We start from the raw sequence: 115,343 nt of genomic DNA on the forward strand, positions 1-115,343 counted from the left end.
CGCAACTTCCAACTTCTCGAAGTTGCCACCCGTGGTCTCGGTGATTTGAACGGTCTGCGTGCTCTTGTCGATGAACACGTCATCGGTCGGCGCAGGGACGGTCACAGTGCCGACGGTGTCGCCCGCTTTGATGGTAATGCTTGAGCCGTTGTCGAGTTTCAACGTGACGTCGGTACCGGCCTTGTTGCTCAAGGTTGCGGTATAGGTGATTTGGCCACCTTCGTTAACGGCACTAGGCGCTGTCAGGGTGACAGTAGTCGTGTTGTCGGTACCCGGTGTGTCCGTCACGGTGGTGTTCACCGCCGTAGTACCCGGCACCAGATTTTCAAAGTGCTCGCCGCCAGTCACGCCTTTGATGGCTGTGGTGACGGTCTGATCGCCTTTGTACACGTCATCAGGAGCAAGAACCGAAACACTGCCGCTCGACTGATTCACGCCGATGGTGATGGTTTCGCCATTATCCAAAGTGACGGTCAGCGGGTTGGTGATGTTGGTCACCGGCGCGCCGTTCTTATCCACAAGGCTGGCGGTGTAAACGATGTTGCCGCCTTCGCCGACGGTGGTGGTAGCAGTCAGGACCACATCGACCTTGTCGATGGTGTCGTTGATCGTGGTGGTTGCGCCGTTGCCCGCAACTTCCAGTTTTTCGAAGTTGCCACCCGTGGTCTCGGTGATTTGAACGGTCTGCGTGCTCTTGTCGATGAACACGTCATCGGTAGGCGCAGGAACAGTCACGGTGCCGACGGTGTCGCCAGCCTTGATGGTGATCGACGAGCCGTTATCCAGCTTCAACGTGACGTCGGTACCGGCCTTGTTGCTCAAGGTTGCGGTGTAGGTGATTTGACCACCTTCATTCGCTTCAGACGGAGCTGTCAGCGTCACGGTAGTGGTGTTGTCGGTGCCCGGAGTATCAGTGACAGTCGTCGTGACTTTATCGGTACCTGGAATCAGATTTTCAAAGTGATCGCCGCCGGTCACGCCGCTGATAGCAGTAGTGACGGTTTGATCGCCTTTGTACACATCATCAGGAGCAATAACCGAAACGCTAGCGCTGGATTCGTTAACACCGATAGTGATGGTTTTGCCGTTATCCAAGGTGACAGTCAGCGGATTGGTGATGTTAGTCACCGGCGCACCGTTCTTATCCACAAGGCTGGCGGTGTAAACGATGTTGCCGCTTTCGCCGACGGTGGTGGTGGCGGTCAGAACTACGTCCACCTTGTCGATGGTGTCGTTGATCGTGGTGGTTGCGCCGTTGCCCGCGACTTCCAACTTCTCGAAGTTGCCGCCAGAAGCGTCAGTGATCTGGACCGTCTGGGTGCTCTTATCGATAAACACATCATCGGTCGGCGCAGGCACGGTCACGGTGCCGACGGTATCGCCGGCCTTGATAGTGATCGACGAGCCGTTATCCAACTTCAAGGTGACGTCAGTGCCCGCTTTATTCGAAAGCGTAGCGGTGTACGTAATTTGACCACCTTCATTCGCTTCAGACGGTGCAGTCAGCGTCACAGTGGTGGTGTTATCGGTGCCCGGAGTGTCAGTGACAGTCGTGGTGACTTTATCGGTACCTGGAATCAGATTTTCAAAGTGCTCGCCGCCGGTCACGCCGCTGATAGCAGTAGTGACGGTTTGATCGCCTTTGTACACATCATCCGGCGCTACGGTGGTAACGGTGCCGCTCGACTGATTCACACCAATGGTGATGGTCTGACCGTTATCCAGGGTGACAGTCAACGGATTGGTGATGTTAGTCACCGGCGCGCCGTTTTTATCCACAAGGCTGGCGGTGTAAACGATATTGCCGCCTTCACCGACGGTGGTGGTAGCGGTCAGGACCACATCAACTTTGTCGATGGTGTCGTTGATCGTGGTGGTCGCACCATTGCCTGCAACTTCCAACTTCTCGAAGTTGCCGCCCGTGGTTTCGGTGATCTGGACCGTCTGGGTACTCTTATCGATGAACACGTCATCGGTAGGCGCCGGCACAGTCACAGTGCCGACAGTGTCCCCAGCCTTGATGGTGATCGACGAACCGTTATCCAGCTTCAACGTGACGTCAGTACCGGCCTTGTTGCTCAAGGTAGCGGTGTAGGTGATCTGGCCACCTTCGTTAACGGCACTCGGCGCAGTCAACGTAACAGTCGTGGGGTTATCGGTACCTGGGGTATCGGTAACGGTGGTGTTCACCGCCGTAGTGCCCGGCACCAGGTTTTCAAAGTGCTCGCCGCCCGTAACGCCGCTGATGGCGGTGGTAACGGTCTGATCGCCTTTGTAGACATCATCCGGCGCTACGGTAGTAACAGTACCGCTGGATTGATTCACACCAATGGTGATGGTCTGACCGTTATCCAGAGTGACAGTTAACGGATTAGTGATGTTAGTCACCGGCGCGCCGTTTTTATCCACAAGGCTGGCGGTGTAGACGATGTTGCCGCCTTCGCCGACGGTGGTGGTGGCGGTCAGAACTACGTCCACCTTGTCGATGGTGTCGTTGATTGTGGTAGTGGCGCCGTTACCCGCAACTTCCAATTTCTCGAAGTTGCCACCCGTGGTCTCGGTGATTTGAACGGTCTGCGTGCTCTTGTCGATGAACACGTCATCAGTCGGCGCCGGGACGGTCACAGTGCCGACAGTGTCCCCAGCCTTGATGGTGATCGACGAGCCGTTATCCAACTTCAACGTAACGTCAGTGCCCGCCTTGTTGGAAAGCGTAGCGGTGTACGTAATCTGCCCGCCCTCATTCGCCTCGGTCGGCGCAGTCAGCGTAACGGTAGTTGTGTCGATCGAATCGGTGATCGTGGTGACTGCCGCAGTTGTGCTCGGCACCAGGCTTTCAAAGTTGCCGCCAGTCGCGCTGGTAATGGTGGTGCTGACCGTGCTGCCGTTGACGTAGACATCATTGGGCGCGGTGTCCACGACCACGCTGCCGACAGACTCGCCAGCCTTGATGGTGATTACCGAGCCATTGCTCAAGGTAACGTTTACCGGGGTTTGCGCCGGATTGGTCAAGGTGGCGGTGTAGGTGATCTGGCCACCTTCGGTCACGGTCGAGCCTGCGGTCAGGGTGACGGTGGTGGCATCGATCGAATCAGTAATGGTGGTGACCGCAGGCGTGGTGCTCGGTACCAGGTTTTCGAAGTTGCCGCCGGTTGCACCGGTAATGGTGGTGCTGACGGTCGAACCGTTGTTATAGACGTCGTTAGCCGGAGTATCGACCACAACGCTGCCGGTTGACTCGCCAGCCTTGATGGTGATCACCGAGCCATTGCTCAAGGTGACATTCACCGGGGTCTGCGCCGGGTTGGTCAGGGTCGCGGTGTAGGTGATCTGGCCGCCTTCGGTCACGTTGCCGTCGGCTGTCAGGGTAACGGTGGTGGTGTCGACCGAATCGGTAATGGTGGTGACCGCAGGCGTGGTGCTCGGTACCAGGTTTTCGAAGTTGCCGCCGGTTGCACCGGTAATGGTGGTGCTGACGGTAGAGCCGTTGTTGTAGACGTCGTTAGCCGGAGTATCGACCACAACGGTGCCGGTTGACTCGCCAGCCTTGATGGTGATCACCGAGCCATTGCTCAAGGTGACATTCACCGGGGTCTGAGCCGGGTTGGTCAAGGTGGCGGTGTAGGTGATCTGACCGCCTTCGGTCACGCTGCCGTCGGCTGTCAGGGTAACGGTGGTGGTGTCGACCGAATCAGTAATGGTGGTGACCGCAGGCGTAGTGCTCGGTACCAGGTTTTCGAAGTTGCCGCCGGTTGCACCGGTAATGGTGGTGCTGACGGTCGAACCGTTGTTATAGACGTCGTTAGCCGGAGTATCGACCACAACGGTGCCGGTTGACTCGCCGGCCTTGATGGTGATCACCGAGCCATTGCTCAAGGTGACATTCACCGGGGTTTGCGCCGGGTTGGTCAGGGTGGCGGTGTAGGTAATCTGGCCGCCTTCCGTCACGGTATTGCTCGCCGTCAGCGTGACGGTGGTGGTGTCGATGGTGTCGGTGATCTGCGTTACGGCCGGGTTAGGGTCGATGGTCAATACCAGGTTGCCGCCGCCAGTGGTACCGGTAACGCCGACGCTGATCTGGCCCGGGTCGATGTACGGGCTGTCGTTAGGGGCCAGAGGCACATTGACGGTGCCGGTCAACTGGCCCGACGGGATGGTAATCACCGCGCCATTGGTCAAGGTGACGGTCAGGTCGCTGGTGGAGGGCCGCGTCACGGTAGCGGTGTAGGTCAGCACGCCGCCCGCTTCGGTGATGGTCGGCGTCGCGCTCAGGGTCAGGGTCGAAGGCTGCAACACCTGGTTGCCCGAGTCCGCCGAGCCTGGCGCTCCGCTCAGGGCGTTGAGTGCCGAAGTACCTTGGCCGATAGGTGCCGTCGGGAAGCCGATGGTCGGGTCGACACGGCCGGCGGTCGCGTCCAGCACCACGAAGCTGTGGCCACCCCCGGCGGCACCATTACCGGTAGCGTTTGCGCCTGCGGCGGTGGCTTCCAGGTCGGTGGTCGGGTCGGCGCCGGCGGCGATGGCTTGTTGCAGCTCGGCAACCGATGGTGCGGCTTGCTCGGCAGCGGCGGCCAAGTCGGCGCTGGAGTCCGGCAGATCGGCGCTCCACTGGGTTTCCCGGCCCAGGTCCAGAATGCGGCCGTCGGCCAACTCCAGGCTCACCGCGCCCGATATGCCTGTGTCGATCTGGTCACCTGCAAACAGGCGATCACCTTCTACAAGGACGCGACGTGTTCCTTCCGGAGAAATAACGAAAACTTGACCAACAATGCTTTTGACGATGGCAACAACACTGCTCATTAAAATTTTCTCCGGTGATCCGTTTCGACAAATTCCATTTCGCAGCGCGGTATTAGCGCTGCCAATTGGGAGGGCGTAGTCTATATATGTATTGACGTCAAATATTTGGCTGGATTTTTTCGCGATCTAGTTTGTGCCAAAGTATTGACCTTATGGTCGCCATCCTAAACAATCGCCTCTGTAATGTCACATTGATATTTATGCGGCGAACCGTCCTACATGTGTGAAGCAGTTCCGCTTTTTGAACTTTCCGACGTACGGTCATTACGGTAGCCATTATCCGACGCAGCGGTACTCATCGCTGTGATTTGAGACAAGAAGTCCTGGGGAATTTTTTAATGCGTCTGCACCTGTTCAAGGCAATACCGTTCGTCCTCGCCGCCAGTTTCGTACAAGCCCAGACACTGCCCCAAGCCATGCAGCAGGCATTGGATGTACACCCGGAAATCCAGGCGGGTGTAAACAGCCGTATCGCCGCCGATTACCAATTGCGCGCCGCCCAAGGTGGTTACCTGCCGCGTGTCGACCTGAACGCCGGTTACGGTCGTCAAGGGACTGACAACGCCACCACCCGCGCCAACAACCCCAGCGGCAACCACTGGGACACGCTCAACCGCGGTGAATCCAGCCTGCGTCTGCAGCAAATGATTTTTGACGGTTTCGCTACCTCCAGCGAAGTCGGGCGTCAACAAGCCAACGTTAATTCCCGTGCCTACTCCTTGCTCGGTACCTCCGAGCGCACAGCGCTGACCGTTGCCCAGGTTTACCTGGAAGTGCTGACCCGTCGTGAGTTTGTGCGCCTGGCCGAAGACAACCTGCGCAACCACGAGCGCATCTACGATCAGATCAAGTTGCGCACCCAGCGTGGCGTCGGCAACGGTGCCGACCAGGACCAGGCCGAAGCGCGTCTGGCCCAGGCCCGCAACAACTTGATCACCGAGCAAACCAACCTGGCCGACGCGCAGGTCAACTACCTCAGCGCCGTAGGCCAGATGCCAGACCAACTCGAGCGCCCGGCCCCGTTCATGGCCATGCTGCCGGCCGACCTGAATGAGGCCCGTCGCCAGATGCTCGATAACAGCCCGATCCTGCGCTCGGCCGAGTCGGATATCTCCGCCGCCGAGAAGCAGTACGAAGCCGCCAAGTCCACCTTCTACCCGCGCTTTGACGCCGAGCTTGGCACCAACGCCGACAACAACGTCTCCGGTGATCCCAACCACAGCAACGGCTGGGAAGCCATGGTGCGCATGCGCTTCAACCTGTTTGCCGGTGGCAGCAACAAGGCTGACCTGCAATCGAAGTCCTACCAGGCCAACCAGGCCCTGGATATTCGCAACAACGCCTTGCGCCAACTCAACGAAGAGCTAGGCTTGGCCTGGAACGCCTTGAGTAACGCCAACGCGCAATTGCCGGTCGCCCAGCAGTATGTGGATCACAGCACCCGCGTACGCACGTCCTACCAGCAGCAGTTCAGCCTTGGCCAACGTACCCTGTTGGATTTGCTCGACAGCGAGAATGAATTGTTCACCGCTTCCCGCCGCCTGGAAGAAATCAAGAACATTCAGTTATTTACTCAGTACCGAATCAAGGCGACCATGGGCGAATTGCTCAAGAGCCAGGGAGTGGTCGCACCGATGGCCTCCGTCGTGCAGAACGACGTGAAACCTAAAGTCCAACTGCCTGGGATGAATTGAGCCACCCCCAATAGTCCCATCTGTTAGTCGAGAGTGCACCGCGTGGAATCTGAAATCGGTCGAGTTCATCTCAGTCATGATCCACGCGCTTTGCACGACGACCCGTTGCTCGACGGGTTGCTGGCGCTCTGCGCACTGCACCAGAAGCCTGCCAGCGCGGCCATGCTCACCACCGGCCTGCCGCTGCCCTCGCAACGCCTGAGTGCTGAACTGCTGCCGCGTGCTGCTGCGCGGGCCGGGCTGCAAGGCCGGCTGTTGCAACGCAAGCTGGAACAGATCCCGACGATTGCATTGCCGGCCCTGCTGTTGCTCAAGGACGGGCGCAGTACTGTGCTGGTGGGTTGGCAGGGCGACGATGAGGCGCGGGTCCTGCTCAGCGAAAGTGACGGCGGCGAAGTGCTGATCAAGCGCGAAGCATTGGCCGACGATTACATCGGCAAGGTCTTCTTCGCCCAGCCGCAACACAAATTCGACGTCAACCACGGCAGCCTGATTCCACGGGCGCGTTCGTGGTTCCGTGACACCCTCATGCGTTCGCGCTGGCTCTACACCGACGCCATCGCCGCCAGCTTCCTGATCAACATCATCGCCATGGCCGCGCCGCTGTTCGTGATGAACGTGTACGACCGTGTCGTGCCGAACCAGGCCACCGCCACCCTGTGGGTGCTGGCTGTGGGCATCTGTGGCGCATACCTGTTCGACCTGATCCTCAAAAGCCTGCGCAGCCTGTGCCTGGACCTGGCCGGTAAAAAAACCGACCTGATCATCTCGGCCACGCTGTTCGAACGCATCGTCGGCATGTCCATGAAGTACCGCCCGGCGCGGGTCGGCAGCTTCGCCCAGAACATCCATGAGTTTCAAAGCCTGCGCGATTTTCTCGCGTCGCTGACCCTCACCAGCCTGATCGACCTGCCGTTCACGCTGCTGATCTTTATGGTGATCGCCATCCTCGGCGGGCACCTTGTGTGGATCCCGGTGCTGGCGTTTCCGCTTGCCCTGGGCATCGGCTATGCCCTGCAAAAGCCCTTGGTAGCCACCATGGAACGCACCATGGCCCTGGCCGCTGAACGCCAGTCGAGCCTGATCGAAACCCTCGCCGGGCTCGATGCGGTCAAGGTCAACAATGCCGAGAGCGAGCGCCAGTATGGCTGGGAACAGACCATCGGCACTCTGAGCCGGCTTGAGCTGCGGGTGAAGTTGCTGTCGGGCCTGTCGATGAACATGACCCTGCTGATCCAGCAATTGGCCGGCGTGATCATGATCGTATTCGGCGTGTACCAGATCATCGACGGCAACCTGAGCATGGGCGGCCTGATTGCCTGCTACATGCTCAGTGGCCGCGCCTTGAGCCCGCTGGCTTCGCTGTCGGGCCTGCTCACGCGCTACCAGCAGGCCAAGGTCACCATGACCTCGGTGGACCAGATGATGGAGCTGCCTCAAGAGCGCAATTTCGAAGAGCGCCCCATGAGCCGCCGCACCCTGCAAGGCGCCATCGAATGCCGGGGCCTGAACTTCACCTACCCCAACCAGCAGAACCTGGCGCTGAAGAACATCAACCTGGTGATCAAGCCAGGGGAAAAAATCGGCATCATCGGCCGTAGCGGCTCGGGCAAAAGCTCCCTGGCCAAACTGATTGTCGGCCTGTATCAACCTGACTCCGGCGCATTGCTGGTGGACGGCGTGGACGTGCGCCAGATCGACGTCAGCGAGTTGCGCCATAACATCGGCTACGTCGCCCAGGACATCCAGTTGCTTGCTGGCACCCTGCGCGACAACCTGGTCAGCGGTGCGCGCTACGTCGAAGACGAAATGGTGCTGCAAGCCGCCGAGCTGGCCGGTGTACACGAATTCGCCCGTCTGCACCCTCAGGGCTACGAGCTGCAAGTGGGCGAGCGTGGTCAGAACCTCTCCGGCGGCCAGCGTCAGAACGTCGCCCTGGCCCGCGCGCTGTTGCTCAACCCGCCCATCCTGCTGCTGGACGAACCCACCAGCGCCATGGACAACACCGGTGAAGAACGCTTGAAACAACGCCTGCAAGCCGTGGTGCAAAACAAGACCGTGGTGCTGGTCACGCACCGAGCCTCACTGCTCTCGCTGGTGGACCGCCTGCTGGTGGTCGACCGTGGGCAGATTCTCGCGGACGGCCCGAAAGCCGTGGTCATGGAAGCGTTGAAGAAGGGGCAGATCAGTGTTGCTTAAGTCCATCAAGAGTGCGGTCGGCCGCTATTTCAAAGGCGCCGACTCGCTGCAGGGCCAGCCCCTGCCCGAGGTCAACAAAGCGCTGATCGAAGATGCCCCGCGCGTTATTCGCCTGACCATCTGGGCGATCATCGGGTTTTTCGTGTTCCTGGTGGTTTGGGCGGGTTTCTCTCAGATCGACGAAGTGACCCGTGGCGACGGCAAGGCGATTCCGTCGTCAAAATTGCAGAAAATCCAGAACCTGGAAGGCGGTATCGTCGCCGAGCTGTACGTCAAGGAAGGCCAGATCGTAGAGGCCGGTGCGCCGTTGATTCGCCTCGACGACACCCGGTTTGTTTCCAACGCCGGAGAAACCGAAGCCTTGCGCCTGGCCATGCAACTGCGCGTCGAGCGCCTGAGTGCGCAGGTGGATGATCGCCCACTGAACATCCCCGACGACGTACTCAAGGCCGCGCCGAGCCAGGCTGCCAACGAGCGCTCATTGTATGAGAGCCGACGCCAGCAGCTGAAAGACGAAGTCGGCGGCCTGCAAGAACAACTGGTACAGCGCCAGCAGGAACTGCGTGAATTCACCTCCAAGCAAGGCCAGTACCGCAGCCAGTTGTCCCTGCAACGCCAGGAAATCAACATGTCCGAGCCGCTGGTGGCTCAGGGCGCGGTATCGCCGGTGGAAGTGCTGCGCCTCAAGCGTGCCGAAATGGAAACCCGTGGCCAATTGGACGCCACCACCCTGGCAATCCCCCGTGCCGAATCGGCGATCAAGGAAGTGCAGCGCAAGATCGACGAAACCCGTGGCAAATTCCGCAGCGAAGCCCTGACCCAGCTCAACGAGGCTCGTACTGAGTTGAACAAGGCCGAGTCCACCGGCCGTGCGTTGGAAGACCGCGTCAGCCGTACCCTGGTCACCTCGCCGGTGCGCGGGGTCGTCAAGCAATTGTTGGTCAACACGGTCGGCGGCGTGATCCAGCCGGGCAGCGACATGGTCGAAATCGTGCCGCTGGACGACACCCTGCTGGTGGAAGCCAAGATCCGCCCGCAAGACATCGCTTTCCTGCACCCAGGGCAAGAAGCCGTGGTCAAATTCACCGCCTACGACTACACCGTCTACGGTGGGCTGAAGGCCAAGCTCGAACGCATCGGTGCCGACACCATCACTGATGAAGACAAGAAAACCACTTACTACATGATCACCCTGCGTACCGACCGCAGCCACTTGGGCACCGATGAGAAGCCGTTGCTGATCATCCCGGGCATGGTTGCCTCGGTGGACATCATCACCGGCAAGAAAAGCATCCTCAGCTACCTGCTCAAACCGATCATCAAGGCGCGGGCCGAGGCGTTGCACGAGCGTTGATCTTCAGCGCCTGTACCGACCTCATCGCAGGCAAGCCAGCTCCCACATTTGAATGTGTTCACAAATCAAAATGTGGGAGTGGGCTTGCCCCCGATGAGGCCCTCAGCATCCCCCAGCACCTCAAACCAAACGCCATATCGATATGCCCTAACAGTATTTAAACTTCCATTCTTATACCTATAAATTCACTTCCCTGTCCGCCGGGAGTGAATCCAATGTCCGCCACCGCTGCTGCCCCCACCACGGCCCAAACCTTCGATGTCCGGCCCTTCCCCGGCAGTGTAGGCGCCGAGATCATCGGCCTGGACTTATCCCGCCCGGTCAATGACCAGGACTTTGCCCGTATCCACCGCGCACATCTGGACCACCACGTCGTGGTGTTCCGCGACCAACGCATCACCCCCGAACAACAGATCGCTTTCAGCCGCCGTTTCGGTGTGCTGCAGATCCACGTGCTCAAACAATTCCTGCTGGCCAATCACCCGCAAATCCTGATCGTCTCCAACATCATCGAGAACGGCCAATCCATCGGCCTGGGGGACGCGGGCAAGTTCTGGCACTCGGATCTGTCGTACAAGGAACTGCCCAGCCTCGGCTCGATGCTGCACGCTCAGGAACTGCCTGCCGAAGGCGGTGACACCCTGTTCGCCGATATGCACAAAGCCTGGGAGCAACTGCCCGAGCACCTGCGCAAAGCCGTAGAAGGCCGCAGCGCCGCGCACTCCTACACGGCGCGCTACAGCGAAACCAAATTCGAAGGCAACTGGCGCCCGACCCTCACCCCCGAACAACTCGCCCAGGTCGCCGAAGTGGTGCACCCCGTCGTGCGCACCCACCCTGAAAACGGGCGCCAGGCGCTGTTCGTCAGCGAAGGCTTCACCACCCGTATCGTCGGCCTGCCCGATGACGAAAGCCGTGACTTGCTGGCCCAGCTCTATGCCCACAGCGTGCTGCCGGAAAACATCTACCGCCACCAGTGGCAGCCCCACGACCTGGTGTTCTGGGACAACCGCTCGCTGATCCACTTGGCCGCCGGTTGCCCAAGCCACCTGCGCCGCAAGTTGTATCGCACCACCATCCAGGGCGATGCGCCTTTCTGATTAGCCATCGGCCTCTAAAGCTTCCAATACTCTGGCCGATGGGGATAACCAGAAGACTTTCTGGTTGGAACAACGCTATGCACACTTCAAACAAGAATACATTGACGATTATCTCCGTCGTTTCGCTACTTATGCTTTTGGGTTTTTCCGGCTTGATCAAGGAAAACTACGTGTCAGCCGATACGGCGTTTTTACTATTGGCTTGTTCGGTCGCAACTGGTTTTTATGTGGTCCTGGCGTTTATTGAAAAAATCCTCGAACGGCTTTTCAAGGACTTCAAGGTCACTGTGATCTTCTGGGGCTTTTTGCTCGCGACCTTAGGTTACGTAGGACGACTGCGGGCGGTGGCCGACGTTAATGCAATTTTCCATGTCGATGCATCTGCTTTTCCTTTGACAATGATTGCTGGCACAACCCTTCACATGGCCAAGCTGATGTTTTGGCCTTGCATCGCCGTCGTGCTGATCACCGCATTTATTGTAGTGTTGATCTGTATGGGAAGTTATTTCGAAAGTGCCAGCTCTGCCGAGGAAAAATGGGGTGTGGTGGTTCCAGCAATAACGGCACTGATTACCTGCGGTATTGGTGCGCTGTTTATCAGTAGCAACTTGTCGCCGGAGCGCCGTGCCGAGATTTTGTACCGTACAGCTCACACGACAGACTTCAATGATACGTTTCGTTGCGCAGGTGTTGACGACCGGCAGTACAGCGCAATTTTCCTGGGGCCTGAACAGCGACGCGTGCTGCTGGCTCCCAAGCTTCAGGAGTTCTCCTTGGAGAAGAAAGCGTATGTGTTAAAACGCGTTGAGGTGCCGGAGCACTTTCCGATTTTAGAGTGTGTTCCCAACAACCCGAAGCCCACCACTTGGCCGTCCCCTTACTCTTTCGATTCGGGCCAGTAATCATTGGCCCAGCAGTATTGGATCTGATTGCTGCTAGAATTGCGCCCAGCTCACTCCCCACAGATCACGAGTGCTTGGCATGCAATTACCAGACATGAACCTGCTGGTCGCCCTCGACGCGTTGCTTGATGAGGGCAGTGTGGTCGGCGCCGCACGGCGAATGAACCTCAGCCCGGCGGCCATGAGCCGTACCCTCACGCGTATCCGTGAAGCTGTCGGTGACCCGATCCTGGTACGTGCCGGTCGCGGCCTGGTGCCGACGCCCAAGGCGCTTGAGCTGCAAGGCCAGGTACGCAACGTGGTGGAGCAGGCGGCGTTGCTGTTTCGCTCGGCGGATCAAGTCGATTTGAGTACCTTGCGTCGCCGTTTCAGCGTACGCGCCAATGACTTTTTTATTGGCGTATATGGCGGTCGGTTGTTCGACACCATGGAGCGTGTGGCCCCGCTGTGCGAGCTGCGCTTTGTGCCTGAAGGCGACACCGACGACGAAGCCCTGCGCGAAGGGCGCCTGGATCTGCGTGTGAGCAACACCATGCCGGTCAGCCCCGAAGTGAAGGTGCAGAACCTGTTCTCCACCACCTTCGTCGGCCTGGCGCGACAAGATCACCCACTGTTCGACGAAGAGATCACCGCCGCACGCTTTGCCAGCTATTCCCATATCAGCATCTCGCGCCGCGGCATCGCCCGCGGGCCGATCGACACCGCGCTGAACGAGCAGGGCCTGGAGCGCCGCGTGGCGATGATCGCGCCGGGCTTCCACGGTGCCATGTTCATGTTGCCGGAATCCGACCTGATCATGCCGGTGCCCAAGGAAGCGCTCCTGAGCGCCAAACGCCTGAACTTGCCATTGCGTGCATTCCCGCTGCCGATCTCCTTGCCGACCCTGGTATTGGCCCAATCCTGGCACCCGCGCTTCGACAAAGACCCCGCGCACAAATGGCTGCGTGAAACCATGCGCGAGAGTTGCCACGCCACCTGGCTGGAAGCCCAACCCAACTAAAAACCTCAAGCCATGCACAATCAAATGTGGGAGGGGGCTTGCTCCCGATAGAGGTGTATCAGCTTCACATCAGGTGGCTGTCATACCGCCATCGGGAGCAAGCCCCCTCCCACCCATGGATTGCGCCTGGCGCACTTATAAACTTCCGATAAGTAACTTTTTGTCATGCTATAGCTTGATTAAACTGCTCAGGTATTTCTCATTCCGAGTTACCTGTTCATGACATCCCTCGCTGCCCCCGCTTTTCAGGCCGCAGCCAAACCTGTTGCCCCGGCCCCGCCCGTGTTCGGCCCGCGCATCATCATCGGCCTGGTCGGCGTGTTGTTGGCGGTGCTGGTGTCCGGTCTCAACGAGATGGTCACCAAGGTGGCGCTTGCCGATATCCGCGGTGCGCTGTACATCGGCTTTGATGAAGGCACCTGGCTGGTCGCCGCCTACACGGCCACGTCCGTGGCGGCCATGGCCTTTGCGCCGTGGTGTTCGGTGACGTTTTCCCTGCGCCGTTTCACGCTGTGCGCCATCGGCTTGTTCACCGTGTTGGGCATTCTCTGCCCGTTCGCACCCAACTACGAAAGCCTGCTGCTGCTGCGTACCGTGCAAGGCCTGGCCGGTGGCGCGCTGCCGCCGATGCTGATGACCGTGGCACTGCGTTTTCTGCCGGCCAACGTCAAGCTGTATGGCCTGGCCGGCTACGCCCTGACCGCCACCTTCGGCCCGAGCCTGGGTACTCCGCTGGCGGCGTTGTGGACCGAATACGTCGGCTGGCAGTGGGCGTTCTGGCAAATCGTCGCGCCGTGCCTGCTGGCGATGGTCGCCGTGGCCTATGGCATACCGCAGGACCCGCTGCGCCTGGAGCGTTTCAAACAGTTCAACTGGCGCGGCCTGCTGCTGGGCTTTCCGGCGATCTGCATGTTGGTGATCGGGCTGTTGCAGGGCAATCGCCTGGATTGGTTCGAGTCGGGCCTGATCACCTTTCTGCTGAGTGGTGGCACCGTGCTGCTGGTGTTGTTCATGCTCAACGAATGGTCGCAGCCAATACCCTTCTTCAAATTGCAGATGCTCGGCCTGCGCAACCTGGCCTTCGCCCTGATCGTGCTGGCAGGCGTGCTGATGGTGCTGACCTCGGTGATCATCATCCCCTCCAGTTTCCTTGCCCAGGTCCAGGGGTACCGGCCGCTGCAAACTGCGCCGATGATGCTGCTGATGGCGTTGCCGCAATTGATCGCGTTGCCGTTGGTGGCGGCGCTGTGCAACCTGCGCTGGGTCGATTGCCGCTGGGTGCTGGGGATTGGCCTTGGCATGTTGGTGCTGTGCTGCATCGGCAGTTCGCACCTGACTTCGGCGTGGATCCGCGACGATTTTTATGGCTGGTACCTGTTGCAGATCTTCGGCCAGCCGATGGCCGTGTTGCCACTGCTGATGTTGTCTACCGGCAGCATTCAACCCATCGAAGGACCGTTCGCTTCGGCCTGGTTCAATACCGTCAAGGGCCTGGCCGCTGTGATCGCCACTGCGGTGCTGGATACATTGACCACCCAGCGCGGGCATTTCCATTCAACCATGTTGGTGGACCGCCTCGGCAATTCACCCCTGGCCGACACTGAGGCGCCGGGCCTCGCCCACCGCTTGCACGAGCAGACCGTGGTGCTGACCTCTTCGGATCTTTACGTCGTCATGGCCGGTGTCGCGGTGGCGTTGATCCTGCTGATTTTCTGGATGCCCACGCGGATCTATCCGCCTCGCGCTCCGGCCTGACCACAAGGACTTTCCATGAAACGCAAAGACAAAATTGCCGTCTCCGTTATTGCTGTATTTGCCGTCGGCGTGCTGGTTTACCTGGTTGCGCCGGGCGTACTGGGCAGCAAGCACCAGACCACCAACGACGCCTTCGTCGCCGCCGACTTCACCCTGGTGGCGCCGCGGGTGGCGGGCTTCATCAAGGAAGTGCTGGTAGAAGACAACCAGCGCGTCAAGGCCGGCCAACTGTTGGCGTTGATCGACGACCGCGACTTTCGCGCCGCCGCCCAGGCCGCCGATGCCGACACCTTGGTCGCCCAGGCCCAGTTGAAAAACGCCAGCGCGACCCTGGAGCGCCAGAGCTCGGTGATCGCCCAGGCCCAAGCCACCGTCGCGGCGGATCGCGCCGAAGTCGCCTTCGCCGAACACGAACTGAACCGCTATAACCACCTCGCTGGCGTCGGCGCAGGTACCGTGCAGAACGCCCAACAAGCCAAGACCCGTATCGACCAGGCCACGGCACGCCTGGCCAAATCCACCGCAGTGCTGGCCGCCGAACGCAAGCAGGTGGAAATCCTCACCGCCCAGCGTGACGCCGCCGAAGGTGGGCTCAAGCGCGCCCAGGCGGCGTTGGAAATGGCCAGCTATCAGCTGTCCTACACGCGCATTGTCGCGCCGGTCGATGGCATGGTCGGCGAGCGAGCGGTGCGGGTCGGCGCCTATGTGACCCCGGGCAGCAAGATCCTCGCGGTCGTGCCGCTGGCCGAGGCCTATGTGGTAGCCAATTTCCAGGAGACGCAACTGTCGCATATGCACGCGGGGCAAGCGGTGCAGGTCAGCGTCGACAGCCTTGACGGCGAACTGCTCAAAGGCCATCTGGAAAGCCTGGCGCCGGCCACGGGGGTGACCTTTGCCTCGGTCAAACCGGACAACGCCACCGGCAACTTCACCAAGGTGGTGCAGCGTATTCCGGTGAAGATCGTGCTTGAGCCGAACCAGCCATTGACCGAGCGCCTGCGCGTCGGCATGTCGGTGGAAGCCAGCGTCGATACGCGGCCGGTCGCGCAACAGCGTGAGGTGGCCCAGCAATGAAACACGTCGCCTGGCTCACCTTAAGCCTGATCAGCCTGAGTGCCTGCACGGTCGGTCCCGACTTCCAGCGGCCCGAGAGCCCACAGATCAATCAGTGGAGCGAACCCCAGGGCCGACAAGCTGCCAGCCGTGCCGTCAGCGATCCCTTGCAGGAGCGCTGGTGGGACGTGTTCCACGACGCGCAGCTTTCCGCTCTGACACGCCGCGCCCTCAGCGATAACCTCGACCTGAAGCTGGCCAGCAGCCGCCTGCAACAGAGCCGCGCCGTACGCCAGGTGACCACCGCCGAGCGTTACCCCAATGTCGATGCGGGTGGCGGCTACCAGCGCAAACGTAACAGTGGCAAAGGCTTGAACGACCCTTCCGGCGAGAACGGCCGTTCGGCCTTCAACCAATGGGACATGGGCTTCTCGGCCTCTTGGGAGCTGGACTTCTGGGGCCGGGTCAAGCGTGAAACCGAAGCAGCCGACGCCACCCTGGAGGTCGCCGAAAACGACCGCCGCGCCGTGTTGTTGTCGGTACTGGCCGAGACTGCCCAGGACTACATCCAACTGCGCGGCGTGCAGAACACCCGTGCCGTTACCGAGCAAAACCTCGACGTGGCCCGTCACAGCCTCAAGCTTTCGCAACTGCGCCTGGCTGATGGCGTAGCGACCGACCTCGACGTGGCCGAAGCCGCCGCCCAGGTCGCGGCGATTGAAGCGCGCCTGCCGGACTTGCAACAGCGACAGGACCAACTGATCAACGCCCTGAGCCTGCTGATGGGCGAACCGCCCCAGGCCTTGCACGCGCAGCTGTCCAAGGACGCCGCCGTGCCGCAAACCCAGCGTCAGGTCGCCATTGGCCTGCCCTCGGAATTGGCCGAACGCCGTCCCGACATCCGCCAGGCAGAAGCGCGCTTGCACGCCGCCACTGCCAGCATCGGCGTGGCCAAGGGCGACTTCTACCCGCGCATTACCCTGTCCGGCAGCCTCGGTTCCCAAGCCATGCAACTCTCGGATTTCGGCTCCTGGGGTTCCCGCGCCTTTGCCTTCGGCCCGCAATTGAGCCTGCCGCTGTTCAACGGCGGGCGCCTGCAAGGCATGGTGGATTTGCGCGAAGCCCAGCAACAGGAAGCGGCCCTTGCCTACCAGCAAACCGTGCTGCGCGCCTGGCATGAAATCGACGACCAACTGACCCGCTACAACGCCAGCCAATTGCGTCGCGACAGCCTGGCCGAAGCGGTGCGCCAGAACCAGATCGCGCTGACCACCGCGCAACACCAGTACGTCGAAGGTGTGGCGGATTTCGTCAATGTACTCACCGTGCAAAGCGCATTGCTGGCAACTCAAGAGCAGTGGGTGGAAAGCTCCACCGGCGTGTCATTGGCCATGGTCGGGTTGTACAAGGCGCTGGGAGGAGGGTGGGAGTCGGTGTATCCGTTGCCAGTCGCTCAGTAATGAGGGTGCGCTTTGTTGCAGCCCGAGATCCTTGATCCTAAGCGAGGTCTGCTGCAAACCGGGTACACACATTGGAAAGCACGCGCACATCGGCACCGCTACAGCCTGCCGCTTCGAAAAAGCCGGAGGCTTCTCGCACGACGGCATACATATCCGTGACGATGGACCTTGCTTCATCCGCCCCCAACCCAAAGCGTTCAGGCGTACTCAGCAAATTGCTGACAGACGATACCCTGCCCTCATTCCCGATGATCAACGCCTGCAAGCCTAGTTGCGTGGGGTGGGGCAACACGTCAAATACTGGCGCAAGGGAATAGCCCGAGGCGCTGGTCAGCAGAAGCCCGGTTTGTTTCAGGTGGTCGTCGCTATTGCCGATCAGCACATTGAAGGCCATACGCTTGTAAAGCTCACGCATATCAAACGTGGCATCGTCGCTGATCTTCTTCAAAACATCTGCGATTCTGGAATAGGAAACGGCACTCTCAACCGCGTCAACGCGCATTCGCGGCTTCTCAGTGCTGATCAACGAATTGCAGCTGACATAGTGCTCGCGCCCAGCCCCCTCATGCCGGTCAAAACGTTCGACCATCAAAACCGGTTTGCCGGCGACCTCTACCAACTTGTGCCCGGCTGCGGGTAGACCTGCCGCATCCGCCATTTGAAGGCTGGCGAATTCAGCACGTGGTTGATCGAAAACATCGTCGCTACGGCCGAATTTAGCAATCCATTCCTTACCTTCGTGAGTCACGGTGACCTTCGGCCTGGCGCCGCCCATGGAACTGCCGAATTCGAATAGTCGTGCGATTTCCGCAGGCAGGTCGACATTACCTTTTTCGACTTGATCGAGGCCCACCATGATTTTCTCAAGGTCTTCAAATCGCGGAGGTTGGTGCAGAGTCGGCAACAGGTTTCTTGACGCACTGAACAGCAGGCAGCCCACTCCCGCACCCCGCGAAGCAAGGAGCCATTCAACTTCGTTTTGTGGATGCTGTTTGTGGGTCGCCAGTAGAACACGCCGACCCCAATTGTCGGGCGTTGCGTCGTCGAGCACACCAAACATGCGTGTCGAGGAATACTGGTTAGGGGTCAGTGGCAGGCTAAGCGGGTCAATCGCAAATGCGTTGGGGCGCGCAAGCCAGCTGTTGGCGTAGCGAAAAACGAATCCGCTTGCGTGCATGGCCACCTCACCAACAGGGACCGGATCACCGACTGAGTGAGCTGAAAAAACGAATGCGTTACCAATCGGCTTCCAAGACATCAGGTTCCCCTTCTGTGCGAATTCGGTCGGGCTCACGGGCGAGGCTCATGGTAATCCCAACCTGGTCAAGTTCTGGTGACGCAATGCTCGCCATACCTTCTTCCAGGTCCATCGCGCTAAGCACATTCATCAGCACGCCGAGGGATACGCCTGCTTCTCCCTGTCTCAGCCGCTGATACGTCTGTCGTGTAATGCCCGCCCGGCTGCATATGGTCGAGATTTTCAAACGGCGACGAATACGGGCTATTTCGATACCGTTCCCGATACCTCTCATCAGTTCAGCGCTTCTCTCTGAGATATACCCTTTGTGGGGGTATGGCTTGCCTGTTTCATGCATGATATATCACCCCTTAAGGCAGTAAGGGCAACTTATATCATTCAAGTTGCTAAGGCCACACGCAAAAAAACCGGTTTGATAGACGGTTTTTTTCCATGTTTGGAAGATTCAAGGGTTCTGCAAAAACACCACATACCCCCGAAACCACTCATTCCCTTGCAAATACCCTGGCGCCTCCCACTCGCCGCCTTGAATCAAACCGATCTTGAACGGAACTCCCATTCGGTTCATCCGTGGCAGGTACGCCGCGTAATCCGGGATGCTGTGCCGCCCTTGATACGTCTGCACCACCACTTCATCCACCACGCCTTTGAGCTGGGCGATGGCGGCCGGGTCGGCGTTGCTGCTCCAGTCCATCAGGCCGGTGATGCTTAACCGCAGGTCGGCAGGCAGACGCCGGCGCAGGTCGCGCAGAAAATCAGCGTATTCGTGCAGGTACTGGGTGCGGGCGTCGAAGTCGATCTGGATGCCGATCACAGGGTTACCCGCGTCGCGCCAGCGTTGCACCTGGCCGAGCAGTTGGGTGTAGACCTGTTCCGGCCAGTGCAAGGTGTGGGCGCGATAGACCACCCAGATTTCGCCTTGGCTAATGCGTGGCACGCTGATGCCTTGGGCGATCAATTGCACGCTGCGCTGGGGGGCGCGGCGGGTGGAGTTGATCTGGCCTTGTAGGATGTACAGGGTTTTTGCCTGCTTGATCACCGGCTGCGGCGTGACACCACTCCACAGCCAGAAAGCGTCATAGTCGCGGGCGTCGACGGCGCCGAAAGCCGGGCTTGCCAGCAACAACAAGCCCAGCCACAGCGACTTCACCAGTAGTACTGCAGCGATTTGCCCCACTGGGTATCGGCAAAACCGGTCTTGAGCTGGCGGAACCAGGCTTTGCGCACCGCGGGCGCGACGTCTTCACCCCCGCAGCTGTTGTAACCGGCCGGCGCGTAGCAGTTGATGGCGCGGAACAACGCGTACGCCTTGTCGGTTTTCGGTGCTTTGGCGTTGGCGATCACCTGTTTGTAGCCGTCCAGCCGCGAGAAGGTTTCACCTTTGAACTGCGAGGCGGTGCTGCCCAGGCTGCCGGCGGCGCGGGGTTGTTCCAGTGGCATGCCGTCCAGGCCGTTGCGCAGGATGAACTCACCGAAGCAGTTCAAGGCGTGGGGGTTTTTGGCCTCATCCTGCAAGGTCGCGGCGGTTTGCGCGATGCTTGGGCAGGCGTAGCCGGATTCGGCCTTGTCACCATTCCACTGGAACAGCTTCAAGGTCTGGCCGCTGGTGTAGGTGTAGCCCAGGCTGGTGCCGAGCTTGTCATCAGAGAGCGAGGCCTGCTTGAGGTCATCGGCAAAGGTCGCGAACTGGCGGTGCAGCAGGTCTTTGTAGAGCAGCACGAATTGCGCGCTCTGGCGTTCGGTCGGGTCGCTGGCGTTGGCGATCTGCTGGCGCAGCAGGTCGGCCCCGGCGACGTTGCGCAGCAGGATGTAGCGCACTTGCTTGGCGCTGATCGGCGAATCGGTTGCGAACACCTTGGCCAGTTGGCCGCTGCGCTCATAGTTCATCGCCAGGGCCAACTCCAGTTGGTCGCGTTGCAGCGGTTGCTTGGCCAGCGGTAGTATTTGCAGCCACAGGCTCTCGGCGCCCTTCCAATCTTGCTTGGCCTCCAGTGCCAAGGCGCGCAAGGTCTGCTGGCTGAAGGCAAAGTAGTCGAGGTTCGACGGCATATCCGCAGGCAGATGCTTGAGGGCAGCATCAGGTTGATGCTCAACGTACAGGGCATACGCCGCTTGCAGGTAGTCGAACAACGCCGGTTCGTTGGCGAATGTGCTCTTTTGCTTGTCGAGGTCTTCGCGGCTCAACAGGGGCGGCGTATGGGCGCGCATCGCCATCAGGTCGCTGACCACTTGCAGCATCGGGCTGTTCGCCGAGTTGTTGCCGACCATGAGCAACTTGAGGTCGGCTTCTTCGACCAACTCGTCGACGCTCACGTTACGCTGGGCGTCAGTGGCCTCGGTGAATTGCCAGGTGAAGTCTTCGGCGAGCTTGGCGTCGTCGTTCGCCAGCCAATGCACGCGGCGCAACAGGCCACGGGCGGACGCAACGTAATCGCCTTGTGGATAATTTTTCAGGTAACCGAGAAAGCCTTCTTCAGCGTCGCTCAAGGCAGACTTATCCACATGCTCGCGTTGCGGCATACCGTACTCATCGAAGGCCTCGGCCTGGGCCCGGTTCAACGAGGTACGTGCGGTCATGTACAGCGCGGTCTCTTTCAGCCAAGGCAGATCGCTGGTCGCGGCGGCGGCGAAACCGCGCTCGGCGTAAACGAAGCGACCGCCGTAGAAATCGGCGGCGGCCTGCAGGTAGGTGCGAAACAGCTGGGCATTGGCCGAGGGCGTCAACTGCGCGTCCACCACCTGGCCTGTGAAGTCACAGGTGGTCAGCAACTGCAACCGCGCTTTCACCAGCACGTCGCGCTCGGCTGGCGGCATATCGGCTTTGATCACCTGACTGATAAACGCCGTGGCGCTGTCATCGCTGTTGCTGCGGCAGCGGCTGCCTTCGCCATTCAGGAACGCTTCACCGGCAGTCTTGTATTCCTCGCGCTTGATGCCCAGCGGTTGGAGCAGGGTGTCGAGTTCGGCCGTGCGTGAATCGTCCGCTTTGTTATCGGGCTCATCATTCGCGGCCGGCACCGGCACCAGGCGATACACCGGAAACGGCACCGGGCCGAAACCCTGGGCCAAATCGTCTTCGCCCAAGGCATTGGGCGTCAGCGGCGCGGCTTTTTTGTCGGCCAGCAACAGGCGCAGGTTGACCCGGCTGTCGTTGCCCGGGCTGAGAAAGGGCTGGTTGCTGCAAGGTTCGAGGCTGTCACGCGAGACACGCCAGTCGGGGTAGCATGAATCGTCGGAGCTGGCCTGAGCCTGTAGGGAAATACCGGCCAGCAGAGCCAGTGCCAGAGGTGACAAAAAACCGATGCGCATGACGTGTCCTTGATCCTGAGTCCTTGGAGGGCCCCAATAATAGCCTGTTCTGAGCTGTGCTTCGGTGAGGTCCTACGCAAAATACCGATTTGTCCGATTCCAGCGGCGAAGCCTGGGCTTTTGTCCTAGAGTGGCGGTGTTTGCGCTCAGGCAAGCGAGCTAATGCCAGGGGTATTGAAGTGCGTCGGTCTGTGGTTGAGCAAAACGAAAAAGCCGGAGCGCTGCCAGCCTTGCAGCGCCTGGCCTGGCAAGGTGCTGGTCGACTCAGCCGTCTCTGGTGGGTACCGATCCTGGCGCTGGCCATGGCCCTGCGGTTTTACCACCTCACCTCGGCGGCAATCTGGGGCGATGAAGGGTCGAGCCTGTTGCTCAGTGAATACGCCGTGGCCGACCTGTGGTTTCACGCGGCTCATGATGTGCATCCGCCGCTGTATTTCTTCCTGCTGCGCGGCTGGATCGAAGTGTTCGGCGACAGCATCGGGTCCATTCGCAGCATGAGCGCTCTGCCGGGCGTAGCCGTGGTTGGCTTGGGCATCTGGCTGACGCGGCAACTGTCTACTCGGCGCGCGGCGGTGCTGGCGGGCATCCTGCTGGCGCTGTTGCCGACGGCGGTGCGCTACAGCCAGGAAGTGCGCATGTATTCGCTGCTGGGCGTGTGGCTGCTGGGCGCTACGCTGGCGCTACGCTGGCGCTGGTGTACTGGATGCGTCATCCCGAACGCACGCGCTATTTGGCCGCGTATGTGCTGTTGATGAGTGCCGGTTTCTACACGCATTACTTCACCGCGCTGTGCGTGCTGGTGCATTGGGCTTATCTGGGGATGCAGGCGCCAGGCCAACGTTTGATAACGCGGCCTGCATGGTGGGCGGCCAACGTGGTGATCGTGTTGTTGTACCTGCCTTGGCTACCGAACCTGTTGGACCTGGTGCAGCATGTCGACCAGCTCAAGGTGGGCGGCGACATCGGCTGGGAAGAGCCGGTCAACCTGCTGTCTGTGCCCTCGATGATCTGGCAGTTCGTGTTGCAGGATGCCGGCGATGATTTGTGGACGCCGCTGTTCTGGATATTTGCGCTGCTGCTGATTGCGGTGGTGTGGATGACGGCCTGGCGCCACCCGGGAGCTCGTTTGCCGGCGTTGTTTTTCTTGTTGCCGTTGCTGTTGGTGTATGGCGTGTCGTTTATCTCGCCGGTCTTTATCGAGCGCTACCTCACGGTGTATGCCCTGGGTTTGCCGATCGTCCTGGCGCTTGCCATCGACCGCTTGCCGTCACGCTTGTCATGGCTGGGCGCAGCGCTGTGGGTGCTGTTTGTGGGCATGGAACTGCTGGGCCTGAAGAACAACTTCGAGGTGGATGAGCACGACCAATTCAACGTGCCGGTGGAGTTCGTCAATCGCAATTACCAGGAAGACGACCGCATCGTCCTCAGCGATATGATGTGGTATCTGAGCTACGTGTACTACGACGAAACTGACGCCCAGTTGCAGCTCTACACCCCGCCCAAACCCGACGGCACGTCGACCCGGCCAAATGCCTACGGCTTCGGCACCCTGGTAGATCAGGATGGCGGGCGCATCTATCTGGATTCTTTATCGGCATTACCGGCCAATACCCGGCGCGTATGGCTGATCAGCAGCAATGAAGCACCGGACGACTTCGCCCCGCTCCCCGAAGGTTGGCGCGAGCTCAGTCGCCAGGACGGCGGTGGCGCACGGGCGCGTCTGTTCGTGCTGTGCAAGGTGCCGGCGCCGCAACCTGAGGGTTGCCGCTAGACTCGATTAACCCTTCTCTATCAGGAGCTCATCATGGAATCGCCAGTGCATAGCTTGCCGTCGTTGTTCAAACAGCTTGGGCTGGACGATGACCCGGTCAGTATTGAAAAATTTGTAGCCACGCATTCGCCGCTCAAGCCCGAATTGGAACTGGCGGATGCGTTTTTCTGGACGGCCAGCCAAAAAGCGTTTTTGCGTGAGGAGATTCTCGAAGATGCGGATTGGGCGGAGGTGGTGGATGAACTGAACCTGATGTTGCGCGGTGGGCGAGGGGTGTAAAAAACTTAGCCGTTACGCTGAAACTTGAAAAAATCTGGTGAGGCTTGAAAAAATCTGGGCTTTAATCGCTTCAGTGAGCTTTTTCTGAGGTTACGCATGTCTTTGGTCGGTTATGCCCATCTCCATCAGACCCTCGGGCTGAAAGCCATTGCGCCTGCCCGTACCGCAATGATCAAGCCTGTCACGCGGATCTCGATGATTGGCGATTGCCTGGCCGTTCCCCATGGAGTGGCGCCTGCTGCCGATTCAGTGCTCGACCATATTCTCTTTGCCCTCAAACACGAAGGCATCAACCTCGGCATCCTTGCCCAGGCACTTGAAGCGGTCAGCGCGGACCAACTGCTGCAAGAGCTGGATAAAGCACCCAACGGCGTATTCATCCGCAAAGCCTGTTATTTATGGGAGGGCCTGACCCTCCAACGGTTGGACTACAGCAAGCCAATCAACAGCCGCGTTTCCCCTCTGTTTGATCCGCAACGCTACGTAACCTGGCCTTCTACGCGAAATTCCCGCTGGCGGATCGACTTCAACGGTTTGGGTTCTTTGGCCTACTGTGCGACTGTTGAGCGTACGCAGGAAATTGATGCCTTGATGAGCCTCGATGTCCTGGGCCGTGCGAAATCCTTCATGGCCAGCCTCCCACCCGAAATGATGGACCGCGCCATCCAGTGGGCGTACCTGCACGAAACCCGCGATTCATTTGCCATCGAAAAAGAACAACCCAGCGAAGAAAAATCCCGCCGTTTCGTCCAACTACTGCGCCAGTCCCATGAAGGCCGTTTGCTCACCGAAGACTACTTGGTCGAACTGCAAAACAGCACCGTCTCCAATCCCTTCGACAAAGCCGTTGCGTTTCGCCACGAACAAAATCATCTGCACAACGGCCTGCGCGGCGGCGCCGGTGTGAGCTACGTGCCGCCAGCACCAGAGCTTTGCCAGGAACTGATGGAAGAGCTGATGGCCTTCGCCAACCAACCCGTGCGAGACGTTGATCCCTTGGTCGCGGCTGCCGTCACTGCTTTCGGCTTCGTGTTCCTGCACCCGTTCATGGACGGTAATGGCCGCCTGTCTCGCTTCCTGATCCACCAGACGCTTTGTCATTACGGCGCACTGGGAAATGGCTTGTTGCTACCAGTCTCCGTCGCCATGAAGCACGAGGAACAAGCCTATCTGGAGGCGCTCAAGACCTTCTCCCAGCCGACGCGGGAATTCTGGAACGTTACTTGGCTGGACGGCGACCACATGGCGTTCGACTTCATCGGCCACCCCTCGATCTACCGCTACTGGGACGCCACCCGCTGCGTCGAATTCACCCTGCAAATGGCCCGCCGCGCACTGGAAGTCGAACTGCGCGAAGAAACCGAATTCCTCGACCGCTACGACCGCGTGATCAAGGCCGTGAATCAACGCTACGACGTGCGTGGCAGTGATTTGTCGAAGCTGGTGATGATGTGCCTGGATAACGAGGGCAAGCTTTCCAAGCATCGGCGCAAACAGTTTCAGTACAGCGTGGCGGAGGAGGTGTTTGGGTTTATTGAGGAGGAGGTGGGGCGGGTGATTGAGGAATGTGGCAATCAGCCCTCGCCCATCTGAGGCATCAATGTGGGATGTAACTTTCTGGTGGCCAGTGGCGAGCTGTATGCACCAGAGCCACAATCCTCACTACTTCGGGCTCAACTTGATAAACAAGGCGGTAGCTCGGGTGCGGAATGATTTCGCGTGTTCCCGCAATCCGGCCTATTGGGCCAATTTCGGGGTTATGCGCTAATCCAAGTGCTGCCATGCTGAAGCGCCGGTCCATGTCGGCTGCGGCTTGTGGGTTTTTCTCAAACAGAAAATCCCAGATATCTCTACGATCCTACCCTGCCTCGGGCGTCCACGCGACCCTCATCCCTGACTATCTACTTGAGCGCGCCTGGCTGCGAATTCAGCTTCCAAATCTTCATTGGAAACCTCTCGGCCTGCGCGAATGGATGCACGAGAAGCATCAACTTTGCGTTGCAAGAACTCATCGTACTCTCGCGAGTGCTGCTGGGCCTGAATGAATTCACGCATCATTTCGCGTACGATTTGCGATGCAGGACGATGGGAGGCTTCGCATTCAGCCATGAACTGGTCGCGAAGCTCTGGTTCAAGCTTCATTGTAAAAACGGCTAATTTGGACATCAGCGATTCCTCCGCAATGGTATGCACAAAGTATATACATCGTCATTACCGAATGGCGTTTGGAAAAAGCTGAGACGACTGACGGTAGAGATCAATATGTTGGTTGCACAGCCTCAACCATCCCCCCTATAGTTCGCCCCGTCGCCGCACATCGGCGATCGGATTTGGCGATCCGAAATTCTGTGACGCGTTACAGCGTTCCTACCCCGTGCGTTTTTCCTTGGATGAAGGCATTGGGTTCTATGGCGGCTGTGCGCGGGAGATCTTCGGATCTGCCGGGTTTCACAGATAACCGGTTCGCCAACCTGCGTACAGCTGCCACCCTTATTCGTTTGGCGACGGGAGAAGGTGGTTCAAATCCTTATCTGTGAGGTTTATCGATGGACCAATACAAGCCGCTTCAAACCAACCTCACCGGCGTTCCCGTCCTGGCTTTCAACACCTTTGCCCCCTCGCATTTGCTCCACGAAACAGCTCGCAGCCGCGTGCGTATCGGCACTGAGCTGTTGGAGACCCTCGCCTCACCAAGCGACAACCCAAACCTCCATCATTTGGTCACTGCCGCATTGGTCTCACTGCGCGATGGCTTGGACATGCTGGGCGAGATCCAGCGTCGCCTGGATGGTCAGGCTGAAAAATAGCCCGGGCATCCGACGCTGATCCAAGTGTGGGAGGGGGCTTGCTCCCGATGAGGGCGTGTCAGTAAATGCATCAGTGGCTGACCCCTCGCCATCGGGAGCAAGCCCCCTCCCACATTCGCCCGGCGGTGTGGCCGCTGAATCGCTCCATCCATCGAGAAATTGTTTCAAAACTTGACGGCTCTTCCTCCCTCCACCATATTAATAGTTAGCAAACTAACTGTATGCGAACTATCCAGTGTCCCAATCCCTCGAACAACTTCAGATGAACCTGAGCAGCAGCATGGTGGTGGGCGCCCGTAACTGGCGCAAAATCTGCCAGACCACGCTGGTCAGCTATGGCATCTCCGAAGCCTGCGCCGTGCCGTTGTTGATGATCGGTCGCTTGGGTGACGGTGTGCACCAGGTCAAAGTAGCCCAGGCCTCCGGTATGGAAAGCCCGTCATTGGTGCGCCTGCTCGATCGGCTGTGCGGCGACGGCTACGTATGCCGCACCGAAGACATCCACGACCGCCGCGCCAAGGCCCTGAGCCTCACCGAGCGCGGCCGTGAACTGGTGCAGGCGGTAGAAGCCCAACTGGTTCGCCTGCGCAAGGAAGTCCTTGTGGATATCGCGCCCACCGACCTGGAAGCCGCACTGCGCGTGCTGCGCGCCTTCGAAGCGGCCGAGGCTGTGGCGCCTTGAACGGATTTTTTACCGGCTTCCCGCCCGCCCGCGACTGGTTCTACGGGGTCCGCACGTTCGCCGCGTCGATGATTGCGCTGTACATCGCCATGCTGATGCAAATGCCGCGTCCGTACTGGGCGATGGCTACCGTGTATATCGTCTCCAGCCCGTTTGTCGGGCCCACCAGTTCCAAGGCTTTGTACCGCGCCATTGGCACCTTTATGGGGGCAGCGGCGGCGGTGCTGTTTGTGCCGATGTTCGTGCAGTCGCCTTACCTGTTGGTGGTAGTGATTGCGTTATGGACGGGCACCTTGCTGTTCCTCTCCATGCACCTGCGCACGGCCAATAATTACGCCCTGATGCTGGCCGGCTATACCTTGCCGCTGATCGCCCTGCCAGTGGTGGATAACCCCCTGGCGGTGTGGGACGTGGCCGAAGCGCGTACCGAAGAAATCTTCCTTGGCATCGCGGTCGCAGCGGTGGTGGGCGCAATGTTCTGGCCACGGCGCCTGATGCCGGTGTTCGATGGCTCGGTGGCCAAGTGGTTCAGCGATGCTCAGGTCTATAGCCAACGCTTCCTCACCCGCCAGATTGACCCTGAAGCGGTCAGCAACCTGCGCGGCGGCATGGTTGCCACCTTCAACACCCTTGAGTTGATGATCGGCCAGTTGCCCCACGAAGGCGCGCGGCCGCAAACGGTGCGCAACACCAAAGAACTGCGCGGGCGCATGATTCATCTGCTGCCGGTAATCGACGCGCTGGATGACGCGGTGTACGCCATCGAGCATCGCGCACCGGAGTTTCTCGACCGGCTCAAACCGTTGCTGGAGGAAGCCAACGCCTGGCTGCAAAGCACCACTGAACAAGCGCCCCTGGAACGCTGGCGTGTGCTGCGTGACCAGATCGATGCCGCCCAACCCCAAGGCGAAGCGCTGGATGACCGCCACACGTTGCTGTTCTCCAACGCCCTGTACCGCCTCGGCGAATGGGTCGACCTGTGGCAAGACTGTCGCAGCCTGCAAGCCGCCATTCAGTGCGAAAGCCAGGACACCTGGCGCGCCGTCTACCGCCACTGGCGCCTGGGCCGGCTCACGCCATTTCTCGACCGTGGGCTGATGTTCTACTCGGCGTTTTCCACCGTTACCGCGATCATCGTCGCCTCGGTGCTGTGGATCCTGCTGGGCTGGACCGATGGTGGCAGCGCCGTGATCCTGGCCGCCGTCGCCTGCAGCTTCTTCGCTTCGATGGACGACCCGGCGCCGCAGATCTACCGGTTCTTTTTCTGGACCGCCATGTCGGTGCTGTTCGCCAGCCTGTATCTGTTTCTGGTGCTGCCCAATCTGCACGATTTCCCCATGCTGGTGCTGGCTTTTGCCGTGCCGTTTATCTGCATCGGCACCCTCACGGTACAGCCACGATTCTACCTGGGCATGTTGCTGACGCTGGTCAACACCTCGTCGTTCATCAGCATCCAGGGCGCCTATGACGCGGACTTTCTCAACTTCGCCAACGTCAACCTGGCTGGGCCCGTGGGCCTGCTGTTCGCATTTGTGTGGACCTTGATCGCCCGGCCCTTCGGCGCCGAACTGGCGGCCAAGCGCCTGACCCGTTTCAGCTGGCGTGACATCGTTGGCCTGACCGAGCCCGCAACCCTGAACGAACACCGGCACATGGCCGCACAAATGCTCGACCGCCTGATGCAACACCTGCCGCGCCTGGCCCTTACCGGCCAAGACACCGGCAGCGCCCTGCGCGACCTGCGCGTAGCGCTGAACCTGCTCGACCTGCTGGCCTACTCGCCGCGCATCCTCGGTGTGCCACGGGTGTTGCTCAACCAGGTGGTGGAAGGGGTGGGCGGTTACTTCAAAGCGTGCCTCAAGGCCGGTGAACGCTTGCCCGCACCCAGCGGTCTGCTGATGACCCTGGACCGTACGCGCCGCGCCCTCAACGGCCAGGGCCTGCAAGACGAAGACGACACCCGCCTGCACCTGCTGCACGCCTTGGCCGGCCTGCGCCTGGCGTTGTTGCCCGGTGTGGAATTCATTGGCGGCACGGAAATGGAAGCGCCGCTACCCGATGGAGCGCCTTTATGATCGGTGATCTGGATATCAGCGGGGTGTTCCTGCCCACGCTGCTGGTGCTGATGGGCATTACCTATGTGTTGTTTCTGGTGGTGCACGGGCTGTTGACGCGCATGCACTTCTATCGCCTGGTCTGGCACCGGGCATTGTTCAATGTGGGGCTTTACGCGCTGTTGCTGGGCGCGGTGGACTCACTCAGTCGATATTTGATGACATGAAAAAACCTTTTTTGACTATCGGCCGTGTCGTCCTGACGTTGTTGATCGTGAGTTTCGCGGTCGTCGTTGTGTGGCGCATGGTCATGTACTACATGTTTGCCCCCTGGACCCGTGACGGCCACATCCGCGCCGACATCGTGCAGATCGCCCCGGACGTCTCCGGGCTGATCCAGCGGGTGGACGTGCGTGACAACCAGTTGGTGACCAAAGGCCAGGTGCTGTTTGCCGTCGACCAGGACCGCTTCAAGCTGGCCCTGCGCCAAGCCCAGGCCGCCGTGGCCGACCGCCAGGAAACCCTGGCCCAGGCCCAGCGCGAGTACAAGCGTAACCGTGGCCTCGGCAACCTGGTGCCCAGCGAGCAATTGGAAGAAAGCCAGTCCCGCGTGGCCCGCGCCCAATCGGCCCTGGCCGAAGCCCAGGTGACGGTGGACTCTGCCCAACTCAACCTCGACCGCTCGGTGATCCGCAGCCCCGTGGACGGCTACGTCAACGACCGCGCACCGCGCACCCAGGAGTTCGTCACTGCCGGGCGCCCGGTGCTGTCGGTGGTGGACAGCAATTCCTTCCACATCGACGGCTACTTCGAAGAGACCAAGCTCGACGGCATCCACGTCGGCATGGGCGTGGATATCCGCGTGATCGGCGACAACGCTCGACTGCACGGGCATGTGCAGAGCATCGTCGCCGGTATCGAAGACCGCGACCGCAGCAGCGGCTCCAACCTGCTGCCCAACGTCAACCCGGCGTTCAGCTGGGTGCGCCTGGCCCAGCGGATCCCCGTGCGCATTGCCTTTGACGATGTGCCGGCGGACTTTCGCATGATCGCCGGGCGCACGGCGACGGTGTCGATCATCGACGACAAGGTTAAAGACGGGGACAAACCATGAAGCGGCTTCTGGCAACCGCTTCCCTGGGGTTGTTGCTGTCGGCCTGCCAAGTAGTGGGCCCGGATTACAAACTGCCGGAGCAGGCCGCAGTCAACCGTGGCGACCTGCAAGGACCGATCATGGGCGAGGGCAGCAACGTGGTCTCGGCGCCGGTGCCGGCCGATTGGTGGAAGCTGTATAAAGACCCGCGCCTGGACCAGTTGGTGCAGCAGGCCATGGCCTCCAACACCGACCTGCGCGTGGCCGCCGCCAACTTGCAGCGTTCGCGTTACCAGGTGCAGCAGGCTGAATCCGCCGGCGGCTGGAGTGCCGGCGCCAAGGCCGAGGCCCAGCGCTTGCAGGAATCTGGCGAAGCATTTTTGCTGCCGGACAAAGTCCCGGTCGGCAATATCGGCAGCGTCGGTATCACCACGTCCTATCAGTTCGACCTGTTCGGCACCTTGCAGCGCGGCATCGAAAGCGCCAAGGCCAGCGCCGATGCAACCCAGGCGGCGGCGGATATCGCTCGCATCACCCTGGTGGCCGATGTGGTGCGTTCCTACACCCAGGTGTGCGCGGCCAACGAAGAGTTGGCGATTGCCAACGAATCCCTCGACCTGCAAGCGCAGAGCACCAAGCTGACCCAGCGCCTGCGGGATGCCGGGCGCGGCGACGAAACCCAGGTGACCCGCTCGCAAACCCAATACAAATCCCTGCGCGCCGACATTCCGCGCTATGAAGCCTCGCGCCAGGCCGCACTGTTCCGCCTGTCGATGCTGCTGGCCAAGCCCGTAGACCAACTGCCGGCCGGCACTGGCACCTGCGCCGAGCTGCCACACATCGCCCAGTTGCTGCCGGTGGGCGACGGTGCCACGCTGCTCAAACGTCGCCCTGATGTGCGCCAGGCTGAGCGCCAGTTGGCTGCCGCGACCGCACGAATCGGCGTGGCCACCGGCGCGCTGTATCCGGATATCAGCATCGGCGCCACGGTAGGCACCGTGGGCCTGCTGGAAAACCTCGGCACACCGGCCACCAACCGCTGGGGCTTTGGCCCGATGATCAGCTGGACCGTGCCGACCAACGGCGCCCGTGCGCGTATCCATGAAGCCGAAGCCGCGACCCAGGGCGCTTTGGCACACTTCGACGGCGTGGTGCTCAATGCCATCCGCGAAACCCAGACCGGCCTGGCGCAATACACTGCGGTGTTGCAGCGCCGCGACGCCCTGGCCGAAGCCGAACAGTCGGCGCGAGAAGCCGCAGGCCAGACCCATCGCTTCTTCCAGGCCGGCCGCGAATCGTTCCTGGCCGACCTGCAAGCCACGCGAACCTACACCGATATGCGCGCGCAATTGGCGACGGCCAACACCCAGGTTGCCATGAGCCAGATCGATCTGTTCCTGGCCCTGGGCGGCGGCTGGGAAAGCGGACGAACGCAAGGGGTAAAACCCGGCAAACCGTGAGGTGATTGCTATGCTTTGTCAGGTGAGGCGCCGTGACGTCTCACCCGACAAAGCTCGCGTTTGCTCATGGGGATTCCAATAATGAAAAACCCTTATGCTCCCGCTTTCTGGTGCGTGCTCTTCGCACTGGTATTGTTATCGGCCGCGTATTTCTACGGTGTCATGCTCGCCCATCAACTCGACAAGGCCATGGTGTTCCTGGACAGCGCCTGCCTGGTGATCGGCACCTTGTCCATCGGCGTGGTGGCCTGGGCGTCTTATCAAAACCAGCGAGTGAAGAAAAAGCTCCTCGAGCAAGGCAAGACCCGCGTCGCGATCTGGGACACCAAGGTTGCCCTGCGCCGCGTCGAAACCGTATTCGACCGCTATTTCTGGGGCAGCTACTGGCAGCCCGGGCGCACCTTCCAGGAGGTCATGGGCGACCTCACCGGCACGCCGCTGGAAAAAAGCCTCGAAGTCCTGAAAAAGCAGTGCGTGCTGCTGGATCGGCAGGTTGCTGACGGTAGGCACTGGCTGGATAACGCGCGGGAATTGTCCGACGTGGCCACGCAAATGGCCCGCGAGCGCTACCAGTTGGATTTTTGCGACCCCAAGGCCGACACCCCCGGCAATGCCGTGATCCACCGCAAGTTTGAGGTGTTGGTGTACACCTGGACCGCCCGCTTAAAGAGTTTTGATCACCAGTTGGACGAAATCGAGCTGGAGTACTCCTGAACTCCTACGGAACTGATCCCTCTGAAAGGCTGGGCCGTTTGCGCTCGCCAGTGCTAATCTTCCCCCGTTTTCGGCGGGCTTGAGCCAACCCCTTCGGGGTTCAAGGAAGACAGCCCACTTCTCACAGGATTTGATCAGGTCACTTCATGAATAAGCCAGCAGTTGTTTTCTTGGGTTTTGTTGTCGCCATCGGCGCCGTCAGTGCGGGCGGCGCCTGGTACACCGGTAAACAACTGGAGCCGGTCCTGCAAACCGCCATCCAGAACGCCAACAAAGAGTTGCAGACCTCCATGGCCGGCGTCGACGGCAGCGTGGCTCTGGAGCTGGTGTCTCTGGACCGTGGCGTGTTCAGCAGCACGGCGCACTATCGCCTCAAGGGCCAGGGCAGCGTGTTCGGCGAAGACAACCCGAACCCCGAATTGCTGTTCGTCGACCATATCGAGCACGGCCCGCTGCCGTTCTCGCGCCTGGTGACCCTCAAGTGGTTGCCGGTCATGGCCACCAGTCACTACGAACTGGAAAAGAACCCCACCACTGAAAAATGGTTCGCCGCCAGCAAAGACGTGTCGCCGCTCAAAGGCGTGGCGAACATCGGCTACAGCCGTTCGGTCAGCGGCAACATCGAATTGCTGCCGCTGGAGTTCAAGGATGACACCTCCTCGGTGAGCTTCTCCGGCGCCAACCTGGAATTCGACAGCAGCGCCGAAGGCCAGAAGGTCAAGGCTGATGGCTTCATGAACAGCCTCAAGGTCGCGGCAATCGATGCCAATGGCGCACCGTTCGAAGCGGAACTGGCTGGCCTGACTGTTGCCAGCAACCTGGAGAAATCCACCTTTGGCTTCTACACCGGCCAGAACACCGTCGAACTGACCGATACCAAGGTCACCTTCGGCCCGCAGAAAGCCGTGCTGACCCTCAAGGGCTTCGAGCAGAAAGACTCCACCCAAGCCAAGGACAACAACCTGGCCGGCCGCGTCGACTACAAGATCGACGAGATCGGTTACCAGGGCAAACCGGTCGGCTCGGCCGCCATGGCCGTGAGCATGAAGAACGTCGATATCCCGGCGATGCTGGTGCTGACCAAGCTCTACCAGGACAAGATGCAACCGGTGCAAGCCGCGGCTGCTGCCGGCCAACCGGTGCCGGAACTGCAATTGACCGAAGCCGAGCAGGCCCTGGCCGAAGCCAACGTCAACCAGGTACTGGCTGCCAAGCCGCAACTGGCGGTGGAAAACCTGTCGCTTAAAACCACCCACGGCGAAAGCAAGTTCAACCTGGTTGTGGACCTGGCCAAGCCGACGTCCATGGAGCTGCCGCCGGTTGAACTGGGCAAGCAGATGATTGCGCTGCTGGATGCCAACCTGACCCTGTCCAAGCCAATGATCAGCGACGTAGCCGCCCTGCAAGCCCAGGTCGGTGGAGTGACTGACCCCAAAGCCATCGAGCAGCAATCGCAGATGGCGGCCGAGATGGTCAGCGGCATGGCAGTCGGCACGCAACTGGCAACCCTGGTGGGCACCGATGTGGTTTCCAAGCTGCACTACGCCAACAACGAAGTGACCTTCAACGGCCAGAAGATGACCGTTGAGCAGTTCATTGGCTTTGTGATGTCGAAAGTCGGTGCGGTGAGCGGCGCCCAGTAAGCGCTGAAAATGCAGTAAAAAAATGTGGGAGCAGGCTTGTGTGGGAGCTGGCTTGCCTGCGATAGCATCGCCCCGGTCTGGCTGAACGACCGCGGTGCCTGCATCGCGGGCAAGCCCGGCTCCCACACAAACCCGGCTCCCACATTCGTTTTGTGTGAGGGCAAAAAATCGCGACCGCACAATTCTGAACAATTGTTCTGAATTGTACTTCCCCCTACTTCGCTAAGAGATAGTTCTTACAGGAAAGCTAGGTCGGGTCCCGAGACGCCGACACCCTGATGCGTTTTGCTCAGGACCATCTATCGTTAGGGCTTTCCGTGTGTAAGGAAGCTCACGATATGCTGCGAAACCTCCCCTACAGTGCTTCAGGCCGGTTGCGTCTGCTTATCGGGGCCGCCCTGTGCAGCCAATTGCTGGTTCCTGGCCTTGCGTTTGCCGATCCCGCCTACGATGCCCTGATCATCCAGGCCCGCAACGGTCACTTCACGCCGGCGTTGACGCAACTGCGCCAACTGTCTGCCGAACGCCAAACCCCAGGCCAGGTCAGTGACCACCTGGTGATTGCCGGTTGGGCCGGGCAAGACGACGAAGTGCTCAAGGTGTACGAAGCACAAGGCAAGCACCGCAACCTCACCACCCAGGCACTTGCCACGGTGGCGCGCACCTATCGCAATCAAAAACAATGGGCTCAGGCCGAAGCGGTCTATCGCCAGGCTCTGCTGCGTGAACCGAATAACGTCGACTTGCAACTGGGCCAGGCCCTGACCCAGGCCGATGGCGGCAAGGCCAACGAAGCGGTGCAACGCTTGCGCACGATGGTGGCGGCGCAACCCAATGACCCGAACCGCCGCATGGCCCTGGGTTATGCGCTGACACGCGCCGGCTTGAATTACGACGCCTTGTTCGAGTTCGACCAAGCCTTTATCCGTGCCGGCGACAAACCGGAAGTGGCCCGTGAATACATCGTCGCCCTGCAAAAGGCTCGCTTGCCCGAAGCCGCCCTGCGCCTGTCGGCCAAGCGCCCGGGCCTGGTGGACGCGGTCACCCAGCGCCGCCTGGAAGGTGACCTTGCCGCCGAGCGTGTGCGCATGGCCGAGTTCGCTACGCGTACCGAAAAAGAACGCTACGTCATCGCCGATCGCGCCCTGCAGGATTACGACAAGCTGATCAGCCGCTGGGCTCCGGACGCCACTGCCCACGACGACGTCGTGCGCTGGCGTATCGACCGGCTTGGGGCACTCAAGGCCCGTGCACGCACCGCTGAGGTGATTCGCGAATACGAAGTGCTCACCGCCCAAGGCGTGCAGTTGCCGACCTACGCCGTGCGCTGGGTCGCCGCATCCTACCTCGACCAGCGCCTGCCGGAAAAAGCCGCGCCGCTGTATCGCCAGGCGCTGACTGCGGCGGATGCCGACGTCGGTGATCATGTCAAAGACAGCACCGCCCTGTTCTACGCCTTGTTGGAAAACGATCAGGTGGATGAGGCGCGTGCGGTCGCCACGCAGCTGGCCAGCACCGAGAAACCTCGGGTTGAACTCAAGGGTTTGCCTATCGGCAACCCTAACGACGAATGGATGGACGCCCAGCAATTGGCGGCCCAGGCCGGTACCTATGGCGCCGACCTGAATGCCAGCGAACAAGCGCTGGAAGACCTGGGGAGCAAAGCTCCGGGCAGCATCGGTGTACGTTTGGCACAGGCAGAAATGTACCGTGCCCGTGAATGGCCCAGACGCGCTGAAGACTCCCTCAAGGAGACCGAAAACCAGAGCCCTCGTGACATCGGGGTGGAAATGTCCCAAGGCTTCACCGCGTTGGACCTGCAGGAATGGCGGCAACTGGACCTGCTTACCGATGACGTCGTTGCCCGCGCCCCGGACAACCGCCAGGTACAGCGCCTCAAACGCTTGCGCGACGTGCACGACATGGCCGAAGTGCGGGTGGAAGCCTACACCGGCAAAAGCTTCGGTGGCGGCAACAACCAAGAGGCCGGCGCGGTGTCGGGTAGCCGGGACTGGGGCATAGAAAGCGTGATCTACACCCCGCCCATCGACGAGGACTGGCGCCTGTTCGCCGGTGTCGGTTATGGCACTGCCGATTTCGCCGAAGGTACCGGCCATCACCGTTGGCAGCGTGTGGGCGTGGAGCGACGCACCCGCGACATGACCATCGAAGCCGAAGTGTCCAACCACTCCTATGGCGATGGCGCCAAACAAGGCGCGAGCGTGTCGATCGCCCGCGACATCAACGACCACTGGCAGTACGGCGGCAGCCTTGGCTACCTGCTCAACACCACACCGTTGCGGGCGTTGAATGAAGGTGTCACGGCCAACGGCGGCAGCGGTTTTATCCGCTGGCGCGCCAACGAAAGCCGCGAGTGGAAACTGGCCGTCAGCCCGTCCCATTTCAGCGATGGCAACGACCGCGTCGAAGCCTTGCTCACCGGTCGCGAAGGCATCTACAGCTCGCCCAAAGTGCAAGTAGAGCTGGGCCTGGAAGTCGGTGCCAGCCGCAACAGCAAGGAAGACACGATCTACTTCAACCCCAAGTCCGACTTCAGTGTGTTGCCCACCGTCAACGTCAACCATGTGCTTTATCACCGCTACGAAACCCAGTGGAGTCAGCAGTTCCAGCTCGGTGCGGGTACCTATAGCCAAAAGGATTACTCCACCGGCGGCGTCGGCTTGATCGGGTACGGCCAACGCTTTCGCTGGAATGACGTGCTGGAAGCCGGCGCCAACCTGAGCCTGGTCAGCCGACCTTACGACGGCGAGCGCGAACGCGATTTGCGCCTGCTCCTGGACCTCACTTACCGTTTCTAGAAGAGCCTGACCATGACCCTCCTCAGTCGTTTTTTTCTGGTCCTGGGTGTAATGCTGGCCGCCGCATGTGCCCAGCAACCCGCGCCATTCGTTCCACCTGCCGAGCGGCCGACACTGGCCAGCGAAGCGCCGTGGCCGAAGAACCATTTCCTGGGCATTGCCTACCACGACGTCTCGGACAATGACCCTGACCAGGCCGTGGTGGCGGTGCGTACCGAGCGCTTGATCGAGCAATTGGCCTGGCTGCGCGAGAACGGTTACCAGGCGGTCAGCGTCGACCAGGTGCTCGCTGCACGCCGTGGCGGGCCGACGCTGCCACCCAAAGCGGTGATGCTCAGCTTCGATGACGGCTATTCCAGCTTCTACACCCGCGTGATGCCGATCCTGCGGGCCTACAATTGGCCGGCCGTGCTGGCGCCGGTGGGCAGTTGGATCGACACCCCGCTGAACCAGCCGGTGGACTTCGCCGGTACGCCACGGGCACGGGGCGACTTCCTGACCTGGCAGCAGATTCGTGAAGTGTCCCGATCGGGCCTGGTGGAAATCGCCGCCCATACCGACGCCAATCACAAAGGCATACTCGCCAATCCCCAGGGCAACCTCGAACCCGCGGCCACCACGCGCCGCTATGATCCGGCGACCGGTCGCTATGAAACCGAAGCGCAGTTCCAGGCGCGGATGCGTACTGACGTAGCAGCCATTTCCAATAAAATTCGTACCGTCACTGGCAAGGCTCCACGGGTATGGGTATGGCCGTATGGCGCGGCCGATGGCACCACCTTGGCGGTGGTCGGTGAACACGGCTATGAGATGGCGCTTACGCTGGACGACGGGTTGGATGATTCCAACAAGCTGATGAACAGCCCGCGCTTTTTGGTGGCCTCCGACCCGGATGGGGAACACTTCGCCAGCAGCATGGTTTCGGTTCAGGCCAAGGCTCCGTTGCGCGTCGTGCATGTGGACCTGGATCACGTCTATGACCCCGACCCGGTCCAACAGGCGCACAACCTCGATGTGCTGGTGCAGCGCATAGTGGACATGGGCGCCGTCACGGTGTTCCTGCAAGCCTACGCCGACCCCAAGGGTGATGGCCTGGTGCATTCGGTGTACTTCCCCAACCGCCACCTGCCGATGCGCGCCGACCTGTTCAACCGCGTTTCCTGGCAGTTGCATACCCGTGCCCACGCCAGCGTGTTTGCGTGGATGCCGGTGCTCAGCTTTGCCCTCGACGCCAAGCTGCCACGCGTGACCCGCTGGGACCCGCAGACCGGCAAGGTTGCTACCGATCCGGATCAATACAAGCGCCTGTCGCCCTTTGATCCGAAAGTGCGGCAGCTCATCGGTGAGATCTACGAAGACCTGGCGCGTACCAGCAACAGTGCCATCGACGGTGTGCTGTATCACGACGATGCGCTGCTAAGCGACTTTGAAGACGCCAGCCCCGCCGCACTCAAGGCCTATGCTGCCCAGGGCTTGCCGGACAATATCGCTGCGCTGCGTGCCGACCCTGCAGTGATGCAGCGTTGGACTCGCTTCAAGAGCCGCTACCTGACCGATTTCACCAACGAGCTGACCGTGAAGGTGCGCGCCATTCGCGGCCCGCAGATCCTCACCGCTCGCAATATCTTCGCCGAGCCGATGCTCAACCCCGGCAGCGAAGCCTGGTTTGCGCAGAACCTCGATGATTTCCTCAAGACCTACGACTGGACGGCGCCCATGGCCATGCCGCTGATGGAAGGCCAGTCGCTGAAAGACTCCAATGCCTGGCTGGAAAAGCTGGTGGCCACGGTCAAGGCACGCCCCGGCGCACTGGAAAAGACCGTCTTCGAACTGCAAGCCAAAGACTGGCGCACCCAGGCCGCGCCGGATATCAGCGCTGAACAATTGGCAGAGTGGATGGGTGTACTCAAACGCCAGGGCGTCACCAGTTTCGGCTACTACCCGGACAACTTCCTGGAAAACTCCCCGGACTTGAAGACGATACGTCCGGCCCTCTCCAACCAATGGAATCCTTGATCATGTTCGACAGAATCCTGGCTCTATTCGTGTTGGCGCTGGTATTGGGCTTGCCTCTGGGCCTGATCTTCCTGATCACCGGGCAGTTCCTGATGGACTTCGTGTTCTTCTACCCGCTGTTCATGTCGGCGCTGTGGATCGCCGGCGGCCTGTACTTCTGGCTGCACTGGGAGCGCCATTGGCCGTGGGAGGAAGACACCCCGGCGCCGACCCTGGCCGGTAACCCGCTGATTTCGATCATCATCCCTTGCTACAACGAAGGCGATAACGTCGCTGACACCATGGCGGCCGCATTGGCCCAGGTGTACACAAACATCGAAGTGATCGCGGTCAACGACGGCTCCAGCGACAACACCGCAGCGGTACTCGATGCCCTGGCACTGCAACACCCACGCCTGCGCGTGCTGCACCTGGCACAGAACCAGGGCAAGGCCGTGGCCCTGCGCATGGGGGCGGTGGCCGCCCGCAGCGAATACCTGGTGTGCATAGACGGCGATGCGTTGCTCGACAAGAACGCGGCGGCCTACATGGTCGCGCCGATGCTCGACAACCCGCGCCTGGGCGCCGTCACCGGCAACCCGCGCATCCGTACCCGCTCCACCCTGATCGGGCGGGTTCAGGTCGGCGAGTTCTCCTCGATCATCGGCTTGATCAAGCGCACCCAGCGGGTGTTCGGACGGATCTTCACGGTCTCGGGTGTGGTGGTGGCGTTTCGCAAGAAGGCGCTGGACCGCATCGACTACTGGAGCACCGACATGATCACCGAAGACATCGATGTCAGTTGGAAGCTGCAACTGGATCATTGGTCGATCTTCTACGAGCCGCGTGCCCTGTGCTGGATCCTCATGCCCGAGACCGTCGGCGGCCTGTGGAAACAGCGCCTGCGCTGGGCCCAGGGCGGCGCCGAAGTGCTGTTCAAGAATATTCGCGGCATCTGGCAATGGCGCCATCGCTACCTGTGGCCGCTGCTGTTCGAATACTGCCTGTCCACCGGTTGGGCCTTCACCTTCCTGCTGTCGGTGATCTTCTGGGCCGTGGGTAAATTCGTCACGCTGCCGGCGGCGATTACCGTGGACTCGTTGGTGCCACCCGCGTTTACCGGCCTGGTGCTGGCGATGGTGTGCCTGCTGCAGTTTGCGGTCAGCATCCTGATTGACCGGCGCTACGAAAAAGACCTGTGGAAAACCCTGTTCTGGACCGTGTGGTACCCGATGGTGTTCTGGCTGGTGAGCCTGTTCACCACGCTGGTGAGCTTTCCCAAGGTGTTGTTCAACCAGCATCAGAAGCGCGCACGCTGGGTCAGCCCGGATCGCGGAATTAAACCTGCCGGAGAGGAGGCGTGAGCATGAAACTGGTCAGAACTCGCCAGAGCCCTGTGATGTGGATCATCGATGTGTTGCTGACCCTGCTGGCCTGGGGCGGGCTGGTCTGGCTGCTGGCACGTGGCATCGGTGCCATGCTCGAGACCCATGGCGGCCCACGCATCGAGGCGCCGATCTTTGCCGCGCTCAACACCTTGCAGATCTACCTGTGGATCGCCTTGTTCAACGCGTTGATCCTGATCGGCTGGGCGCGCTATCAACAGCGCCGCGGCCGCCAGTTTGCCCAGCGCCGCGCAGAGGCCAATGCCCTGAGCGACAAGCACCTGAGTGAAAGCTTCAACCTGGGCGATGGCCACCTGGAGCAGTTTCGCAAACCCGGCGTGCTGGTGATCCACAACGACGAGGAGGGCGGAGTGGAAGACGTGAAGTCCCATGTCTCCCGCGACGTCGAGCGCCCCGGTCTGACCCTGGTGCCTGGGGCCGACAAAGACAAGGGCATTGGCTGACATCCTCAATGCTGCGAGTACACAATGTGGGAGGGGGCTTGCTCCCGATAGCGGTGTGTCAGTCATCAGATATATGACTGACACACCGCTATCGGGAGCAAGCCCCCTCCCACATTGGTTATTTCCCATCCTTTAGATTGCAGTGGTTCAACCCTCTCCTTGGAATTCCGATAAATGGGATCCAATTCACAAAACCCCCGCGAACTTTTCCCCCTTCTCCGGTACTAACCTAACTCGACGAAGACCTGATGGCTAAATAATGGCAGCCAGAAGTCATTCGTCGAATCGCCATCAAAATAGTTGCCGCTTGTCGGAATAATCACTGCAAGTGCCCGGCTTGAACTCTTTTGATGAAAAATTATTATTAGTAATCAACAGGTTAGAAGGCTAATCAGTCGAACGGCCCAGCTCCGCCCGTTTCTAGGCTAGCTGGAAGTTCGATGTTAGTTTCGCGGCCCTTGATTTTCGATGGATCGAACATGTCTTCGTTATTGCCACGGACTCGGTTTCTTCTCTGCACGTTCCTGCTCACCTGCCTGAGCCTGAACAGTGCATCCGCCGCCCCCACGCCTGGCGATCAGGACTTGATCCGCGACCGGCAGAATCGCCTGCTCGAAGAGCAGCAGCGGCGCCTCCAGGAACTCCAGGACCTGCCCGGCAAAGCGGAAAAGCCCCAAGCCCCGGCAAGCCCTGCCGACACTCGGTGCTTCCCGATCAAAACCATCGAACTCAAAGGTGCTGACAGCCTGCCGGCGCCCGAGCGCGAGCGCCTGCTCAAGCCCTACATCGGCCAATGCCTGGGCGTGTCGCAGCTTAACGATTTGCTCAAAACCATCACCGACTACTACCTCGGCAAAGGCCGCGTTACCAGCCGTGCCTACCTGCCGCAACAGGACCTTTCCACCGGCCACCTGCAAGTGCTGGTGGTGGAAGGCAAACTCGAAGCCTTGCGCAGCGCCGAAGGCAGCACAGTGACCGACCGCGAACTGGCCATGGCCTTTCCCGGCAAGGTCGGTGAAGCGCTGAACCTGCGTGAAATCGAGCAATTGGTGGACCAGCTCAACCGCCTGCCGTCCAAACAAGCACAGATGGAGCTCACCCCCGGCAAGCAGATCGGCGGTAGCGACGTGGTGGTCAAGAACACCGCGCAAAAGCCCTGGCGCGCCAGCCTGTCGCGCAACAACGACGGGCAGAAAAGCACCGGCGAACAGCAATGGGGCGCTGGCCTGGAGTGGGACAGCCCACTCGGCCTGGGCGACCAACTGATGCTGCGCGGCGGCCACGACGCCATCAGCGACCACCAGAAAACCTCGAAGAACACCATGCTCTACTACAACGTGCCCTGGGGCTGGTGGAACTTCAGCTACACCTACAGCGAGAGCGACTACCGCACCTACGGCATCGCCGACGGCTTCAAATACAAGCAGGACGGCGACAACCAGAACCACCAACTGCGCGCCGAGCGTGTGATCCACCGCGATGACGTCAGCAAGACCTCGGTCAACGTCGGCCTGGCGCACCTGCGCACCAACAACTACATCCTCGACGTGCGCACCGCGCCCAGCAGCAACCGCCTCAGCGAACTGCAACTGGGCGTCAACCACGGGCGGCGCATCGGCAGTGCCTTCATCAACCTGGACCTGGGCATGCAAAGCGGCATCGGCCTGCTCGACGCCCAGGCCCAAGACGAGCGTGACCCAGCAGGCCGTCGCCAGCCGAACTCGCGCTACCGCAAATACACCGCCACGGTCAGCTACCTGCAACCCTTCAGCCTGTGGGGCGAGTCGTTCAGCTTCAGCAGCCTGGCCACCGGGCAGCGCAGTGAAGACCCGCTGTTTTCGCCGCAGCGCATGAGCCTCGGCGGCTCGGCCTCGGTGCGCGGTTTCAAGGACCAATTGCTGACCGGCGACAGCGGCGGCTACTGGCGCAACGAAGTGCGCTGGGCACGCCCGGTGACCCTCGACTGGATGCGCCCGGCCTTCTTCGAATACGGCGCCAGCGTCGGTTACGACCAAGGCGTGATCCGCAACGACCGCTACAACGACAACGTTCATGGCCGGGTGTCCAGCAACTCCCTGGAGCTGTTCGCCCGTGGCAAACACGTCAGCACCAGCGTGACCTTTGCTCATTCGTTAGAAAGACCCGGTGTAGTCACCGAGCGCGAAGCGCCGATCTACTTCCGCATGGATTTCTTCCTGTAATTCAACGCCCCGCTGCATGAGAGCCTGACAATGGATGTTCGCCAATTCGCCTTCCTGGCCCGCCAACCTTCTGCCGCCCTGAAGCGCCGGGACGCGTTCTTCGGCCTGCCCAAGCGCGGGCTGGCGTTGATCCTTGCCAACGCATTGTTCTGGCAGCCGCTGCTGGCCCAGGCCGAGGGCATTGTGGTCAGTGCGCCGGGCACCACCGTGGGCGCGGCGGGCAATGGCGTGCCGGTGGTGAACATCGCCACCCCCAATGGCGCGGGCTTGTCCCATAACCAGTTCAAGGACTACAACGTCGGGCCCAACGGCGTGATCCTCAACAACGGCAACGGCGCCATGGTCAACACCCAACTGGGCGGGATCATTGTCGGCAACCCAAACCTCAAGGGCGGCGCGGCGAACGTCATCCTCAACGAAGTCAACGGCGGCAGCCCCAGCCAGTTGCGCGGCTACACCGAAGTGGCGGGGCAGTCGGCCAAGGTCATCGTGGCCAACCCGTACGGCGTGACGTGCAGCGGTTGCGGCTTTATCAACACCCCCAACGTCACCCTCACCACCGGCAAACCGGTGCTCGACGCAAGCGGCCAGTTGCAGCGCTATGAAGTGGACGGCGGCGCCGTGACCATCGACGGCCAGGGCTTGAACGCCAGCAACGTCGAGCGCTTCGACATCATCACCCGCTCGGCCAAGATCAACGCACAAATCAACGCCCGCGAACTCAACGTGATCGCCGGGCGCAACGACGTCGATGCGCAAAGCCTGAAAACCACCGCCCGCGCCGATGACGGCAGCCCCAAGCCGGAGCTGGCGATCGACTCCTCGGCCCTGGGCGGCATGTATGCCGGCGCGATCAAACTGGTGGGCACCGAGGCCGGTGTGGGCGTGAAGCTTGACGGCACCCTGGCCGCCAGTGGTGGCGATATTCAGCTCGACGCCAACGGACGCCTGAGCATGGCGCAGGCGGCGGCGACCGGTAACGTCAAAGTCACCGCGCAAAACATCGACCTCACCGACAAGGTCTACGCCAACGGCAATGTGCAGGTCACCAGTGCCCAGGCGCTGGTCAACCGCAAGAGCATCGCCGCCGGCCAGCGTATCGAGATCAACGCGGCCAGCGTGAATAACTCCGGCATCATCGAAGCCGGCGTCGCCGCCGACAACAGCCGCAACACCACCGGCGATCTGGTGGTGAACGCGCAAACCGTCACCACCAGCGGCAACCTGCTGGCCAGCCGCGCCCTGGCGATCACCGCCGCGCAAGCGCTGACCAACCAGGGCGCGATCATCCAGGCCAAGACCGTCGAGGTCAGCAGCGCCAAACTCACCAACCAGGGCGCCACTGCCCGCCTGTTCGGCGAGCAGAGCCTGGCGATCAACTCGCCGGCCATCGTCAACCTCGGCGGCTTGATCCGCTTCGGCGAAGGCCAGGCCGCCACGCTCAACAGCGCATCGCTGGACAACCGCCAGGGCCGTATCGAAATGGCCGGCGGCAGCCTGGTGCTCGCCAGTGCCGATCTGAACAACAGCGGCGGGCAAGTTATCGCCAACGACCTGACGGTCAACGCTGGCAAGCTCAATAACCAGAACGGCGTGCTGGTGGCCAAGACCGCCACCGTCAATGCCAGCGAACTCGACAACAGCCTCAAGGGCTTGATCCAGGCCGACGGTGGCGCACTCAACCTCGCCGTTTCCAACACCTTCAACAACAACCAGGGTTTCGCCCAGGCCAGCACCGATCTGAACGTTACTGCCGGTACCCTCAGCAGCAACGCAGGCGGCGTACTGAGCGCCGACACCGGCAAGCTCACCCTCACCGCCGCGCAACAGCTCAACAACGCCCAGGGCCGCTTGCAGGCCGGGCAGGGCGATATCGAACTGCACGCCGCCCACCTGGATAACCAGAGCGGTACGATTGTCGGCAAACAACTGCTGCTCGACGTGGCTGGCGGCGATATCGACAACCGCGCCGGGCGCGTGTTGGGCGACCACCTCGACGTGCGCGCTTCCGGCCTCGACAACCGCAACGCCGGCCTGCTGGCCGGTGGCGCCCAGGGCGTAAGCCTGCTGCTCAAGGGCCCGGGTCAGTTGCTCAACGCCCAGGGCCGCATTCAGAGCGAGGGCCTGCTGCAGCTGCAAGGCGAGCGCTTCGACAACAGCGCCGGCATCCTGCTGGGCCAGACCGTCGACGTCACCGCGCAGACCTTCAACAACAGCAACAAAGGCGCGCTGGTCAGCGATGGCGGTGATGTGGTGCTCCAGGTCAGCGACCTGCTCACCAACGTCGGTGGCCAGATCGACGCGGGCGAACGCAGCGTGCTGGTCAAGCAGCTCACCACCCTCAACAACGACGGTGGCACCCTGCGCGGCAAGCGCCTGGACATCGCCGCCCAGCACCTGAACAACGACAACGGCCAACTGCTGGCCGGCGCCGAAGGCCTGAGCTACAGCGGCCAGGATGTGAGCAACCGCAAGGGCCTGATCCTCAGCGGCGGCGCCCTCACCGAACTGAACACCACCCGCCTGGATAACCAGGGCGGCACCGTGCAGGGCGACAGCCTGACCGTCACCGCCAACAACGTCGACAACGCCAGCGGCGGCCTGATGGCAAGCCTGGTCGGCAACCTGCAACTCACCGTCGAAGCCCTGGCCAACCGTGGCGGCAAACTGTTCGGCAAAGAACAAGTGACCGTCAGCGGCGCCACCCTCGACAACAGCGCGGGCCAGATCAGCGGCAATCAGATCAACCTGACCTCACGCGACACCCTCACCAACCAGGGCGGTTTGGTCGAAGCCAACCAGGGCCTGGCCCTCACTGGCGGCAACCTCGATAACAGCGCCAACGGGCAACTGCGTGCCCTGGGCGGCGCCAGCAGCCGCGTCAACCTCAGCGGTGCGTTGAACAACCAGAACGGCACCCTCGAATTCGGCAGCCAGGCCTTCAGCCTTGACGCCGCCAGCGTCAACAACCAGAACGGGATGCTGCAACACGCCGGCACCGGCCTGTTCCACCTTAACACCGCCAGCATCGAAGGCAGCCAGGGCAATATTCAGGGCATGGGCAGCGCCGACTGGGCCTTCGGCAACGTCGACGGCCTGGGCCGCGTGCAACTCAACGACGTGCTCACCTACAAGAGCGACCAGGGGCTGGCCCTCAAGGCCGGCGACCGCATGGCCAGCGCCAAGGGCTTGATCCTCAACGTGGCCAGCCTGGACAACGGCGGCGAACTGCTCAGCGACGGTGACATCAGCATCACCACCGGCGATATCACCAACAGCGGCCGCGTCTCGGCCCTGCAAACACTCACCGTCGCCGCCAACAACCTCAGCCAGAACGGCGGCCGCCTGGCCGCAACCAATGCCCGCCTGACCCTCGGCGGCACCCTGGACAACCTCGGCTTCCTCACCGCCCGCCAGCAACTGGACATCGCCGCCGCGCAAATCAACAACCGTGGCACCCTCGGTGCCCAGGGCGCAGTGAACCTCACTGCGGTCAACGGCATTACCAATGCCGCCGACACGCTGCTGTTCAGCGGCGGTGACATGACCTTGCGCAGCAATGGCTTCAGCAACAGCTATGGCGATGTCTACAGCAAAGGCAACCTGAGTTTCGCCGCCCGCGATGGCGGGCGTGCCGTGCTGTTCAGCAACCGCTCCGGCACCGTGGAAAGTGAAGGCTCCATCGCTATCAATGCAGGCTTTATCGAAAATGCCAAAGATGAATTCGAACTCGGGCAAACGCTGACCACCGGCAGCTTGAGTTGGATCTGTGGCCAGCACTGCGGCGAGAGCGACAACTGGGAACGTGGCGAGATCACCATCTACGAGACGTACCTTGAGGCGGCGACCAAGGACTCGGTAGCGGCGCGCCTGGTGGCGGGCAAAAACATGCTGCTGCAAGGCGATAATGTGCAGAACCGCTACAGCCTGATGGCCGCCAATGGCGACCTGAGCATCACTGCCGGTGACCTGCTCAACCAGGGCGCCGCCACGCGCACGGGCCAGCGCAAGCTTGTCATCGGCACACCAGGTCACGTCTCCGACGATTTGTTTGAACGCATGCAATATGTCGACGTGCCCGCGTTCAATGCGGCCACGGCGGCCGGGAATTTCGACAAGGCGCGCTTCGAAGAACTCAAAAGCCGCTCGCCCAATAGCCTGCCGTTCGCCTACGCAAGTGACGTCACCACCTGGACCAACAACAGCGGCCCCGGCTACGACGCCACCCTGCAAGCCGGCGGCACGGTCAACCTCAACGTCGCCCGCACCCTGCAAAACGGCACGCTGCACAACAACACCCTGGCGCAGTTGACCGGCACCCTCGGCGACGACCAGACCGGCATCCCCGTCGGTGGCATCAACATCAACCTGAGCAAACACGCCAACGACCCGAGTGCCCAGGCGCCAGGCAGCGTGTTGCCCGTAGTGGGCGTGGCCCCCGGCGGCGGCTTCGTGCCCGTGGACTACACCGGCACCGCCTTCGCGCCGGTCGACCCCACCAGCTCGCCGACCTTCCAACTGCCCAAGGGCGAGTACGGCCTGTTCGTCAAAAACGCCGACCCCACCAGCCACTACCTGATCGAGACCAACCCCGAATTCACCTCGGCGTCGGGCTTCTTCAGCTCCGATTACATGCTGGGCAAACTCGGTTTCACCGCCGACAACGCCTGGCGCCGCCTCGGTGACGGCCAGTACGAAACCCGCCTGATCCGCGACGCCGTCCTCGCGCAAACCGGCCAACGCTTCCTCGCCGGCGGCCTGTACAGTGACGCCGACCAGTTCCGCTACCTGATGGACAACGGCCTTGCCAGCAAAGACGCCCTGCGCCTTAGCCTGGGCGTGGCGCTCACCGACCAGCAAGTCGGCGCCCTGACCCACGACATCGTGTGGATGGAAAACCGCGTCATCGACGGCCAGACCGTGCTCGTACCGGTGCTGTACCTGGCCCAGGCCGACTCGCGCAACGTGCGCGGCAACAGCCTCATCCAAGGCCGCGACCTCAACCTGGTCACCGGCGGCGACCTGATCAACGTCGGCACCCTGCGCGCCAGCAACAACCTCTCCGCCATCAGCAGCGGCAGTATCTACACCGGTGGCCTGGTCGAAGCCGGCAACAACCTCAGCCTGCTGGCCCAGGACAGCATCCGCAACGCCATGGCCGGCGAAATCCGCGGCAAGCAAGTCAGCCTCACGGCGCTCAAAGGTGATATCACCAACGAAACCACCGCCATCCAGGTGCGTGACGGCGCCGGTATGCGCACCCTCACCGACACCAGCGCCGGCACCATCGTCGCCCGCGAAAACCTCGCCATCGACGCCGGCCGCGACCTCACCAACCGAGGCGCACTCACCGCTGGCAACGACGCCAACTTAACCGCTGGCCGCGACCTCAACCTCATCGCCGCCAGCGACACCAGCGTCAAACACGAGACCCGCGACGGCGGCGAGAAATCCAGCATCACCACCGACGTCAAAAACCTCGCCGCCAGCGTCACGGCGGGCGGCAACCTCAACATGCAGGCCGGCCAAGACGTCAACATCATTGGCAGCAATGCCACCGCCGGCAAAGACCTCACCATCGCTGCCGGCCGCGACCTCAACGTCGCCTCGGTCAGCGACATGCACAACGTCGAGGGCAAGGAAAAGGACGGCAAAAAACGCATCAAGACCTCGGACGACCAGACTACTCAAGTGGCGAGCGTACTGACGGCGGGTGGGGATTTTGTCAGCCAGGCGGGGCGTGACACCACGATTGTGGCGAGCAGGATCAGTGCGGGGAATGAGGCTTATCTGTATAGCGGGGATAAGTTGAGTTTGTTGGCGGCTGAGAACAGTACGCATACGTTGTATGACATGAAGGAGAAGGGAAGCTGGGGCGCTAAAAAGGCGCAGATGGATGAAGTGACCCGCACCACCCAGGTAGGGACCGAGATCAAGACAGGTGGCAACCTAGTCCTTAAAAGCGACGGCGACCAGCTGTATCAAGTTGCGAAGCTTAATAGCGGCAAGGACATCATCCTTGATAGCGGTGGTGCAATTGTCTTTGAAGGCGTCAAGGACCTGCACGATGAGAGCCACACTAAGAGCAAAAGCGACCTCTCGTGGTTCAGCGCTAAGGGCAAAGGTAATACAGACGAAACCTTGCGTCAGAGCGAGTTGGTTGCCCAAGGACAGCTTGTCATCAAGGCCGCCGAAGGCATTCGTATCGACGTCAAACAGGTCGATCAGCAGACTGTAAGCCAGACCGTTGATGCGATGGTCAAGGCTGATCCTAATTTGGCCTGGCTCAAGCAAGCTGAGGCACGTGGCGACATTGATTGGCGCCAGGTGAAAGAGATTCACGAGAGCTTCAAGTACGACAACTCGGGGCTGGGTGCCGGTGCCAAGATTGCGATTGCGATCATGATGGCGGCGATTATGGGGCCGGTAGGATTCGGGTTGCAGGGAGCCACCCTTGCGGTGAGCACCAGCCTGAGTACGACGGCAGTCACCAGCACCATCAACAACAAAGGCAATTTGGGTGCAGCGCTTAAGGAAACGGTCAGCGCCAATAGCCTGAAAAGCGCAGCAGTCGCCGGGTTCACGGCGGGGGCTCTTGAGTATGCCGACACCAATTGGTTCGCTGGTGCTGACGGCGCAGGTGCAGGCACAAGTACAAGCACAGTCCAAGGTGTTACCCCGAGTACGGGTTCAACCTTGGCGGTTACGAACTCCTCCAAAGATATTTTCACCTGGACGTCAGCGGGCGATATCGCGCTGCGTACCGGTGGCCGGGCGGTGATCTCTAGCGGAATATCGACGGCCATTCAAGGGGGAAGCTTTGGCGACAACTTCAATGCGGCCTTGTTGGGAGAGGCTGGCAACGTTGCAATGGCTACCGGTTTTAATTGGGTGGGTGATTACGTCACGTTCCCCAATGGCAGCCCTCAAAAGATTATTGCGCACGCTTTGATGGGGGGATTGCTGGCTGAAGCCACAGGTAGCGATTTCAAAACCGGTGCTGCCGCTGCCGGGTTGAATGAGGCACTCATCAATCAGTTGGTGTGGGCTGCTCAAGGCAATGACGACATCACGCTGATGCTTTCACAACTAACAGGCTTGCTAGCGGCAGCGGCTGTCGACGGAGATTTGGACAAGGGCTCTCAGATTGCTCAGAAGGCAACGACGTTTAACTATCTTTACCACGAAGAAGTCGAGGAAATGCTTCGGGAGGTAGATAGCAAGACTACCGAGCAAGAGAAGCGTGAGGTCAGGCAGCGTTATGCGGAACTTGATCAGCGGAGAAATGACGAGTTGGATGCGCTTTGCGCACGCGATCCGCAACGCTGCCGAGGTATTGCTACTTCCTTGGCGAACGATGACCAGAAACTTGTCGATCTGGTAGGTAGGCTTCGATCCGAAAAGCAGGGTGGCGCTGCCTCCGCTGTAGGTTTTGTGATAGGGAACAACCTCGACGCTTCTAGCAAAATTGCAGCAGATATCAGCTCTGCAGGTGGCGGAGCATTGGTTAAACTGGGTGCAGAGGCTATAAAGGCTGGAGTCGGAGTAGCATTGCCGTCTCGCTCTGGGAAAGGGAAAGCTACTCAGGGTGAAACTGCGTCTCCTGACGTACCGTTAGTGTCAAAGGAAATATTAATATCCCGTGGGAAATATGGGGAAGCGGCAGAGCATATTTCAGATGCGCAAAATGCCGGTCATCCTGATGTATTAACAATTGATAGGCCTGGTGCTCCCGGAAACAGAAAGGACTCTATTGGTGGTCTTCCTAAGGTCCCTGGGAAACAGTTAGATGAGTATCCACCGGCAATGTTTAAAGAGGGTGGGACTGGAGCGAGTGTTAGACCCATAAGCCCGAAAGATAATATGGGGGCTGGCGCATGTATAGGTAATGCATGTCGCGGACTGCCCGATGGCGAGAAAGTCAGAATTAAGGTGGTGGACTAATGGCTAGGTTTAGAGAAAGTATATATTTGTCTTATTCGCAATTTTGCGTGTTTTTGAGTTCGCTTGATCAGCCGTATAATGATTGGAGTGATCGTAGTTATGCGCAAGGATTTGCGTGGAGGTTAGGGAGTGTCTCTTTTAGAGCTTTGATTGACGAAGGGGATCATATAATTAGCTTTTTCATTAACGAACAAGTGCCCGCTATAAGCGCAGACGTGGTTCGGGCCTTTAAAGTTCCCTTCTCGGTAATAGATAGAAATATTGAGGTTGGTAGTATTTCGAGTACGGTTCCTCTAGAACTGCCTGAAGGAGATTATTCTCTTCAGGTCGAATTTATAAGACCCTCCTCAAGTGCAGTGTATGAAATAAATGTCCATTTGAATTTAGGGGGCTGCGATTTTGAGGTGTTGAGAGCGGACGTCGAAATTGACGAGCAAGGTGAGTTTGATATCGATGCGGTTCCTGCGGGATAAAATTTCGGAGAAATGGGGGCGGATTTATTTCAATTCGAGATAGCGGTAATAAAGACTATTAAATAAATCTGTCCCCTTTATTCTTGATTAAATCTGCCCCCTTTTGTTGTGTTTAATTACATGGCGGGCGATTTGTGTCGGGCAAACAAGTATATGAGCTAACGATTGATGATCTTGATCGCTACGAAAAGGGGACAGATTTATTTAAATTTGTACTGGGATAAGCGTATTAAATAAATCTGTCCCCTTTTGTTATCCTTCTCTTTTGCCGGATTTACCAAGAGGAAGAAATTAATGCCTACCCTTTTAAATGACTGGTGCGCTTTTTGTGAGGGAAGAAATTACTTCGATAAGTCGCACTTTTTAGCGCTGTTCAAAGTGCATTCTTCTCTAGCTGAAATTACTGAAGCGTTAAGCTATTTTCCTCAAGCTGACAATTTGGTATCGCGCGTGAATGAGGTGATCCAAGCTGGTACGCTTGAAGATAAGTTATATCTATGCCCGACGATTGAATCTAGCGACTTTGAATTGATGCAAAAGGCAAAACTCTGGTTGCAAGCTCAGGCAAGTTTCTGTAAGTCTCTTGGAGACGACGAGTTGTACGGGATATGCCAACGTGCAAAATTGTTGTATGGAAGCAAAGATCAATTTAACGATTATGATAAATTAGACATTCCCAGCAATTGGATACTTGAACTGGTGGGGGATCAGGTCAGGGATTGCAGGTTGCTAAAAACAGAGCAAGAGTATGCACTGTTTGAGGCCCTTTACGGAGTTGCCGCTGATTATTATTTGGCTTGGTATATGGGGCAGCCTTTAATAAATCTGGATTTTGACTTTCGTTCATATTTCGAATTTTGGCGCTTAGGCGGTATTGGGTATCTCAGTGAAGATAAGTTCTTTGTTTGTCGAAAATAAAAGAGAGTGGGGGAAAATATTTTGATCTGTTATGGCAGAGAAGTGGACGGATTTATTTAAATTAGAGTTGAAAGATCTGTCCATTTTATTGAGGGGCTAAAATGAGATACTACTTAATGCGACAAGATGTAACTGTCTGCGATAGGTGGGTGCTCGGAGATGTACATCATGTAGATAACTGGCATTTCAGTGATCCTCCAGTTAATTTTATGGAGCCAGGCACATATACTCTCGATGTAAGATTCGACGGTAAAGAAGTTGATTATTCCCTCGCCGGATATGCCAGTGTTCCTGTTTTAAGCGAGAAGGCAAAAAATTCGCTCGCCGGTTTGCCAGAGATAGACAAACCTTATCAACATGTCGTTTTTGAGCCGGTTAAGATAAACCATAAAGTGGTTTGCCAGAGCTATTTTTTGATGATTATAGAAACGCAAATCGATTGCGTGGATGAAAAGCGCTCTCGCTATAAAAAGTTTGAGGTAGATGATCCTGTTAGGCCAGATATGGCCGGCAACTATCGTGCTTTCTACAATTTGGTGGTTGACCCGGGCAGGGTCGGATCAAGTCATATATTTAGACTTAAAAAATATTTGGGTGCGGTCATAGTAAGTGAAGAAGTGAAACGGCGATTTATGGCGGCTGGTCTTGTCGGCGTACTGTTTGATTCTGTTAATGGTGATCAAGAAAGCGTTACCTAGTTGTTCAGGTAGTTAGGGGAAGGCGGCGAATTTGTTTAATTTGTGGTGGTAGTGCAAAGACCATTGATTAAATCTGCCCCCTTTTGTTGTGTTTAATTACATGGCGGGCGATTTGTGTCGGGCAAACAAGTATATGAGCTAACGATTGATGATCTTGATCGCTATAGCGTTTGGTTTTTTCCGATGGACGATACCGTGGAGGATGAGTTAACTGTACGTCCGCTCGCCGAACAGGAAACGTGCTCAGACTTTCAGATTATCGTTCGAGCTGATTTTTTTGGTGAAAGACACTCTGTGTATCGCGGCTATTTGTATTGGAACTCCAATTCCGCAATTGAATGCTTAAAGCCTGTTATATTGTCTGATAAGGGAACGGTCGTAAATTTTTGGAGCGGTATAGTAACTCCCGCGTGGGAAAGTTCAGAGTTTGCCGGTTCGATTAGATCCGAGCTGCCTATTTCTTATGCCTCAGAACCGGTTTTCGGTCTTCCTTCCATTTGCGGAAAGCTGGAGGGACTTTATTATCTTTCTGATGATCAGGTGTGCTGCGTTAAATGACGCGAGAAAAGGGGGGGCTGATTTATTTAAATTTGCGCTGGGAGCTATTAAATAAATCTGTCCCCTTTTGTTAAAGAACTAGAGCAGAAGTTAATAAGCGTCTTGGAGTTGACTGAATGGAGGAGTCGTTGCCAATTATAACTAAAAGAGTTAACTCTGATGGGAGGGTCGAGTGTCATTTAGGCTTTTCTTCTGATTGGGATGGTTTTGACTCGATTGTAAAATATTTAAAAAAATATTGGCAGGCGAGCCCAGTTCAAACCGCTGATAATATTTATTCTCGACGTTGGGTGTTGATATGTATGGGGTTATGTTAACTGTTTATCACGACAGTCAAATAGGGAATTATTTGATTGTGGAAAATGGTGAAGATAAGGATAACTTACTCGGTCAGATCGAGGCGGATCTGATTGAGCGGTTCCGTTGATTGCTAGTCAGTAATGTTTCTACTTTTCTCTCCCCATAAGAAAAGCGGGCAGATTTATTTGAATTAGGCTTGAAAAGCCTATTAGATAAATCTGTCCCGAATGGCACTTACTTAACAGCTAACCGGCTGATCTGATTACAAAAAAAGAAAAAAGGCCGCCCTTGGTCTACGGTGATAGTTGCGAACACACACTACTAGAACAAGGACAGCCCGCGTGAATCGTAGACGTCAAATCGTCAGGCATCAACAGCAGCGCATTCAGCAGCACGCCAAAAACAGCAATGCCCATACGTTCTTTAAGCTGCTCGCCGATCCGGCGCTGCTACAGCGTGCCGAGTCAGTGATGCCCAAGCATCGTCAACGCTTGTTCCCGTCGACTGAAACACTGTCGATGTTTCTGGCTCAAGCCATGAATGCCGACCGTTCTTGTCAGAAGGCCGTGAATGATTTTTAGGAAAAGGGGACTAGGGAAAGGGGACAGATTTATTTAAATTAGAATTGAAAAGCATATTAAATAAATCTGTCCCCTTTTGCACAAGATCAGAATTTCAATAGCTCAGCGTATAAGGTATTTTACGAACACAAAATCAAGAGCGCTTTGAACGATCCAAATAAAGTAGTAGGATCGACAACTATAAAATTTAATCGCGAAGATCCTCGATCGTTGCGCCCAGATACGTTGGATGTTACTTATATAATCGATGGAAAGCGTCAAACTGTTCGATTTGAAAATGAAGCTCGCAGAATGCCGGAGCATAAAGAATGATTACCAAAGATATAGAAATTGTTAAAAGTATATTTGAATTGCTTCAGTCAGGAATTGTTGAAGATTATGATTCCTTCAGGTATGAGACTGAGGTGTGCGATGGATACATGGTTGAAGAAATCTCCATTGAGAAAAATGGCGTGGTAAATGAGCAGCCGCAAACTGATTTCAATGGTGCTGTTTTGTATCGATTAATTAAGGAGTTGAAGGCTAGCGCAGCATCGCGGGGTGAGAACTGGAGTTCTTTTGTGATGAGTTACGATGTTGGTGGGCAAGTAAAGACGAATTTCGTTTATCCGTGAGTAAAAGTGTGAAATTAATTTTTGAGTGTGAAAAGAATTTTTCAGGTTATGTTGTTGTTCCAAAGGATGCTCTGAAATGAAATTAAGCATTAAGTTTCCCGAGAATTTGTTAACCCACAGCCTGCTCGAGCAAAGGCTGATTCCTTGCATTTGCAAAATTGCAACGGAGTTTGAAATTGAATTTTTGGACCCTTTGCCAGAAGCTGCAGGAACCGTTCTGGAGTGGGATCGTGCAGAACTTGAAAAAAGAGCGATAGGTGGGGTAGGTGGGCAATACTCTCACTATGCACACGGTCGGGTGTCGTTAAAAAAAGTTGATATTGATATCTACCAAATATTGGATCTTGAAATGTTTTATAGGCTTTTTGGATGGTGCAGCATCTTGGAAAATGGCAACTATGCGCCGCCGGGGCAGTTTTGGGATGATGAATAAGTTGAAGAAAAGGGGACTGAAGAAAAGGGACAAGAAAAGAGGGCAGATTTATCTAGACTAGAGTTTAAAGGCTGTCTAGTCCTGAAGTAGGTGTAAACCTATTTCAGGACTAGACAGTCCCCTTTTTTCGTTGATTCGTGACAAAAATATTGGAAGGGATTAAGTCAGAAGCAGTAATCGTGGGTAGTGAAGTTAACAGCAGAAAAGGGGACAGGTTTATTTAAGCAGAAAAGGGGACAGGTTTATTTAAATTAGGAGGAAGCAGATAAGGGGACCGGTTTATTTGGTGGATTGCTCACGCACAAAGCGGGCGACACAAAGGCCGCCCGATTTTCACTCAAGACGGATCGGCATTAAGCCTGCGACTGATGACATCCAGCAAATCACACCCATCGCGCAGCGGAATGGCCAGCAAATGGGCGAAGTCTGAAAGTACTACGGCATCGCTGCTGAGTTGTTCGCGGAAGGCCAGGTTTTCCAGCAGTTGGGTGACGGCCCGAATGCGGTGCACGGCGGCGTCGTGAAGGACGTCGAGAGGTGCCTGGGTGTCGATGATCAGGGCTGGGACGGTGCAGTCGTGGCCGGTGAGGGGGATGTATCGATTCATCATTAAGCTCTCTATTGATTATTGAGGGCTCGTTCTTCGGGTCGCCAAACCCGGTCGCTTTTTGAGCGACGGCCGGACTATAAGCCGCACCACCAAGCCCGCGCAAGGCATCAAAATGCCGCCGCTTCGGAGCGTGTACGCAGCTACTAACGTCTTGCCACCCATTGCCGACATACTGCTCACGAACAAACGCACTACGACTATGCAAATCTGAAAGCCTCACCCCAAACATTAAAGGACCAATGTGAAAAACCTCCTCCTCATTCTCTTCGCCACCCTCATCCTCGCCGGTTGCGTCAGCCACCCTCTCACCCCCGAAAACCGCGCGCAGATCAAGACCGTCAAAGTCCTGCCCGTGAAGTGGGAAAAGAACATGGTGTACTTCGGCCGTGAACAAGCCTGGGGCGCGGCCCTGGGTGCCGGGGTTGGCGCCGGTGTTGGCATGGCCAGCGGGGCGTCCAAGCTGGGTACTGCAGCGTTGAGCGGTGCCGGGTTTGCCGCGGGCATGAAGCTCGGGCAGTTGGCCGAGATGCCGACGCCGGTGGCTATTCTGACGGTGATGGAGGCGGAAAAACTCGATGTAGGCGTGTTGCTCAAGCAGGGCTTTGTCGATGAGTTGGGTAAGACTTCGACGCTCAAGGTGGTCGGCGACGATGAGCCCGCCGATGCGCAGATTCAGCTGACCGTGTCCGAGTGGGGTTTTCGCCTGACCCAGGGTTTCAGCAGTGTGATTTATCCGACCCTTAACGTGTTAGCGCAGATGGATCGCGGCGATGAGATGATCTGGCGCACCTTTGAAGCGGTCACGCCGTTCAATGGCCAGAATGTCTATGGCTACACGCCGCTCACTTATCGCACCGACCCTGAAGCCTTGCGCCGGGCGTTGACAGGGATTACGCAGATTTCTGCGCAGTATCTGGTGAAGGAGCTCAAGTAGGTCTGTGCGAAGGCTGGCGGCTGTTGGTGGGCGGGCTTGGCCTAATGCCAGTCAGGGTTAAGCGCAGTTCCCCTGTGGGAGCGGGCTTGCCCGCGAAGGCGGTGTGTCAGTCGCTGCATCTGTTGCTGCACTACCGCTTTCGCAGGCAAGCCAGCTCCCACATTTGATCTTCGTTGCTTTGGGCATTGCGTTCGTTTAATTGATCGGCATTGGGCTTGCCCGCGAAGGCGGTGTGTCAGTCGCTGCATCTGTTGCTGCACTACCGCTTTCGCAGGCAAGCCAGCTCCCACATTGGATCTTTGTTGCTTTGAGTATTGCGGTCGGCAGTCATATGGCCGAAACAACTTGAGAACCGCTCTCAACCCCGTAAAATGCCGCAGCCGTTGCATCACCGTCTTTCAGGGAAGAATCCAGGCCAGCGCGTTTTCAGGCTGCCTGACTCCTTGGAAAACCCAGCAACGCTGATTTCCTCACCCAAGGAGCACCCTGTGAAGACACTGTCCAAAATCCTGCTGTCGGGCCTCACCGCCGCGGCGCTGTTGACCGTGGCCGGTTGCGCCACCGAGAGCAACCGCGCGATGCCGGTGGAGCAAGTCGCCAGCGCCCACGTGGCCTATTCCGGCGTGCGTGTGCCGATTGCCGTGGGCAAGTTCGACAACCGCTCCAGCTACATGCGCGGCATCTTCTCCGATGGTGTCGACCGTCTCGGCGGCCAGGCCAAGACCATCCTCATCACCCATTTGCAGCAGACCAACCGCTTCAGCGTGCTGGACCGCGACAACATGGGCGAGATCTCCCAGGAAGCCAAGATCAAAGGCACCGTGCAGAAGCTCAAGGGCGCTGACTACGTGGTGACCGGCGATGTGACCGAATTCGGCCGCAAAGAAACCGGCGACCGCCAGCTGTTCGGCATCCTCGGCCGTGGCAAGACCCAAGTGGCCTACGCCAAAGTCGCGTTGAATATCGTCAACATCAACACCTCCGAAGTGGTGTATTCCACCCAGGGCGCCGGTGAGTACGCGCTGTCCAACCGTGAAGTGATCGGCTTCGGCGGCACCGCCAGCTATGACTCCACCCTCAATGGCAAGGTGCTGGACCTGGCCATGCGCGAAGCGATCAACCGCCTGGTCGACGGCATCAACGCCGGCGCCTGGAACCCGCGTAACTGATCAGCCACACCACAAGGAGCAGTACACGGATGAGCAAGGCAGTGAAGTTGGCGCTGACGCTGGCAGCAATCGCAACGGTAGCCGGGTGCCAGACGGCGCCCCAGCCCCTGTATCAATGGGAGAGCTACCAGCCGCAGGTTTACGAGTACTTCAAGGGCGAGCCCAAGGAAGCGCAGGTGGAAGCACTGGAGCGCGACCTGCAGAAGATCAACGCCAGTGGCCGCAAGGCGCCGCCGGGTTACCACGCGCACCTGGGCATGCTGTACATGAACATGGGCAAGGATGACCAGATGGTGCAGGAGTTTCGCACCGAGAAGGCCCTGTTCCCTGAGTCTGCTGCGTACATGGACTTTCTGTTGAAAAACGCCAAAGCCGGAGTCGCCACTAAATGAGCCTGTTAAAACTCACCGGCGCCTTGCTGGCCCTGGCGTTGCTCGGCGGTTGCGCCGCACCCAAGACGGTTGATTATTCGGCGTACAAACAGGCGCGGCCCAAGTCGATCCTGGTATTGCCGCCTATCAATGAATCGCCGGAAGTGCAGGCGTCCTACAGCCTGGTGTCGCAAGTCACCTACCCACTGGCCGAAGCCGGCTACTACGTGTTGCCGATTGCCCTGGTGGACGAAACCTTCCGCCAGAACGGCCTGACCACCGCCAACGATATCCAGGCCGTACAACCGGCCAAGCTGCATGACATCTTTGGTGCGGACGCGGCGCTGTACATCACCATCAGCGAGTACGGCACCCAGTACATGCTGATCTCCAGCGACACTTCGGTGACGGCCTCGGCCAAACTGGTGGACCTGCGCACCGGCACCACCTTGTGGACCGGTTCGGCGCGTGCGTCGAGCGAGGAGGGCAATAACAACGGTGGCGGCCTGGTGGGCATGTTGATCACGGCCGCGGTCAAGCAGGTGATCAACAGCTCCACCGATGCGGCGCATCCGATTGCCGGTATCACCAGTGCGCGCCTGCTGTCGGCAGGGCAACGCACCGGGCTTCTGTACGGTCCGCGTAATCCCAAGTACGGCACGGACTGAACCGCGTCACCTGTGACGACGGTGCTGTTGGATCAAGTCGATGCGGGTGGCCGTGCCCATTGAGTCGCGCTGCCCGTTCACACTGGTGCCGATGGAGCCGTTGTGCAAGGCAACGATCTCGCCCGTATCAACGCTGATCAGCGGTGAACCGGAAGTGCCGGGCTTCTTGAAGGCATCATGGTAGACCGTGCCCTGATTACGGCTGTCCTGGTCGTATCCCTTGAGTGTGGTGGGTTGGCCCTTGGTATTTAGAAATGAAATGCCGAGGGCCTCTTGCCCGTGGTTGGGCATAAAGACTTTTTGCCCCAACGATGCCTGGGGGCCGGAGGCCAGCTTCAGGGGCGGGAACTGCTCGGCCAAGGCTTTTTTCTCGCCGGCGGGCAAGTCGACACGCAGCTCGGCATAGTCCAACCGTGCATCGCCACTGAGCGGCTTGGGGTCCAGCGGCACTTTGCGCTCTACCTTCATTCGGCCGGTGCTGTCTTGTTCATACCCCAGCCACAGTTCGAGCTTGCTGCCTTTGGCCAGCGCGTCGCGCACATGTTGGTTGGTCAGTACGCTGTTGCCATCGTTGATCAGCGAGCCGGTACCCAACGAACGGGTATGCACCCGTTCATAGCCCCATGAGTCCCGTGTGACCGTCACTTCGCGGATACTGCCCACGGCCCTGGCCGCGGTATGCATCGGCGTGCCCTTAAGGGATGCGTTGGCGTAGTTCTGCAAGGAGAACGGCGCTTGTTGTGGCGCGGCTGTTGGCGTGGGGTGGGGCTTGTACGGTGCTGTCTGCGCTGGCGTCGGCGGTTGCGGAGTTGTTGGCGGTTGCGGCGTAACTCGGGCGGGTGGGGTTGGCACACGGTTCGGCTGGGAAGCTCGGCTGATCACGTCGTTTGGCTTGATTGGCCCTTGGCTCTTGATATACAGGTCGGCTTGGCCCGAGCCATCCAGGTCAATCGCCAGGCTGTGCTGGCGCGTGTTCGGCTCATAACCAAGCAACGCCTCGCCCGGCCGGCCGCTGAAGCGGCGCACAAACTGCAGGTCCTTGATACCCGCGGCCTGCAGCGCGGCAGCCACATCGATCTTGTCCTGCCCGCTGGTGAAATCGGTGATCAGGTCGGGGCGTTGCGCGGTCGACTCGCTGGCGTTGTTATACACAAAGGTATCGCTGCCCTGTCCACCGGTAAGGGTGTCTTGGCCCAGGCCACCGGTCAGGCGGTTATCGGCGTGGTTGCCGATGAGTCGATCAGCACCCGTGCCGCCAATGGCGTTTTCCAGCGTCACCCCTTTGGCAATGGAGACGTTGCCTTTCATGCCGCCGACATCGGAGAAGTGTTCAGCCTTCAGGTTGATGGTCTGGTCCTGATGAAATCGCGAGAAATCCAGGGTGTCGTTGCCGCCCCCATCCCACACGCTGAACACGGGTGCGTCGTCCGCTGAGTTGAGGCTGAGAAAGTCACGCCCGGTATTGGAGTTGAAGCCGTAGACCGTGTCGGTGTCGCGGGTTTTGTAATTGGCACCGTAGAGCTTTTGGATGGCGGTGATGTCGTCCATCAGCGGCGCGCCGGCATAGTGGGTTTGGCGGTTTTTGTTGTGATCATGGCCCAGATGACCTGCCCACCAGTAACTCATCAGGCTGTAGGCGCGGTTGTCCTCGGCGTAGCGGGCGTTTTCAGCGTAGCTGCCGCCATTGTTGTATTTGCCGGGATGCATGAGGCCCAGGGTGTGGCCGATCTCATGGGCCAGCAGGTACCGGCTGAAACTACCGTGAGTGAAGGGTCGATTCATGCCGTCTGACGCGAACCAGGCCTGGGTGCCATCGCTGTAGATGCCTGGATAAGACGCATGGCCCGACTGGCCGGTCTGGTTCGGGTCATTGCCCAGTAACAGTTGCCCTTTGGCCTCGGGTGCATTCTCAGTGAAAGAGATATTGGCGACATCCGCCCAAGACTGCATGGCGCGCCTGGCCTGCTCTTTTTGAGACGGGGAGAACTCGTTAGCGCCGGTGGGTGTGCTGTAGGTGGCTTGTGAAGGTGTGAAAAAACGATAGCCGATAGGTGTGGTGCCGTCTGGGTTCTGCACTTTCCAACGATAGCCCGTTCGAGTGATTTGCTCTGCCGCTTGCTCGGTGGCGTAGGACAGCTTGTCTGAAGCGGCCCCGGCATAGCTCGGGCGTTCGGCGAATGAGGGCGGCTCATAGCGGTGTGTTAGGTTATTTTTTACGGAGTTCATCGCGATTTCTCTGATGTAAAAAGGCTCCAAAGACGTCAAGAAACAGGCTGTTCTGACAGGGAGGCGAACTCTCGATATGTGGTTGGTGGTAATGGCAGGTTCAGTTGCTTGTGTCTCGAAGTGTGACGCAGCAATTGGGCGAAGAAATAACCGTGGTTAACCCGGATCGGTGCTGCGTTACGTCTGAGCTGTTGAACGGATCATTCATTCACGAGGTTCAGCCCATGTCCCGCTCTGTGCTCTTGCTGCGTCCTGCTGCCCAAGGCTTTGCCGTCACCCTGCTGGTGGCGCTGGCTGGGTGTGGGCTGTCATCGTCCCCCGAAGTCGCCAAACCGATTGAACCGGCGCCTCTCGCCGAACTTCACAGCGCGCCGATCCAGAATGCAGTGATCAAGCGTATGGCGATGCCGGCACCTATGGCGGTGCGAGAAATGGCGACGATGGATTACCGCAGCGAACCCCGCGAGCAATACGCCAACCTGCCGGATAACCCGGTGCATCGCGTCGCCGAAACCCCGGTCTCCACCTTCAGCATCGACGTCGATACCGGCAGCTACGCCAACGTAAGACGCTTCCTCAACCAAGGTCGCCTGCCACCCGAAGGTGCGGTACGACTGGAGGAAATGGTCAACTACTTCCCGTACAACTATGCATTGCCCACTGATGGCTCCCCATTTGGCGTGACTACCGAGCTGGCCGCCACGCCCTGGAACCCGCGTACAAAACTGCTGCGCATCGGTATCAAGGCCTCCGATAAAGCCGTGGCAGAATTGGCGCCCGCCAACCTGGTCTTCCTGGTGGACGTGTCCGGCTCCATGGACCGCCGCGAAGGCTTACCGTTGGTCAAAAGCACGCTGAAATTACTGGTGGACCAACTGCGCGATCAGGACCGCGTGTCACTGGTGGTGTACGCCGGTGAATCCCGCGTGGTGCTCAAGCCCACCTCGGGCGCTGAAAAAGCCAAGATCCGCAACGCCATCGACCAACTCACCGCCGGTGGCTCCACCGCAGGCGCGTCCGGCATCGAACTGGCCTACCAGATGGCCCGCGAAGGCTTTATCGACAAGGGTATCAACCGCATCCTGCTGGCCACCGACGGTGACTTCAACGTGGGCATCAGCGACTTCGACAGCCTCAAGCAAATGGCGGTGACCCAGCGCAAAAGCGGCGTGTCCCTGACCACCCTCGGCTTCGGTGTGGATAACTACAACGAACACCTGATGGAACAACTGGCCGACGCGGGCGACGGTAATTACGCCTACATCGACAACCTGCGTGAAGCGCGCAAGGTGCTGGTGGAGCAACTCAGCTCGACCCTGGCCGTGATCGCACGGGATGTGAAATTGCAGATGGAATTCAACCCCGCCCAGGTCAGCGAATACCGACTGCTTGGCTATGAAAACCGCGCCTTGAAGCGTGAGGATTTCAATAACGACAAAGTCGATGCCGGCGAAATCGGCGCAGGCCATACAGTGACCGCGCTGTACGAAATCGTGCCCAAGGGCGAGAAGGGTTGGTTGGAGCCGTTGCGATATGCCAATGCACCGACGGCCGAAAGCAAATCCGCCGAGCTGGCGATGCTACGGGTGCGCTACAAGCCCGCTGCGGGCGGCAACAGCCAATTGATCGAGCGCCCTATCGCCAACCAGGCCACCCCGGCCAGCGACGACCTGCGCTTCTCCTCTGCCGTTGCCGCGTTCGCCCAACAGCTCAAGGGTGATGGCCGCTACACTGGCAACATGAGTTTGCAAGACACCGCCAAACTTGCCCGCTCGGCCCGCGGCGATGACCCGTTCGGGCTGCGCGACGAATTCGTGCAACTGGTCGAATTGGCCCAAAGCCTCAAACCCTGATCTCGCTCACAACCGAGATCAAATGTGGGAGGGGGCTTGCTCCCGATGGCGGTGTGTCAGTATCCGATGTGCTGTATGACCCACTGCTATCGGGAGCAAGCCCCCTCCCACAGTAATCCTGCTTCGGCTGACAAAAAGGAGTTCGCCCATTACATGGCCGTCCCAGACGATCCACCCAGCGACGAATCGCTGCTGGCCCGCTACCGAACCGGCGACGCTGGCGCGTTTGAAGCCCTCTACACGCGCCACCGTCAGGGCCTGTACCGCTTCCTCGTGTCCCTGTGCAACAAAGCCGAACTGGCCGAGGAAATCTACCAGGACACCTGGCTCAGCCTGATCCGCAGCACCACCCAGCCACAAGGCCGGGCGAGTTTTCGTACCTGGCTGTTCCAGATCGCCCGCAACCGCCTGATCGACCACTGGCGCAGGCACGGCATCCACAACCCCCTGCACGACAGCTACGACGAACAGCTGCACGCCCAACCCGACGACAGCGCCGGCCCCGAGCAACAACTGAGCCTGAGCCGCGACCAGGCGCGCCTCGACGCCGCCCTGCAAGAACTGCCCGAAGACCAGCGCGAGGTGTTTTTGTTACGCCTGCATGGCGACCTCGAAGTGCCGCAAATCGCCACCCTCACCGGCGCCCCGCTGGAAACCGTAAAAAGCCGCTTGCGCTACGCCCTACAAAAATTGCGGCGCCTGCTGGCCGAGGAGGTACCTGTATGACTGACTCCCGACACACCCCAGACGACGCGCTGCTCCAGCACTACCGTCAACACAGCACGGGCGAACCGCCCGCGTCCCTCGACGCCTTCATCCTCAACGCCGCCCGCCGCGAAGCCCCGCAGCCGCAACCCAGCTTGTGGCAACGCTGGCTGCAAGCCTGCCAACGCCCGCGCTGGCAAATGGCATTCGCCACCGTCGCCGGGTTAGCGCTGATGATCGGCGTGGTCATGCGCTCCCCCGTGCCGCAATCCGAAATCTCTACGGCGACATTCTCTGCGCTGCGCCACGAAGAAGCGGCTCAGCCAGCGCCGCAAGCTTTCTCCGCACCCGCGCCAATGGCCCGCATGGCGATGGCGCCACGGGTTGAAAGTGCTCCAGCCCAGGCTGAAATCGCTGACGTAATGGCGGCCCCGCCAGCGGAAAGACTCAGCAAGGCGGCGCCGAATGCATTGCCATCTTTGGAGCAGGAGTTGCAGGCCATCGTGAAGCTGCGTGAGGCAGGGGAGAGCAAGGCGGCTGATGAAAAGCTGTTGGCGCTGCATAAGCGCTTTCCGAAGGAGGATCTGCCGGCGCGGTTGGAGGTGTTGCAGAAGCGCTGAATCAGCACGCACAAAAAAGCCCTGGGTCTCACGACCTGGGGCTTTTCCATTTCATATCTGGTGCCCCGGCGTCGTTTGAACTGGGCGGTAAGGATGCCGTATTTACTGGATCTCGCAGGGGTTGTGCCGGTTAGGCATACACGTGGGCATACATGGCCCTTTCTGCTGCGCTTGGATTTACGCCTGTGGTGGGTGCTTTTCTATCTCGGGAGGACGTTGTTTCAGCTCCGTCTCACGGATTACGCGGCCAGTCGTACCATCAAGCTTAAATAGGGTTCTGCCCACGAGTAGAAACGTACTTTTACTGTCCGCCAGGATCAAATGGCCTACCAGGCGTTCGCCCTTGTCGGTTACCACGGTATCCACCGCTTCGAGGTCCCCGGCAGTTTCTAATTGGGTATACCTTTTAAAATCTGTAAGCCCAGCCCCCCTACCTTGTTGAACTCCTGCGCCAGGAGCGAAGAACGCCATAAACATGGCAATCCCTATCCATGCTGCAAGTCCAATCACTACGTTGGCCTTGGGCTTCCTCGTTATAACCGCAACAAAGAGCGCAGCAATCGCCACAAATGCGAAAGCCAGAAGGCCGGGTCCTACGATGGGCCATTGTTCCGCAGCGTCCAATGCACCAGAGAATAGACTGGTGTACCCATGCAGAAGCAGTGTAGGTGTGCTCAGTGATAGCTCGTTCTGGTCAATACCGAACTGCTGAAATCTGCCGGATAGGAGCGAGTACCCGTAGATCACCAGCGCGGCCTGCGATGCTAGCGCTCCAAATGTAATCAATTTGAAAGCTAGGTCTGTATTGGTTTTCGCCTCCTTGGCAGCTGGGTCATCTAACGTCTTGTGATGTGCAGGGGCTGAGGAAGCAGTGACGTGGATGGGTGTAAGCAGCTCTACCCTTAGCGGTTTGTCTCTGCGCCAGAACATGGTGTTTCCTACTCCAGTGGGTGACCGGAGAAAATACCCCCGAATCTGGTGCGAGGGTAGGTCTGACATGTCGCTAGGGGCCTTGGAGCATTCTAACCGCAGGGGGATCGATCTCTGTAAGAGCGGGACCGACGTATGGGGACGAGAACGTATCGACGGACGCATGGAGTGGGTTTATTTACCCTCAGTGTTTCAGGCGCCCGATGCACCGCACCGGGCGCGAACTACTTACTGCGGGTGCGGCCCACCAGGCTGCATGGCTAGGAGCAGGTCATCGACGATTGCTTTACCCATTTCACACAGGTAGTGCGAGGCAAACGCGAACTTCTCCGCCTTGGGGTCCATGGCGGCTTCAAGCGAGAGCATTTTTGCGTAATAGAGAACGTGCGCTGCGTGTTCAAGGGCTTCCAGAATAGGAACCCCGGGATTGACTCGAAACAATTTCAGATGGCTTTTTTCCTCGCCACAATCTGCGAAGGTCTGAGCGCCAATGGTTTTGGCGTCTGCGGGTGGGGTACTCATTGCTGACCTCCCACGTACATGGGGGCGGTATTGGTACGGACGGCACTACGGTAATCAAGCATGGTGTGAAACCTCTCTGATGACCAACTGAGACGGCCACACATCGTTTCCAGGCGATGGGTGGCAGCCGTGCGCAGGCTGGAAACCGAGACAGAGACTACTCGGCAGACACGAATGTCTCCCGCACACGGCCGCCATAAAGCACAAACACAGACATAAAAAAAAGCGTCTGCTGATTGTTTGACGACGCTACGTGCGTCTCGGTGACGGGTTTCCAGGCCCGGTCGCTGATGGGCAGCGACGGGGGGAGGTTAACGCGATGTTCTCTAGGCTGCAACACGTAATCTGTCGCACAGGTTTAGCCTGATACTTGGTCTTAAATAGAGGTCAGTATTTGATATCGAACAATGCTGCGAAACGTATGTTTAGCTGATGTCTGCTTCAACTACATAGGCTTGGACTAGTTTTTTATACTCCCTGCAGTTAGTGTCAACCTTATACGCATGAGTATCGCAAATATAAGTCCTGCTGATTAACTTTAACTTAGCTCCGCTTGCAAATAATACTTCCTTTTCATGGGCATGAGCCACATCTGCTCCATAGATATATGCTTTCGTTGAGGGGGATGCAGCGCGTAGAACTATGAAGTCCATACGGCCCGCATCATAAACTTTGCCCCTCCATTCGGCACTGCGTCGCGCTATTTGAGGACAGAAAGTGGTAGAAAGCGGGCGGTCGGTAGTGAACTGGTCATGCTCTGTTGGCCAACATCCTCCGTGAATGAGAGTTTGGCCATCGGCTAGGAAAATTCCATGCAATGAAATTTCTAATTCAACATCATCAATATTGTAGCTTGGATAGCTAGACTTGTAGTCGTTCAAAGCTGGAGGCGTTGATTTTGGCATCAGACTTCGCAAATGTTTCATTGCGGCGCTCTCTGAAAGCGCATTGTCAATAAAATCCTCTAAACGGTTGTCTGTTAAATGCTCCGCCATATGTTCAGCCGCCTGGTATGCAGAGGTAATTGTTTTCAATAACTTTTCTTTAATTGGTCCGCCGAAGTGGCCGTGCTGCGTTAAATGGGCAATCTGTTCCTCCTGTGTGCGCTCACGTGTTGCCCATCTTTCGAAGGGCGGCGAGAAGACATCAATAACGTCAGGTGCTGTATGGTTTATGCTATTCACTTTTAGTCCTTTATTTGCAGTGCTTGATTTTAAGGCGCTGCTTCCTTTGTTTATATCGTTAAGTCACTTTTTGACTGAAAAGTAAACGGTGACTCTGCTGCTTCTGTGATGTGCTTAATGTGCAGGGTGGGATTCTACTTTATTGAGTTGTAATGGTTTATGCATTGCGTAATTCGATCAAGTAAAATCTTAAAACCGGAGAATTCAATGGAGCCTTTTTTTTGTAGAACGATTTTCTTTGAGAAAATTTCTTTACCAAAATGTTTTGACTTGTCGAAGTCTTTATCAGAGCTGAATGTTTTTCCTTCAAAGGGTTCGTCTCTTGTGGCTTGAGTAAATAAATCCTCAATTGCTGAGTGTTTTCCTGTGGTTGGAAGTGGGGTTAGAACTATGTAAAGATTTTCAATTAAATATATAAAGTCTGCGCTTCTATAATTGTCTTTGCTTGGCGGTTTGGGATGTGGGGTGGCAGGGACCTTTTTATTGGTTAGAATCTTATTGATTTCATCAAAGCCGCCGTCGTTGTCTAGTACTATTATTACAGGGTGAGCAGGTTTGGGGGCGTTGTAAAATTTATGATTTTCTGCAAACTTTATAATGAAGTCTTTTAGGTATGACGTCCCTCCATATAGTTCTAGTAGGAAGCGAGTGCGCGCTGTGTAGCGAAATAACGAAATAAGTAATTGATATGGAGACGTTGCAGACTGGGCTTTGGCTAGTTGTGGGTAAGACGCTGCAAGCCGGCTAATTGCAGATTTCAAATAGATATTGTCCGTCTTTCCTTCGCATATGATAGTGGCTTTATCATTGCCGTAGAAATGTTGAAAGTAAAGGAAGCGACTAAATGTTCTTTCTCTGCCGCTCAGCAATTTTCGTGTGTTCTTGCCATGTTCGCTAAGTGCGTATTCGGGATTCAATGGTGGTTTTTGACGCAGTCGATTGTAAAAGTCGACGTGGTCGATAAAATTTAGTCGGCCTGCTAGCTGATTGATGTTTCCATTCTCTAGTTTGCCGTCTATTATTTCTACAAAGGATCCGCTCTTAAAAAGTAGATGACATTGCGATTTTACAGTTCGCCAGTACTCATATTTTACGTTTGGCTTTTTATTTACGATCAGTCCGGTAACATCTTGACGAGAGTCTTTATGTTGGATTCGTGTTTTTTTCAGGTTTAGTTTAAAGCCGGCTCTTTGGATTTCTGAGCTGAGCAGATGTCCAACACTATAAACGCCCTCAGTTTCTTTCATGATTTGTTCAGGAAAGAGCTTTTCCCTTGTGGAAAAAGTGATGTCGTCCGCGTACCTAGTGTATGTGCATGAAAGGGTTTTGGCTAAAGCAGATAATCTAATATCTAATATGTGAGTGATTAAGTTTGTAATCACTGGCGAACATGGGCTTCCTTGTGGAAGTTTGTTATCGTGACAAGCGATTTGTGCAATTACCGTTGCTACGTCTGGATTGAGGCGGAAATGGTTATTTGAAATGAAAAAGCCTCTTACGCGGCCAAAGTTGAAACAATCGAAAAAGTCCTTCAGATCTACGTTCAGAACATTTTTTCTATTTAAGTGCATCATGGCGTTGGTAATTATTGAGCGCTTCCGTACAAAGCCATGTGAGAGTGTGGGCGTAAATGTATCTTCAAGGAATTTTATTTTCTTGTGGTCTGGGCTTCTATCTTTTTTCGTAATTACAAATTTTGTTTTTGCCGCTGTTGCAGGTTTTGATTTGTTGATTTCGTCAATACAGTCTAACAAGAGCTTTGAGAGGGCTGTTTGTATTATTTTAAGCCGTTCATGCGGGGCATTGATTGTACGAGTTCCCCCGCTTTTTTTGGGTATCGTAAAGCTGGAATATTGAGTGTCAGTTTTAAGAACATACAGTACATATGTAAGCGTCGAGGCCTTTACGCCTAAAATTGACGCAAGTTCTGGCTTTGATCGTACAGCTCGGAGAGCGTCAATTTTTCTCATGGTATGAACTATGCTAAGGAAAAAGAGAGGCTTATGGGCACTCCTATGCAAACTGGAGGGACCGTCAAGTAGCGACAAGTCTCAGAGGGCAGCCCATTCGGACATTGTTTTCACTGATCGCGATCCGCGATCCAAAAATCTGCCCATAAGCCGACGCGAAAGCTAGCAAAGTGGCATCATGTCTGCAAGTGAGAAATCAATGAGCTTCGCTCCCTGAGCCAAGTATCGTGTTACCGAGGTTTCAATAATTTGTGCTGACGCAGTGAGGTATCACCGCTAGGAGTGATGAAATTTTGTTTGATCGATATCGAATGAGAGGGCTTGCGCGCGTGAATTGCAAAGTGTGTGGAGAAAAGGGCCGGATCGCTTCCGGAGAAAAAGGGGACGGAAATCCCGGACAGCTCAAACCGAAACCCCGCTCAACTCCCCCCCCAACCCCAAAAAACAAAAAAGCCCCAGATCTCCCGACCTGAGGCTCTTCCATTCCACATCTGGTGCACCCGGCGGGATTCGAACCCACGACCCCTGCCTTCGGAGGGCAGTACTCTATCCAGCTGAGCTACGGATGCTTGTGCGGGCGACATCATACCCATGTCGACCTGATGCGTCCATTCCGGCATTTCCCCCGCCCCCTGTCGTCCATTTCCGACAAAAAATGGCTAATCGCCACCCTCATTCACAACTCCCCGCGCCGCACGTCCCTTTGTTTGCTTTGCTCTTGTGGCTTTACACCGCTTCCACGCCGCAATTCCCCAGGTGAACGCATGCATTCCAAAGGAACCGTGATGCTCGATCTCCCGCTCAGACAAACCCTGCTGGCTCGCTCCGATTTGTTTCGAGGTATGCCGGAGCACCTCTTGCGCTACGTTGCCACCCATATGGTGGAGCGCACGCTGGATGATCGTGAGCTGTTGTATTTCAAGGACGACACCCTCGAATTCATTGCACTGGTGGTGGAGGGCCGGATTTATTCGGTGGTGCATGGGCCGGATGGTCGAGAGCAGATCATCGGCAGCACTGGGGCCGGGCAGGTGGTGGGGGAGACGGCGTTGATCAAGGATCATGGGCGCGAGTCTTCCACCTTTGCCAGTGGCCCTACGCGCTTGTTGCAGTTGGGTAGCCGGCATTTTGGTGTGCTGTTTGAGGAACCGGCGTTTCTGCGGCGTTTGTTGATGTTGATGATGCTGCGTTTGCTGCACGCCATCGAGTTGCTGGAGTTGGTGTGCCTGCATCGGCTGGAGTCGCGGTTGGCGCGGTTTTTGTTGGCCAATCTGGGCGAGATCGACCTGGCGCTGGCCTTGCCCAGTGTGTCGCTGCCCGCCAGCCAGGGGGTGTTGGCGTCGATGCTGAATACCAGTCGCCCCAAGCTTAATGTGCAGCTGCAAGTGTGGCGTCGCAATGGCGTGATCAGCGGCAATCTGGAGCGCATGGTGATCAACGATGTTGAGCAGTTGCGGCGCAAGGCTTTTGCGCTGAATTAGTTGCCGCAGTGTTCCCCAGGTAACAGCGTACCCCCGTCGAGCCCTCGCAGACTGGCCCTTCATCAAGGATGCACAGGAGTGCTGGCGATGGGGATGACTGTTGAGTTCAAGGATCAATGGGCCGCCGATGACCGTTTGTTCGAAGCGAGTTGGCGCGCTGTGCAGGGCGAGCTAAAGCGCCGGGCGTTGCGGCGGGCCAAGGGCAATCTGGATCAGGGCCAGGAGTGGCTGTCGGCCACGGCGATCAAGGCCCTGTTGTTTTTTCGGCGTTCGCCGGAGCGCATTCGTGACCCTGAGGGGTTTCTGTTTCTGGTGCTCGATCATGTGTTTCTCGACAGCTTGCGGCGCAGCAAGCGCGAGGGGCGGCTGTTCGATGATTCGGTGGATCTTGAACACGATCACTTGGCCGCGCTCGCCGCGCCCTGCGCTTCGGTGCTGGAGCGGGTGGAATGTTATGAGCGCCTGGAGCAGATCGAGGCGCACGTCGCACGGTTACCGCTGTTGCAGCAGCGTTTGTTCGAGATGCGTTTTGTCGACGACCTGCCTTACCCGCAAATCGCTGCCGCGCTGCACGTGAAGCTACCGCTGGTGCGCAAGCGTGTGCAACTGCTGCGCAGTGCTTTGCGCTGAAGGTGATTCACAGACGTTGGCGTGGGGCGTTCTAGTGATATGAGCGCAGCACGCCGCCGCTATCCACACCCAAACCTGGGTGAATGCCATCAAGGAGAGATGTATGACAGAGGTCAACAGCCAGATCACCGACGCGGTCACTCAAACCAACGTCAAGGTGGTGGCCGAGGCGCCGGCCCAGGCCATCGCGTCGCTGTACCAGGTGGCCAGCAGCGCGGCGGGCCTGTCGTTGCAGAACGCGGTCAACAGCCAGCAGGCGATGAATCAGATTTCCAACGCGGTGATCTCCAAGGCCGTGGCGCTGATCATGCAGATTGGCGAGAAGGGCTGAGGCCTCGGGAGATTGATTATGTCGTGGTTCAGCAGAAAGAAACCCGCCGCCTCCCAAGCAACGCCCGCCGCCGATCCACCTGCGCCAGCGCCCGCTGCACCGGCCTCGCGCTCGATCATGGCGCGCATGAACGAGCACCTGCTCAACCAAGTGAGCACGCCGTCGCCCGACAGCACGGCGGCGCTCAATAGCCAGATCGTGCAGGCGGTGCAGTTCACCAACGCGCAGAACTTTGCCTATGCCCCGGCGCAGATCGCGGTGCCGGCCGACATGATGATCAGCCAGGCGGCCGGGCTGGTGGCGCAGGCGGCGGCGGGGTACTTCGACGGGGTCAGCAAGATCGCGTTGGCGGCCCAGGCCGTGCTGCTCCAGCAAATGACCGAGAACATCGTCAACGACAACCTGCCAGGCGCTGCCGAAGACGCCTTGGGCGCCTTGGCCACCGACCTGCTGGTGGGCGCCGCTGCCGCCGTGGCCGCCGCCGCCGGAGCCATGGAAGCCGAAGCCGCCAGCGTGGCCATCGACAAGATCGACCAGAGCATCGCCAAGTACGCGAGCACCCTGGCCAACCGGGCCGCGCCAGCGGCCTGAACCCAGCACAGCGCTCCAGCGTTCGGCTGGAGCGGTGCAACAGCAACTTGAAAGCAACTTTTCTTGAGTGAGGAGCGACATCATGCAGCCTGGAGATATTATTTTTTCTGTCAAACAAGATGACGACAGCGCTACGCGGGCGTTTATCAAAGCCGGTCAACTGGTCAAGGCCAAGGTGTTCTCGCAGGACACGACCTACCTGAATGTGGTGCATCCGGCGATTGCGGTAAGCGACACGATGGTGATCGAAAGTGTCGGCAGTGGCCTGGCCCTGACCGACCTGAGCCTGGAAAAACCGCCGCGCTCGGCGATGGTGTTTTCCTGCGTGGATACCGAACTGGGCGAGGCGGCGACGGTAGCTGCCAAGCAGTTCTATTTCGACAAGATCGGCGGTGATATCCGGGGCCGCTATAGCGTGTGGAACGCGATGATCTCAGCCTTTCGGCGCTGGACTTCCGATACCAGCCTGGTGACGCGGATCAACGAGTCCATCGACATCGGCAGCGGGTCCTTTTGTTCGCAGTTCGCGGCCAACTGCTATGAAGTCGGCAACCTCTACAACGAGGCCAATCTGCTGCCGCCTCCGCCTGCCATTTTCCCCAACCAGCCTAGCGCCATAACGCCTGCGGAGTTGGCGACCTTCTGTGATTCCTCGCCGCACTTTTACTTTGCAGGGTTCTGGCAGGACAACGTTGAGGTGCGGCTTTAGCGGCGCTGTTGCCGTCCAGCCAGTGCCGCAGGAGGTTCACATGCAGCCACCGGTTCTATCCAGCGCTGATCGCCAGCGGCTTGAGGCGATGCTGCGCAGCCCGCAGATGTTCGAGGGTGCGCCGCGAGCCATCGTTGACGAAAGCCTCAAGCGCGCGGTGCAGGTGCTTGAACAATCGAAGACCAACGAGCAGGCCATTCGCCAGGCCGCCCAGCAGAGCGAGGCGGCGGTACGCCAAGCGCTGAATGGCGCGCCCGATCAAAGCGTCGAGCAGTTGGATCTCAAGCGTGAGGTGAACAAGGAGATCCAGCAGTTGATCGCACGGATCGAGGCCGCCCTGGCCGGACCTGCGAAATCCTGAAGCCACAGGTTTCACAGCCCTTGTTTGGCAACGTTCATTGATGAACACGGAATGCACCGTGTACTAAATAAGGAAATTGATCATGGCATTTGTTAACGAGCAAATTACCGACGCGGTCACCCAGACCAACGTCAAAGTGGTGGCCGAATCGCCAGCGATGGCGATGAGCACCATCTATCAATCCATGGCGCAGGCCACGGCGATTCTGTTCCAGAACGCCGTGTCGGCCCAACAGCAGCAAAACACCCTGGCCCAGGCGGCCACCAACCAGGGCGTGATGCAGATCTACAGCGTCGATACCACCGCAGGTGCGGCGGCCACCGAGAAAGTCGCCCAAGGCGGCGTGTCGGATAACCTCACCAGCCTGTTGACCGTGCTCAAGTCTTTCCAGCCTTAAGCACTGAGCGATAACGGATGTTGTTCTTTCTCAACCCAGGAGTTTCAACCATGAGTACAGTCAGCCCGCAAATCACCGATGCCGTCACCCAGACCAACGTCAAGGTGGTTGCCGAATCACCCGCGATGGCCATGAGCACCATCTACCAATCCATGGGCCAGGCCACGGCGATCCTGTTCCAGAACTCGGTCTCGGCCCAACAGCAACAAAACACCCTGGCCCAGGCGGCCACCAACCAGGGCGTGATGCAGATCTACAGTGTCGACACCACCGCTGGCGCCGCGGCCACCGAAAAAGTCGCCCAGGGGGGCGTGGCCGACAACTTGACCAGCCTGCTGGCCGTGCTCAAGTCGTTCCAACCTTAAGCTGCGAGGTCCCCAACGGCCCCGGCGCCCACAAGGCTCCGGGGCTGTTGTCGTGTGTGCGCTTGATCTGAAAGATGAGCCGGATGCGCCATATTCGTTCTTTTTTTCGAACATCCTATTGCCCTGTACCCCCATTGATCCTAGGATTCGTTTGAGATTTCAAACGCTCTGTCTCCCGTGCGCACTTTCATTTCTTCTGCGCGCTGGGGCTGATTTCCCTGACGGCAGCCCACAAGGCGCCTTTCAACAACTCTAATTCGCTCCGCGTGCGCGCGGTGCTGTTAAGGAAAGCCGACATGCAGCTCAAAGATACCCAATTGTTCCGCCAGCAAGCCTTTATCGATGGCGCTTGGGTCGATGCGGACAACGGTCAGACCATCAAGGTCAACAACCCGGCCACGGGCGAGATTCTCGGCACCGTGCCGAAGATGGGCGCCGCGGAAACCCGCCGTGCCATCGAAGCCGCCGACAAGGCGCTGCCGGCCTGGCGTGCACTCACCGCCAAGGAGCGCGCCAACAAGCTGCGCCGCTGGTTTGAACTGTTGATCGAAAACCAGGACGACCTCGGCCGCCTGATGACCCTCGAACAAGGCAAACCACTGGCCGAAGCCAAGGGCGAAATCGTCTACGCCGCGTCCTTTATCGAGTGGTTCGCCGAAGAAGCCAAGCGCATCTACGGTGACGTGATCCCCGGCCACCAGCCCGATAAGCGCCTGATCGTGATCAAGCAGCCTATCGGCGTGACCGCAGCCATCACCCCGTGGAACTTCCCTGCGGCGATGATCACCCGCAAAGCCGGCCCGGCCCTGGCCGCCGGCTGCACCATGGTGATCAAGCCGGCCTCGCAAACGCCGTTCTCGGCCCTGGCCCTGGTTGAGCTGGCGCACCGCGCCGGTATCCCCAAAGGCGTGCTCAGCGTGGTCACCGGCAGCGCCGGCGATATCGGCGGCGAGCTGACCAGCAACCCGATCGTGCGTAAATTGTCCTTCACCGGCTCGACCGAAATTGGTCGCCAGTTGATGGCCGAATGCGCCAAGGACATCAAGAAAGTCTCCCTGGAGCTGGGCGGTAACGCGCCGTTCATCGTGTTCGACGACGCCGACCTGGATAAGGCCGTCGAAGGCGCGATCATCTCCAAGTACCGCAACAACGGCCAGACCTGCGTGTGCGCCAACCGCCTGTACATTCAGGATTCGGTGTACGACGCCTTCGCTGAAAAGCTCAAGGTGGCGGTGACCAAATTGAAGATCGGTAACGGTCTGGAAGAAGGCACCACCACGGGCCCGCTGATCGACGAAAAAGCCGTGGCCAAGGTTCAGGAACATATCGCGGATGCCCTGAGCAAAGGCGCCACGCTGCTGGCCGGTGGCAAGGCGATGGAAGGCAACTTCTTTGAGCCGACCATCCTCACCAACGTCTCCAAAGACGCCGCCGTGGCCAAGGAAGAAACCTTCGGCCCGCTGGCGCCGCTGTTCCGCTTCAAAGATGAAGCCGACGTGATCGCGATGGCCAACGACACCGAGTTCGGCCTGGCCTCTTACTTCTACGCCCGTGACCTGGGCCGTGTGTTCCGTGTGGCCGAGGCCCTGGAGTACGGTATGGTCGGCGTCAACACCGGGTTGATCTCCAACGAAGTGGCACCGTTCGGCGGCATCAAGGCGTCGGGCCTGGGCCGTGAAGGCTCCAAGTACGGGATCGAGGATTACCTGGAAATCAAATACCTCTGCCTGGGTATCTAAGGCGCGGGATTGCAGTAAACGCAGAGGGCACGAGAGCGCTGTCCCTTTGCGTGTTTCACATCGTAATTCGTAGTGGCCGGGAAAGCTGGGGCAGTCGATCATCGAATGCTGCCGTAGTTGCCTCCCCGCCACGCATGCCTTGGACCACGCCACCCGATGAGTGGCGAATGAGGACTTTATGAGCAAGACCAACGCTTCCCTGATGAAACGCCGCGAAGCCGCTGTACCGCGCGGTGTTGGCCAGATTCACCCGATCTTCGCCGACTCGGCGAAGAACGCCACCGTGACCGACGTTGAAGGTCGCGAGTTCATCGACTTCGCCGGCGGTATCGCCGTGCTGAACACCGGCCACGTGCACCCGAAGATCATCGCGGCCGTGACCGAGCAGTTGAACAAGCTGACCCACACCTGCTTCCAGGTATTGGCCTACGAGCCCTACGTCGAAGTGTGCGAAAAAGTCGCCGCCAAGGTGCCGGGTGATTTCGCCAAGAAAACCCTGTTGGTCACCACCGGTTCCGAAGCGGTCGAAAACGCGGTGAAGATCGCCCGCGCCGCCACGGGCCGTGCTGGTGTGATCGCCTTCACTGGCGCTTACCACGGCCGCACCATGATGACCCTCGGCCTGACCGGTAAGGTCGTGCCTTACTCGGCCGGCATGGGCCTGATGCCAGGTGGCGTGTTCCGTGCGCTGTACCCGAACGAACTGCACGGTGTGAGCGTCGATGACTCGATCGCCAGCATCGAACGCATCTTCAAGAACGATGCCGAGCCACGTGATATCGCTGCAATCATCATCGAACCGGTACAGGGCGAAGGCGGTTTCTACGTCGCGCCGAAAGCCTTCATGCAGCGCCTGCGCGAACTGTGCGACAAGCACGGCATCCTGCTGATCGCCGACGAAGTGCAAACCGGTGCCGGGCGTACCGGTACCTTCTTCGCCATGGAACAGATGGGCGTTGCCGCCGACCTGACCACCTTCGCCAAATCCATCGCTGGCGGCTTCCCACTGGCCGGTGTGTGCGGCAAGGCCGAATACATGGACGCCATCGCCCCAGGCGGCCTGGGCGGTACCTATGCCGGTAGCCCGATTGCCTGTGCGGCAGCCCTTGCGGTGATGGAAGTGTTCGAAGAAGAGCACCTGCTGGACCGCTGCAAGGCTGTCGGCGAGCGCCTGGTGACCGGCCTCAAGGCCATCCAGGCCAAGTACCCGGTGATCGGCGAAGTGCGTGCCCTGGGCGCGATGATCGCGGTCGAGCTGTTCGAAGACGGCGACACCCACAAGCCAAACGCTGCCGCCGTTGCCTCCGTGGTGGCCAAGGCGCGTGACAAGGGCTTGATCCTGCTGTCCTGTGGTACTTACGGCAACGTGTTGCGCGTACTGGTGCCGCTGACCTCGCCGGACGAGCAGTTGGACAAGGGCCTGGCGATTATCGAAGAGTGTTTCTCCGAACTCTGACACGCCCCGCTCCTACGAAAAGCAAAAAAACCGCTTCGGCGGTTTTTTTGTGCCTGCTTCATTTTACGCACGCGGTGGCATTGTCTAAGGTGCAAGCATTGCCGATGGAGCGTGCTGGATGACTGCTGTTGATTTACCTGCTGTACCCCGAGTGTTGATTGCCGAGGCGGACCCCTGGTCGCGGGACCTGCTCAAGCAAGTGTTGTTGAATGTGCGTTGTGATGCGCGGCTGGATGTGTGCGCCGATGGTGAGCACGCTGCTGCGCTGTTGCGTGAGAAAAGCTATGACCTGATCCTGGCGGATTGGGAGCTTGCAGGCGTCGATGGCCTGAGCCTGCTGCGCAGTGTGCGCCAGCAGCGCCGCTCCCCCGCATTGCCATTTATTCTGCTGAGCAGTCGCAACGACAGCGCCAGCGTACGCGAAGCCTTGCCCCTGGCGCCCACGGCCTACCTGACCCGCCCGCTGAACATGGAGAGCCTGACCCAGCGCCTGCAAGACCTGCTGCTTAACGAAGGCGAAAGCGTGTATTGCGAGATCCCGGCGCTGGCACCGGGAATGACCTTGCCGGCATTCCTGGAGCAGCGCCGAGAGGTCTGCGATGGCGCACCGTTGCGCGTGGACGTGAAAGCGGCGGTGCATCGCAGCCTGGGCCCCGAGGGCGTGGACCTGCAGCAGCTTGAAGATCAGGTGCGCATGGACCCGCAAATCACCGCTGTGCTGATCGCCGCCGCCAACAGTGCCGGGTATCACGGCACGCCGGTGCAGACTCTGCACGCGGCCCTGAACAAGCTGGTCCCCGGGCAAAGCATGAACCTCATCCTGGGCCTTGCGCTCAAGCACAACGTGGTGCTGGGTGACCCTGGGCTGGTGGCCTACGCCGAGCGGCACTGGCAGTTGTCCGAGGACAGCGCCGAGTACGCCCGGCGCCTGGCACGCATGTTGGAACTGGATCACCAGCGCTGCTACAGCGCCTGCATCCTGCATCGGTTGGGCGACCTGGCCTTGTTGCGCTGCCTGGAAGACTGGCGTCAGGGTGGCGGCGCCCTGGATGACGAAGCGATCGGCGAATCCCTCGACAGCTTCGGCGCCGCCTACGGTTCGGCGTTGCGCACGCGTTGGCGCTTGCCGCTGGAGTTGCGCCAATTGATCGCGGCCACCTATTCACTGGAAGGCGGTGTGTATTCACGCGAAGCCTTGGTGGTGAACCTGGCGACGCAGATGGCGCGGTTGACCGAGCACGAAGGGCTGCAAGAGCTGGCCGGCAGCAAGACCGCACGGCTGCTCAAGGTGGGCTTGTCCGAACTGACGCGAGTACGCAAAACCTGAAACACACACCGATCAATTGTGGGAGCTGGCTTGTCTGCGATAGCGGTGGGTCAGCCAAGACGCCATCGCAGGCAAGCCAGCTCCCACAGTTGATCGGTATTAACCGGCTATAACGCGGTTCTTGCCTTGGCGTTTTGCCTCATACATCGCCGCATCCGCCCGGGCGAACAGGCTGTCGAGGGTGGAGTCATCTTCACGCAAGCTGGCCAGGCCCTGGCTGACGGTCACGCTGAACTCGCGCCCTTCATAGCTGAACAACAAGGCCTGGATCTCCTTGCCCAGCCGTTCGGCTACTTGCAGGGCCATTTCTGGCGCGCAACCGGGCAGCACAGCGGCGAACTCTTCGCCGCCAATGCGCCCGAACAGGTCGCCACGGCGCAATACTCCCCGACCACTCTCAGCGATGCGCCGCAGCACCTGATCGCCCTCCAGGTGGCCGTAGGTGTCGTTGACGTCCTTGAAGTCATCGATGTCCAGCAACAGGAACGCCAGCGGTGTGCCCTGAACGCAGGCGTTGTCGAACGCCTGGTTGGCGCATTCGAAAAAATACCGGCGGTTGCTGCTTTGGGTCAGCACGTCGGTGGTGGCCAGACGGTGCAGTTCCAGCTCCAGCAGCTTCTTTTCGGTGATGTCTTCGGCCATGCCAACCACAATCAGCGGTTCACCGGGCACCCCCTGCTGGTTGATGTAGCACTTGTCACTCAGCCAGCGGATTTGCCCGTCGGCGGTGATGATGCGGTACTCGCGGTCTTCCACGGCGCCTTGTTCCAGCACGCGGGCCAGGCTGTGTTCGGCGTAATCGAGGTCTTCGGGGTGAACGCTGTTGCGCCATTCGCGGTGGTCGGCCAACAGCAAACCGGCCGAACGACCGAATATGCGCTCGTAGGCTGGGCTCACATACAGCACGCGACGGGTTGCCCAATCGATGGCCCAGAGCACGGCGTTCACGCTGACCAACAGCGAACTGAGCAATTGCTCGCGCTCACTCAGCCGCTCCACTTCGCCCTGGGCATGCATCAGCGCCAACAGGGTCGCCGCCGCAGCTGGACGCGGCGGCTCGGCAGTGGGCACATCGGGCAGGCAGGGCTTTTCGTGAACCATCGGTACAACTCTCTCTGGGCGCGCCGCAGGATGGAGCAGCGGTCACTACAAGGGGTCACCATGATGGCGAAGTGTTCTTTGAGAGAGGGGATTTGCAGTGAAGTTCCGTGATCGGCATGGATTGACGGTGCCCGGAAAATGGCGCCAAAAAGCCAGTGTGTGGGAGGGCAAGCCCTCCCAAAGTACCGTCAGACCGCCGCAGGGCGCAGCGAGTAGGTCTTCAACTGGTGGGCAAAGTCGCGCAGGGATTGAATGCCGCTGGCCTCGGCTTCGTGCACCCATTCCTTGATCGCGGCCAGCATATCGTGGCCATTGGTGCTGGTCTTGAGCCAGATCTGCTGGAGCGCCAGACGCTTTTCATAGATCACGGTCAGCGCATGGCTGTGCTCCAACATGCTTTGGATGCGCAAGTGGTGACGGTCATCCAGCAAGCTGGTTTCCCGTGACAACAGGCGCTTGGCACGGTGGAACTGGTGACGTACCGAGTGATCGACCTTCTCCAACTCCTGCTTGACCAGCGGGCCGATCACCAACTTGCGGTATTGGGCCATGATCTGGAAGCGGTTGTTGAGGATCGCCATGGCGGTGTCCATGTCCAGGCTGCCCTTGCCTTCGACGCGGTGGGCGATGGGGGCAACACGCTGCACCTTGGCCAGGCGCAGGAAGCTGAACACCTTGATCCAGGCCCAGCCCAGGTCGAACTCCCACTTCTTCACCGACAGCTTGGCCGAGTTGGGGTAGGTGTGGTGGTTGTTATGCAGCTCTTCGCCGCCGACGATGATGCCCCACGGCACCAGGTTGGTGGCGGCGTCACGGCATTCGAAGTTGCGATAGCCCACGGCATGGCCCAGGCCATTGATCACGCCGGCGGCCCAGAACGGAATCCACATCATCTGGATCGCCCAGATGGTGATACCGATGGTGCCGAACAGCAGCAGGTCGATCACGCCCATGAGCGCCACGCCCAACAGCGGGTAGCGCGTGTAGAGCTTGCGTTCGATCCAGTCGTCCGGGCAGTTCTTGCCGTAGATGCGCAGGGTCTCGGGGTTCTCCGCCTCGGCACGGTACAGCTCGGCGCCTTTGCGCAGCACCGTGGACAGGCCCTTGATCACCGGGCTGTGCGGGTCATCGACGGTTTCGCATTTGGCGTGGTGCTTGCGGTGGATGGCGGTCCACTCGCGGGTGTTCTGCGCCGTGGTCAGCCACAGCCAGAAGCGGAAGAAGTGTTTCAGGCCGGCATTGAGCTCAAGCGAGCGATGGGCCGAATAACGGTGCAGATAGACAGTGACCCCAATAATGGTCACGTGGGTCATCAACAGCGTGACTGCCACCAGTTGCCAGGCTGACAGGTCAAGAAAACCGTTGTACCACATAGGCTGTATGGCCCTCAGATAAAGAAAAGAACAGCTCACGCATTATCACTAAGCCTACAGAGAAAACCAGCCGCTCTTTCAGATAGGAGTGACTGGATGTTTCTTATTCTATAATCCCCGGCCTTCGTAGGGCGATTCTGTTTTTTTGGTAAGGAATACTGACCATATGCTGTTTTCATACCGAGGAGCCCTACGTGCGGGGCTGGTATACCTGTTGATTTCCGTCGTATGGCTCAGACTCAGCCACCAATTATTGATCAACTTTATCGATGAACCGGGGGCGCTGGCGCATTGGCTGCAACTTCGCGGCTACGTCTGGGTAGCCCTGAGTGCGCTGGCTATATACCTGATGGGCGCACGTTTCGCCCGCGCCCACCAACTACAGCTGCCCCTGCAAGAAAACCGCGTACGCCTGCAACAGGCGGCCGCCGTGTTTGATTGCACCCGCGAAGGTGTATTGGTCACCGATGCACAGGGCCTGATCGTGCACGTCAATCGCGCATTCATGGAGATTACCGGCTACCGCCGCGAAGACGTCATGGGCCAGCCGCCCAGCCTGTTCAAGTCCGGGCGCCATTCGTCGGCTTTCTATCAACAGATGTTTCAGACCCTGGAACGTGAAGGCGAATGGAGCGGCGAAATCTGGAACCGCCGCAAAAGCGGCGAGGTGTATCCACAGTGGCAAACCATCCGTGTGATTCGCGATGAGCGGGGCCATATCAGCCATTACGTCGCGGTGTTCTCGGACATCAGCGCCATCAAGGACTCCGAACACGAACTGGCGCACCTGGCCCATCACGACCCGCTCACCGACCTGCCCAACCGCCTTTTATTCACCGATCGTACCGAGCAGGCCCTGGCCTCGGCGCAAGTGCACAAGCGTGGCTGTGCTCTGCTGTTAATGGACCTGGACCACTTCAAGATCATCAATGACAGCCTTGGCCACAATGTTGGAGACCAGTTGCTCAAGCTGGTGGCTGACCGTCTCAAGGGCCTGTTCGGGCCTGGGGTCACACTCGCGCGGCTGGGCGGCGACGAGTTCGCTGTGCTAGCGGAAAGTTGTCCACAGGTGATCCAGGCCGCTGCCTTGGCGCAGCGCATGCTCAATGCCATGAAAGACCCGTTTGTTTTTGACGGTAATCAATTGTTTATCAGCGCCAGTATTGGCATCAGCCTGTTCCCCAGCGATGCCTTGAGCGCCGAGCAATTACTGCGCAACGCCGACTCCGCGTTGTTCAAGGCCAAAAGCGTCGGCCGCGAGGGCTATGCCCTGTACACCGAAGAGCTGACCGCTCACGCGCAAAATCGCGTGGAGATCGCCAGCGAACTGCGCCGGGCCCTCGACCAGCAGGAACTGCGCGTCTACTACCAGCCGGTGCATAACCTGCCCGACAGCCGTTTGGTGGGCGTTGAAGCGCTGGTGCGCTGGCAGCATCCGGAGCGCGGCCTGGTGCCCCCTGGCGAATTCATCCCCATCGCCGAACGCACCGGGTTGATTGCCGATATCGACGCGTGGGTGATGGACCAGGCGTGCCGGCAGATGTGCCAATGGCTGGCGGACGGCGCGCCGTTGGGCTTTATCGCCGTCAACGTCTCCAGCCGCCTGTTTGCCCGGCGTGAACTCTATGAACAAGTGGCTCAGGTGCTGCACGACACGGGCCTGGACCCGGCGTTTCTTGAGCTGGAAGTCACCGAAAGCGCTGTGATGGACGACCCGGAGGTGGCCCTTGAGCAACTGCACCGTCTGCGCGAACAGGGCTTGCGCCTGGCCATCGACGATTTCGGCACTGGCTACTCTTCGCTGTTGCGCCTCAAGCGCCTGCCGGTGCAGAAGCTGAAGATCGACCAAGGCTTCGTCGCCGGTCTGCCGTGGGACGAAGACGACGCTGCGATCGTGCGCGTGGTCATCGCCCTGGCCAAAAGCATGGGGATGCAGGTACATGCCGAAGGAATCGAGCAGGTGGAACAGGCGCGGTTCCTGTTGGGTCAGGAGTGCGATATGGGCCAGGGATACTGGTTTGGACGGCCGATGCCGGCCGACGCTATCGACTGGACCCGAGCACCCCAAATCCAGACTTGAAATGCGCTCAAAATGTGGGAGGGGGCTTGCTCCCACATTTGGATCACATCAGGCCTTAACTTCAGCATCTGAGCAGAAAATCCACACGCAACCCCGCGCCCTATCAGAAAATTCTTTCTGGTTATATAAACATTCTTAAATAGTATTTTTAAGAATATCCACGCTTATCTACTATCGCCCTCACGCCGCAAGCAGTGTCGTCACTGTCAGGCACTATTCATTTCAGGAGCGAGACCATGAGCGCATCTCTACGTAGCGTCGACGGCCAGGACGAAGCAGCCATTTTGCGTGAGATCCAGAGCGCCTTGCGCGATCTGCGCTTTGGCGCGGTGGAAATCACTGTGCACAACGCCCAAGTGGTACAGATCGAGCGCAAGGAAAAATTCCGTCTGCAGAACCCGGGTAACAAACCGAGCTGAGCAAGAACGGCGATAGACCCGCAACTATAAGAAAAGCCAACACTCAAGAATTTCAGGAGCTTCTATGTCGTCGATTCGCCGTTATGCCTTGGCCGCGCTGGCCAGTGCCGTGTTTGCCGGTTCCGCTGTTGCCAAGGACTACGAGTTGCTCAATGTCTCGTACGACCCGACCCGTGAGCTGTACCAGGACTACAACGCAGAGTTCACCAACTTCTGGAAGCAGTCTCACCCCGGCGACAACGTCAAGATCCAGCAATCCCACGGTGGCTCGGGCAAGCAGGCACGAGCAGTGATCGACGGCCTGCGCGCCGACGTGGTGACCCTGGCCCTGGCCGGTGACATCGATGAAGTCGCCAAGCTGGGCAAGACCCTGCCGGAAAACTGGCAGACGCGTCTGCCGGACGCCAGCACCCCGTACACCTCGACCATCGTATTCCTGGTGCGCAAGGGCAACCCTAAAGGCATCAAGGATTGGGGCGACCTGATCAAGAAAGACGTGTCGGTGATCACGCCCAACCCGAAAACCTCCGGCGGGGCGCGCTGGAACTTCCTCGCCGCCTGGGCCTATGGCCTCAAGGCCGGAGGCAGCGAAGCCAAGGCTCAGGAGTACGTGAAAGAGCTGTTCAAGCACGTCCCGGTACTGGACACCGGCGCCCGGGGTTCTACCATTACCTTCGTCAACAACGGTCAGGGTGACGTGTTGCTGGCCTGGGAAAACGAAGCGTTCCTGGCCTTGAAAGAAGACGGCGGCGCCGACAAGTTCGACATTGTCGTGCCGTCCCTGTCGATCCTGGCGGAGCCGCCGGTGGCTGTGGTCGACAAGAACGCCGAGAAAAAAGGCAATACCGAGATCGCCACCGAATACCTCAAACACCTGTACAGCCCGGCCGGCCAGGAGATTGCGGCGAAAAACTTCTACCGCCCACGCGATGCGAAAGTAGCCGCCAAATACGCCCAGCAGTTCCCGAAACTGGACCTGGTGACTATCGACAAAGATTTCGGCGGCTGGAAAACTGCCCAACCGAAATTCTTTAACGACGGTGGCGTGTTCGACCAGATCTACACGGCGCAGTAAGCCAAAGTAACTGTAGGGGCCTGACTTTCTGTAGGAACTGGGCTTGTGTGGGAGCTGGCTTGCCTGCGATAGCATCACCGTGGTGTGGCTGATACACCGAGGTGCCTGCATCGCGGGCAAGCCCGGCTCCCACAGAAAAGCCAGCTGCCACAAAAAGCGCGCTCCTACAGTGGTTTCTACCCTTTAACCAAGGACTCTTATGTCGCGTCGTATTTCCCCCGTCATACCCGGCTTCGGGCTGACGCTGGGCTACACCGTCGTGTACCTCAGCCTGATCGTGCTCATCCCGCTGGCGGCGATGTTTGTACACGCCGCCCAACTCACCTGGGACCAGTTCTGGAACATCATCTCCGCACCTCGCGTGCTGGCGGCGTTGAAGCTGAGCTTCAGCACCGCGCTGTACGCCGCGCTGATCAACGGCGTGATCGGCACGCTGCTGGCCTGGGTGTTGGTGCGCTACACCTTCCCCGGCCGCAAGATCATCGATGCGATGATCGACCTGCCGTTCGCCTTGCCCACCGCCGTTGCCGGTATTGCGTTGACCGCGCTGTATGCGCCTAACGGCCTGGTCGGCCAGTTCGCAACCGACCTGGGCTTCAAGATCGCCTATACCCCCTTGGGCATCACCCTGGCGCTGACCTTCGTGACCTTGCCCTTCGTGGTGCGCACGGTGCAGCCGGTACTGGCCGATATCCCCCGGGAAGTCGAAGAGGCCGCCGCTTGCCTGGGCGCCAAGCCACTGCAGGTGTTCCGCCATATCCTCGTGCCGGCATTGTTGCCTGCCTGGCTGACCGGGTTCGCGTTGGCCTTCGCCCGTGGCGTGGGTGAGTACGGTTCGGTGATCTTCATCGCCGGCAACATGCCGATGAAAACCGAAATCCTGCCGTTGCTGATCATGGTCAAGCTGGACCAATACGACTACCGCGGCGCCACCTCCATTGGTGTGCTGATGCTGGTGGTTTCCTTTGTCTTGCTGCTGCTGATCAACTTGTTGCAGCGGCGCATCGAACGTCCATAAGGAGGCGCGGAACATGTCCCAATCGTCTATTTCCGCCGCGTCCTCGGCCAACGCTGCCCGCCGTGGCAGCGCGACGTCGCGACGTATCCTGATCGGCCTTGGCTGGCTGGTGTTCGCCCTGTTCCTGCTGTTGCCGCTGGTGATCGTGGTGTCCCAGGGCCTGAAGAATGGCCTGGGTTCGTTCTTCACCGCGATCCTTGAGCCGGACGCGCTGTCGGCGCTGAAACTCACGGTGATCGCCGTGTTGATTTCGGTGCCGCTCAACCTGGTGTTCGGGGTCAGCGCGGCCTGGTGCGTAAGCAAGTATTCGTTCCGTGGCAAAAGCATCCTGGTCACGTTGATCGACCTGCCGTTCTCGGTTTCACCGGTGATTGCGGGCCTGGTCTACGTGCTGATGTTCGGCGCCCAGGGCTTCTTCGGCCCATGGTTGCAGGACCATGACATCCAGATCGTGTTCGCCTTGCCCGGCATCGTGCTGGCGACCATCTTCGTTACTGTGCCGTTCGTGGCCCGTGAGCTGATCCCACTGATGCAGGAGCAAGGCACTCAGGAAGAAGAGGCCGCGCGCCTGCTGGGCGCCAATGGCTGGCAGATGTTCTGGCATGTCACCGTGCCGAACATCAAATGGGGCCTGATCTACGGCGTGGTGCTGTGCACGGCGCGGGCCATGGGCGAGTTCGGCGCGGTGTCGGTGGTGTCCGGGCACATTCGCGGCGTCACCAACACCCTGCCGCTGCACGTCGAGATCCTCTACAACGAATACAACCATGTTGCCGCGTTTGCGGTGGCCAGCCTGTTGCTGATCCTGGCGCTCTTCATCCTGCTGCTCAAGCAGTGGAGCGAGAACCGAATCAACCGCCTGCGCAACAGCGCCGGTGAGGAATAAGTCATGTCGATCGAAGTCCGTAATGTCAGCAAGAACTTCAACGCCTTCAAGGCCCTGGACAGCATCAACCTGGATATCCAGAGTGGCGAGCTGGTGGCGTTGCTGGGCCCGTCCGGCTGCGGCAAGACCACCTTGCTGCGCATCATCGCCGGCCTGGAAACCCCGGATGCCGGCAGCATCGTGTTCCACGGCGAAGACGTGTCCGGCCACGATGTGCGTGATCGCAATGTTGGCTTCGTGTTCCAGCACTACGCCTTGTTCCGCCATATGACCGTGTTCGACAACGTCGCCTTCGGCCTGCGCATGAAGCCGAAAAACCAGCGCCCGAATGAAAGCCAGATCGCGGCCAAGGTCCATGAGCTGCTCAACATGGTGCAACTCGATTGGTTGTCCGACCGCTACCCGGAACAACTCTCCGGTGGCCAGCGCCAGCGTATCGCCCTGGCCCGCGCGCTGGCGGTGGAGCCTAAAGTGCTGCTGCTGGACGAGCCCTTCGGCGCCCTTGATGCCAAGGTGCGTAAAGAGCTGCGCCGCTGGCTGGCGCGCCTGCACGAAGACATCAACCTGACCTCGGTGTTTGTGACCCACGACCAGGAAGAGGCCATGGAAGTCGCCGACCGCATCGTGGTGATGAACAAGGGCGTGATCGAGCAGATCGGCTCACCGGGGGATGTCTACGAAAACCCGGCAAGCGATTTTGTCTATCACTTCCTGGGTGATTCGAACCGCCTGCATTTGGGCGAAGACAAGCACCTGCTGTTCCGCCCCCACGAAGTGTCGTTGTCGCGGCATGAACTGGAAGATCACCATGCGGCCGAGGTACGCGATATTCGTCCGCTGGGCGCAACGACTCGCGTGACCTTGAAGGTGGAAGGGCAAAGCGAGCTGATCGAGGCTGAGGTGGTGAAAGACCACGACAGCCTCACCGGGCTGGCCCGTGGCGAGACCCTGTTCTTCAAACCCAAGGTCTGGCAAAAAGCCTAAACTCAATACAGAACCCAATGTGGGAGGCAGCAAGCCCCCTCCCACATTTAGACTTCACTTGGCTTGAGATCGCGGCGTCCCACCGGGCCTGAACGTTGTTCAATCTGCTTTTGCAGGTCCTGCCGCAACCCCAGCAAAAACGCTAACTCCGCCACCACAAACAACGGCCCCACGATCAGCCCCGACACATCGTCCACAAACGCGGGTTTCTTGCCTTCGTAGTAGTGCCCGACAAACTGAATCACCCAGCCCACCACAAACATACCCACGCCACTGCTCAGCCATACCATCGTGCTCTGTCCCGCCAATACATGCCCAGCCCATACCGACAGACCCATCAACACCGTCATCAGCGCGCCCAGGGCCAGTTCCAGGCGCAGGTAGAACCACGCCGAGAACAACGCCAGGAGCACCGCTGGCGAGACCCAAAGGCCACCCATCGTCCACTCGGGGCGTGACAGCAGCACGGCCACGGCAACCACGATCAATGGGATACCGATAAAGTGACTGACAATATTGCGCGGGTCGCGGTGGTAGGCGGCGTATTGACTGAGGTGGTCGACGAGGCTTTTCATTGTTGTTCCTCCTGTAGGATGTTTGATCATGCCCTGTCAGTCGGTGCCTAACTGTCAATTGGGCGACAATCTTTGGAGTTCCCATGGACGCAGGCAAATGGCACGCGCAATTGGTTCGCGGTCAGTGGTTCAGCCACTTGCCGCCAGACTTTCAGCGTAGCCTGCTGGGGGCGGCGCGGTTGCGCGTGCTGGCAGCGGGGCAGTTCCTGTTCAAACGCGGCGACCCACCGTGTGGCCTGTATGCGGTGCTGGAAGGGGCGGTGCGCATCAGTGCCGTCAGCGCCCAAGGCAAGGAAGCGGTATTGAGCCTGGTGGAAACCCCTCACTGGTTCGGCGAGATCTGCCTGTTCGACAACCTGCCACGCACCAACGATGCCCTCGCCACGGGAGCCTGCACGCTGTTGCAGGTACCGCAGGCGGCGATCCTCGCCATTCTCGAACAGCATCCGGTGTTCTGGCGGGATATGGCGCTGCTGATGAGCCACAAATTGCGTCTGTCATTGATCAACATCGAACAGGCGAGCCTGATGCCCGCGTCGGCACGTCTGGCCCATCGGTTGCTGATGATCGCCCAGGGTTACGGCGAAATAGAGCAGGCGCGCCGCGTGCTGCAACTGCCTCAGGAGGATCTGGCGGCGATGCTGGGCCTGTCGCGCCAGACCATCAACAGTCTGCTCAAGGCGCTGGAGCAACAGGGCATCATTGGTTTGAGCTACGGCGCCATCGAGATACTGGACCTCGCCGGGCTGCGCCTGGCCGCGGGTCTATGAACCGCGATAGGTGGAGAAGCCGTAAGGGCTGAGCAACAGCGGGATGTGGTAGTGCTGGTCGACCTGCTTGACCTGGAAAATCACCGGCACCTCGGGGAAGAACGTCTCGCGGTTGGCCTTCTTGTAGTAATCGCCGGTCTTGAACACCACACGGTACTCGCCCGGCTTCATGCTCTGGTCGGCGGGGAACAGTTCGGCGATGCGTCCCTGTTGATTGGTCACGCCCTGGGACAGTGATTGCCACTGATCGCCCACATGCTGTTCCAGGGTGACGCTGACACCGGCCGATGGCAGGCCGTTTTCCAGGTTGAGCACGTGTACGCTCAGGGGGTTGCCGGCGGCCAGGGCCAGGTTGCACAGGCCGCTCAGGCTGAGGGCGGCAAGGGTCGTGCTTAGGGTTTTCATGGGGAAGTCCTTTTGGAAGGGGTCAAGTCAGGGGGTGATTTTCAAGCCCAGTTGCTCGGCAGCCTGTACGGCGCAGGCTTCGTCCTGCGCAGCGCCGCCGGCACCGGCGATGCCCAGCGCGCCGACCAGCTCAGCCTCGGCAAACAGCGGCACGCCGCCGCCGAGCAACAGCAACTCGGGCAAGCTGTTAAGGTTGGCGGCTTCAGGGTTGTTACGCGCACGCTCGGCAAACAGCCGGGTTGGGGTTTTGGTCGACAGCGCCGTGTATGCCTTGCGTTGGCTGGCGAAGCTGTTGTGCGGGCCGACACCGTCCGCCCGCAGGGCCACCAGCAAATTGCCACCGCGGTCCAATACCGTCAGCGCGGCCGTGCAGTGGGCCAGGCTGGCGTCGGCCAGTTGGCGCGCAGTGTGCAAATCCAGCTCGGCATGGCGTGGCAGTGGTGGCGTTGCCTGTGCAGCGGTGGTCACAGCGAGGCTCAAGAACAAAGCGGTGCGATACATGTTTGTGGCTCCAGGAGGCAGGTGCTCACGGTAGCCAGTGGACGCGGACAAAAGCCGCACAATTGGATGACAGGTTTGTAATCAAACCCAGAGGTAAGACATGCAGGTGTTGTTAGTGGAAGACCAGCCGCAACTGGCGCAGCTTATGGCCCAGGGTCTGAGCGAGGCCGGCTTCTCCGTGGAAGTTGCGGCCAACGGCATGGCGGCGCAGCGGTTTGTGGAAAGCTCTGTGTACGAGCTGGTGATTCTGGATGTGATGCTGCCGGGCTTGAACGCCTGGAAATTGCAGCAGGCGATTCGCCAACGCGGCAAAACGCCGATTTTGTTTTTGACCACGCCTGGCGGGATTGAAGACCGGTTGCGGGGGTTGGAGCTGCATGAGGATGATTACTTGCTCAAGCCGTTTGACGCCAAGGTGTTGGTGGCGCGGGTGAGGAAAGTATTGCGCCGGGATCGTGGGCGTTGATTGCCTGGGCGACCGCTATCGGGAACAAGCCCCCTCCCACACTTTGAACGTGTTCACAAATCAGAATGTGGGAGGGGGCTTGCCCCCGATGAGGCCATCACAGCCACTGAAAATCCTCCTACCGCAATCCCTCCCGAAATTGCCCGGGCGTCATCCCCGTCCAGCGCTTGAACGCCCGGTTGAAACTGCTGGTATCGGCAAACCCCAGCAAATGGCTGATCTCGGCCAACGAACACTGCGGATCCCTCAGGTGCAGCAACGCCAGGTTCTGCCTGCACTCATTGAGTAGCGCATCAAACCGACAGCCTTCATCCGCCAAGTGGCGCTGCAAGCTGCGCAAGCTCAGGTGCAAGGCCTGGGCAACGCGTTCGGCACTCGGCTCGCCATCGGGCAATTGCGCCTCGATCACGGCGCGCACCTTGCGCTCCCAGGTCAGCGGTTGCAGGTGGGCGAGGGTGCGCTTGAGCACGGTTTCATTGTGTTCGGCCAATTCCGGGTTGGCGTCGTCGAGATGGCTGTCGAAGTCGTGGGCAGCGAACTCCAGGCGATCTTCCTCGGCGGCAAAAAACACCGGCGAGCGGAAGACCGTATGCCACGGCGTGGGGTCGGCGGGTTCCGGGCGCCTTAGATAAACGGCCAGCGGCGCGTAGTCACGCCCCAGGCGGTTGCGGCAAGTGCGCACATAGATCGCCACGAAGGCGTCGATGGCCTCCGGCGCCGGCGCCGGCGCCGGCGCGGGGCTGCCTTGGGGTTGGAGCAGGCGAAAGTGATACGCGTCGCCATGGCGGGTCAGTTCCAGGCTCAGGGCGTCACTGACCACCTGGTGATAGCGCACGATGCGCTCGAACACCTCGCGCAAGCTGCCGCTGGCCACCAGGGCATAACCGAGGGCGTGAAAGGTGGTGGGGCTGACGAACCGCGACACCCGCAAGCCAATCGCCGGATCACCGCTGGCCTGCACCGCCAGTTGCCAGAGGCGCGTGGTGGCCGACAACGGATAGCGTGCGTTGGGGTCGTCCATCTGCTGCGGGTCGAGCCCGGCCTCGGCGCACAGCGTGGCGCTGTTCAGGCCCAGGGCGTCGAGCTGCTTGCGCAGGGCGCGGGTCCAACTGGCGAGGGAAGTGGGTTCGGTCATGGCGATTGGCGCTTGCGGTCAACAGGTTGGCGTCCGGGGCTAGCGCCCTGCCCGATCGCTTAGGGCAGGATGGACACATCAATGTACAAGAGGATGGAAGCATGGACGGTACTTCTGCAAGTCCCCAACAGATGAACGCACAACAACGTTCAGCGCATATCCGTGAGGTGGTGCTGGCCGAGGGCGCCCGATTGCGCCAGCGCCATCCCTGGCTGCTGCATCAGGACGCCCTGGGCGCGGGCATCCTGGCGTTTGCCTTGTTGGGCATGCTCGGCTCGGCGGCGCTCTATATCAGCGGTCACCTGGCCTGGTGGGCGTGCCTGCTGCTCAATGCGTTCTTTGCTTCACTGACCCACGAGTTGGAGCACGACCTGATCCACAGCATGTACTTTCGCAAGCAGCGCCTGCCCCACAACCTGATGATGGGCCTGGTATGGCTGGCACGGCCAAGCACGATCAACCCGTGGATACGCCGGCATTTGCACCTCAACCATCACAAGGTCTCCGGCACGGAGACCGATATGGAAGAGCGCGCCATTACCAACGGCGAGCCCTGGGGGGTTGCGCGCTTGCTGATGGTGGGCGACAACATGATGTCGGCCTTGATCCGAATGCTGCGGGCCAAGACCTGGGCACACAAGTTCAGCATCCTCAAGCGCGTGGTGCTGGTGTATGCCCCGCTGGCACTGCTGCATTGGGGCGCCTGGTACGTCTTCCTCGGCTTTCATGCCGCCAACGGCATCGCCAGCCTGTTGGGCGCGCCGATCATGTGGTCGGCCGGCACCTTGCAGATGATGCAGGTGATCGACATCGCTGCAGTGGTGATCATCGGCCCCAACGTATTGCGTACGTTCTGCCTGCACTTTGTCAGCTCCAACATGCACTACTACGGCGATGTGGAACTGGGCAACGTGATCCAGCAGACCCAGGTATTGAACCCCTGGTGGCTGTGGCCGTTGCAGGCGTTCTGCTTCAACTTCGGCAGCACCCATGGCATCCATCACTTTGTGGTGAAGGAGCCGTTCTACATTCGCCAGATGACCGTCAAGGTGGCGCATAAGGTCATGGCCGAGATGGGTGTGCGCTTCAATGATTTCGGCACCTTCGCCCGGGCCAATCGGTTTGAGCGCCAGGAGCAGCCGGGCGTCAAACTCGCTTTCAGCAAGCAATGAACGCCAGGGGCAAATCGCGGATCTGTTCGCGCACCGGCGGCTGGTAGTGGTCGTCACTGATCAGTTCATGCAGCAATTGTTCGCGCAGTTGGTGGAATTCAAAGCTGCTGCGCTGGCGCGGATGGGGCAGGGCAATGTCCACCATCTGCTTGATGCGCCCCGGCCGGGGCTCCATCACCACCACGCGGTCGGCGAGGAAAATCGCCTCTTCCACATCATGGGTGACCAGTACCGTGGTGATCCTGGCGCGGGCGCGAATTGCCAGGAGCTCGTCCTGCATCTGCTGGCGGGTCAGTGCGTCGAGGGCGCCGAAGGGTTCGTCCAGCAACAGGATGCGTGGGCTGGCTACCAGGCCACGAGCGATCGCCACCCGTTGCGCCATGCCGCCGGAGAGTTGATGCGGGTAGGCACGCGTGAAATCGGTGAGGCCCACCAGCTCGATAAAGTCACGGATGCGCCGGTTGCGCTCGGCCTCGTTCAGCGGCTCGTTGACCAGGCCCAGGCCGATGTTCTGTGCCACGGTCAGCCAGGGAAACAGGCGGTGCTCCTGGAACACGATACCGCGCTCGCCACCGATACCGCTGACGGCCTTGCCATCAACCTGGATCTCGCCGCGATATTGCGTGTCGAGCCCCACCAGCAGACGCAGCAGGGTGGACTTGCCGCAACCGCTGGCGCCGACAATCGCGACAAATTCCCCTTCGGCAATCTGCAGGTTGAATTCGCGGATGGCTTCCAGTTCGAAGCCGTCGACATCGAAGCTTTTGCCCACATGGTTGAAGCTGACAATCGGTGCGTTCATGCGTGTCTCCAGCGGGTGGCACGGGTTTCGATGCGTTGGCCGATCAGGTTGAGGGCGGCGCCGGTGAGGCCGACCAGGAGCATGCCGCTCATGATCAGGTCCATGCGCAGCAACTGTTGGGCGCCGATCATCAGGCTGCCGATGCCGCCGTCCGAGGGCATGAAATATTCCGCGCCGATGGTGCCCATCCAGGCGTAGATCAGGCTCAGGCGCAGGCCGGCGAAAATCCCCGCCGCGGCCCCCGGCAGTACCAGGCGACGCAGACGTTGCCACAGGTTCAGGCGCAGCACTTGCGCGGCTTCGCGCAGTTGCGGCGACAGGTTGAGCACGCTGCGCTGAGTGGCGATGAATAACGGGAAGAACGCGGCGAGGGCGATAAACACCCACTTGGCCAGTTCACCCAGGCCGAACCAGGCAGTGAGCAGCGGCACCCAGGCGAAAATCGCGATCTGGCGCAGCGCGGCCAGGGTCGGGCCGAGTACCCGCTCACTGCGCCGCGACAGCCCCAGCCACAAGCCCACGGCAAAGCCCAGGCTGCCGCCGAGCAGCAAGCCACCCACGGCCCGGCCGAGGCTTTTGCCCAGCGCCGTGGTCAGGCTGCCATCCAGCACACCCGCCACGGTGGTTTGCAGCACCGCTTGGGGGCTGACCAGAATGTTCGGGTCGACCCAACCCTGTTGCGTTGCCACTTGCCACAACGCCAGCAGTAGCAGCGGCAACAGCCACGGTTGCAAGCGTTGCCAGCCTTCATAGCGTGGCCCGCGGCGGATCTGCGCTGTAGCCGGATGGGGCCAGTGCACCCACTTGCGATCCAGCCAACCGATGCCGCGGTCCATCACCACACCCAGCACGCCGATGACCACGATGCACACAAAGACAATATCGAGCATGAACAACTGGCGCGCCCACACCATCAGGTAGCCGATGCCTTCGCTGGAGGCCAGCAACTCCACGGCCAGCAACGACGTCCAGCCCGCCGCCAGGGCCAGGCGTACCCCGGCCATGAACGCCGGTAGCGCAGCGGGCAGGATCAGGCGGCGGATCAGCAAGTGGGTGGGCAGGCGCAACACGCGGGCGGCTTCGCGCAGGTTGGGTTGGGCGTCGCGCACGCCCACCAGGGTGTGCAGAGTTACGGGCATCACAATGGCCTTGACCAGCACCACCAGTTTCAAGGTTTCGCCAATGCCGAAAAACACCATGAACAGCGGAATCCACGCCAAGGTCGGTACCTGCGACAGCGCGCTGAACGTGGGGAATACCAAACGCTCGGCGCGGGCGCTGAAACCCAGGATTGCGCCGAGTATCGCGCCCACGCCGATACCGGCCAGCAGGCCCCAGAGCAGGCGCTGCAAGCTGATCGCAAGATGGCTCCATAACTCGCCACCGGCCAACTCCACTGCGCTGCTCCACACCAGGGCGGGGGCGGGCAGAATCTGTTCGCTCATCCAGTGATTGCGGCTGGCCAACCACCATAGGGCAAACAACGTGAACGGCAGCAGCCACGGCAACAGGCGCTGACTCAGCTGCGGCCAACGCGGCACTCTGCCGTTGGACGGGGCCGGCAGAGGTAGGCTCAAAAGTGAAATCCGGGCCATGGAAGACCTCCGTGTCGCCAAATGCATTATGTGATTTCGATCTTATAAAAACGTAATCAAGATGATTGCGAGATAAGAGAAATCATTTAAAGCCTCAGCTCTCCACGCATCCAATGCATTCGAAGAATATTTTCGATGCTGTTCATGCATACCGCTCTGGAGCCTGTGTATTCGCTCGCATAGTCCAAAAAGCTATTAAATTGTGCATTTATAGTATTTAAAGTTTTGTTCGTGCTGTGCCTATTTTTTGCTCCCCAGGCGACCGTCGCCCACCAGGAGCTGCGCTTATGAAACTGCCCTTCAAACGTCTGATCAGCCTGTTCGCCGGTACCGCCCTGGCCGGGCTGGTGCATGCCGCTGACCTCAAGGAAATTCGCATCGCCGTGCCCGACCTCAGTGCCGGTAGCCAGCACAGTGGCGGCGGCATCACCGACGTTTTGCGTGAACAGCAAATCTATGAAAAAGCCTTTGCCGACCAAGGCATCAAGATCCAGTGGAATTACTTCAAGGGCGCGGGCCCTGTGATCAATGAAGCCTTCGCCAATGGCCAGGTGGACCTTGCCTATCTGGGTGACCTGGCGGCGATCATCGGCCGCTCCAATGGCCTGGATACTCGCCTGCTCAGCGCCACCGCGCGTGGTGTGAAGCACTACCTCGGCGTGGTGCCGGGCTCTGGCATCAAGACGCTGCAAGACCTCAAGGGCAAACGTGTCGCAGTGTTCCGCGGCACGGCCAGCCAGTTGTCGTTCGACAGCGCATTGGCCAGCCAGGGCTTGAGTGAGAAGGACCTGAAGGTCATCAACCTGGACTTCAATGCCGCCAGCGCTGCGCTGGCCGCCAAGCAGATTGACGCAACCTGGGGCGGCTCCACTCTCACGGCGTTGCAGGCCAAAGGCTTGGCAGAAATACCGCTGACCACCAAGGACCTGGGCGATGCCGGCAGCATCCAGGCCGTGCTGGTGGGCAGCGCCAAGTTTGTCGACGAACACCCAGATGCTGTGGCCAAGCTGCTCAAGGCCCAGCAGCAAGCAGTGCAGTGGTTGACCGATGACAACAACAAGCAGGCCTATATCGCGCTGGTGTCGGGGTTGGCCAGTTACCCGCCGGTGATCCTGACCAATGATTTGAAAGACCAGAAACTCAGTGAGATTTTCCCCTCGACCCTGGACCCGGTGTTCCTGGGCAAATTGCAGGATGCGGTGGATTTGGCCTCGAAGGAGAAGCTGATTCGCAAGTCGTTTCAGGTGAGCGATTGGGTGGCGCCGGGTTTGGTGGCGGCGGGGCTCTGAGCTTGTCGGTGCCTGGGCTATCGCTATCGCAGGCAAGCCAGCTCCCACACTTGAATGTGTTCACCGCTCAATGTGGGAGCTGGCTTGCCCGCGATGAGGCCCTTCAAACCGCCACACTTACCTGCTGACTATCCACCTCCACCAACGTCTCGATCATCGCCTTCGCCGCTGGCGACAACCGCGACCCCGTGCGGCTGACGATCCCGCAGCGTGCGCTCAGGGTATCCATGTGCTGCGGCAGGTTGCGCCAATGCAGCAGCACCAGCGAACCGCTGGCCACATCCTCGGCGAACGCTTCCTCGGTGCCGACGCCGATGGCGTTGGATTGCAGCACAATCTTCACCAGCGCCGGGAAGTGCTCGGTCTGGATGCTCGGGGAAAAATCCATGCGCCCACTCAGGTTCGCCAGCAGTTTGCGAATACCCTGGGAGATCAGCGGCGCGGCCAGCGGATAGTCGAACATATCGTTGGTCGACAGGCTGTCCTTGGCCAGCAACGGGTGCCCGGGGCGGCAGAAAAAGACGCCGCGCTTGGGTGTCAGTGCGCGGGTCTGGAAATTCGGGTCGGCCTCGAACTGACGGATGTCGGCGATAAAGAATTCGATCTCTTCACGGCTCAGGCTGCGGCTGAGGGTTTCCCAGTTGTCCACCTGGAAACTCGTGCGGATTTTCGGGTGGGCGTTGATAAATCGCGCCACCGCATCCGGCACCAACTTCACCGCTGGCGCGGGGCCGCAGCCGAAGCGCAGGTCGCCGGCGTCGAGCTTGGTCATGCGCGTCACTTCACTGCTCAGCAGCGCTGCGCCATGCACCAGGCTCAGGGCATGTTGCAGCACCACCTGACCTTCCGGCGTAGGGCGCAGGTCCTTGTGGCCGCGGTCTACCAGCACGCAACCAAACTCCTGTTCCAGCCCCTGGATGCTGCGGCTGAACGCCGGTTGGGTGATGCCCATGGCGTCCGCCGCACGCACGAAACTGCGGTGTTCGTTGAGGGCGATGAAGTAGCGCAGTTGGCGAAGATCCATATGCTTTCCCGGCATTTTAAAAATAGGTCGAAGGCATTTGCGACCGAGCAAGCTGAGGTTTTAAATGCAAGCTCTTATTCCGTCAACGAAGCATTGATTCATCTGCTAGATCTAAAATGCATATGGATAGAGCGTTGCTGGAAAGCATCTCCACCATCAGCAGGCACATGAGGGTCGTCACAATGAGCAACGCCGCATTAGCTGTTCAACCCATCGCCCACGCGCTCGACATCCACCCGGTGGCCGGTCGTATCGGCGCCGAGATCCGTGGCATCAAACTATCCGGTGACCTGGATGCCGCCACCGTTGAGGCCATCCAGCAGGCACTGGTGCAGTACAAGGTCATTTTCTTCCGCGAGCAAACCCATCTCGATGACCAGAGCCAGGAAGCCTTCGCCCACCTGCTCGGTGAGCCGATTGCACACCCTACGGTGCCGGTGCGCGACGGCACGCGCTTTCTGATGGAGTTGGATGGCACCCGTGGACAGCGCGCCAACTCCTGGCACACCGACGTGACTTTCGTCGATGCCTACCCAAAAGCTTCGATCCTGCGTTCGGTGCTGGCGCCAGCGTCCGGCGGCGACACCGTCTGGGCCAATACCGCCGCCGCTTACAACGACCTCAGCGTCGAGCTGCGTGCGTTGGCTGACCACCTGTGGGCGGTGCACAGCAACGAATACGACTACGCCGCACGCAAGCCGGATGTAGCGGTGGAGAAGCTGGAGGAATACCGCAAGGTCTTCACTTCGACAGTGTACGAAACCGAACACCCGGTGGTGCGTGTGCACCCGGTCAGCGGTGAGAAAACCTTGCTGCTGGGGCACTTCGTCAAGCGTTTGAAAGGCTATTCCCAGGCGGAGTCGGCGCAACTGTTCAACCTGCTGCAAGGCCACGTCACCCGCCTGGAAAACACCGTGCGCTGGCGCTGGAATACCGGTGACGTGGCGATCTGGGATAACCGTGCCACCCAGCATTACGCGGTGGACGACTATGGCACCCAAGAGCGCATCGTGCGCCGGGTCACGCTCAAGGGTGATGTGCCGGTGGGTGTGCAGGGGCAATCAAGCAAAACCACTAAAGGTCTTTAAGCCGGTTGGAGATTAAAATGTGGGAGGGGGCTTGCTCCCGATAGCGGAGTGTCAGTCACAGCATCTTTGACTGGCCCACTGCTATCGGGAGCAAGCCCCCTCCCACATTTAGTCCTGTACCGTTCTACCAGACCCCGATCTGCACCACTTTTTCCGCCTCCGGCTCACCATACCGAAACCATTGCCCACGCACTTCAATCTCGGTGTGGCTGATGGTGGTACGCCGCTTCAACCCACGCAGCCATTCGAACAGATAACCCAAGTGAGTCTCGCGCACCTGGGCATAGGCGGGATCGCTGCCCAGGTCGTGGATTTCCTGCGGGTCGTTTTCCAGGTCGAACAGCTGCGGGCGAAAGCCGTCATAGGCCAGGTACTTCCAGCGTTCGCTGCGCACCATGGTCATGCGGCAACGGTCGATGGGCTGCGCCAGGCGTTCCCGGGCCGGGGCCTGGAAGGCGTAGTCGTATTCGGCAATGGCGTAGTGGCGCCAGGTGGGTTGCTCGCCGTGCAACAGCGGGATCAGCGAGCGGCCTTCGAGGCGATGGTCGGCGGCGGGCAGGCCCAGAGCGTCGAGGAAAGTGGGCAGGGCGTCGATGGTTTCCACCAGGTGTGTGTCCACGCTGCCACGGCTGACATCGGCACTGGCCCGTGGGTCGCGCACGATCAAGGGAACACCCACCGCAGGCTCCAGCAAAAACTCTTTTTCACCGAGGTAATGATCGCCGAGGAAGTCACCATGGTCGCTGGTAAACACGATCAGCGTGTCGTCCCAGCGGTCGTTGCTTTGCAGAAAATCAAACAGCCGCCCGAGTTGATCGTCGATCTGTTTGATCAGGCCCATGTACGTGGGAATCACCGTCAGGCGCACTTCATCCCTGGAAAAATTCAGGCTCTCCTGGTGTTGGCGAAACGCCTGGTACACCGGGTGATCGCTGGTGTGTTCAGGTTGAATCGGCGCCTGGATATGCTCGGCGCCATACAGCGCGTGGTACGGCGCCGGGGCAATGTAGGGCCAGTGCGGCTTGATGTACGACAGGTGCAGGCACCATGGCTGCTGCCCCTGCTCGCCGATAAAGTCGATGGCGCGGTCGGTGGTGTAGACGGTCTCCGAATGTTGTTCGGCCACCCGCGCAGGTTTGCCGGCGTTGCGCATGTGCCAGCCGCTGAGCACTTCACCGTCTTCACCTTGGGCCGCATTGGCCCAGTCATGCCAGGGGTTGCGACCACCGTAGCCCTGCTCGCGCAGGTAATGGGTGTAAGGCGCGGACTCGCGTTTGTCGTCGAACAGGGGGCTGTCGGGGTAGATGCCGTCGTGGCGCAGGTACGCGTCAAAGCCCACCTCATTCAGCGGCTCGGCCTGGGCGCTGTCGGGGTCGATATGCAGGCGTTGCAACGCCTCCAGGTTCGGCGTGGCGTGGGTCTTGCCCACCAGCGCGGTGCGGATGCCGTGGGGGCGCAGGTAGTCGCCAATCGTCAGCTCTTCCAGCGGCAGCGGTACGGCGTTCCACGCCACCTGATGGCTGCTGACGTAACGCCCGGTATAGGCCGACATGCGCGACGGCCCGCAGATGGTGCCTTGTGTATAGGCCCGACTGAAACGCACACCGGCAGCGGCCAGGCGGTCGATATTCGGCGTCTGCAGATGAGCATGGCCGTAGCACGACAGATAGTCGCGACGTAGTTGGTCGCACATGATGTAGAGCACGTTGCGCACGGGTTTTGGTTCAGACATGGAGGTTTACCGGACGAAGGACAGGAGCGTTTTTTCGCCGTTCGCAGGGTGTGCTGGCAAGTGCATTTGAGGTCTGGATTTTATGCAGGGAATGCATGGGTGTGGCTGCTGGCGCCATCGCAGGCAAGCCAGCTCCCACAGGGGAATGCATTTCAAATGGGGAAGCCGGCCGCCAGCCGACGCTCATCTACCTGACACTCCGCGATCAAATTGTGGGAGCTGGCTTGCCTGCGATGGCGGCTAGCCAGCCGACACTCATCTACCTGACGCCCCACGATCAGCCTGTGGGAGCGGGCTTACTCGGCGAAGGACCTGATGTGAGCAGCCAGCTCTGCCAGCTCTTTATCGTCTTCCCCGGTCCCGTGCATCGGGAATAATTTGGCGTGCAGATGATCGACGCCGTAACCCTCCAGAATCATGCCCGTTCTAGCCACACCTTTTAGCGCTTCGTCCAAAAGCTGCGCCGTCTTCTTGGCTGCGATGACCAAGTCACACAGCGCGGTGTCCGGTTCGACAAACGCGTAGCTGCCGTGATGGGTTTTGGGGATAACGACACTGAACCCCGGCGTGTTGGGAAATATGGAGAGAAAGGCTATGTGGGCCTGGTCTTCCCATAGGAGGTGGCGGGCCTCCGTTCACCACTGACTCAGACCGCAATATTTTCCAACGCATAAGCATCCTCGTCCCTCTCATCAATCTCCTTGATCTGCTCAATCATCGCCTCCGCCAACGGCGACAATCGATACCCCGCACGGCTGACAATCCCGTAGCGGGTGTAACGCTCCTCCAGGTTTTCATCCAGGTCATCGATCTTCAAACACACCAGTTCGCCCCGCGCCATGTGCAGCACATCGCTGTTGGCGCTGACGATGCCGATGGCATCCGAGCGCAGCACCACGCCCATCAGGCTATAGCCGTTTTCGCACTCCACATTGGGTTGGTAATCGGGCCGGCCGCTGAGGTCGGCGATGACCTTGCGCAGGTTCGGCGGGCGAATGGTGACCGCCAGCGGATAACTCATCAGTTCATCGGCGCGGATGCTTTCGCGGCCGGCCAGGGGGTGGCCGGCGCGGCAGCAGAAATACCAGCGACGGGCGCGCAGGCGGTGGGTGTGGTAGTCGGGGTTGGCTTCGAAGTGGCGAGTGTCGGCGACGAAGAACTCGAACTCTTCGCTGAGCAGGCGTTTGCCCAGGCTTTGCCAGTCATCCACCTGGAACTGCACGCGGGCCTTGGGGTAGCGCCCGATAAAACTGCCGATGGCGCGCGGGATCAACCCACCTGCCGGGGCCGGGCCGCAGCCGAAGCGCAGCTCGCCGGCTTCCAGGCCGTTGAACTGGCTGATCTCGTTGGCCAATTGCTGGGCGCCGCTGACCAGGCGCCGGGCATGTTCGAGCAGTACCTGACCTTGCTTGGTGGGCGCCAGGTCCTTGCGGCCACGGTCTACCAGCTGGCAGCCGGCGCTGTGTTCAAGGGCCTGGATGCTGCGACTGAACGCCGACTGCGACAGGTTCACGGCCAAGGCTGCCGCGACAAAACTGCGTTGCTCGGCGAGGGCGATGAAGTGGCGAAGCTGGCGCAAATCGATATGCATTTTTCACATCAAAAATATCCGGGAAATGCATTGGCTATGCATTAGGTCGACTCCTTATAAAGGCTATCTCTTATGCAGTAAATGTTCGTAAAAACATAAATAAATAACCTTTAGGAATATCTGGCGACGGATATCTCCGGGTTCTGGAGCCGCTTATGAGTCTGTTCAAGTCCTTGCCGCTGGCGATGCTGGTGGCCGGTAGCAGCAGTTGGTCGCCTTCCCAGGCCGCTGAAACACCCGCGCCTGCCGGCAAGGGCGAAAGCGCCAGTGGCCAACTGGAAACCGTCACCGTGACGGCCCGGCGGCGTACCGAAAGTGCCCAGGCCGTGCCAACGCCCATGAGCGTGGTCGGCGGCCAGGCGCTGGAAACCCAGCGGGTGTACCGCATCCAGGATTTGCAGCAACTGGTGCCCAGCGTCAACGTCGCCTACATGCACGCGCGCCAGTCCAGCGTGTCGATTCGCGGCCTGGGCAATAACCCGGCCAGCGATGGCCTGGAAGGCAGCGTGGGGTTGTATATCGACAACGTCTACCTTGGGCGCCCGGGCATGGCGGTGTTCGACCTGATGGACATCGAGCAGCTTGAAGTACTGCGTGGCCCGCAAGGGACGTTGTTCGGCAAGAACACCACCGCCGGGGTCATCAACATCAGCACCCGCGCACCGAGCTTTACCCCGGAGCGCAGCATCGAAACCTCTCTGGGCGAGGACGGTTATTTCCAGACCAAGGGCACGATCTCCGGCCCACTCACCGAGGACCTGGCGGGGCGTTTCTCGGCCTATCGCACCCGCAGCGACGGCGACATCAAGAACGAGCACGACGGCCATGAGCTTAACGGCGGTTCGCGCCAGGGCTTTCGCGGGCAACTGTTGTACAAGCCCAACGAGGCGTTCAACCTGCGCTGGATCGGTGATTACAACGAAGAGGATTCCAGCGCCGGCACCCGCGTGCTGTACAGCACCGGGCCGACCATCAATGGCACCAACCTGTATCAATCCCGGGCCAACGCAGCGGGGGCGACCCTGGTGGATGGCACCCATCGCAAGGTCAACCTGGACAACGACCAGCATGTCACCGTGTTCCAGGGTGGTACCTCGCTGGAGGCCAACTGGACGCTGCCTAGTGACTTCACCCTGACGTCGGTGAGCTCCTATCGCTGGTGGAATTTCACCCCACGCAATGATGACGGCCTCAACGTACCGGCGTCGTATAACGCCGGGGTCTCAGTGGAAGATAAGCAGTGGTCCCAGGAGTTTCGCCTGGCATCGCCTACCGGCGGCTTCTTCGATTACGTGCTCGGCGCCTATTACTTCGGCTCCGACCTGGACAACAAATCCTTCGCTTATTACGGCCCCAAGGCCGATATCTGGAACGGCACGCCGAACGGCGCTTTGAGCAATGTGAGCAGCGTCGGCAACGGGCATATCCGCACCGACAGTTTTGCCCTGTTCGCCCAAGGCACCTGGCACCTCACCGAGCGCCTGGATTTCACCGCCGGCCTGCGCGGCACCTACGAAGAAAAAAGCGCCTGGGTCACGCGCAATGCGCCGCTGGGCGGTGCTGCGGTGAGCGGTGCGGGGGCCATTGCACGGCGGGGGCGCACCGGGGCGTATGACTCGGGCGACCTGACGCAGTACAGCGCCACCCCTTCGGGGCTGCTCAACCTCAGTTATCACTTCAATGACAACCTGCTGGGCTACGCGACGCTGTCCCATGGCGAGAAGTCTGGTGGGGTCAACCTGGCGGTAGGGTCTGCGCCCACGGCCGGGGCCGACTCGTTACTGATCGGCACCGAGCGCGCCAACAACGCCGAGTTGGGTTTCAAGAGCACGTTGTGGGACCGCCGTCTGCAACTCAACGCCAACCTGTTCTGGACCCAGATCAACGGCTACCAGACCAACGCCTACGACCAGGACAACCGTGTGCAGTACCTGACCAACGCCGGTTCCGTGCGTTCGCGGGGCGTGGAAGTGGAAAGCACTCTGGTGCCGATCAAGGGCCTGACCCTGAATATCAACGGCTCGTTCAGCGACGTGAGCTACCTGTCGTACAAGGATGCACCGTGCCCACCCGAAACCAGCTTGCGCCCCGGTGCACCGGCGTCCTGCAACCTGACCGGCCACCAGGTGGTGGGCGCCTCGAAGTGGATCGCCAATGCCAACGGCGAATACAAATGGAACCTGGCTAACGGTTTGGAACCCTACGTCACCGCTAGCTATGCGTTCCGTTCCAAGGCAGTGGGCACGGTGGAAGATTCCGACTACGGGCAGATCCCGGCGTATGCGGTGGTCAACCTGTCCACCGGCCTGCGCGGTAACTATGAGCAGGGGCAGTGGGACGTGTCGCTGTGGCTGAAAAACGCCTTCGACAAAACCTACTACACCACCCTGTGGACCGGCGGTAACGGCGGTTACGAGGGCCTGTTGGGCACGCCGCGCACCCTAGGCGTGACTGGGCGCTACGACTTCTAGGTCAGTGCGATAGGTGGCCGGGCTGAACACCCGCGTCACCAGCAGCATCGCCACCACGGTCACCGTCAGCACCACCCAGGCGCTGACAAAGTTGCCGGTGAGCTCGCGCAGCGCGCCGGTCAGCCACGGCGAAAGTGCATTGATCAGAAAGCCTACGCCTTGCACGAATGCCGCCAGCTGCCCGGCTTGGCGTGGGTCGCGGTGGTGGTCGAGGGTCAGCAGCAGGCTCAGGGCGAAACATGCGCCCAGGCCGAAGCCGATCAGCGCTACCCACAGGTGCGGGAATTGCTGTGGCGCCATCAGCAGGCCGAGGTAGCCGACCGTTTGCGCCAGCAGGCTGATGCTCAGCAACGGGCGCCGATCAATCCCACGTTGCGCCAGCACCGGCATCAACAGTGCGGCGATCACCTGGAAGATGGTCATGAACGCCAGCAACGAGCCGCTGGGCAGCACGCCCCAACCCAGTTGCTGATAGTAGGCGGGCAGCCACGCGACCATGCTCATGTAGCCACAATTGACCAGGCCGAAATACAGCGCCAGCAGCCAGGCACGCCGGTTGCGCAACCCTTTGAACGCAGGTGCCTGTTGTGGGTTTCGCGCGGCACCCAGCGGCAGCCAGGCCCATAGCAGCAATGCCCCCAGCGCCGGCAATAACCACACCCCCAGGCCTGCCTGCCATTGCTGGAAATGCAGGGCCACCACCGGGCTAAGCAGCGCCGCCAGCCCACCCCCGGCCATCAGCGAGGCCGAATACACGCCCATCGCCACAGGCACGCGGTGATGAAATTCGCGCTTGATCATCGCGGGCACCAGCGCCTGGATCAGCGCCACGCCCGCGCCGCCGAGCAGTGCGGTAACCAACAGCGCCGAAGCCTGGCCCATCAACCAGCGCGCCAGGCACGCCAGCAAAATCATCAACAAGCCCAGGGCGATGCCGCGACGTTCGCCCAAGCGCGCTTCCACGCGCACGCCGACCAGTGCCACCAGCCCCATGCAGATCACCGGCAGGCTGGTGAGCAAGGCGCTGCTCTGGAAGCTCAGCCCGGTGGCCTGGCGAATCTCGCCGAGCAGCGGGCTGATGGAGCTGAGGATCGGGCGCAGGTTCAGGCCGAGCACCACCAGAAGGCCCCAGCCGGCGAGGGATTTATTCAGGGTCATGCAGGGTTTTCCACTGGTGATACAACGCAGTCATTGCGCTGTCGGGCAGGTGCTGGATGGGCAGGCGTTGCGCACCGATGGGCAAGCCAACCTGTTGGCTGATGGCTGCGGTCGACAGGCCGAACGGCTCGGCCATTTCGTTGCTGGCAGCAAACACCACCCGTTCTACACCGCACAGGTACATGGCGCTCAGGCACATCGGGCAAGGCTGGCCGCTGGCGTAGATCACGCAGCCGTCCAGGCGTGCACCCAGTTGGCGGCTCGCTGCGCGGATCGCCAGCAGCTCGGCGTGGGCGGTAGGGTCCTGGGTCAGGTGGATCTCATTCACGGCTTCCACCAGCACTTCACCGTTGCGCGTCAGCACCGCGCCGAAGGGTCGGCCACCTTGGGCGACGTTGGCGCGGGCCAAGGCGATAGCGCGTTGCAGGTGTGGTTGATCGTTGGTCATACAAGCCCCCCGGGCGCGATGAAAGGTGAAGTATGGTCAGCCACCGGGGTATGCTGAAATTAAATATAAACATGCCAATCAGTGGCAAACGCAATGGTGATGACGTTGTTCGATCCCGTGTTGTTGCGCAGTTTTGTCGCCGTGGTGGACTGCGGCAATTTCACCCGCGCCGCCGAGCGCCTGCATTTGACCCAGTCCACTGTCAGCCAGCAGATCCGCCGGCTGGAAGACGCAGTGGCTTGTCAGTTACTGGACCGCGACCAGCGCCGCGTGGTGGCTACCGCCGAGGGTGAGCGTCTGCTCGCGTATGCGCGCCGTATTCTCGCGCTGCACGAAGAAGCCGCCGACGTGCTGATCAACCAGCAGAGCGACGGTGTGTTGCGCCTCGGCGTGCCGGAGGACTTTGCCGCCGAGCGCCTGATGCCGCTGCTTTCAGCGTTTGTCGTGGCCTATCCACGGGTGCGGCTGGAAGTCACCAGCGGTCTGGGCCCTGAATTGCAGCGCCAGTACCGGGGCGGTGAGTTCGATGTGTTGCTGGTCAAGCAGATGGGCGACAGCGACGACTGTGTGGCGTCGTGGCCGGAGCCCTTGTATTGGGTCGACAGCCTGAGCACCCCGGCGCTGGGTCGCGACCCGCTGCCGCTGGTGGCTTTCCCGGTGGGCGGCTTGTACCGCAACGACATGCTTCACCATCTTGAGCGGGCCGGCTGGCGTTGGCGCATCGGCTACTCCAGTGCCAGCCTGGCCAGTGTGTGTTCAGCGGTGGCGGCAGGCTTGGGCATCAGCCTGTTGCCGGAGCGGGTGTTGCAACCGGGCCATCGCATACTCGGCCCAGAGAGTGGCCTGCCGCCTGTCCATGGCGTGCGATTGGCCTTGTATGGTCGCAGTGGCCTGGGCGCAGCGGGCCAGAGTTTGTTGGGAGAATTGCTGGCGTTATGCAGTGGGAACCCGCACTGAGCCATACCTTTGATGAATATTTTGTATGCCTTTAAAGCATTGAAAAACAAGGGTTTGGTGCCAGGCCCCGAGCCACGTGGCTTTGACGTCAGCGGTTGTTTTATTTATGCGTTTTTGTTCTATGTATAACTTTAAAGATTACTTTAAGAGATAAGTGTCAGGCCCCGATGATTCACCCCTCGACGGGGCTGCACGCTGGCCCGTCGGTTTTTCAAAACCGTAGGGAGTGAATCAATGGGCAATGTCCAGACCGCCGCCAGTGCACCCGAGGCGCATTGGCGCCAGGCACCGAGTGGTGAGTTGGTCGACCTTGGCCGGCCGCATCGCGCGCCGTTGGGGCAATTGCGCCTGCAGAAGACCCCGAAGCGTTTTTCCAGCCGCCGCGAAGGGATTTTGCTCGGGATGCTGGTGTTGGCGCTGCATGGCGCAGTGATCTATTGGGTGAGCCAGAAACCCACGCCGGTGCTGCCGATTGTGCCGCCGGAAATTCCGCCGATGACCATCGAATTTTCCCAGCCGGCGCCGCCGGTGGTTGAAACGCCACCACCTGTACCGCCACCACCGCCGTCGCCTGTGGTCGAGCCACCGCCGGTGGTGGATGAGTTGGCGGCCAAGCCGGCGCCGCCCAAACCTATTGTGAAACCCAAGCCCAAGCCGGCCCCCAAACCCGTCGAGCAGCCGCCTGCGTCACCGACGCCAGCCCCACCTGCTCCGCCCGCGCCCGCGCCGGTGACGCCGGCTTCGGCCAACGCCGCGTACCTGAAAAACCCGGCACCGGAGTACCCGTCACTGGCTCAGCGTCGCGGTTGGGAAGGCACGGTGTTGTTAAGGGTGCATGTGCTGGCCAGCGGTAAACCGGGCGAGATTCAGGTGCAGAAAAGCAGCGGGCGCCAGCAGCTCGATGACGCCGCACTGGCCGCCGTGAAGCGCTGGAGCTTCGTACCGGCCAAGCAGGGGGATGTGGCCCAGGACGGCTGGGTCAGCGTACCGATCGACTTCAAGATTCATTAATTATTCGGCCGCGGTGTGCACACGCCGCGACCTGCACAAGAGGGAAAACATCATGGCATTAGCGTCTCCACTTGAATCCATCGAAAGCGCGGTGATCTGGCTGCTGGTGATCTTTTCGGTCGCCACCTGGGGCCTGGCCTTGCTCAAGGGCGTGCAGTTCGGTCGCCTCAAGGCTCAGGATCGCAAGTTTCACAAACAGTTCTGGGCGGCATCGAGCCTCGATTCAGCCGCCGAACTCGCCGAAACCCAGCCCGGCGCCGCCGCGCGCGTGGCCCAGGCCGGCTATGCCGCAATCCAGGTGGGCGATACCCCTCACGCTGCGGATCTAAGCCAGGCGATCAATCATCAGGACCGACTCGAACGCGCCCTGCGCCAGCAAATCGTGCGCGAGCGCCGCTCCCTGGAGACCGGCCTGGCTGTGGTCGCCAGTATCGGCAGCACCTCGCCGTTCATCGGCCTGTTTGGCACCGTGTGGGGCATCATGGAAGCGCTGAAGGGGATCAGCGCCGCCGGGTCCGCCAGCCTGGAAACCGTGGCGGGGCCGATTGGTGCGGCGCTGGTGGCGACCGGCGTGGGGATCGCCGTGGCCGTGCCTGCGGTGCTTGTCTACAACTATTTCCTGCGCCGCCTGAAGCTGACAGCGGCAGACCTGGATGACTTTGCCCACGACTTCTACAGCCTGGCGCAGAAGAACTCATTCCGCGTGCTGTTGCACCCGACACTGACCAAAGCCAGCGCCGCCAGCCCGCAAAAAGTGAAGGAGGCGTCCTGACATGGCCTTCTCCACGCAAGACAGTGATGAGGTGCTGAGCGAGATCAACGTCACGCCCCTGGTGGATGTGATGCTGGTGCTGCTGGTGGTGTTTATCGTCACCGCTCCGCTGTTGACCAACTCGATCCCGATCAACCTGCCCAAGACCCAGGCCGTGGCGCCTGTCGAGCAGAAAGACCCGCTGGTGGTGAGCATCGACGGCGCCGGCAAACTGTTTATCAACAAGGACGAAATCCAGCCGGACCTGCTGGAATTCAACCTGCAGGCGGCCAAGGCCAAGGACCCCGATGTGCGGGTGCAATTGCAGGCTGACGATGGAGTGAACTACGGCGAAGTGGCACGCGCCATGGCGTCGATTGAACGTGCGGGGATTACCAAATTGTCGGTGATTACCGCACGTTAGTTTCATCCGCCGCGACACGTTTTTTTTAGGCCGTTTCCTTGGCAGGGTGCGGCCTTTTTTTATTTGTGGTTACAGTGTTTATAGGGGAAAAGAATTTTCACGTATTTGAATATTTCTGGGCGTGCAATTCACAACAGTATGATTACTCTAGTCGGCGCATGGAGAAATTTAACTAATGGAGAAGTTGCATGAACGTACGCTTTCCTATTCATTCGGTAAGTGCATTTGTTAACCCACAATCAACTCCCCCTCAGCTCGAAGAAACCCCCCCTGCAAGGATTTATTCGCGGCCTGATAGGCCTGGTGCGCAGCATCCGCTTCCCAAAAAATCATTAAGTCGCGCTGATTATCGAGAGAGTAAAGCGCCAAAGGCCGGGGCGCCGGTGTTGAAACCAAACCCTGAAATAGATGCTTATATCAGCACACACACTTTTAACTACATTTCTCCCGAGAAAGAAATTTCGACGATACTCTCGGCGAAAATAAAACAACATTGGGGCGTCGACGTTGATCCTGATAAAACGTATCTGGTTACGTTTAAAGATAATGGTAAAGATGATAAAGATGTTGTGGAAAAAATAACGCTGACACAAGCGGCGTTGAAAAACAGACAAGATGTAACGATTGAGGATAATGAGGGCTGGTTTGTAAAGATTGCCAAGTATTTTTCGCCGGCAGTTTATATTTACAATAAAGTTGACGGTTGGGTGCAGGAAGCACACAGTCGACAAGCTATTTACCGAGAGCCGAGTTCCCCAGGTTCTGCGCTGTATAGTGCAGACACTCAAGTGTCCATTCCTGTTGAAGACTTCAAAGCCTTGGTCTGGGATACAGACCGAACCAAACTTTACAAGAACACCCTTGACGGGTTTTGGGACAAGCACAGTAGTTCCTATGCTTCATTGAGTAAAATATCCTTTGTTAAAGCGATCAACCTACAGCGCTTGGAAGGCACGCTTGGCCCAGTCGAGGCGGCACTCGCCCAGAGGGCGTTGGGGCCTGTTGCGCAAAAGGAATGGTCCGAGCTGACGGTTCAGGACTTTTCAGCACCTGCCGTCAAGGATCCGAACCTGGATATCGGGTTGCTGAGCATCAATGGCCTGCAGTCAACCGACTTGATGTGTGTGACCGATCGCAAAACCCAGCTGACCTTGCTTTACATCCCTGGTAACTCCTCGCCGATACATCGTTTCGATAACCCACAGCAAATGAATATCTGGCTGGCCAAGCAAGCCACTGATCCTGTGAAACTTGAATCACTGCTGACGCATTTTTCCCTCAAGGACCAGGCCCAAAAGCTGTTGGCAGACGGTGTGCGTCAATCCTTGGACGGGATGGCACATTGGTCCAATGCGCAAGTATCTGGCAACGGCTTCCTTGCAAGGATCAACGGCTGGGTGCCCGATCGCTTTATCTCGGTTGAGCCTTTGCGCAGCGACCCTTTTGAAGCGGTCAAGGTCCGGCAAAAGGCGCGGTCTTATTCGGATGCAGAAAACGCGATCGTCAGCGATGGTGACTACACCAAGAACAAAGTCTTGCAAGGTGTGGAAGAGGCCACGAAGGTTGCCATGTTCATGACGCCTCTGGCATTGGTCATGCCGGAAGTAGCGATAGGCTTGGATGTTTTTTTCATGGCAGCCGGAGCCACTCAAACAGGTATCGGTATTGATGATGCCGTCAAAGGAAAGGCCACTGGTTCTGACCGGATTGTATTTGGAGTACTGAACGCGATACCGCCCTTGGTCACCCATGCGGGGGCGCCGCTGGCGAAAGCGATGACAGAGAGAATGGCCAACGGGGGCGTTACAGCAGGGGTTGATGCAGCAGCCCAGGCGCCCACTCAAGTGGCTGAACAGGAGCGTCCATTCTTCAATCCCCCACGACGGGTCAATGGGCATATCGGCTACCCAATGGGGCCTACTACGCCTCCCGTTATCCTCGATGAGTTCACGGTCCCCATGGACGACGTGCAGCGAATGTTTTCTCAGGACTACATGGTTTTTGTCGGGCAGTACGGTACTAAAGTCACTTATGACGTTGAGGCACGCCTCTGGCGTGGGCTCAACGAAGATGGTCAAGTGAATGATATATTCTATTGGCGTAATGGCCGAGGAAGATGGTTAGGTGGTACTAAAACCGAAGCGATCGAAGGGAATAAGAGCGTACCTCCATCAATTATAAATAAAACGCTTAAGTTGCCACGGTTGCCGTCGCTGCCGTCCGGTACGACAGAAGTGCCCAAAGTCATTCATTATTTTTGGGCTGGCAATGAAATGCCGGAGCATTTAATCCAGAACATTATTGAGAACGCCAGGAAAAGCCCGGGTTACAAGTCTGTCGTTCACGTGGATGCAAACAGCGGGAGCGCGTTTCAGAAAATAAAATCTGCTCTGGATCACAAAGTGGGTGGGCTGGAGGTGCATGATCTGAAAGACGATGAAGCTTTTCGAGAGCTAACGGCAAGTAAATATGGAGAGATGTATCAGTATTTTAGATCAGGTCAAGGGCAAAATTTAGCGGCTTCATCGGATGTGATGCGCGTTGCACTGATAAAGAAGCACGGTGGAATATACCTGGATACGGATGACACGCTGACCTTCAACGTGGGGGATGTCACGCTGAAAGCCACACCAAGTGATCTATTGATGAACTCGCCCATTACTTATGAGGGAGCGGATTTCAATGGGTTCAATACAAGTAATTTCGCAAGCCATGCGGACAATCCATTATTTGACAAGATTCTGGAGGAGTCATATCAGCGGTTCAAAGCCAACGAGTCGTGGTTTAACAATAATCGTCCGTTTTTAAGAGAAGGTTCGACAGACATAGAACGGCAAGCCTATAAAGAGTACGAAACGAAAATCTTCGAGGTTACCGGGCCGAGAATGTTTGGTGATGTAGTGGCGCAAGAGGAATATGGTTTTTTCCCGTTGGTTGATGACATCACTGAACTTTTGAATGCGCGTCTTCTTTTGCCCGAAGATTTCGGAAAAAAGTACACGGAAGTACGCGATTTCTATATGCCCATGAATCGTAAATTTGGGGTCGATATCGGCTCGGAGCACTCTATGCATCATTCTCGTTGAGTCGGTATAGCGGTAGCGGTCGTTGAGCATTGGGTTATCCAACTCAACATTACCGGCCCCCCGATGCCATGGCGTCGGGGGGCACGATGGTTGGGTTTCCAGGAATATGGAAGGGAGTGGGATTCGAATAAATGATGTGATGAGTTTTTGGTTATTAATAAATTCCTTTTTATTCCTTATTTGATTGTTGGGGCGCCCCTATACTGGTCAGCAACGTTAAAAGCTGCAGGAGGGCACACCCATGCACAGCGAGTCGATTCGTTATCTGATCGTGCCGGGCTGGCAAGGATCGCCAGAAGATCATTGGCAAACCCATTGGCAGCACAGCCTGCCCAACAGCGCTCGCGTGGAGCAGGCCGATTGGCTGACGCCGCGTCGAGAGGATTGGGTAGCTGCACTGGCTGAGGCGATTGCCGCCGACAGCACACCGGTAATCCTGATTGCCCATAGCCTGGGATGCATCACCGTGGCTCATTGGGCGGCCACTGCCCCCGTGCATTTCTTGCGTCAGGTTCGCGGCGCCTTGCTGGTAGCCCCAGCCGATGTCGAGCGCGCAGCCTGTGCCCCGGCCCTGCGTAACTTCGCACCAATTCCCACCGACCTGCTGCCGTTTCCCAGCCAGGTGGTCAGCTCCGACAACGATAGCGCCGTCAGCGCGCCCCGGGCTCTGGAGTTGGCGCGTCAATGGGGGGCCGAAGCCGGCATTTTGTCCGGCGCCGGGCATATCAATGTGAAGTCCGGTCACCGCCGCTGGGAGCAGGGTTTCGCCTATCTCTATCGCCTGCAGAGCCGCCTCGAGCACCATGCTCGGCGTAGTGCCTGATATTTTTTCAACGCCCCGTCCCTGAGTGGATTGGGGCGGGAGCCTGCCATGAGTTTGCATGAAACCTACGGCCAGCCTTTGCTGACCTTTCCCGATGCCGAAAAGAGCCCACTGAGCATCCGCGCCAAGGCGTTGGTGTTCGTCGACCCACGCTCACGCCAACTGCGTGAAGAATTGGAAAGCCTTGCGCCGCGCGCCTTACCCGTATTGATCCGCGGTGAAACCGGCAGTGGTAAAGAACTGCTGGCGCGACACATCCACCGTGGCAGTGACCGTACTGGCCTGTTTGTCTCGGTCAACTGTGGCGCCATTAGTCCTACCTATGCGGATGCCGAGTTGTTTGGCTATGCCGCCGGCAGCCACAGCGGCGCAGCGAGCAGTCGGGCTGGCTGGTTTGGCTCTGCCAACGGCGGAACCTTGTACCTGGATGAGATTGGTGACTTGCCACTGCCGATCCAGGTGAAATTGCTCGCGGCCCTGGAAAATCATGAGGTCACCCGCGTCGGTGCCCATCAGCCCAGCCCGGTAGACGTACGTCTGGTGGCCGCTACCAGCATCGACCTGGCCCAGGCTGTGGCCGTTGGCAAGTTTCACGAGCGCCTGTTTCATTACTTGAGCGAAGGCCGGCTGGACCTGCCGGCGTTGCGCGAGCGGGTGGGGGATATTTTGTCTCTGGCCGAGTATTTCCTCGGCATCTACAGCCAGCGCCTGGACCTGCCGGTGCCGCTTATCAGCGACGCCGCTCAACAGGTACTGGAGCGTCACACCTGGCCGGGCAATACCCGCGAACTGGAAAACGTTATTCACTTTGCCTTGCTGGTGAGCAGTGGCGATGAAATCTTGCCCGAGCATTTGAACCTGCCGGTGGCAGGCTCGCCGCTGGATCAAGTGCGACGAATTTTTGCCAGCGCCAGTGCGACCGAGCGCGAATCGCTGCGTACCTTCCTGTATGAACAAAATGGAATATCAACGTGAATAAAAGATATTGTTCGGGAATAAAAAATCTAGGTATTGTCCTTCCTACGCCGCGATAGCATTTCGCTGGCACCTCACATAAAAAATGGTCGTTAGAAAAGGACACTGCATGAAAAAGGTTCTGTTATTTACCGCGCTGGCGGCTGCCCTGACTGCCGGCTTCGCCCAGGCCAACGAAAAGCTGGTGGTAGCGGCCACGCCGATTCCGCACGCTGAGATCCTTGAGTTGATCAAGCCGACCCTGGCCAAGGAAGGCGTGGACCTGCAGATCAAAGTCTTCACCGATTACGTGCAGCCAAACGTGCAAGTCGCTGAGAAGCGCTTGGACGCCAACTACTTCCAGACCCTGCCGTACCTGGAAAACTTCAACAAAGGCAAGGGCACTAACCTGGTCACTGTAGTGGGTGTGCACGTTGAGCCTATCGGCGGTTACTCAAACAAGATCAAAAATATTTCCGAGCTTAAAGACGGCGCAACTGTTGCAATCCCGAACGAAGGCTCCAATAGCGGTCGTGCCCTGTTGCTGCTGCAAAAGAACGGTCTGATTACCCTCAAAGACCCGAAAAATGCACTGGCTACCCCAAAGGACATCGCCAGCAACCCGAAGAACCTGAAATTCAAAGAGCTGGAATCGGCCCTGCTGCCACGCGTGCTGGATCAGGTTGATCTGGATGTGATCAACACCAACTACGCCCTGGAAGCCGGTCTGAACCCGGCCAAGGACGCGTTGATCATCGAAGATGCCAAATCCCCTTACGTGAACTTCCTGGTAGCGCGCCCGGACAACAAGGACAGCGACGCTATCCAGAAACTGTCCAAGGCCCTGACCAGCCCGGAAGTCAAAGCTTTCATCGAGAAGAAGTACAACGGCGCAGTCGTGCCGGCGTTCTGATGTAACTCAAAACCCCCTTCAAGGTTTCAACGCCGACGGCTACTACAGCGTCGGCGTTTTTTTTGTGGGAGGGGCTTGCCCCTCCCACATTGATCGCCCTGGCGAAGGTTAGTTTTTTGGGTGATATCAATATGCTATTTCGGTATTTAAATTTTGCTTTTTATACCTTTAAAGTTCGCGCTACCCGACGTTATCCACGCCGGAACGGATTGCGCTCGCAGCATTACCCATGCCGCGATATGGACTGCACATGACCTTCGATTTCGCTTTTATCCTCAGCACCTTGCCGGCGTTCCTGCAAGCGGTGGGCGTAACCCTGCAAGTGGGCCTGATCGCCATCGGCACCT

96 protein-coding genes, 1 tRNA gene and 3 pseudogenes (1 of these 100 running past the window's edge) are annotated in these 115,343 nt (G+C 59.1%); 72 read left to right on the plus strand and 28 right to left on the minus strand.

Annotated features, from left to right (window positions below):
• On the minus strand, nucleotides 1–4,800 hold a 4,800-nt coding region (locus FW800_RS20360; RefSeq protein ID WP_446438332.1), incomplete at its 3' end, for a retention module-containing protein.
• A gap of 338 nt (nucleotides 4,801–5,138) precedes the next feature.
• On the opposite strand from FW800_RS20360, the gene FW800_RS20365 reads away from it, so the two are divergent.
• The 9 genes from FW800_RS20365 (at nucleotide 5,139) to FW800_RS20405 (ending at nucleotide 17,317) form a co-directional block, all read left to right on the plus strand.
• The gene (locus tag FW800_RS20365; protein ID WP_223018067.1) at nucleotides 5,139–6,494 is read left to right on the plus strand and encodes a TolC family outer membrane protein; all 1,356 of its coding nucleotides are present in this window, start codon (nucleotides 5,139–5,141) and stop codon (nucleotides 6,492–6,494) included.
• A gap of 42 nt (nucleotides 6,495–6,536) precedes the next feature.
• Nucleotides 6,537–8,693: a type I secretion system permease/ATPase gene (locus FW800_RS20370; RefSeq protein ID WP_005783538.1), complete on the plus strand. Its 2,157-nt coding sequence runs from the start codon at nucleotides 6,537–6,539 to the stop codon at nucleotides 8,691–8,693.
• Nucleotides 8,683–10,047, plus strand: a complete 1,365-nt coding sequence (locus FW800_RS20375) for an HlyD family type I secretion periplasmic adaptor subunit (RefSeq protein WP_248128543.1) — start codon at nucleotides 8,683–8,685, stop codon at nucleotides 10,045–10,047. Before FW800_RS20370 ends, FW800_RS20375 begins: the two co-directional genes overlap by 11 nt.
• A gap of 215 nt (nucleotides 10,048–10,262) precedes the next feature.
• Nucleotides 10,263–11,147, plus strand: a complete 885-nt coding sequence (locus tag FW800_RS20380) for a TauD/TfdA dioxygenase family protein (RefSeq protein WP_446438333.1) — start codon at nucleotides 10,263–10,265, stop codon at nucleotides 11,145–11,147.
• A gap of 77 nt (nucleotides 11,148–11,224) precedes the next feature.
• Nucleotides 11,225–12,049 carry a hypothetical protein gene (locus FW800_RS20385; protein WP_032878514.1) on the plus strand — a complete coding sequence of 275 codons (825 nt, stop codon included), beginning with the start codon at nucleotides 11,225–11,227 and terminating at the stop codon, nucleotides 12,047–12,049.
• 79 nt (nucleotides 12,050–12,128) lie between these two features.
• On the plus strand, nucleotides 12,129–13,049 hold the full coding sequence (locus tag FW800_RS20390; protein ID WP_078819966.1) for a LysR family transcriptional regulator: 921 nt from the start codon (nucleotides 12,129–12,131) through the stop codon (nucleotides 13,047–13,049).
• Nucleotides 13,050–13,268: 219 nt separating this feature from the next.
• Nucleotides 13,269–14,804 (plus strand): MFS transporter, encoded by a 1,536-nt coding sequence (locus tag FW800_RS20395; protein WP_446438334.1) that lies wholly within the window; start codon nucleotides 13,269–13,271, stop codon nucleotides 14,802–14,804.
• A 15-nt stretch (nucleotides 14,805–14,819) separates the two neighbouring features.
• Complete coding sequence (locus FW800_RS20400) at nucleotides 14,820–15,878, plus strand: HlyD family secretion protein (RefSeq protein ID WP_032878511.1); 1,059 nt, start codon at nucleotides 14,820–14,822, stop codon at nucleotides 15,876–15,878.
• Nucleotides 15,875–17,317 carry an efflux transporter outer membrane subunit gene (locus FW800_RS20405; protein ID WP_446438335.1) on the plus strand — a complete coding sequence of 481 codons (1,443 nt, stop codon included), beginning with the start codon at nucleotides 15,875–15,877 and terminating at the stop codon, nucleotides 17,315–17,317. Before FW800_RS20400 ends, FW800_RS20405 begins: the two co-directional genes overlap by 4 nt.
• A gap of 37 nt (nucleotides 17,318–17,354) precedes the next feature.
• Here the strand turns inward: FW800_RS20405 and FW800_RS20410 are convergent, their stop codons facing one another.
• The 4 genes from FW800_RS20410 to FW800_RS20425 form a co-directional block, all read right to left on the minus strand.
• On the minus strand, nucleotides 17,355–18,611 hold the full coding sequence (locus tag FW800_RS20410; RefSeq protein ID WP_446438336.1) for a type II toxin-antitoxin system HipA family toxin: 1,257 nt from the start codon (nucleotides 18,609–18,611) through the stop codon (nucleotides 17,355–17,357).
• The gene (locus tag FW800_RS20415; protein WP_032878508.1) at nucleotides 18,553–18,912 is read right to left on the minus strand and encodes a helix-turn-helix domain-containing protein; all 360 of its coding nucleotides are present in this window, start codon (nucleotides 18,910–18,912) and stop codon (nucleotides 18,553–18,555) included. Before FW800_RS20415 ends, FW800_RS20410 begins: the two co-directional genes overlap by 59 nt.
• 108 nt (nucleotides 18,913–19,020) lie before the next feature.
• Nucleotides 19,021–19,725 (minus strand): DUF3142 domain-containing protein, encoded by a 705-nt coding sequence (locus FW800_RS20420; protein WP_446438337.1) that lies wholly within the window; start codon nucleotides 19,723–19,725, stop codon nucleotides 19,021–19,023.
• On the minus strand, nucleotides 19,722–21,884 hold the full coding sequence (locus tag FW800_RS20425; RefSeq protein WP_446438338.1) for an outer membrane assembly lipoprotein YfiO: 2,163 nt from the start codon (nucleotides 21,882–21,884) through the stop codon (nucleotides 19,722–19,724). Before FW800_RS20425 ends, FW800_RS20420 begins: the two co-directional genes overlap by 4 nt.
• A 179-nt stretch (nucleotides 21,885–22,063) precedes the next feature.
• On the opposite strand from FW800_RS20425, the pseudogene FW800_RS20430 reads away from it, so the two are divergent.
• From FW800_RS20430 to FW800_RS20440, 3 genes and pseudogenes are all read left to right on the plus strand, one after another.
• A pseudogene (locus tag FW800_RS20430) lies at nucleotides 22,064–23,655 on the plus strand (glycosyltransferase family 39 protein).
• A 33-nt stretch (nucleotides 23,656–23,688) separates the two neighbouring features.
• On the plus strand, nucleotides 23,689–23,934 hold the full coding sequence (locus FW800_RS20435) for a DUF2789 domain-containing protein (RefSeq protein WP_148854214.1): 246 nt from the start codon (nucleotides 23,689–23,691) through the stop codon (nucleotides 23,932–23,934).
• A gap of 96 nt (nucleotides 23,935–24,030) precedes the next feature.
• Nucleotides 24,031–25,527, plus strand: a complete 1,497-nt coding sequence (locus FW800_RS20440) for a Fic family protein (protein ID WP_446438339.1) — start codon at nucleotides 24,031–24,033, stop codon at nucleotides 25,525–25,527.
• A gap of 4 nt (nucleotides 25,528–25,531) precedes the next feature.
• On the opposite strand, the gene FW800_RS20445 is transcribed toward FW800_RS20440, so the two are convergent.
• Together FW800_RS20445 and FW800_RS20450 are read right to left on the minus strand one after the other, a co-directional pair.
• A complete protein-coding gene (locus tag FW800_RS20445; RefSeq protein ID WP_446438389.1) occupies nucleotides 25,532–25,780 on the minus strand; it encodes a type II toxin-antitoxin system RelE/ParE family toxin in 249 nt (82 codons plus the stop codon).
• A 41-nt stretch (nucleotides 25,781–25,821) separates the two neighbouring features.
• Nucleotides 25,822–26,100, minus strand: coding sequence for an antitoxin of toxin-antitoxin stability system (locus tag FW800_RS20450; RefSeq protein ID WP_446438340.1), 279 nt, complete (start codon nucleotides 26,098–26,100; stop codon nucleotides 25,822–25,824).
• Between the two features lie 380 nt (nucleotides 26,101–26,480).
• Between FW800_RS20450 and FW800_RS20455 the strand changes: the two genes are divergently transcribed.
• The 21 genes and pseudogenes from FW800_RS20455 to FW800_RS20555 all read left to right on the plus strand — a co-directional run bounded on the left by FW800_RS20455 (nucleotide 26,481) and on the right by FW800_RS20555 (nucleotide 55,770).
• On the plus strand, nucleotides 26,481–26,741 hold the full coding sequence (locus tag FW800_RS20455) for a hypothetical protein (protein WP_446438341.1): 261 nt from the start codon (nucleotides 26,481–26,483) through the stop codon (nucleotides 26,739–26,741).
• Between the two features lie 262 nt (nucleotides 26,742–27,003).
• Nucleotides 27,004–27,423, plus strand: a complete 420-nt coding sequence (locus FW800_RS20460; protein ID WP_005783580.1) for a MarR family winged helix-turn-helix transcriptional regulator — start codon at nucleotides 27,004–27,006, stop codon at nucleotides 27,421–27,423.
• Nucleotides 27,420–29,498, plus strand: a complete 2,079-nt coding sequence (locus tag FW800_RS20465; RefSeq protein ID WP_005783581.1) for an FUSC family protein — start codon at nucleotides 27,420–27,422, stop codon at nucleotides 29,496–29,498. Before FW800_RS20460 ends, FW800_RS20465 begins: the two co-directional genes overlap by 4 nt.
• Nucleotides 29,495–29,704 (plus strand): DUF1656 domain-containing protein, encoded by a 210-nt coding sequence (locus tag FW800_RS20470; RefSeq protein ID WP_003187469.1) that lies wholly within the window; start codon nucleotides 29,495–29,497, stop codon nucleotides 29,702–29,704. Before FW800_RS20465 ends, FW800_RS20470 begins: the two co-directional genes overlap by 4 nt.
• The gene (locus FW800_RS20475; RefSeq protein ID WP_032878498.1) at nucleotides 29,701–30,591 is read left to right on the plus strand and encodes an efflux RND transporter periplasmic adaptor subunit; all 891 of its coding nucleotides are present in this window, start codon (nucleotides 29,701–29,703) and stop codon (nucleotides 30,589–30,591) included. The genes FW800_RS20470 and FW800_RS20475 overlap by 4 nt, the downstream gene beginning before the upstream one ends.
• Nucleotides 30,588–32,030 carry an efflux transporter outer membrane subunit gene (locus FW800_RS20480; RefSeq protein ID WP_103734049.1) on the plus strand — a complete coding sequence of 481 codons (1,443 nt, stop codon included), beginning with the start codon at nucleotides 30,588–30,590 and terminating at the stop codon, nucleotides 32,028–32,030. Before FW800_RS20475 ends, FW800_RS20480 begins: the two co-directional genes overlap by 4 nt.
• Nucleotides 32,031–32,111: 81 nt before the next feature.
• Nucleotides 32,112–32,744 carry an NADH:ubiquinone oxidoreductase subunit N gene (locus FW800_RS20485; protein WP_446438342.1) on the plus strand — a complete coding sequence of 211 codons (633 nt, stop codon included), beginning with the start codon at nucleotides 32,112–32,114 and terminating at the stop codon, nucleotides 32,742–32,744.
• 146 nt (nucleotides 32,745–32,890) lie between these two features.
• Complete coding sequence (locus tag FW800_RS20490; RefSeq protein WP_032878495.1) at nucleotides 32,891–34,387, plus strand: YdgA family protein; 1,497 nt, start codon at nucleotides 32,891–32,893, stop codon at nucleotides 34,385–34,387.
• Between the two features lie 338 nt (nucleotides 34,388–34,725).
• Complete coding sequence (gene pgaA, locus FW800_RS20495; RefSeq protein ID WP_032878494.1) at nucleotides 34,726–37,206, plus strand: poly-beta-1,6 N-acetyl-D-glucosamine export porin PgaA; 2,481 nt, start codon at nucleotides 34,726–34,728, stop codon at nucleotides 37,204–37,206.
• Between the two features lie 12 nt (nucleotides 37,207–37,218).
• Complete coding sequence (gene pgaB / locus FW800_RS20500; protein WP_248133315.1) at nucleotides 37,219–39,222, plus strand: poly-beta-1,6-N-acetyl-D-glucosamine N-deacetylase PgaB; 2,004 nt, start codon at nucleotides 37,219–37,221, stop codon at nucleotides 39,220–39,222.
• A gap of 2 nt (nucleotides 39,223–39,224) precedes the next feature.
• Entirely contained in the window at nucleotides 39,225–40,565 is a 1,341-nt protein-coding gene (gene pgaC / locus FW800_RS20505; protein WP_032878491.1) for a poly-beta-1,6-N-acetyl-D-glucosamine synthase, read from the plus strand.
• 2 nt (nucleotides 40,566–40,567) lie between these two features.
• Nucleotides 40,568–41,050 carry a poly-beta-1,6-N-acetyl-D-glucosamine biosynthesis protein PgaD gene (gene pgaD, locus FW800_RS20510; RefSeq protein WP_078819978.1) on the plus strand — a complete coding sequence of 161 codons (483 nt, stop codon included), beginning with the start codon at nucleotides 40,568–40,570 and terminating at the stop codon, nucleotides 41,048–41,050.
• 479 nt (nucleotides 41,051–41,529) lie between these two features.
• Nucleotides 41,530–43,251 (plus strand): ShlB/FhaC/HecB family hemolysin secretion/activation protein, encoded by a 1,722-nt coding sequence (locus FW800_RS20515; protein ID WP_446438343.1) that lies wholly within the window; start codon nucleotides 41,530–41,532, stop codon nucleotides 43,249–43,251.
• Between the two features lie 30 nt (nucleotides 43,252–43,281).
• Entirely contained in the window at nucleotides 43,282–51,195 is a 7,914-nt protein-coding gene (locus tag FW800_RS20520) for a two-partner secretion domain-containing protein (RefSeq protein ID WP_446438344.1), read from the plus strand.
• Nucleotides 51,195–51,668, plus strand: coding sequence for a competence protein ComJ (gene comJ / locus FW800_RS20525; RefSeq protein ID WP_116666376.1), 474 nt, complete (start codon nucleotides 51,195–51,197; stop codon nucleotides 51,666–51,668). Before FW800_RS20520 ends, comJ begins: the two co-directional genes overlap by 1 nt.
• A 294-nt stretch (nucleotides 51,669–51,962) precedes the next feature.
• A complete protein-coding gene (locus FW800_RS20530; protein WP_446438345.1) occupies nucleotides 51,963–52,586 on the plus strand; it encodes a hypothetical protein in 624 nt (207 codons plus the stop codon).
• 101 nt (nucleotides 52,587–52,687) lie between these two features.
• Nucleotides 52,688–53,284, plus strand: coding sequence for an imm11 family protein (locus tag FW800_RS20535; RefSeq protein WP_446438346.1), 597 nt, complete (start codon nucleotides 52,688–52,690; stop codon nucleotides 53,282–53,284).
• 114 nt (nucleotides 53,285–53,398) lie between these two features.
• Nucleotides 53,399–53,842, plus strand: a complete 444-nt coding sequence (locus FW800_RS20540) for a hypothetical protein (protein WP_446438347.1) — start codon at nucleotides 53,399–53,401, stop codon at nucleotides 53,840–53,842.
• A gap of 641 nt (nucleotides 53,843–54,483) precedes the next feature.
• Nucleotides 54,484–54,720, plus strand: a pseudogene (locus FW800_RS20545) (IS4 family transposase); the annotation flags it as partial.
• A 311-nt stretch (nucleotides 54,721–55,031) separates the two neighbouring features.
• Nucleotides 55,032–55,337, plus strand: coding sequence for a hypothetical protein (locus tag FW800_RS20550; RefSeq protein WP_148854222.1), 306 nt, complete (start codon nucleotides 55,032–55,034; stop codon nucleotides 55,335–55,337).
• 76 nt (nucleotides 55,338–55,413) lie between these two features.
• On the plus strand, nucleotides 55,414–55,770 hold the full coding sequence (locus FW800_RS20555; RefSeq protein ID WP_446438348.1) for a hypothetical protein: 357 nt from the start codon (nucleotides 55,414–55,416) through the stop codon (nucleotides 55,768–55,770).
• Nucleotides 55,771–56,107: 337 nt separating this feature from the next.
• On the opposite strand, the gene FW800_RS20560 is transcribed toward FW800_RS20555, so the two are convergent.
• Nucleotides 56,108–56,365 carry a hypothetical protein gene (locus FW800_RS20560; RefSeq protein WP_005783616.1) on the minus strand — a complete coding sequence of 86 codons (258 nt, stop codon included), beginning with the start codon at nucleotides 56,363–56,365 and terminating at the stop codon, nucleotides 56,108–56,110.
• 256 nt (nucleotides 56,366–56,621) lie between these two features.
• Here FW800_RS20560 and FW800_RS20565 point away from each other — a divergent pair, with 256 nt between their 5' ends.
• The 4 genes from FW800_RS20565 (at nucleotide 56,622) to FW800_RS20580 (ending at nucleotide 59,522) form a co-directional block, all read left to right on the plus strand.
• Nucleotides 56,622–57,314 carry a hypothetical protein gene (locus FW800_RS20565; protein ID WP_446438349.1) on the plus strand — a complete coding sequence of 231 codons (693 nt, stop codon included), beginning with the start codon at nucleotides 56,622–56,624 and terminating at the stop codon, nucleotides 57,312–57,314.
• Between the two features lie 488 nt (nucleotides 57,315–57,802).
• Nucleotides 57,803–58,483, plus strand: coding sequence for a CsgG/HfaB family protein (locus tag FW800_RS20570; RefSeq protein ID WP_005783620.1), 681 nt, complete (start codon nucleotides 57,803–57,805; stop codon nucleotides 58,481–58,483).
• A 29-nt stretch (nucleotides 58,484–58,512) separates the two neighbouring features.
• Nucleotides 58,513–58,875: a DUF4810 domain-containing protein gene (locus FW800_RS20575; protein ID WP_005783622.1), complete on the plus strand. Its 363-nt coding sequence runs from the start codon at nucleotides 58,513–58,515 to the stop codon at nucleotides 58,873–58,875.
• Nucleotides 58,872–59,522 carry a DUF799 domain-containing protein gene (locus FW800_RS20580; protein WP_043049149.1) on the plus strand — a complete coding sequence of 217 codons (651 nt, stop codon included), beginning with the start codon at nucleotides 58,872–58,874 and terminating at the stop codon, nucleotides 59,520–59,522. Before FW800_RS20575 ends, FW800_RS20580 begins: the two co-directional genes overlap by 4 nt.
• A 6-nt stretch (nucleotides 59,523–59,528) precedes the next feature.
• Here the strand turns inward: FW800_RS20580 and FW800_RS20585 are convergent, their stop codons facing one another.
• Complete coding sequence (locus FW800_RS20585; RefSeq protein ID WP_446438350.1) at nucleotides 59,529–61,748, minus strand: M10 family metallopeptidase C-terminal domain-containing protein; 2,220 nt, start codon at nucleotides 61,746–61,748, stop codon at nucleotides 59,529–59,531.
• Between the two features lie 224 nt (nucleotides 61,749–61,972).
• Here FW800_RS20585 and FW800_RS20590 point away from each other — a divergent pair, with 224 nt between their 5' ends.
• The 3 genes from FW800_RS20590 to FW800_RS20600 all read left to right on the plus strand — a co-directional run bounded on the left by FW800_RS20590 (nucleotide 61,973) and on the right by FW800_RS20600 (nucleotide 64,926).
• Nucleotides 61,973–63,601, plus strand: coding sequence for a vWA domain-containing protein (locus FW800_RS20590; protein ID WP_446438351.1), 1,629 nt, complete (start codon nucleotides 61,973–61,975; stop codon nucleotides 63,599–63,601).
• A 153-nt stretch (nucleotides 63,602–63,754) separates the two neighbouring features.
• Nucleotides 63,755–64,327, plus strand: a complete 573-nt coding sequence (locus tag FW800_RS20595) for an RNA polymerase sigma factor (protein ID WP_194439724.1) — start codon at nucleotides 63,755–63,757, stop codon at nucleotides 64,325–64,327.
• On the plus strand, nucleotides 64,324–64,926 hold the full coding sequence (locus tag FW800_RS20600; RefSeq protein ID WP_446438352.1) for a hypothetical protein: 603 nt from the start codon (nucleotides 64,324–64,326) through the stop codon (nucleotides 64,924–64,926). Before FW800_RS20595 ends, FW800_RS20600 begins: the two co-directional genes overlap by 4 nt.
• A 177-nt stretch (nucleotides 64,927–65,103) precedes the next feature.
• Here the strand turns inward: FW800_RS20600 and FW800_RS20605 are convergent, their stop codons facing one another.
• From FW800_RS20605 to FW800_RS20625, 5 genes are all read right to left on the minus strand, one after another.
• Nucleotides 65,104–65,856 (minus strand): hypothetical protein, encoded by a 753-nt coding sequence (locus tag FW800_RS20605; protein WP_446438353.1) that lies wholly within the window; start codon nucleotides 65,854–65,856, stop codon nucleotides 65,104–65,106.
• Between the two features lie 228 nt (nucleotides 65,857–66,084).
• On the minus strand, nucleotides 66,085–66,378 hold the full coding sequence (locus FW800_RS20610) for a DUF3077 domain-containing protein (protein ID WP_446438354.1): 294 nt from the start codon (nucleotides 66,376–66,378) through the stop codon (nucleotides 66,085–66,087).
• Nucleotides 66,379–66,803: 425 nt separating this feature from the next.
• Entirely contained in the window at nucleotides 66,804–67,562 is a 759-nt protein-coding gene (locus tag FW800_RS20615) for a hypothetical protein (RefSeq protein ID WP_446438355.1), read from the minus strand.
• Between the two features lie 134 nt (nucleotides 67,563–67,696).
• Nucleotides 67,697–69,532, minus strand: a complete 1,836-nt coding sequence (locus tag FW800_RS20620; protein WP_446438356.1) for a retron Ec67 family RNA-directed DNA polymerase/endonuclease — start codon at nucleotides 69,530–69,532, stop codon at nucleotides 67,697–67,699.
• Nucleotides 69,533–70,024: 492 nt separating this feature from the next.
• Nucleotides 70,025–70,101, minus strand: a tRNA-Arg gene (locus tag FW800_RS20625).
• Nucleotides 70,102–70,296: 195 nt separating this feature from the next.
• Here FW800_RS20625 and FW800_RS20630 point away from each other — a divergent pair.
• The 11 genes from FW800_RS20630 (at nucleotide 70,297) to FW800_RS20680 (ending at nucleotide 78,919) form a co-directional block, all read left to right on the plus strand.
• The gene (locus tag FW800_RS20630) at nucleotides 70,297–71,013 is read left to right on the plus strand and encodes a Crp/Fnr family transcriptional regulator (RefSeq protein WP_446438357.1); all 717 of its coding nucleotides are present in this window, start codon (nucleotides 70,297–70,299) and stop codon (nucleotides 71,011–71,013) included.
• An 87-nt stretch (nucleotides 71,014–71,100) separates the two neighbouring features.
• Nucleotides 71,101–71,643, plus strand: coding sequence for an RNA polymerase sigma factor (locus tag FW800_RS20635; RefSeq protein ID WP_446438358.1), 543 nt, complete (start codon nucleotides 71,101–71,103; stop codon nucleotides 71,641–71,643).
• A 103-nt stretch (nucleotides 71,644–71,746) separates the two neighbouring features.
• Complete coding sequence (locus tag FW800_RS20640; protein WP_003187543.1) at nucleotides 71,747–71,974, plus strand: RebB family R body protein; 228 nt, start codon at nucleotides 71,747–71,749, stop codon at nucleotides 71,972–71,974.
• A gap of 18 nt (nucleotides 71,975–71,992) precedes the next feature.
• Complete coding sequence (locus FW800_RS20645) at nucleotides 71,993–72,565, plus strand: hypothetical protein (protein WP_223018025.1); 573 nt, start codon at nucleotides 71,993–71,995, stop codon at nucleotides 72,563–72,565.
• 82 nt (nucleotides 72,566–72,647) lie between these two features.
• Complete coding sequence (locus FW800_RS20650) at nucleotides 72,648–73,274, plus strand: hypothetical protein (RefSeq protein WP_003187547.1); 627 nt, start codon at nucleotides 72,648–72,650, stop codon at nucleotides 73,272–73,274.
• Between the two features lie 40 nt (nucleotides 73,275–73,314).
• On the plus strand, nucleotides 73,315–73,635 hold the full coding sequence (locus FW800_RS20655; RefSeq protein WP_032878470.1) for a hypothetical protein: 321 nt from the start codon (nucleotides 73,315–73,317) through the stop codon (nucleotides 73,633–73,635).
• 82 nt (nucleotides 73,636–73,717) lie between these two features.
• On the plus strand, nucleotides 73,718–74,032 hold the full coding sequence (locus FW800_RS20660; RefSeq protein WP_005783676.1) for a RebB family R body protein: 315 nt from the start codon (nucleotides 73,718–73,720) through the stop codon (nucleotides 74,030–74,032).
• 50 nt (nucleotides 74,033–74,082) lie between these two features.
• Nucleotides 74,083–74,397 carry a RebB family R body protein gene (locus FW800_RS20665; protein ID WP_003187551.1) on the plus strand — a complete coding sequence of 105 codons (315 nt, stop codon included), beginning with the start codon at nucleotides 74,083–74,085 and terminating at the stop codon, nucleotides 74,395–74,397.
• Between the two features lie 296 nt (nucleotides 74,398–74,693).
• Nucleotides 74,694–76,136, plus strand: a complete 1,443-nt coding sequence (gabD, locus tag FW800_RS20670; protein WP_032878469.1) for an NADP-dependent succinate-semialdehyde dehydrogenase — start codon at nucleotides 74,694–74,696, stop codon at nucleotides 76,134–76,136.
• Nucleotides 76,137–76,314: 178 nt separating this feature from the next.
• The gene (gene gabT, locus FW800_RS20675) at nucleotides 76,315–77,592 is read left to right on the plus strand and encodes a 4-aminobutyrate--2-oxoglutarate transaminase (RefSeq protein ID WP_005783681.1); all 1,278 of its coding nucleotides are present in this window, start codon (nucleotides 76,315–76,317) and stop codon (nucleotides 77,590–77,592) included.
• Nucleotides 77,593–77,710: 118 nt separating this feature from the next.
• Entirely contained in the window at nucleotides 77,711–78,919 is a 1,209-nt protein-coding gene (locus FW800_RS20680) for an HDOD domain-containing protein (RefSeq protein ID WP_122734837.1), read from the plus strand.
• Nucleotides 78,920–79,018: 99 nt separating this feature from the next.
• Here FW800_RS20680 and FW800_RS20685 read toward each other — a convergent pair whose 3' ends face one another.
• Both FW800_RS20685 and desA read right to left on the minus strand, forming a co-directional pair.
• The gene (locus tag FW800_RS20685) at nucleotides 79,019–80,020 is read right to left on the minus strand and encodes a GGDEF domain-containing protein (protein WP_446438359.1); all 1,002 of its coding nucleotides are present in this window, start codon (nucleotides 80,018–80,020) and stop codon (nucleotides 79,019–79,021) included.
• Nucleotides 80,021–80,208: 188 nt separating this feature from the next.
• A complete protein-coding gene (gene desA, locus FW800_RS20690) occupies nucleotides 80,209–81,393 on the minus strand; it encodes a delta-9 fatty acid desaturase DesA (RefSeq protein WP_005783697.1) in 1,185 nt (394 codons plus the stop codon).
• A gap of 166 nt (nucleotides 81,394–81,559) precedes the next feature.
• Here desA and dibA point away from each other — a divergent pair, with 166 nt between their 5' ends.
• The 6 genes from dibA (at nucleotide 81,560) to FW800_RS20720 (ending at nucleotide 87,855) form a co-directional block, all read left to right on the plus strand.
• On the plus strand, nucleotides 81,560–83,473 hold the full coding sequence (dibA, locus tag FW800_RS20695) for a phosphodiesterase DibA (RefSeq protein ID WP_446438360.1): 1,914 nt from the start codon (nucleotides 81,560–81,562) through the stop codon (nucleotides 83,471–83,473).
• Nucleotides 83,474–83,709: 236 nt separating this feature from the next.
• Nucleotides 83,710–83,892 carry a sulfur starvation response protein OscA gene (gene oscA / locus FW800_RS20700; protein ID WP_003170956.1) on the plus strand — a complete coding sequence of 61 codons (183 nt, stop codon included), beginning with the start codon at nucleotides 83,710–83,712 and terminating at the stop codon, nucleotides 83,890–83,892.
• Between the two features lie 64 nt (nucleotides 83,893–83,956).
• On the plus strand, nucleotides 83,957–84,967 hold the full coding sequence (locus tag FW800_RS20705) for a sulfate ABC transporter substrate-binding protein (protein ID WP_005783707.1): 1,011 nt from the start codon (nucleotides 83,957–83,959) through the stop codon (nucleotides 84,965–84,967).
• Nucleotides 84,968–85,166: 199 nt separating this feature from the next.
• A complete protein-coding gene (cysT, locus tag FW800_RS20710; protein WP_005783708.1) occupies nucleotides 85,167–85,985 on the plus strand; it encodes a sulfate ABC transporter permease subunit CysT in 819 nt (272 codons plus the stop codon).
• 13 nt (nucleotides 85,986–85,998) lie between these two features.
• A complete protein-coding gene (gene cysW / locus FW800_RS20715) occupies nucleotides 85,999–86,871 on the plus strand; it encodes a sulfate ABC transporter permease subunit CysW (RefSeq protein WP_032878463.1) in 873 nt (290 codons plus the stop codon).
• A gap of 3 nt (nucleotides 86,872–86,874) precedes the next feature.
• Nucleotides 86,875–87,855 (plus strand): sulfate/molybdate ABC transporter ATP-binding protein, encoded by a 981-nt coding sequence (locus FW800_RS20720; protein WP_005783710.1) that lies wholly within the window; start codon nucleotides 86,875–86,877, stop codon nucleotides 87,853–87,855.
• Nucleotides 87,856–87,902: 47 nt separating this feature from the next.
• Here FW800_RS20720 and FW800_RS20725 read toward each other — a convergent pair whose 3' ends face one another.
• Nucleotides 87,903–88,430 carry an Mpo1 family 2-hydroxy fatty acid dioxygenase gene (locus tag FW800_RS20725; protein WP_446438361.1) on the minus strand — a complete coding sequence of 176 codons (528 nt, stop codon included), beginning with the start codon at nucleotides 88,428–88,430 and terminating at the stop codon, nucleotides 87,903–87,905.
• An 83-nt stretch (nucleotides 88,431–88,513) separates the two neighbouring features.
• Here FW800_RS20725 and FW800_RS20730 point away from each other — a divergent pair, with 83 nt between their 5' ends.
• Entirely contained in the window at nucleotides 88,514–89,200 is a 687-nt protein-coding gene (locus tag FW800_RS20730) for a Crp/Fnr family transcriptional regulator (protein ID WP_446438362.1), read from the plus strand.
• Here the strand turns inward: FW800_RS20730 and uraH are convergent.
• Both uraH and FW800_RS20740 read right to left on the minus strand, forming a co-directional pair.
• Nucleotides 89,195–89,605, minus strand: coding sequence for a hydroxyisourate hydrolase (uraH, locus tag FW800_RS20735; protein ID WP_032878459.1), 411 nt, complete (start codon nucleotides 89,603–89,605; stop codon nucleotides 89,195–89,197). The two genes, FW800_RS20730 and uraH, sit on opposite strands and share 6 nt — an antisense overlap.
• Before the next feature lie 27 nt (nucleotides 89,606–89,632).
• Entirely contained in the window at nucleotides 89,633–90,106 is a 474-nt protein-coding gene (locus FW800_RS20740) for a GlcG/HbpS family heme-binding protein (protein WP_216090570.1), read from the minus strand.
• 100 nt (nucleotides 90,107–90,206) lie between these two features.
• Between FW800_RS20740 and FW800_RS20745 the strand changes: the two genes are divergently transcribed.
• A complete protein-coding gene (locus tag FW800_RS20745; protein WP_005783719.1) occupies nucleotides 90,207–90,572 on the plus strand; it encodes a response regulator transcription factor in 366 nt (121 codons plus the stop codon).
• Between the two features lie 118 nt (nucleotides 90,573–90,690).
• Here FW800_RS20745 and FW800_RS20750 read toward each other — a convergent pair whose 3' ends face one another.
• The gene (locus FW800_RS20750; protein ID WP_446438363.1) at nucleotides 90,691–91,707 is read right to left on the minus strand and encodes an AraC family transcriptional regulator; all 1,017 of its coding nucleotides are present in this window, start codon (nucleotides 91,705–91,707) and stop codon (nucleotides 90,691–90,693) included.
• Between the two features lie 101 nt (nucleotides 91,708–91,808).
• Between FW800_RS20750 and FW800_RS20755 the strand changes: the two genes are divergently transcribed.
• Complete coding sequence (locus FW800_RS20755; RefSeq protein WP_446438364.1) at nucleotides 91,809–92,879, plus strand: fatty acid desaturase; 1,071 nt, start codon at nucleotides 91,809–91,811, stop codon at nucleotides 92,877–92,879.
• Here FW800_RS20755 and FW800_RS20760 read toward each other — a convergent pair.
• Both FW800_RS20760 and FW800_RS20765 read right to left on the minus strand, forming a co-directional pair.
• Entirely contained in the window at nucleotides 92,866–93,681 is an 816-nt protein-coding gene (locus FW800_RS20760; RefSeq protein ID WP_032878454.1) for an ABC transporter ATP-binding protein, read from the minus strand. The genes FW800_RS20755 and FW800_RS20760 overlap by 14 nt on opposite strands.
• On the minus strand, nucleotides 93,678–95,276 hold the full coding sequence (locus FW800_RS20765; protein ID WP_446438365.1) for an ABC transporter permease: 1,599 nt from the start codon (nucleotides 95,274–95,276) through the stop codon (nucleotides 93,678–93,680). Before FW800_RS20765 ends, FW800_RS20760 begins: the two co-directional genes overlap by 4 nt.
• Nucleotides 95,277–95,563: 287 nt before the next feature.
• Between FW800_RS20765 and FW800_RS20770 the strand changes: the two genes are divergently transcribed.
• Nucleotides 95,564–96,565, plus strand: coding sequence for an ABC transporter substrate-binding protein (locus tag FW800_RS20770; RefSeq protein WP_216090575.1), 1,002 nt, complete (start codon nucleotides 95,564–95,566; stop codon nucleotides 96,563–96,565).
• A 103-nt stretch (nucleotides 96,566–96,668) separates the two neighbouring features.
• On the opposite strand, the gene FW800_RS20775 is transcribed toward FW800_RS20770, so the two are convergent.
• Nucleotides 96,669–97,589 (minus strand): LysR family transcriptional regulator, encoded by a 921-nt coding sequence (locus FW800_RS20775; RefSeq protein ID WP_446438366.1) that lies wholly within the window; start codon nucleotides 97,587–97,589, stop codon nucleotides 96,669–96,671.
• A 182-nt stretch (nucleotides 97,590–97,771) separates the two neighbouring features.
• Here FW800_RS20775 and FW800_RS20780 point away from each other — a divergent pair, with 182 nt between their 5' ends.
• Nucleotides 97,772–98,677 (plus strand): TauD/TfdA dioxygenase family protein, encoded by a 906-nt coding sequence (locus FW800_RS20780; protein ID WP_446438367.1) that lies wholly within the window; start codon nucleotides 97,772–97,774, stop codon nucleotides 98,675–98,677.
• A gap of 124 nt (nucleotides 98,678–98,801) precedes the next feature.
• On the opposite strand, the gene FW800_RS20785 is transcribed toward FW800_RS20780, so the two are convergent.
• From FW800_RS20785 to FW800_RS20795, 3 genes and pseudogenes are all read right to left on the minus strand, one after another.
• A complete protein-coding gene (locus tag FW800_RS20785; protein WP_446438368.1) occupies nucleotides 98,802–100,409 on the minus strand; it encodes an alkaline phosphatase family protein in 1,608 nt (535 codons plus the stop codon).
• A 296-nt stretch (nucleotides 100,410–100,705) separates the two neighbouring features.
• A pseudogene (locus FW800_RS20790) lies at nucleotides 100,706–101,044 on the minus strand (HIT family protein); the annotation flags it as partial.
• A gap of 11 nt (nucleotides 101,045–101,055) precedes the next feature.
• Nucleotides 101,056–102,000: a LysR family transcriptional regulator gene (locus FW800_RS20795; RefSeq protein ID WP_446438369.1), complete on the minus strand. Its 945-nt coding sequence runs from the start codon at nucleotides 101,998–102,000 to the stop codon at nucleotides 101,056–101,058.
• A gap of 155 nt (nucleotides 102,001–102,155) precedes the next feature.
• Between FW800_RS20795 and FW800_RS20800 the strand changes: the two genes are divergently transcribed.
• Entirely contained in the window at nucleotides 102,156–104,471 is a 2,316-nt protein-coding gene (locus tag FW800_RS20800; RefSeq protein ID WP_446438370.1) for a TonB-dependent receptor, read from the plus strand.
• Here the strand turns inward: FW800_RS20800 and FW800_RS20805 are convergent.
• On the minus strand, nucleotides 104,442–105,629 hold the full coding sequence (locus FW800_RS20805; protein WP_223018013.1) for a CynX/NimT family MFS transporter: 1,188 nt from the start codon (nucleotides 105,627–105,629) through the stop codon (nucleotides 104,442–104,444). The two genes, FW800_RS20800 and FW800_RS20805, sit on opposite strands and share 30 nt — an antisense overlap.
• Nucleotides 105,616–106,077, minus strand: coding sequence for a nucleoside deaminase (locus FW800_RS20810; RefSeq protein ID WP_122734796.1), 462 nt, complete (start codon nucleotides 106,075–106,077; stop codon nucleotides 105,616–105,618). Before FW800_RS20810 ends, FW800_RS20805 begins: the two co-directional genes overlap by 14 nt.
• 105 nt (nucleotides 106,078–106,182) lie before the next feature.
• Here FW800_RS20810 and FW800_RS20815 point away from each other — a divergent pair, with 105 nt between their 5' ends.
• From FW800_RS20815 to FW800_RS20855, 9 genes are all read left to right on the plus strand, one after another.
• A complete protein-coding gene (locus FW800_RS20815) occupies nucleotides 106,183–107,034 on the plus strand; it encodes a LysR family transcriptional regulator (RefSeq protein WP_005783745.1) in 852 nt (283 codons plus the stop codon).
• A gap of 234 nt (nucleotides 107,035–107,268) precedes the next feature.
• A complete protein-coding gene (locus FW800_RS20820; protein WP_446438371.1) occupies nucleotides 107,269–108,045 on the plus strand; it encodes an energy transducer TonB in 777 nt (258 codons plus the stop codon).
• Nucleotides 108,046–108,094: 49 nt separating this feature from the next.
• A complete protein-coding gene (locus FW800_RS20825; RefSeq protein ID WP_103734064.1) occupies nucleotides 108,095–108,817 on the plus strand; it encodes a MotA/TolQ/ExbB proton channel family protein in 723 nt (240 codons plus the stop codon).
• Between the two features lies 1 nt (nucleotide 108,818).
• The gene (locus FW800_RS20830) at nucleotides 108,819–109,220 is read left to right on the plus strand and encodes an ExbD/TolR family protein (RefSeq protein ID WP_034125467.1); all 402 of its coding nucleotides are present in this window, start codon (nucleotides 108,819–108,821) and stop codon (nucleotides 109,218–109,220) included.
• Between the two features lie 188 nt (nucleotides 109,221–109,408).
• Nucleotides 109,409–112,306: a glycosyltransferase family 32 protein gene (locus FW800_RS20835; RefSeq protein WP_446438372.1), complete on the plus strand. Its 2,898-nt coding sequence runs from the start codon at nucleotides 109,409–109,411 to the stop codon at nucleotides 112,304–112,306.
• A 241-nt stretch (nucleotides 112,307–112,547) separates the two neighbouring features.
• Nucleotides 112,548–113,129, plus strand: coding sequence for an alpha/beta hydrolase (locus FW800_RS20840; protein ID WP_032878440.1), 582 nt, complete (start codon nucleotides 112,548–112,550; stop codon nucleotides 113,127–113,129).
• Between the two features lie 48 nt (nucleotides 113,130–113,177).
• A complete protein-coding gene (locus FW800_RS20845) occupies nucleotides 113,178–114,104 on the plus strand; it encodes a sigma 54-interacting transcriptional regulator (protein WP_446438373.1) in 927 nt (308 codons plus the stop codon).
• A gap of 109 nt (nucleotides 114,105–114,213) precedes the next feature.
• Entirely contained in the window at nucleotides 114,214–114,996 is a 783-nt protein-coding gene (locus FW800_RS20850; protein ID WP_103734006.1) for a MetQ/NlpA family ABC transporter substrate-binding protein, read from the plus strand.
• A gap of 250 nt (nucleotides 114,997–115,246) precedes the next feature.
• On the plus strand, nucleotides 115,247–115,343 hold the beginning of the coding sequence (locus tag FW800_RS20855; protein ID WP_005783759.1) for an amino acid ABC transporter permease. 569 nt of this gene lie beyond the right edge of the window; only the first 97 of its 666 coding nucleotides appear in the window; the start codon lies at nucleotides 115,247–115,249; its stop codon lies beyond the right edge, outside the window.

The sequence above is a fragment of the Pseudomonas sp. 910_23 genome (assembly GCF_052850795.1).

Coding starts and splice junctions, on each gene's coding strand:
- FW800_RS20520 (WP_446438344.1), top strand. CDS start 43,282: ATGGATGTTCGCCAATTCGCCTTCCTGGCCCGCCAACCTTCTGCCGCC.
- FW800_RS20405 (WP_446438335.1), top strand. CDS start 15,875: ATGAAACACGTCGCCTGGCTCACCTTAAGCCTGATCAGCCTGAGTGCC.
- FW800_RS20600 (WP_446438352.1), top strand. CDS start 64,324: ATGACTGACTCCCGACACACCCCAGACGACGCGCTGCTCCAGCACTAC.
- pgaB (WP_248133315.1), top strand. CDS start 37,219: ATGACCCTCCTCAGTCGTTTTTTTCTGGTCCTGGGTGTAATGCTGGCC.
- FW800_RS20390 (WP_078819966.1), top strand. CDS start 12,129: ATGCAATTACCAGACATGAACCTGCTGGTCGCCCTCGACGCGTTGCTT.
- desA (WP_005783697.1), bottom strand. CDS start 81,393: ATGTGGTACAACGGTTTTCTTGACCTGTCAGCCTGGCAACTGGTGGCA.
- FW800_RS20850 (WP_103734006.1), top strand. CDS start 114,214: ATGAAAAAGGTTCTGTTATTTACCGCGCTGGCGGCTGCCCTGACTGCC.
- uraH (WP_032878459.1), bottom strand. CDS start 89,605: ATGAAAACCCTAAGCACGACCCTTGCCGCCCTCAGCCTGAGCGGCCTG.
- FW800_RS20385 (WP_032878514.1), top strand. CDS start 11,225: ATGCACACTTCAAACAAGAATACATTGACGATTATCTCCGTCGTTTCG.
- FW800_RS20400 (WP_032878511.1), top strand. CDS start 14,820: ATGAAACGCAAAGACAAAATTGCCGTCTCCGTTATTGCTGTATTTGCC.
- FW800_RS20810 (WP_122734796.1), bottom strand. CDS start 106,077: ATGACCAACGATCAACCACACCTGCAACGCGCTATCGCCTTGGCCCGC.
- FW800_RS20555 (WP_446438348.1), top strand. CDS start 55,414: ATGAAATTAAGCATTAAGTTTCCCGAGAATTTGTTAACCCACAGCCTG.
- cysT (WP_005783708.1), top strand. CDS start 85,167: ATGTCGCGTCGTATTTCCCCCGTCATACCCGGCTTCGGGCTGACGCTG.
- FW800_RS20795 (WP_446438369.1), bottom strand. CDS start 102,000: ATGCATATCGATTTGCGCCAGCTTCGCCACTTCATCGCCCTCGCCGAG.
- FW800_RS20820 (WP_446438371.1), top strand. CDS start 107,269: ATGGGCAATGTCCAGACCGCCGCCAGTGCACCCGAGGCGCATTGGCGC.
- FW800_RS20455 (WP_446438341.1), top strand. CDS start 26,481: ATGGACCAATACAAGCCGCTTCAAACCAACCTCACCGGCGTTCCCGTC.
- FW800_RS20705 (WP_005783707.1), top strand. CDS start 83,957: ATGTCGTCGATTCGCCGTTATGCCTTGGCCGCGCTGGCCAGTGCCGTG.
- FW800_RS20655 (WP_032878470.1), top strand. CDS start 73,315: ATGCAGCCACCGGTTCTATCCAGCGCTGATCGCCAGCGGCTTGAGGCG.
- FW800_RS20620 (WP_446438356.1), bottom strand. CDS start 69,532: ATGAGAAAAATTGACGCTCTCCGAGCTGTACGATCAAAGCCAGAACTT.
- FW800_RS20845 (WP_446438373.1), top strand. CDS start 113,178: ATGAGTTTGCATGAAACCTACGGCCAGCCTTTGCTGACCTTTCCCGAT.
- pgaC (WP_032878491.1), top strand. CDS start 39,225: ATGTTCGACAGAATCCTGGCTCTATTCGTGTTGGCGCTGGTATTGGGC.
- dibA (WP_446438360.1), top strand. CDS start 81,560: ATGCTGTTTTCATACCGAGGAGCCCTACGTGCGGGGCTGGTATACCTG.
- FW800_RS20800 (WP_446438370.1), top strand. CDS start 102,156: ATGAGTCTGTTCAAGTCCTTGCCGCTGGCGATGCTGGTGGCCGGTAGC.
- FW800_RS20805 (WP_223018013.1), bottom strand. CDS start 105,629: ATGACCCTGAATAAATCCCTCGCCGGCTGGGGCCTTCTGGTGGTGCTC.
- FW800_RS20640 (WP_003187543.1), top strand. CDS start 71,747: ATGACAGAGGTCAACAGCCAGATCACCGACGCGGTCACTCAAACCAAC.
- FW800_RS20720 (WP_005783710.1), top strand. CDS start 86,875: ATGTCGATCGAAGTCCGTAATGTCAGCAAGAACTTCAACGCCTTCAAG.
- FW800_RS20475 (WP_032878498.1), top strand. CDS start 29,701: ATGAAAAAACCTTTTTTGACTATCGGCCGTGTCGTCCTGACGTTGTTG.
- FW800_RS20535 (WP_446438346.1), top strand. CDS start 52,688: ATGAGATACTACTTAATGCGACAAGATGTAACTGTCTGCGATAGGTGG.
- FW800_RS20575 (WP_005783622.1), top strand. CDS start 58,513: ATGAGCAAGGCAGTGAAGTTGGCGCTGACGCTGGCAGCAATCGCAACG.
- FW800_RS20685 (WP_446438359.1), bottom strand. CDS start 80,020: ATGGTTCACGAAAAGCCCTGCCTGCCCGATGTGCCCACTGCCGAGCCG.
- FW800_RS20840 (WP_032878440.1), top strand. CDS start 112,548: ATGCACAGCGAGTCGATTCGTTATCTGATCGTGCCGGGCTGGCAAGGA.
- FW800_RS20435 (WP_148854214.1), top strand. CDS start 23,689: ATGGAATCGCCAGTGCATAGCTTGCCGTCGTTGTTCAAACAGCTTGGG.
- FW800_RS20485 (WP_446438342.1), top strand. CDS start 32,112: ATGAAAAACCCTTATGCTCCCGCTTTCTGGTGCGTGCTCTTCGCACTG.
- FW800_RS20580 (WP_043049149.1), top strand. CDS start 58,872: ATGAGCCTGTTAAAACTCACCGGCGCCTTGCTGGCCCTGGCGTTGCTC.
- FW800_RS20585 (WP_446438350.1), bottom strand. CDS start 61,748: ATGAACTCCGTAAAAAATAACCTAACACACCGCTATGAGCCGCCCTCA.
- comJ (WP_116666376.1), top strand. CDS start 51,195: ATGGCTAGGTTTAGAGAAAGTATATATTTGTCTTATTCGCAATTTTGC.
- FW800_RS20645 (WP_223018025.1), top strand. CDS start 71,993: ATGTCGTGGTTCAGCAGAAAGAAACCCGCCGCCTCCCAAGCAACGCCC.
- FW800_RS20460 (WP_005783580.1), top strand. CDS start 27,004: ATGAACCTGAGCAGCAGCATGGTGGTGGGCGCCCGTAACTGGCGCAAA.
- FW800_RS20470 (WP_003187469.1), top strand. CDS start 29,495: ATGATCGGTGATCTGGATATCAGCGGGGTGTTCCTGCCCACGCTGCTG.
- FW800_RS20425 (WP_446438338.1), bottom strand. CDS start 21,884: ATGCGCATCGGTTTTTTGTCACCTCTGGCACTGGCTCTGCTGGCCGGT.
- gabD (WP_032878469.1), top strand. CDS start 74,694: ATGCAGCTCAAAGATACCCAATTGTTCCGCCAGCAAGCCTTTATCGAT.
- FW800_RS20835 (WP_446438372.1), top strand. CDS start 109,409: ATGAACGTACGCTTTCCTATTCATTCGGTAAGTGCATTTGTTAACCCA.
- FW800_RS20530 (WP_446438345.1), top strand. CDS start 51,963: ATGCCTACCCTTTTAAATGACTGGTGCGCTTTTTGTGAGGGAAGAAAT.
- FW800_RS20745 (WP_005783719.1), top strand. CDS start 90,207: ATGCAGGTGTTGTTAGTGGAAGACCAGCCGCAACTGGCGCAGCTTATG.
- FW800_RS20365 (WP_223018067.1), top strand. CDS start 5,139: ATGCGTCTGCACCTGTTCAAGGCAATACCGTTCGTCCTCGCCGCCAGT.
- FW800_RS20630 (WP_446438357.1), top strand. CDS start 70,297: ATGCATTCCAAAGGAACCGTGATGCTCGATCTCCCGCTCAGACAAACC.
- FW800_RS20785 (WP_446438368.1), bottom strand. CDS start 100,409: ATGTCTGAACCAAAACCCGTGCGCAACGTGCTCTACATCATGTGCGAC.
- FW800_RS20740 (WP_216090570.1), bottom strand. CDS start 90,106: ATGTATCGCACCGCTTTGTTCTTGAGCCTCGCTGTGACCACCGCTGCA.
- FW800_RS20770 (WP_216090575.1), top strand. CDS start 95,564: ATGAAACTGCCCTTCAAACGTCTGATCAGCCTGTTCGCCGGTACCGCC.
- FW800_RS20665 (WP_003187551.1), top strand. CDS start 74,083: ATGAGTACAGTCAGCCCGCAAATCACCGATGCCGTCACCCAGACCAAC.
- FW800_RS20415 (WP_032878508.1), bottom strand. CDS start 18,912: ATGCATGAAACAGGCAAGCCATACCCCCACAAAGGGTATATCTCAGAG.
- FW800_RS20635 (WP_446438358.1), top strand. CDS start 71,101: ATGGGGATGACTGTTGAGTTCAAGGATCAATGGGCCGCCGATGACCGT.
- FW800_RS20550 (WP_148854222.1), top strand. CDS start 55,032: ATGATTACCAAAGATATAGAAATTGTTAAAAGTATATTTGAATTGCTT.
- FW800_RS20725 (WP_446438361.1), bottom strand. CDS start 88,430: ATGAAAAGCCTCGTCGACCACCTCAGTCAATACGCCGCCTACCACCGC.
- FW800_RS20605 (WP_446438353.1), bottom strand. CDS start 65,856: ATGTTCTGGCGCAGAGACAAACCGCTAAGGGTAGAGCTGCTTACACCC.
- FW800_RS20515 (WP_446438343.1), top strand. CDS start 41,530: ATGTCTTCGTTATTGCCACGGACTCGGTTTCTTCTCTGCACGTTCCTG.
- FW800_RS20775 (WP_446438366.1), bottom strand. CDS start 97,589: ATGGATCTTCGCCAACTGCGCTACTTCATCGCCCTCAACGAACACCGC.
- FW800_RS20450 (WP_446438340.1), bottom strand. CDS start 26,100: ATGTCCAAATTAGCCGTTTTTACAATGAAGCTTGAACCAGAGCTTCGC.
- gabT (WP_005783681.1), top strand. CDS start 76,315: ATGAGCAAGACCAACGCTTCCCTGATGAAACGCCGCGAAGCCGCTGTA.
- FW800_RS20380 (WP_446438333.1), top strand. CDS start 10,263: ATGTCCGCCACCGCTGCTGCCCCCACCACGGCCCAAACCTTCGATGTC.
- FW800_RS20660 (WP_005783676.1), top strand. CDS start 73,718: ATGGCATTTGTTAACGAGCAAATTACCGACGCGGTCACCCAGACCAAC.
- FW800_RS20750 (WP_446438363.1), bottom strand. CDS start 91,707: ATGACCGAACCCACTTCCCTCGCCAGTTGGACCCGCGCCCTGCGCAAG.
- FW800_RS20590 (WP_446438351.1), top strand. CDS start 61,973: ATGTCCCGCTCTGTGCTCTTGCTGCGTCCTGCTGCCCAAGGCTTTGCC.
- FW800_RS20440 (WP_446438339.1), top strand. CDS start 24,031: ATGTCTTTGGTCGGTTATGCCCATCTCCATCAGACCCTCGGGCTGAAA.
- FW800_RS20595 (WP_194439724.1), top strand. CDS start 63,755: ATGGCCGTCCCAGACGATCCACCCAGCGACGAATCGCTGCTGGCCCGC.
- FW800_RS20780 (WP_446438367.1), top strand. CDS start 97,772: ATGAGCAACGCCGCATTAGCTGTTCAACCCATCGCCCACGCGCTCGAC.
- FW800_RS20480 (WP_103734049.1), top strand. CDS start 30,588: ATGAAGCGGCTTCTGGCAACCGCTTCCCTGGGGTTGTTGCTGTCGGCC.
- FW800_RS20730 (WP_446438362.1), top strand. CDS start 88,514: ATGGACGCAGGCAAATGGCACGCGCAATTGGTTCGCGGTCAGTGGTTC.
- pgaD (WP_078819978.1), top strand. CDS start 40,568: ATGAAACTGGTCAGAACTCGCCAGAGCCCTGTGATGTGGATCATCGAT.
- FW800_RS20395 (WP_446438334.1), top strand. CDS start 13,269: ATGACATCCCTCGCTGCCCCCGCTTTTCAGGCCGCAGCCAAACCTGTT.
- FW800_RS20680 (WP_122734837.1), top strand. CDS start 77,711: ATGACTGCTGTTGATTTACCTGCTGTACCCCGAGTGTTGATTGCCGAG.
- cysW (WP_032878463.1), top strand. CDS start 85,999: ATGTCCCAATCGTCTATTTCCGCCGCGTCCTCGGCCAACGCTGCCCGC.
- FW800_RS20610 (WP_446438354.1), bottom strand. CDS start 66,378: ATGAGTACCCCACCCGCAGACGCCAAAACCATTGGCGCTCAGACCTTC.
- oscA (WP_003170956.1), top strand. CDS start 83,710: ATGAGCGCATCTCTACGTAGCGTCGACGGCCAGGACGAAGCAGCCATT.
- FW800_RS20760 (WP_032878454.1), bottom strand. CDS start 93,681: ATGAACGCACCGATTGTCAGCTTCAACCATGTGGGCAAAAGCTTCGAT.
- FW800_RS20490 (WP_032878495.1), top strand. CDS start 32,891: ATGAATAAGCCAGCAGTTGTTTTCTTGGGTTTTGTTGTCGCCATCGGC.
- FW800_RS20650 (WP_003187547.1), top strand. CDS start 72,648: ATGCAGCCTGGAGATATTATTTTTTCTGTCAAACAAGATGACGACAGC.
- FW800_RS20755 (WP_446438364.1), top strand. CDS start 91,809: ATGGACGGTACTTCTGCAAGTCCCCAACAGATGAACGCACAACAACGT.
- pgaA (WP_032878494.1), top strand. CDS start 34,726: ATGCTGCGAAACCTCCCCTACAGTGCTTCAGGCCGGTTGCGTCTGCTT.
- FW800_RS20765 (WP_446438365.1), bottom strand. CDS start 95,276: ATGGCCCGGATTTCACTTTTGAGCCTACCTCTGCCGGCCCCGTCCAAC.
- FW800_RS20830 (WP_034125467.1), top strand. CDS start 108,819: ATGGCCTTCTCCACGCAAGACAGTGATGAGGTGCTGAGCGAGATCAAC.